This is a genomic window from Pseudalkalibacillus salsuginis, from assembly GCF_021646685.1.
GTDB classification, from domain to species: domain Bacteria; phylum Bacillota; class Bacilli; order Bacillales; family Fictibacillaceae; genus Pseudalkalibacillus; species Pseudalkalibacillus salsuginis.
In genome coordinates this window covers 57,672-173,014 of sequence record NZ_JAKJHW010000003.1, presented here as the reverse complement: position 1 = coordinate 173,014, position 115,343 = coordinate 57,672, and the positions used below count along the sequence as shown (strand labels likewise).

Here is a 115,343-nt window from a genome sequence, read left to right as displayed (position 1 = left end):
AATGTTGGGCAACGGGGAAGTTGTAAACATTACAGGACCCTTTGTATACGAAGAAGTTAAGAATAGAAAAAATCATTTTGTATGGTATCCTGTAAAAAGAAATGATGGAACCACAGGTTATGTTGCCTCAAGTTACTTAAAGTTCAATTTTAATGATGTTCCAGCTGGACATTATGCAGAAGAAGAAATCTACTATTTATACGATCGAAGTATCCTCTTAGGAGTTGGTAATGGAAAATTCGGTTTAGAACAGGAATTGACCCGTTGGCAAGCCGTCTTGCTGCTTAATCGGGCAAACCATGTCTCACTAGAAAACAGACCGGATCCCGGATTCACAGATGTACCTATGGATTATCAATATTATAAAGACATTGCTGCCGCAGTGGATGAAGGATTGTTCAACGGAGTCTCCGAAACAGAATTCAACCCAAATGCAACCCTGACACGACGAGAGATGGCTGTCGTCCTACAAAGGCTATATGAATTTCCAGATACATCGTCCAAACACCCATTTACCGATGTACCCTCCGAAAAATGGTACTCTGATGCAATAAACCGATTGTATCACGCAGGCGTAACAGATGGGGTTACAGCAACCACCTTTGCTCCCTTGCAAAATGTAACAAGAGAACAATTTGCAGTCTTCTTAGTTCGCTCGATGAATGAAGAGTATAGACTACGATAAAATTTCAACAAAAAAGAGTCCATTAAAGGGCTCTTTTTTGTGGATGTTTTATTAAAATGAGATGGAAACCCAGCATTCACCTTGGATACCCTTAATGTTAACTGACATAGTATTAAGATAGAAATTTGAGGGTAAATCATGAGGAAGCTCGGGACCCCTGCTTAATCTTCCCGTTTCTGTTATATCTCCGCATTATATAATTCTTAGTTCATAGATATAACATTACTCCATAACGACTCACCAGGTTAATTCTAAGTATTTTAGTTACCTCAAGGAATTTAATTCGTATTTCTGCTATGAACAGTATCCCGAATGAGGAACACGTGAAAAACTGAAGCGATGGTGGCGAACCTATAGAAAGTTTGGTGAATTTGAAGAACGTCGCGGTAAAGGAAGACTGGCCTCCATCTTGAAAGCACTGACAGCTAAACAAAATCTCTAGATCAACCAAGCCTAGGGCTGCCTCTTCTTTACCGATGCCAAAAATGGTGATTGCGGGTGCGGGTTATGGAAGTGAAGAGAACTATGTCTATTCAATTGGTGAAGAAAAAGAGCCGCGTTTCGAGTTCCTCATTCCGTATGGAAGTTACATAAAAGAACAGTCACGAAAATACAAGATGGATATCAAGAACGTAAAGAATTGGAAGTATGATGAACAAAACGATTGGTTCATCAGCCCAAACGGAAACCCTGTTTCAAAAATATCAAACACGCAAGAATGCCTCTGGCTACGAACAGAACTTTAAAATTTATGAATGCGAAGATTGTACGGGATGCCCATTGAAGTCGAAGTGTACGAAGGCGAAAGGTAACCGTCATTCATTGGAATCTGATCTTCGAGAAAATGAAAGCGAAAGCGAAGACAGCCCTTGAAAATGAAGAAAACGCGGTAAAGTACGCTCAACGTAAAGTTGAGGTCGAAAGCGTTTTTGGTCACATCAAGGGCAATCGGTCGTTCCGCAGATTTTCCTTGCGGGGCCTTGAAAAGGTTCATGTCGAGTTCGGGATCGTCGCATTAGCCCATAACCTACTGAAAGTAGCTGTACTACCACGATCTGCTTTCCAAGAAAAGACAAAAACAAGACCAAGTAGAACGAAAAACGCTACTTGGTCTTGTTTTATTATAGGGACTTATCAGACAGACCCTTGACAATACAGTTATTGAAAAATTACTAAGTGATTGTAATACCAGCAGTCGGTACTAATTATAATTTGTAGCACCATTTTCAATATCAACAGCAGCAGTTAAAAATGGTGGAGTTTTTAATTCCTATGAGAATTTAACCTCAAAGGTAGTAGCACCAGTTTGTTTGATTGAAGAAACCTGTTGGTGCAACTCCATCTGCTGTACCTTTATATAGAGATACTGTTGCTGGGTTTGGATTAATTAGGTTTCCACCCTGATCTTGAGGGCCAATAATTGTAGCAGTTACTGTGTCATTAGCTAGAACTTCAGAAAAAAACCTTTTCCCAAAGGATCTTTAAAACAAAAATGCTCCGTAGAAAATTCTCTACAGAGCATTTTATAATATCTTTATCTTGTAACAGTAACAGAGCCTGTTGTTTTAAGAGCGTTAGCAGGTGTACTAGCGTCAGTAATGTCATTTGTAGAAAGTACTTTGACAGTAACTGTATCTCCTAAGCTTTTTACTACTGTTGAAGAGTCTAATGTAATATCGTAGACATCATTTGTAGTATCAGGCAAAACAGAAGAGATTGTTGCTTTTTTACCGTTGATGTATACTTCAAAGTCAGGAGCATCAACTGTAGTTGAAGCCATAAGCTCTGAGAAGTTCAATTCGATTGTGTTAGCAGCTTCTAATGTAGCGGATGTAAGTGTAGGATTTACATTCTCATCAAAGTTTACTTGAGCAGTGTAAGAATCCATTGTTACACCATTTACTCCAGTAACATTGCTAACAGTGAAGTTACGAAGACCGTCTACATTGATAGCGCCATCTTTAAGAGTCAAAGTAACAGTACGTTGATCTCCATCAAAAATTGCACTTTCAAATACTCTTTGTCCTTCAACAAGGTAATTAGCTGGGTTCAATGCAGAAGCAGCAGTTACATCAACGTTGAAATTAACAGTAAACTTATCAGCATTAGTTTTTGTAGTTTGGGTAAGTACGCTTGAAACTACCGGTTTAGTCGTATCAGCAAATGTACCTAGGTTGAAGCTAAGAGACTTACTTGCAGAAGCATTACCAGAAAGATCAGTAGTTAGTCCTGCAGGAAGAGTAACATTGTAGTTACCAGCTGCTGCTGCAGAAAGGTCAACTTTGATTGATTCAGTTTTAGCATCCCCATCAGCATCATGTAGGCTTACTGCACTAAGAGACGCAGAATGAGTTACAGAATTACCATCTACATATGTTCCAGTAATTGTACCAGAAGCAGTAGTAAGTTCTTCGTCAAAAGTTACGACAAGGTATTGTACTCCTCCGATTGTCTTAACTTGGTGACTTTTGTATGCAGGATCCGTAGTATCAGCTGAGAATTCTACAAGCTTAGAGAATTTTACTCCTGCGTTACCACTTGGATCAGTATAACCAGCGTTCACAGTAACTGTTTCAACACCTGTAACTGCTGTAGCCAATGTTATATGGTACTTAGTAGGATCATTAGCATCTTGTGTAATAGTTGATACTGTCGTGTTTGTTACTGCCACTGTTGGTGCAGCAGCTAATGCTTCAGAGAATTGTACTGTAAGGTTTTGAGTACCGTTTGTTGTTACACCCGAAACTGCAGGTGCTACTGTATCCGTTTTCGCCTTTGTTACTGTTAATGTAACTGGGTTTGGAGAAATAAGGTTTCCACCTTTATCTGTAGCTCCAACAATCGTTACTGTGTAAGAACCTTCTGCAGCAGCACTCATGCTAACTTTAGCTGACATTCCATCAGTAGATAATGTTCCGACTGTAACATTTCCATTAGAAGTCGTAACAGATCCTAAATCAGCCATCGGCTCGCTGAAGTGAATTACAGCATTTTGGTAATCAGAATAAGTTACTTGAGAAACCATCGGGCGTACTAGGTCCTCATAAGAGTAAACTTGAGAGTACTTTTCAGTAGTAACTGTAGCATCAGCTGCCGTTTTGATAGGGTTTACTACTAAAACTTCATCACTAGCTTCAGCAGAAGATAGTGTTAATGTTACAGTCTTTTTATCAGTTGAAAGGGACGCATCAGTTACAACTGCACCACCGCTGAGGGAGTAGTTTGCAACAGTTTCAGCGTCTGTTTTATCTAATTCAGTGTTGAAATTAACTTCGATTTGTGTAGCGTTAATCGCACTTACACTTGTAACTGCTGGTGCAGCTGTCGCTTCAATCGCACGGTGAATCATTACTGCGAAATCAGCACGAGTTACGTTAGCTTTTGGATCGAAAGAAGTATTCGTTTTACCTTTGATGATACCGTTGTTGTAAGCTACTTCAATGTAAGATTTAGCCCATCCGCTCACATCTTTGAATGGAGTTGCTCCACCGCCAGTAAGACCGTAAGCTTCAGTGATGATCTTAGCAGCCGCTTCACGAGTAAGCTCTCCTTCAGGGTTGAACTTCCCTTCGTAACCCTCAAAAATTCCTGCACTTGAAGTTGCGCGTACTGCATCGTAGAACCAGTGTCCAGAATTTACATCTGAGTAGTTCTCAGTTCCGGAAGCCTTAAGACCTTTAGCAGACATAAGAACTTTTGCTGCTTCTGCACGAGAGATGTCATTCAATGGTTTGAATGTTCCATCTCCGTATCCATTAAGATGTCCTTCAGCAGCTAGATACATTACTGCATCTGCGTAATAAGAACCACTTGGTACATCAGAAAAACTTGTTGCTGCAGATCCAGCAACTGGTGCTGCTACTGAAGCTACTACAGCCGCTGACAATGAAGTGGCCATGAACTTGCGGTAAGACTTTGGTTGGTAAGCCATAACTTGTATTTCCTCCCTTTAATATGTAAATAATTTATTTATTAAACCGGTCTCTGAGATCATGGTTGCAGGTCTTGTAACCTACTATTCTGTCACTTTATGTAACATTCGCAACAATCCCCATCCCAGCAAACCAGTAAAATAACAATGTCAATGAGCCTAAAACTTTAGTTTCACATCATTCAGTATAATAACCAGCATATTCCATGTCAATATATATTTTCCTAAAATAGAAAGGTTGACTTATTATGGTTTTGTTTGGTTATTAAGCATAATTCTACATTAAAATCGATGAATTTCAAGTTAATTTTGGGAATTATTCCAATAATTCTACATTTATCAGAACCTATTAACCTAAATTTTTGAAATTTGTCGATTACATACTTTATTTCGACCGATTTTCAATAATCTTTAATAATAACTTGGACTTATCCCTATAAAGATTCTTTGTACCTATATTAATTCCATTTTTATCCGCGTCTGATGTTTGGATATTTTGTAACATTTTGTTATGTAAATGTAAAGTTATTAGATAATTTTGTATGATAGACTGAATTTTGTAAAAAGAAAACGAATAGTAGGTTAATAGCTTCAGGGGGAGGGGCTTAAGTGTTAAAAAAAGTGCTTGTAGCAATGTTTATAGTGGTGCTCACAGTATCATGGATGATCACACCGGATGCGTTTGCTAACTCTAAAGGGGATCAGGTTGCCAATATCGCAAAAAAGTACATAGGAGTTCCTTACAAATGGGGGGGAACCACGCCTAGTGGATTTGATTGTTCAGGGTTCATGACTTATGTATTCGATAAAGTCGGAGTCACCCTGCCAAGGACATCTGCAGACCAGGCTACAGTAGGTACTGCGGTTTCGAAATCGAATTTACAGCCTGGTGATATCGTTTATTTCTCAAATACATATAAAACTGGCATTTCACATTCAGGAATTTATGTAGGAAACGGGTATTTTGTCCATGCAGCTTCTAAAGGGGTTCAAAAGACTTCTATAAATGAACCATATTATTGGGGGCCAAAATATACCGGTGCAAGAAGAGTTTTGAAGGAAGAACAACCAAAAGCTGCTGAATTGCCCACTTTACCAAAAGGACAATACCATGATGTAAAGAGTTCTTACTGGGCATACGAGCAGATCACTTATCTTTCTAAAAAGGACATCATTACCGGTTATGATCAAAGCTTATTCAAACCGGAAAACTCGATAAAGCGTTCAGAAGCGGCAGCAATGCTGGCAAAGGCATTTAATCTGCCTCTCGAAAGCGGGTCACCAATTGCTCCAGATGTTCCAAATAATCACTGGGCAAAAGAAGAAATCAATGCAGTTATGAAAACTGGATATTTTGAAGGTTATCAAAACAAGGAATTCAGACCTGAAGATTCAATAAAACGAAGTGAAGTTGCAGCATTGTTCACTAGAGTTTTTGACCTTGAAAAGAATGGCTCGACAATCAATTTTAAAGATGTTGCCCCATCCTATTGGGCATTTGATGAAATTCAAAATGTAACAAGTAATAACATAGCTAATGGATATTCCGATCAAACGTTCAAAGCGGAAGAAAAAGCAAGCAGAGCAGAATTCTCTACATTCTTATATCGAGCATGGGTGAATTAAAACTAAAAGAAGGCTGATCTTTATTGTATGAGATCAGCCTTCTTTTTCTATTTATTCTTGATCGCTCTTTCTATTAAACTTGCCATCTCAGCTCTTGTAATCAAAGCCTTTGGTCGGATTGTTCCATCTGGATATCCATTTAGAATCCCCTCTGCACTCAACGTTTGGATCGCAGTAAAACCATAATATGAGTCCGATACGTCAGGAAATGATTGATAGGAGTCAGGCGGGGGAAGATCAAATGCTTTCGTTATCATGATTGCAGCGTCACCTCTGCTAATTGGCACTGCAGGCTGAAAAGTCCCATCAGGGAAGCCTGATATGATTTGTGCCTCATATAACGATTGGATTGCCCCTGAAGCATAATAACTAGCTTTGACATCCTCAAAAACCGTTTCTTGTGCGCTTGTATCCATTCCTAATACCCGCGCAATGACTGTAGCCATTTCACCTCTAGTGATATTATTCTTAGGCCTGAAAGTACCGTCAGTATAGCCGCTTACAAAATTTTGTCCTTTCAAATAAAAGACGGCATCGCCAAACCAGTCTCCAACTTTGACATCAAGGAAGCCTTTGAAATCCGATTTCAAATGGATTGATATACTCTTACTATCTGACGCCTGCCCGATCGGATCTGACACTTTCACTGAATACGTGTATTCGCCATAAGCTATCTCATCATTAAAGGAGGTTACATGGCCAGGGAGCGTCTTTATCAAGGTGCCATTTCGATACAATTTATATTTCATTAATTTCTGGGGATATGGTGATGCCTTCCAGTTCAATTCGACTTTCCCTTCCGAGAGATTGATGGACTCAGTTTTCCCGCTTAATTCCGATAAACTCTTAGGTTTATTCAAATAAGGTGCTTGCACTAGTCCATAACCGTATAAATCATCTTTACCTTTGTCACCTAAATCTTCCGCATAAAATTGGATGAGCTTTCGGATTTCTTTATTCGGCTTCAATGGATATTTTTCCATATATAGAGCCAGGGCACCTGCCACATGTGGGGCCGCCATTGATGTACCACTGTTGACTGTATATTTTCCTCCAATAAATGAACTTATGATTTCATGTCCGGGTGCAGATAATTCCAAAGTCGGTCCGTATCTAGTAAAAGATGATCGCTTTTTATCCTTATTAATCGATCCTACCGCAATAACAGAATCATACCTGGCTGGATAATGGACGTTATCGAGCCCCGATGTATGCTGTGTTCCATTGCCGGACGCAGCAACAATCAATATTCCTTTCTCGTATACATGATCCATCATCGTTTTCAGCGCATAGGACCCTTGTGGACTTGTAAGACTAAGATTGATAATATCGATGTCATTCTTGATAGCCCATTCAAGCCCGGAGATTACACTAGCTTGACTCCCGTTCCCGTCTTTATCAAGTACTTTTACTGCATAAACAGAAGCTTCCGGGGCAACACCGAGTGTCCCGATTGTATTTTGTTCAGCACTGATGATTCCAGCTACATGCGTGCCATGTCCATTCAAGTCATTGTAGTGCGACTCCTCATTGATGAAAGAGGTGCCGCCTGCCACCTTCAGATCCGGATGGGACTGATCAATACCCGTATCCATTACTGCGATTTTAATTCCTTTCCCAGTAAAGTTTGAAGATCTTGCAGGTTCAGGAATTATAAAATGGTACCCCCAATCAATAATCTGTCCGTCGGTTTTCACAGGACTGTTTTCCTCAATGAAAAGGATCTCAGTCTTTTTTCTAAGTTCAGATAATGCTTCATCCGAAAGATATACTGACGCTGCATCGATCGATTCGTACTTTTGATCAACAGTTCCACCTACTGAATGAATCATTTCAGTATCGATCTGATTTTTGAAGGTGACGATATAGCTTTGTCCATTATTTGAAGCTGAGATCTCCGAATCATCCATTACGAATAAAACTAGTAGACTTAGTAAAAGCTTTATGTACCATTTCAATCGATCCCCTCCATTCATATGAAGAAATTTCTTCTATTAATAGTATAAAACAAGCGAGTGCATCAAGCACCCGCTGTTGTACTTATTTTTTACTGTTATAGTAATCTACTATCCCTTGGTAGATTGCTTTGGCCATCAATTCGCGGTACGTATTTGAAGCAAGCTTTTTTGCATCTTCTGGATTTGTCATGAAACCAAGCTCGACCAATACACCAGGAATCGTATTTTCACGGATGACATGGAAGTTACCGTGTTTAACACCTCGATTGTAAGTATCAATTGCTTTATACAATCGGTTTTGAATGAAGGTCGCTAGTTTCTTACCCTCTTCGCCTTGCGGTGCAGTGTAATTATAATAAGTCTCAGTTCCATGAGCAGCTTTATCACTAAATTTGTTGGCATGGATACTTACGAATACAGTTGAATTACTATTTTCAGCAATTTTGACACGGTCACTCAAGGATGGATAAGTATCATTGTCTGTTCGAGTCATAACCACTTTAGCACCAGCAGCCTCAAGGTGTTTTTGAAGCTTTTTGCTGACTGCAAGGTTGATTTCTTTTTCGACAAGCCCGTTGGCGATTGCTCCTGGATCTTTACCACCATGACCTGGATCTATGGTAATGATACTCCCGCTGATAGCTGATACCGGTTTAGCTATGTAAGCCTGATGAACATAGCCTTGGGTACTGGATGTTTTAACATACGCCCAATCATTTGCTGTAAATTGTACATACGTCTGTGTCCCACGAGTCAAACTTCCAACTTTGCTATATGATGTACCTGGTCCCTTTCGGACATTTAAAACATCAGCAGTAACAACACGTTCTAACACTGTATTTTCCTTTTTTGTAACTCTGTAAGTAGGCTCTAAAGAACGTGCCACGAAAATCGCAAATTCTGTTCTATTCATATCTTTTGTTGGTTTGAAGGTATTATCAGGATATCCCTCAGAAATTCCATGTGCTGTTATTTTATTGATGGGATGGTATGACTTGGTAAAAGGATTAACATCAGAATAATAGTATTTATCATATGTATTGAATCCGAATACTTGCGACAATAAATATGCCATTTCGACTCGAGACATTGTTGCATCCGGTCTGTATGTACCATCACTATACCCATTGATATAACCAGCTTCAAAAGCAGATTGGATATAACCTGAAGCGTAATCTTTTGAAGAAACGTCACTGAAGGATGTTGAACGTTTCGTCCCACTCAAACCTTTTGCACGACTAACCATAACTGCCGCTTCTCTTCTCGTCACTTTTTCATCTGGACGGAAGGTATTGTCAGGATATCCATTGATGATTTCCTTGTTTACTAGATAATTGATTTGTTCTTTGTAGGGATAACTAGAGCTGATATCCTTAAAACTACTATTTGCGGATACCATTCCAGGCGAGCCACTCATAAGTGTTGCTACAAAGACGACAAACACCAACATAAAACCGACAAACTTCTTCATTTCCCCTTATTTCCCCCTATTAAACATGAATTTACGACAATTTTACCATATTTGACTGGAAAAATATTCGAATATTTGAAAGTTGGACCAATAGTAGGATAATTTTCTATCAAAATAACTATTTGTAAATGATTACTTGTAAGAAAAGAACATGAATGGGGATGTAAATAAAATATAAAGGTTGTGTAAATCATTCTTAAGAACCGTCATCAGTTAAACCGTAATGACGAATTGTCTATATACTCAGGTTAAGAAAGAAAAGAGGAATGAAATGGCACAGAAAAAACAAATACACGAAATCTATATAACGAGAGCGATTGCTATTATAGGCGTACTTATCGTCCATGCAACTGCCACACCAGTCACACAGATTATAGATCCAGATTTATCGAAAGGGTTCCATTTCATGAACGTTTTCTTCAAGTTTGGAACAACGACGTTTATTCTGTTAAGCAGCTTTGTTCTATTTTATACATACTATCATCGTCAATTGGATCGAAAGTTGATGATACGGTTTTATAAACGCAGGCTTCTATACATCCTTTTACCTTATACACTGTTTTCTATTGCTTACTTTTTTGGTCCATTTTCGAACTATCCCTTTTTCCAAGGAGTCGACAAGGAAGCTGTCAGATCATTTTTCATTAGCATGTTGACTGGAAAAGCTGAAGGCCACCTTTACTTCGTGTTCATCAGTGTACAGCTTTACCTGATGTTCCCGCTGTTCCTTTGGTTACTGAAGAAATATCCTTCTACTTGCAAATACTTGGTATTGATCGGGTTTGCTTCCCAATGGGCATTTGTCCTTTTGAACCATCATTATTTACACATTACATTAAAAGGTAGTATTGCATTTTCTTATTTCTCCTTTTACTTTACTGGGGCTTTCCTGGGAATCTATTACCATCAGATTATTGATTGGTTGAAACAAAACAGGGCTAAGTCCATCATGTATCAGGTTATGTTGATGAGTATGTGGATTTCGGTTGCGGGTATCCATATATGGATGTGGTATGTTACCCGTATAAAGGGGACACAGTTACCACTCTTTATGTTCGAAGGGGTTTGGAATGCACATACATTCCTATCTGCAATCGTGTTGATCGTGATGTCCCATTATATTTTCAAGCTTGCATCTTCAAGAATTGTCAATACTTTGATCCATCTAGGCGTATTATCGTTCGGAATCTATTTAGTTCATATATTCGCTTTACGGACATATACGTATCTTTTTCCATACCAGGGCGAGCCACTTCAGTATTCATTGACTGTCGGCGGGGCTTTCTTAGCAGAATTACTCCTATCAAGCTGGATCGTCAACTTATTTTTCAAGAGGATTAGCTGGTCATGGATTGTATTTGGTGCAATCCCGAAAGCAAATCCATATAAACCTGCTCCAGAACGAATTTAAGAAAGTATTAAGAAAAACCTGAGTGGAGGAAAATCATCCCTCCACTCAGGTTTTTCTCTTGGTTTGAATCCCATTGGACCGAAGTGATAAGACACTACCCCTAGTTGTTAGAAACAGGGCCGGTTTTTTAACCCGTTTCTTTTTAAAGCTCATTCTTTCGATATTCCCTGATCAAATCACTTCCTAATATCTGATCAGACATCTGTAGTTGATTAACAGCTTTCTCATAGGGTTCTTGACAATTGACTAAGTTGATCTTTTCTTTCAATTTCAAATCATAACAACTTCCACTCTCAAAATCACCATCGATTGAAGCTTTATAGAGTACTTCATCGGTTATGAATGAACCGGAACGAAAAACGACGTTGTTTTGGTGTTCGACAAAAGCTGGTGTCCCAATCATATATTCTTTACTCATATCAATTCCTAATAAATGCATCAATGTCGGTCCCAAATCAATATGTCCGATCGTTTTGTCATACGTTCCTGCCTTTTCTCCATCCGGGAGTCGGATCATCAAAGGTAACCGTTCTTTTTCTTTTAAATACTCAGTCTTATTCTTATCGACCTTCATGAATTTCGCCATTTCGCCATCTTCAGCCATTAATCCGGAGTCATGGTCTCCGAAAAGCATTACAACTGAGTCGTTCCAGGCGCCTTGGTCTTTCAGTTTTTGAACGAACTCCCCCATCGCTTCATCAACATAATGAGTAGATTGAAGATAATTTTTAAAGGTTTCATCATTAAGGCCTGATAAGTCCAATTTTTTGTATTTTTCAGGGAATTCATAGGGATAGTGGCTAGTCAATGTGATCAAGAAGGAATAGGATGGTTTCTTTTGCTTTTCCATCATTTCAGCTGACTGATTCAAGAATGCTTTATCTGAAATCGACCATCCGATCATCTCTGTTTCTTTAAAGTCCTCCAGGCTATTAAACTTATCAAAACCAAGCGTCTGATACATCATATACCGGTTCCAGAAACTTGGTTTGTATGCATGAAAAACCTCTGTAGAAAATCCTTCTTTCTTAAATAAGGCTGGCATCGACGAAAACTCGTTACCAGAGTGTTTGATATAAGCTGAACCGGAAGGCAATGGATAAAGGGAGGTATTCAACAGGAATTCTGCATCTGAGGTACGCCCGCTTGCTGTTTGATCATAAAAATTAGTGAAATTCATGCTTTCTTTTTTCAGCTTATTCAGGTTCGGTGTGATTTCTCGTCCATTCACTTTTTCATCGATCAACATCGACTGGAAAGCTTCCAGCTGAATGATGATGACATTTTTACCTTCTGATATACCATAGTAATCTGATTCCGTACTTAATACTTCTTGATGCTTAAGGAGCCAATCCTGGATTTCCTCTTTCCGTTCTGTAGATACAGTCTTGCTCTCTAATGATTCCGAAATGAAGCGATAGGTATCATAACCATGAAACCCTAATAGACCTGTCAAATCATAGACACGCATGTTCGACAACGTTTTTTCAAACAGCCAGCTTCCCCCGAATCCAAGGAACACTTTGATCGGATAGTATGTACAAAAAATCCCGATCATAAGGGCCATGATTGCGGTGGTCATTCGCATCCATATCGATGAACATAAATTTCCTTCAGACCATTTGATCCCTAAAATGACAACAGGTATCAAAATAATTAAATCAATAACGAACAAAAGGTCCGACCAACTGAAAAGATTTGAAATACTACTTCCAAGTGAACTGACCTGCCTGAATTGCATCAATACAGTTGATGAAATGATATCTTCAAAATATCGATAATAGACTGTATCAGCCAAAATGATGAATGTCAATAATCCATCTAAAGCAAGCAGACTGATCCAGCGTTTTTTACCTTTTAATAGTAACGTCCAAAAGGATATAATCAAAATCGATCCGAAGCTGACCATCACTAGTCCAGCACGTAAGTTACTTTCTGGCGTGTCACTTATGAGGAATGTGATGACATCTTTAATATAGCCGACAGCACCTTGAGGCACGAAAATGGTTTCTGTCATGATTGCAAAAATATATAACTTCACCATAATCAGCAACACAAAAAGGAAATAATCACTGAAACCAAGTAGTGTAAGACTTGATTTTTTTAACCATTTCAATAAAATATCCATACTACCATCCTTAATTTCTATTAAAATCCTAGAAAAACCTCTACTATTGCTCTATGTAATGTAAAATAATCTATCAGTTATGTCAATTTTATCCTGATAATTTTCTGTTGTTGACCAGACCTAAAGCAGAGGTTTTATACTTTACTACAAATATAAATGGGAATATAAGTAAGATAAATAGGTATATTGTTTTTTGTATATAGTAAAAAAAGCATACGACATAATTCACCTGACCCCTTAATATTGGTAATGTGACTAATTTTAGGGGGTTAAAAGAATGAAGAAAACATTATTATCTTTTGCAATAGCGCTATTGGTACTTGCTCCATTGTCAAATGTGCAAGCAGCAAATAAGATGAGTAACTATCTTCCAATTGATTTAGTGGAAAATCCAGATCATTGGGCTGCTGAAGTTATGATGCAACTTATTGACGCTGATATCATGAAAGGTTATATAGAGGTAAATGGAGACCTTTATGCAAAACCAGATAAAAAGATTTCACGTGCAGAAGTAGCAGCTCTACTAGTTAGGTCCTTGGATCTTGATTCGACAAAACCGGGTAAAGATTTTACAGATGTTCCTGAGGGTTTTTGGGGATATGATGAAATTCAAATTGCAAGCGCCCTGGGGATTGTCAATGGTATAACGGATACGGAGTTTGCTCCTAATAAATCCATCACTCGAGAACAATTGGCAGCTATGATCGTTCGCTCCTTCAAGGAAACTGTGGATTTTGCAGGTGATCATATGCATTTCAGTGATGTAAAAAACACGTGGGCAAAAGAATATATTGACCAGGCGAGCAGTGTCGGAATCATCAATGGTTATGGAGACGGGAAATTCCTTCCTAAAGGAACAGCTACCCGTGCAGAAACATCTAAAATGCTTATAGAGGCTTTACACCTGGAGTCAGTAGATTTACCTTCTGAATCTGAGTTGACTGAACTAGTCATCAATCATGAAAATGCGGTTTATGAAAAATTGCAAACCAACGACTACAGGGCCTTATATCCAATATTCGACCAGTATACAATCGGTTTTTTCCATGCAATGGTCACTGATTCGACCGATTTATACTTAGCATTGACTGAAAACGAGGGTTTTGAGTTTTCATTTGAACAAGTAGGTACTCCCCAGATGAAGGTTATTTCGAAGAATACAAGATTAGCTGTTGTAGACTTGTCTAATTTATCTTACAACGTAACAATCACTTATCCTGATTCAACTATAGAAACAGAAAACGATGATTCAACAAGCGGTATGTATTTTCTACGAATGGTGGATGGGGAATGGAAAATATATAGTCAAGCTCCACACTCTTTTGAACATACCAGCTTCGAAAAATCAAGTATCCCTGAAATGAAAAGAACAAGATAATAAGAATAAAGGACCTGGCCTGATATGAATTGTATCCCAAATAAAGGACACTTAAAAAAGTCCCTTATTTGGGATTTTCTTATGTTCTAGAAATCAAAATAAATGTTCAATACTGTTTATTTTCATAGGATTCAGTCAAAAAAAGATCCGCCAATGTTTATTATGCTGAATAAACATTGGCACTCGCAAGATCAGACTATTTCAATTCTTCGATTTTGGTTAATAAAGTTTCCCCATTATAACCATCAATTACATTCAAGCGTTTTAGTACAAATGGAGGTGTATGAATATTGTTAATACCTGTATGTAATGTGATTCCAATTTTATAACCTATCTCCTTTGCAGTACTGATCACTTCTTCGTTATAAGACCATATGGATAAGTTATCGTTATAACCTCTTTTTTGAGCTTTGATTCAATAATTTCTTTTGAGCGAGTTAAATCTATGCGAATCAAAAGTATGGCTTTGGATGTCCATCACACCAGATTTATACATTTCTTCAGTCTGTTCCCAAGTAAGATGTGGGATCGTACCTGGTGTTTTCTCTTGGTCACTGACCACTATATATATCGTAGCTTTCATCCCAAGTTCTTTCAATATCGGATAAGCATGTATGTAATTACTTTCATAACTATCATCCATTGTGATCATTATCAGCTTTTCTGGAAGGGGCTTCTTGTAATATAGGAACCGATATAACTGATCATCCGTTATCGTGTTATAACCAGCATTTTTTATAGCAAGCATTTGTTCCTTGAAACGTTCTACAGATACTGTCGTCGTCTCAGATTCTGTGAAATGATGGTACATTAAAATCGGAATTTCAGTTGGAGAAGTGAGCCGGGCATTAGCCGAAACTTCCAAACTATGATTCTCTCTGGACGAATTGAAAAAACTTACCATCATTAAAAGAACACAAAAAAAGAACCAGTCAAAATAGACCACTTAACAAAACGATTTACACTATAATCCCCCATAAATTACAATTTATACATTTTATATAAGAAAATTATATCATCTAACGTATGGTATACAACTAATTTATGGTAAACAATTAAATAAATTGTCTAAATATGTAAAATCTACCAAAACATGATTAGGTCCATGAATATCTTCTTCATTAGCTGTTTTCCATTTTTTGATAGTATTAACCAAACACATCATATATAATGAACAGGTATTCATTTTAAACAATTTTCGATAAAGCAGAGGGGGATGAAATGGAGTTTTCAAGAGAAGAAAGAAGAAGAATATTTATTAAAGAAATATCTCTTCTTAAGAAGGAAGAGTATATTACGGAGAAAGAATTTGAATGCCTATTAAATGCACATAATGACTATTACGCTGCTGTAATAGCAAGTGAGCAACAACATCATGAAACCATTGTCACAAAAGATGAGAAAACTCCCCCACCAGTTGAGCCTGCTAAGACGACGAAGGTAAAAAAGAAGTTGACACTCGAAGAGATCAGGGAGAGAAATATCACATGGTCCTTAAACCTAGGCGTTATTTTACTCCTTATCGGTGGATTATTTGTAGCGACAAGTAATTGGGAGACAATGTCAGATTGGATGAAAAGTGGTTCAATTATACTGGTCTCCGGTCTGTTCTATGGGTTAGCCTTCATTACGAAGCGTATATTGAAAATTGATAAAACTGCATTTGCATTCATTGTATTAGGAAGTTTATTTTTACCGATATTCATTCTTTCAATAGGGTGGTTCGGGTTATTTGGTCCCTACCTATCCGTTTATGGTCAAGGCAGATACATACTAGGGTTAATTGGAAGCCTCTTGCTTATACCGATTTACGGATTATTAGCCCGAGGTCTCTCATCTCGCCTGTTTGTTTGGTTTTCCTACATAACTTTATCGATCTGTATTGGATTTTTACTTGCATCCTTCAGCCTTCCAGTAGATGGGTTTTATATGGGGATCATGTTATATAATGGACTTTTGCTCGTAATCTATCATTGGCTAAAGAAACGGGAAGTGTTGAAGCTCTTTTTCAATGAACTCGTCTATTTCTCACAAATCAATCTTGTCTTCTCGACTCTTCTCATGCTCTTTTTTTATGAAAGCAATACGTTCTATAGCTTCAATCTATTGTTAACTGCAATATTATATTTATCTATGATCTATGTGAGCAGGCAAAAAGAGTATCATTTCATATTCAGCACAATGATTGTATATGGAGCTTATCAATTGATTGAAAATTCGTTTCTAGAAACATTCAGTGCCCTGTTTTATGCACTACTAGGGATTATATTTTTAGTGGTCCCTCGTTTCCTGGATGAGCAATTTCCATTGAAAAAGGCTTTTCACTTAACAAGTGCTGCCGTTTCTGGCTTTGCCTTCCTCTACATCAGCTATGAAGGCATTTTATTGAAAATGAATGAGCCATCGTATCTATTGATGCTTGCTTATCTCATTATTGCTGGAAATTTCATTTATCTATCAAATGTTACCAAGGTGCGTTTGTTTACATATCTAATCCCTGTATTTTTAGCGGCTTCTTTGTATGAAGTTGCATTGAAAATGGATCAATGGATACAATTCGACACATTCTTATTACCTGCATTTTTCATCGGATTTATTTTACTTATATGCTTTGGATATATAATTAACCTTCGTCTGCTTCAAGTAATTCGTAATAGTTCAAAAGATGTCGGAATCGGTATTATGCTGTTTGCAATTATTGCAAACAGTACTTTTGATCATTCCTGGGAGCTTGGTATCCAATTTCTCTTTCTGGCGATCTCATCGTTTATTGTTATGGTTTCAGATAATCATATCATATACAAAAAAACAGCTCCCTGGGTCCTTCCCTTCTCGCTTGGATTTGCATTTATAGCCTTTGGAGAAGAGTTACGAAGAGCATCAATTTTTTACTATACTGAATTCGGAATTTCAATGGACTTTGTGTTAGGGAGTTTAGTCCTGATTCTAAGTTACTTTACCTGGAAATCAATTGGACGAAACTCGCTTGCACTGAATTCCTTCTTTTTCGCACAAGGTTTTTACACGTTAGGCATTCTCACAGCTTTAACCTTACCAATTAATGAAACGTTGGTACGACCAATTGTCTTGTTAGCTGGTATTGGAGTTTATTTTGCATTATATAAAGTGACGACTTTCAAATGGGTGTCTTTTCTCATAGGGATGACAATCCTTGTATGGTATTTCACTTTAGTATGCGCCTCACACCTAACATTGGATTATACAAGTTTCATGGAATCAATACAGCTGACTCTAGGAGGAGTCTTCCTTCTGATGATCACCGTATTGATCCGAAAAAGTGACAATATCTTATCGAACGGATTAGTCTGGGTGGCTCACTGTTATTTTCCTTTTGCATTGTTGTCCACCTATATCTATTACAATGAAAGATCACTCTGGAGTTTTATAGTCGCTGTGGGAATATACGCGGTGAGTACCTATATGATACATACAGAGTGGAAGATCAAAACGTTGCTATATGGAACCTTCACGACATTGTTCATGACAGTGTTCGTATTTCTGGAAACATTCCAGTACGAAGACAAGGTTCCATATGCTTTTCTGTTTACAAGTCTATTGATTGTGTTTTTCTGGGGAAGCACCAACAAATTTTATAAAAAAAGAACATCTTATTATCTTGTTCCCTTTTCTATATTCGGAATCGGCTCTTTTCTAATGGTCAATCCATATGGATGGCTTACATTCATTTTGACTGTAACTTTTTCAGTTGGATTACTCATTTTCCTACATAAAGTAAAATGGGATCTGGTCGCTTCTCTTCCACTTTTATTAATTCTTATCGGGACTGCTCAGTTTTTAGAGATGTCAGATTTGGAATCATCTTTCAAAATTCTTCTAGCAGCCGGTATCGCCATTGGCTTATTATTAAGTGGACAATTTATATACAAATCCATTTATAAAATGGAGTACGGTCGGTTAAAGCAGTTTGATAGCTATACAATTGTTGCGTTCATTTTCTTTGGGTATTTATATACCTTGCAACATGATTTGATTGGGATGAAAGCTTTACCAGGTATCTTAATCTCGATTGGATTTTGGATTCAAAGGAACCGTGTTCCCTCAAGCTGGTTCAAGTTTGTTGTATTTCTTTCGGGAGCATACTTGCTGCAGCCCTATTATGCTTTAGTAAACGCAATTTCACTTCCACCTTTATGGAAGCAAGAAATTTATGATTTACCGTGGATTATACTTGTAGTTTTTCTTCGCCGTTGTATGGAAGGAAAATATAAAAGTATCACAAGTCAAATCCAATGGGCAGTTCTTTTGATTGTTTCAGTATTACTTATTAAAGATGGACTGGAAAGCTCGACAATTTACGATGCACTCATTCTCGGATCGCTTTCCTTATTATCAATGCTTACAGGAATGTTTAAACGGATAAAATCTTATTTCTTTATCGGGGCAGGTGTATTATTGCTTAACGTAATCTTGCAAACCAGACCATTTTGGGGAAATCTTCCGTGGTGGGGTTACCTCCTCATTACTGGTTCACTACTCATTTTTGTAGCAAGTTATAACGAGTGGCACAAGCAAAAAACGTCTAAAGGAAAATTAACAATTTTAACGTTATTCAAGGAGAAAGTCATCAAAAAGATCGCACGTTGGGATTAAATGCTTAAAAGAAGGGCTCACACATATAAATTGTGTCAGCCCTTTATTATAATTTTTATACTTGAAATTCTTTTGGACGTTCATTTCTTTTCTGGAAGTGGTAAAGGATTGCTTCTACAATCCTTCGGGAAGCTTCTCCATCTCCATAAGGATTCGAGGCTTTTGACATTTTTTCATAAGCTGCCGGATCAGTTAACAATTCATTAGCAAGCTTATAGATGTGATCTTCTTCAATACCTGCCAGCTTTAGTGTGCCTGCTTCAATCCCTTCAGGTCTTTCAGTCGTATCCCTGAGTACCAGGACCGGAACCCCTAAAGAAGGCGCTTCTTCTTGTATCCCACCAGAATCTGTTAGGATGATATGAGCTCTAGAGGCTAAATTGTGAAAATCGATTACACCTAACGGTTCAATCAAATGGATCCGATCATGTTCCCCCAATATATCTTGCGCGACCTCACGAACTGCCGGATTCAGATGGACAGGATAGACGACCTGGGTATTTTCATGTTCATCAACTAATCGACGTATAGCAGAGAACATCTGACGCATAGGTTCCCCGAGATTTTCTCTACGATGGGCAGTCATCAAGATAAGCCGATCATCATTCAGTTTTTCAACCACCTGATGTTGGTAATCTTCTTGTACAGTTGTTTTCAATGCATCTATAGCTGTATTACCCGTAATGTAGATGTCGTTGTGTTTTTTATTTTCATTTAAAAGATTCTGTGCTGAATTGTTTGTAGGTGCGAAGTGCATATCGGCAAGCACACCAGTCAACAATCGGTTCATTTCTTCTGGGTAGGGAGAATATTTGTTACCTGTTCGTAGCCCTGCCTCCACATGTCCTACAACGATTTGATTGTAAAAGGCAGCTAAACTGGCCACAAATGAGGTGGACGTGTCCCCATGTACCAAAACAATATCTGGTTCAGCTTCTTTAAGAACTCTATCAACACCTTCTAAAGCACGGTTTGTGATTTCCACCAAGCTTTGGCGCTGTTTCATAATGTTTAAATCATAATCTGGAGTGACTTCAAAAATTTCCAATACTTGATCAAGCATTTCGCGATGTTGGGCTGTCACGGTCACAATTGATTCGATATCATCAGGATGCTTTTCCAATTCAAGGACTAGCGGACACATCTTGATCGCTTCAGGTCTTGTACCAAAAATCGTCATAACTTTAATCTTTCTATCCATTTTGTTTCCCCCCATACTCCGTCTATCGTAAATGGTACTTTTTAGTAATACTTTGGTCAATTTCTTTCATTCCTTAATTGGCGTTTAGTTGGTAGTCCAGACTTTTTGTACAACATGTAGTGAGCCAAAAAGACACCTATAATCGCTCCTACACTATCTAAAGCGACATCCTCCATATGAGGCGATCTTTGAACTGTAAAGCCTTGATGGATTTCATCTGAAACCGCATAAAGGCACGTGGTTAGGAGTGACAGGCTGATGATTGATGCATGTTTTTCAAATAAATTTCTGAATGCTCTATACAGTAGAACGGCTAGAATCAAATACACTATAACGTGGGTCCCTTTTCTGATGAAAAACTCTATGTATCCTGCTTCACTTAGCTTATGGATACTAACTTCTTCACCTGCATAGTAAAAAGCGAGGTCAGAAAAGTAGGTCGAAACCCATTCTAGTGAGACAGCATCATGAAGCAATGGTCTGATATCTTGTTCACTATAGGGCTGGGCCGAAGAATAAAAAATCAACCCCATCCATATTAGAACAGGACCCCAATATAATAACAGTTTCTTCATTTCCATCCCTCTGGATTTATTATCAAAGCCTATTATAACTTTCTTCATCTTATCATAGCACCCGATTTTATAACATTTCATATTAAGAATTTTTAAAACCACACTTTTTTTGGTATTTTAAAGAAAAAGCAAAACCTTTTCGTGTATTAACCGTATATAGTGATATAAAGAAAAGTTTTTAAAAGGAGCGTTAAGCAAATGAAAACATATAAAATACTTCAATGGGTAACAGGCGGTTGTGAAGCTTTCCTTGCAATCCCGGTTATTGGAGGGACATTCGTCTTAGCCAACTGGTATATCCCTTTATTTGTCATGTTGGGACTTCATATTGTTACACTTGTATATGTGAACAAAGAAGCGAAAATTGGATTTCAACGTGTGGGAAGTATCTTCGGGATCATCACCTCGTGCATCGCTTGGATCCCTATTATCGGCTGGCTCATGCACAGTATCACAGCCATCATCCTGTTGATCAGCGCAGCAAGAAAAGACAAAGATGAAATAGAAGTCATCGGATAACGACTCCACCTGCCGTACCAGGCACCCAAAAAGAACATTATTATATCAAGGGTTCTAAAATGGTGCCTGGCACTAACTGACTATTATAAAGGAGTGGATTCTTTTGGACCATAATAATGAACTTTCGAAGGATGAAAGAAATTGGGGGATGTATGTTCACCTTGCAGGTTTTGCTGGGTATTTGACCGCAACCCTCGGATTCATAATAGCACCTCTTCTAATCTGGCTACTTAAAAAAGATGAGTACTCCAATGTTGACTATCATGGAAAAGAAGTATTGAACTTTCAAATTAGTTTCTACCTTTATGGACTAATTGCTGGGGCTTTAATGGTTATCCTTATTGGCTTTGCGTTACTTCCTATTATTGTGATTCTCCATCTAGTGTTCATGATCATTGGAACAATCCGGGCCAGTGAAGGAAAATACTACCGCTTTCCATTGACGATTCGTTTCATCAAATAAAATTGCACGTGAAAAAAGCATGCGGTCATTTTGAACGCATGCTTTTATACTGGCATCCTTATTTCTTCTTATATACTCTTTCCCCATCGATCCATGTTTGCAACACTTGGATTTCTTTTATATTTTGGGGATCCACTTCTGATGGATGGTCAGATAACAGGATAAGATCTGCTGCATAGCCTTCCTCCAGCTTTCCTTTCTTGTCTTCTTGGAAATCGAGATAAGCACCCGTTTCGGTGTAAGCTTTGAACATTTTATCTAGCGGAAGTTTTTCATCCGGAATCCAACCGCCTTCAGGATTTCCATCTTTGTCAGTCCGGTTTACCCCAGCAAAAATGTTCACTAGAGGAGAAAGGTCCCCAATCGGACTATCTGAACTGCCTGTATACGGTATCCGCATTTCATCGACCGTATTCCATGGGTTACAATACCTTTCCCGCACTCTTCCAACCCAATCTCCTGTTTGATCATATTCATCCATCATAAATCCAGGTTGAATCTCGAGGTAAGGTTTAATTTTCTTCAGCCTCTCCAATAGGTCGGGCGCTAACACCTGGGCATGGATGATTCGGTGGCGCATTTTCTCAGCGCCTACTTGCTCGATTGCATTAAGGGCTTGTTCAACGGCTCGGTCGCCAATTGCATGCATGGCGACCTGCATGTTGTTTTCATCCGCAGTCTTTACCATTTCATTCAATTCTTCTTGTGTGTAGATCAGCTCGCCGTCAGTTTCTGGTTGGTCATGATAGGGTTCTCTTAACGCTGCTGTATGAAGTCTTTGTGTCCCATCTAAAAAGATCTTGAAAGCCCCGACTGTCACCCGATCCGTCCCATCACCAGTACGTTTGTCATCGTTTCTAATAAAGCTTTTCAAATCTTCCACATGGTAAATGTAGTGATGAAGCTGAGCTTTGATCGGCAGCTCCCCATCTTTTTCAAGGTCAGTGTACGTCCGCCACACCTGATCAAAAGAACCTGCAAAATTGACATCATCTGTCTGGACCGACGTGATACCGTATTCAAGCAAATGCGGGATAGCGGCTTTTATGGCTTCGTATGTTTCCGCTTCTGTTTTATTCCTGAAATGGTACTTGATGAAATGAACGGCTGTATCCTTGAACCGACCATTCCAATTCCCGTCTTTATCTTTTTCAATGAACCGGTCATGATTTTTTTCAAGCTCAGGCTCTTTCCTTAAGATCTTCAAAGCCTCTTCATTTACGATACATTCGTGCCCATCATCGTGTAGAAAGAACATCGGTTTCTCGTATTCAAGCTCTTCTAATTCTTTCGCTGTCAGAGGATGGTCCAGGTCTTCAAATTGATCGTCAATGACTCCTCGTCCAATAACCCAATCGTGCTCTTCCATCAATTCTTCATTGTACTTATTGTGTACGATGTCTTTCATTTCACTCCACGATGTCACCTTGCGGAGATCAAGCTCTTTTTTCATCAATCCGTAGCGAAGCAGGTGCATATGGGTGTCATTGAAGGATGCTGTAACGGTTGCGCCATTGCCATTAATGATAGTCCCTGCACTTTGATCTGCTCTACCCTTGCTGATCGCTGAAATTTTCCCTTTGTCAATTTTAATATGATGAACCTGCTTGTCTTCTTTTACACCAGGTCGGTAAAGGTATACATTGTCTATGATAGTCATGAGCACGGCCTCCCTATAGAGAAAATTACGAGTAATCGTTGCACCCCTAGTAATCCGACTACCCGTAATTTCCTTTAGATAATCCTAAAGATGCCTATTTGGGAACCATTACCTGTTGTCCTGGATAAATCAGGGATGAACTCAACCCATTGGTTTTCATTAATTTTTCTACGGAAACGCTGTATTTTTGCCCAATGTCCCATAACGTATCACCTTTTTGGATGGTGTACATGCTGTAGGAATGGACTACAATATCCTTCGATTTTTCTTCACCAGGTAGAAGGATGGTTTGCCCGGGATAGATCCAATGCGACCTGATGTCATTCAACTTTTTCAAGGTCTGGACGTTCGTCCCGTAGCGTTGGCCGATGTCCCAGAGCGTATCGCCTTTAACAACTGTATGGAAACGGACCGATTTTACAGTCACTTTTACCTCAAACGCTTTCTCAGCCTCCCCTTTCCCCTTTACGACTGTTAACTTCGGTTCTTTTTCAACCTTTACTGTGTCTGATAAGACTCTTCTCGCTGTCACATATCGATCGCTCCAATAATGGGGTGAAAATGGGTTTGCATAGCCGACACCTTTACTTTGTGCGCCGATCATCTTCCCATTACCAGCATAAATGGCAACGTGGTTGATTTTTCCGTCAAAATTCGTATCGAAGAAAACAAGATCACCTGGCTGCAAGTCCCCGCTACGTACCGGCTTCCCAACTCTTGCTTGAGCTCGACTCGTTCTAGGCAGATTGATGCCGTGATAACTAAAAACCGTTGCCGTAAAAGAAGAACAATCAAAACTGGACGTGTCCCCTACTGGCGAGCCATATCTGTAAGGTGTTTCCAAGTGTTTTTTCGCGCTCTCGATCACCTCTTCCCCGGAATGTGCATATGCCTCTGTCCCGACTGTCATGACAAAGCCAGCCGCAAGTGCTCCAGGCAATACCTTTTTCATCCGAATCCCTCCTCTAGGTTTTTTCGACGATTGTTCGACTTGGACTCGGTTTCTTCATGCCTGTCTGTGTCGGAAAAGCCCTCTATTACTCGGTCTAACTCACCTTATGCGATGGACAAATCCGATATGCCCTAAACTCCCCGTTCCACCCTCTGTACCAGGCACCGTTTAAAAAGCCGGTGATACCAAGGGGTTTGAAACGGTGCCTGGTACCATCTGGAACCCCTTGTGGCCCAAGGGTTAAATTTTCGTGCCTGGTACACTGATCCAATTCTCCGACTTTTTATCTAGTATTCTACTTTTTAAAATTGGATAACATAATAATGTCCAATAGGGTTTAAATTAGAAAAAAATACCTTCCCCTATTATTACGAAAAATGGTTGATACAGGATTAGGGACGGTGTAGGATTAGAAAGGTACGTAAATGCTTCAAATAATTTCCTTGAATATGTCGGATGTTACAGAAACTATTTTGAAGCTTATCCGTATTTTATGAATAGGAGATTCATAGCCTTATAATACATACATAACAGGAGGACAAAGATGGAAAACAATCAAGGAAAAAATGAAACAGCTGCTTCGATCGAGCCTTCACAGCAGACAAGCAGGAGCAAGAAACCGATCCTGATTTCGCTGGCAGTCGTCGTTTTACTTGGGATCAGTGCAACGGTCTATGCAATGTTTTTTAACCTATCGCCGAAAGAGACGTACTTTTTGGCTGAGAAGAACTCAATGGAACAGACACAGGAATCATTTAATAAGACGTTTGCGGTCAATAAAGATGTCAATGAAAAGATGCTGAAAGACCCTTCAAAATCAACCTTGACACTAGGTCTTAAGAGTATTGAAGGACTTGGCGCGATCGACCCGAACATGGCGATGTTCGCCTCTATGCTAAACGACGTTAAACTGAGTATGGCAGCGCAGCTCAACCCTGAGAAAAACGAGGGGCTAGCTGAATTGAAAGCGGGCATGGGCGGTACTGAATTCATCAAAGCGGAAGCCTATCAATCTGAAGATCTGACAGGTTTGAATGTTCCCCTTCTCTATAACAATTACCTTTATTTGAACAATAATCAATTTGGAGAAGTAATGAAAAAGTTCGATCCGGCGTACCAGGGACCGAAGCAAATCGATAACGTTGTAGAAATGCAGTTAGAAGCAATGAAGAATCAAGGAAAATATGAGGAACATGCTAAAGAGTACGGTAAATTCCTTCTTGATAAAATCAAGGATGAGAACGTAACACAAAAAGACGGTGTAGAATTCAAAGGCAACAAATACAAGCAGCTGACACTCCAACTGTCTGAACAAGAAACGAAAGACATCCTGAAAGCTTTGATTGATAAACTTCAAAAAGATGATGAATTACTTGATCTCTTGATCGATACCAATTTAAATACTGGGTTCAATACTCCTGGAATGGAAACAGCTGATATCAAGGAAACGGTTAAGACTGAATTGAAAAATGCTTCTGAGGACATTGACCAGGTGAAAATTCCAGGCGGATTCAAGAGCGTCATCCTCGTTGATAACAATGAAATAATCTTAAAGCGTGATGTTGATTTTAAAATCGGTGATGAGTCAGAGCTTGTAGTCATGGATTATTCCAGCCACGCCTTACGTTCGGACGATATCATTACGGATGGTAAATGGGAAATCAATATCTTCCCAGAAAACGGTGAGAAGCAAGATTATTCGAAAGCACTTCTCGAAATCAAAGGTAAAAAAGGTGAAGGTGAAAACGCCACACGTGATATCATTGGAACATTCGCTTTTGCTGAAGCAGGTGAAGTTACAGGTGTAAACCTTAATGCTACAATTTCCGGAGCTCCTGAAGACATGAAAGCAGATTTCGAAGCATCTATCAAGGATCCGAACAACTCTGGCATTCCCCCATTAAAAGGGCATTTCACACATAAAGTGACAGACGATCTGGACAACGGAGCCTATGCATCAAATGGCGAGTTAGGGTTAGAAGTGGATGCTGGACTTGGCGCACCAATCAGTGTAACGTTTGATTATGAGAATAAAACTGAATTCACCAAAAATCTTAAATTCCCGAGTGTTGCTAATGACGGGGAAAATGTAGCCGAAATGAGTCCTGAAGAAATCCAACAAATCATGACAGACATACAAACACGCATTCAAGGAATGATGATGAACGGTCCACAAATGTTCAACTAGAAATAAAGAAAACTTGGCAAAGCCAAGCCTTTGGCGCAGGCTGAGTCATAGTTACACTTATATTGAAGAAAGTTATACTTTCTTTAAATGCGAAGCAAGGCAAGTGTCTGAGAAACCTCCACACTTGCCTTCTTTTTACACTGATAAATAGGAGATCAAGATGAGAGCATTCACACTTGCACAGACACAACTGAAAGAGATCTTCCGTCAGCCAATCACGTGGGTGGTCCTTTTTTTAATGCCCTTCGCTCTCATCGGCTTTTTACTTTATGGTCTTGAAAATGTAATCAAGTCGGAGTCCTTGCTTCCATCTTTTGAAGTAGCGGTTGTGGACAAAGATGACAGCCCTGAAACACGTTTGTTGATCCAGCAATTCCAGGATGATGATGAACTACAAGCATTGATTACCTTCCGGACAGTTAATGAAGAAAAAGCCCAAGGACTGTTAGAAGAAAATAAAATCGCTGCTATTCTGATCGTTCCTGAAGGTTTCGCCAATGGAATCCGCTATGGTGACAATAAACCTGTTACTGTTATTGGTAATGAACAAAGGCCCTTTCAATCTGCTCTCTTCCAAGAGATGATGAATAGTGCTGCGGACTTAGTGAGTGCGGCACAAAGTGGCGTTAATACGATTTATGATTATTTAAAAGAACAAAACCTTAGCCATTCCTATGTGACGGAAGTTTCAGATCAAATGATTTTAGAATTTACGACCTTCGCTTTTGGGCGAGATAACATGTTTGAGAAAGAAAAAATCAAGTCATTCCAAGGGGTTACACCCTTCAAATATTACAGTGTCTCTGGCTTTATTTTTCTTTTGTTGTTGACCGGACTGCTGACGATGAGTTTGACTTCATCTACAAATACCCGGATTGAGGAACGCTTACGAACTTTTGGTGTGTCTTCTGGAGCTCATGTTTTTAGTGGCTTCGCTACTCAATTCGTCATTTTATTGATGCATGCAATTCTGATCATAGCCGCTTTATGGATTTTGACAGATTTAAAGGTTACTGGCCACTGGGGCTGGAGTTTCGTAGTGTTTATCGTAACAATTGTAGTCATCAGTGCCTGGTACACTTTTTTATCCAATCTTCCTATAGCTGAGGGGATTCGTGTTTTCATCGGGTTCATCGGAATTGTTATTTTTGCCGCAGGCGGAAGCTTGATTTTCCCAGAATCCTACTACACTGGATTTTTGGAATGGCTCAATCTTTCCACTTTGACACACTGGATACATATTAGCCTAGTACATTCCATTTTTATTGAAAATGAAGATGTGCTGTTCTCAAGTCTTGTTGTGTTAGGTGGTATGACAGGACCCCTCCTCTTCTCTTCCTATGTGTTAAGGCAGGTGAAACAATCATGAAAATGTGGCATTTTATCCGGACAAGATGGAGAATCGCCATGAGTAATCGCTGGCAGTTCCTGTTGATGCTTCTCTTGCCCCTCTTCGTTTTTTGGGTTGCTGAGCAATTGTTATCTCAAGGATCTGAACAGTTAAAAATCCCTGTCATTGTCTTAAAAGAGGAAGAAAACGATACAGTTAATACGATTATAGAACGTGTAAAAGAAAATGAGACACTACAAATCTTCGAAAAATCCGAAACTGAAGCAAAACGACTTTTAGAGACAAACCAAGCGGAAGCAGCCGTTGTCTTTACTGAAGGTATGGAAGAAAAATTAAATCAGGGGAAAATCGAAGACGTTATCCAATTGTGGGAAGCACCCAATGCCATCTCTACAGGTTTGATTGAAGAATATATTGCAAGTGTGGTCATCAGGTTGGCGAGTAATGGTAAAGCCGCCACATATCTGTCAAACGAATTTGATGGCGCTGATGTATATGAATATGCCTGGCAATACAGCGATGATCAGTGGGTACCTGAACCTCTGATGACAGTCGAACATGAAAGTGCAAGTAAACCAGCTCATACTCAGAAGACTGAAAAAAACATTAAACCTTTGTTGTTCGGCATACTCAGTATCTACCTCATGTTGATCAGCTTTTATATGCAAACATGGGTGATGACAGAGCGAGCGAACGGTCTTGCTTCAAGGACGGGCATGTTCGGGGTCAATCAGCTTACCCGCTATCTCTCAAACCTGCTTGGTTCGATTACCGTTGTACTTGCAACACTGTTACCAGTCTCCATCTATCTCTTGATTGGAGAAGGAGATATGGTGCAAAACGGATTTCTGTTCATCGCCTATGCAGTCGCTTGTTCTGGAATCAGCTTCTTTCTAGCGAACTTGTTTAAAAGCACGCTGCTGTATCATTTAGTAGCCGTTGCGATAACGGTTGTAACTGGTGTATTAGGAGGAAGCTTCTTCAAATTGGAGGAGTTTTCTGACCGCCTTTCCAACGCATCACAATACACGCCGCAATACTGGTTTTTGAATGGATTATCACGTGCAAATACAACTACTGAACTAACTATCCTAGTTGGCCTTGGAGTTGGGTTAATCATATTAGGATTAGGGATAGGAGTCATGCGACATGATCGAACTTAGAAATGTATACAAACGATATAAAGGTACGGATGTCGTAAAAGGTGTGGAGCTCATGATTCCTCGAGGAGCTCGTGTCGGGCTTGTCGGACCAAACGGGGCTGGTAAATCGACCTTAATGAAGATGATTGCCACACTAGTCACGCCATCTAAAGGGGAAATCACCGTTAGCGGGCAGTCTGTGACCAGAAAGAAAAAGCAGCTCCGGCGCAGAATCGGCTACGTCCCGCAGGAAATCGCGCTCCATACAAGCATCTCTGTAAAAGAAAACTTGAAATTTTGGGCGGGGATGGCTCCGGGAAACGTATCAGAAGCCTGGATTTTACAGCTGGTGGATATGGTCGGGTTGAGGGATAAAGTCAATGAACGGGTCGATAAGTTATCCGGAGGGATGCAACGTAAACTCAACATCATTGTTGCTCTCCTCCATAATCCTGAATTACTGATTATGGATGAACCGACCGTCGGCATCGACATCCCTTCGAAAACCGAGATCGTTGCTTTTTTAAAAGCACTAGGACCGGACAGGACGATCCTGTTTTCATCCCATGATCTGCAGGAAATTGAGATGCTTTGTCACTATGTATTAGTGTTGGAGGACGGCGTATTACGACATTTCAGTTCAATCAACGACTTGCCACACAGCCAAAACCCGACACAGGAACTGCTTAAACAACTTCAGATCATCCAGACTTAGATCACCATAATTTCTTTATTGAGAGGAAATTGTCTTATATAAAAGAAAAAATTCCTTTTAAGTAGGGTTACTACCTAAAAGGAATTTTTTTATTTTTATTTTTATTTAGTTAGGAATCTTAAACGTTTGGCCTGGATAGATCATGCTGGATGATAGATTGTTTGCATCCATTAAAGCCTTGACAGTAGTACCCTGCTTAACGCTGATCCCCCATAGAGTATCTCCAGATTTAACTGTATAAGTTCCACTGGTAGAAGATGATGATTTTGGAGTAGTACTTGCAGCAGTAGTAGCAGCAGTACCTGAAACCTTCAATTTTTGCCCCACATAGATGATGTGTGAAGAAATGTTGTTCAACTCTTTTAACTTAGATACTGATGTATTATATTTCGAGCTTATTCCCCAAAGCGTATCTCCACTTTTTACCGTATATACCGAAGTGTCAGATGAGCTAGATGAAGTACTCTTTGTTGTTTCACTAGCAACCTTGGTATCAGGTTTAACAGAGTTCAATACCCTTTGCGCCTTAACGAAACGAGATCCCCAGTAGTAAGGTGAAAATGCATCTGCAAACGCTACGCCTGTTGAAGACTGTGCACCAAGCATTTTCCCATTACCAGCATAGATCGATACATGATTAATGACACCATCAAAATCAGTATCATAGAAAAGTAAATCTCCAACTTGAAGATTTGACTTTGAAACAGTTGTACCCACATTAGCTTGAGCACTGCTGGATCTTGGCAGTGTGATACCGTGCTTTTTGAATACCGTCACTGTAAAAGATGAACAATCAAATGAACTTGTCGTTCCTACTGGTGAGCCATAACGATAGTTTGCCCCTAGATAATTATCCCCCGTATCGATAATTTGATTTCCTGTTGCCCCGAATACTTGTCCAGCCCCAGAAAACATAATTCCTGTTGCAAGTGCGATAGGTAATAACTTTTTCTTCATTACTTCTCCTCCAATTGGATTTTAGTGGTACTGGTCATAAACCAATTGGGAGTAAGTTAAAAAGTAGAGTGATATGTATTTTAAATCGAAATATGTCTAATCTATGATGATAGTTATGTAATTTTCTATATCTGGTATTTTCTTTCTACTTTGCTACTTATCCCCTGTCCCCATAGTTATAATAGCACAATAATGATTACAGTGACTTTACAGGATTATTACAAATAAAGTAGAATTTACTAACTATTTGTATTATTTTGTAACTTAGTGTGTATTTCATATCTTTTTTAGCCTACCGTTTAAATAGGTCATTAGCTAAGTAGGGTACACCAAACTCATCATTTTCCTATGAAATAATCACTAATAAACTCTGCCCACACTTTATTCCCTTTATCATTAGGAGCACTGTCATCTGAAAGGACATATTCTTTGATTGTTACATCACTTGTTCCTGGCCAATTTTCCCAATGATTTAAAAATAGGATGTCATTTTCTTCAGCAAACTCTCGTATCTCAACCACTTGATTATCATAACTGTTCGATTGATAGATTGGGTGGGGTGGTTGGAGAATGAGAACAGCCTCTTCATTCCTTTCTAGTAATTTTGATTTCATTAAGAGGATTGCAGTCTTCGTATCCTTTACGGCAATCCGTCCCCGGTTATCATTTAAAATGAATGGCTCAAGCAACACAATATCAGGATGTTCCTCTATTATTTCAGCGTACCTATCACTTGAATGCACACGAATGGAAGTCTCCTCACCAAAACTATATGGAGTCAATTTGAAGACACCTTCCCCGTATTCTTCGTTCAGTTTTTCTTGAACAAGGATTGGCCAGGGATTTTCCCCTTTTGATTGTGCATCTGAACCGATGACTGCCATATGCACGGGGACTTCATTCTCTACTGCGTTGATAACTTTTTCGCGTATTTCGTCTGATAGATTGGATGTCAACTTATTGTGATCAATAAGTTCTTCTTTATGAATGGTTTCTTGTTCGCCCTCATAGATGCTTCCTGCCTGAACACTTTGCATCTCAGGTTTTGAGTTGATTTTTGTTTTCCAATGGAAATGACCAAAGACAATAATGCCAATACAAAAGCAAACAACAAATATGTATAGTAATTTATTCATATTTCCCCCTTATAAAACGACAAATAAACGAAAGCTATTCTTTTTATAATAGTGCGTTAAACGCAATATTTTGTCAAAAAAAGTTTATTTTCTGAGCAATGAATGGGTTTGATGGTAACATAGGTTCATAAACTTATTTAACTATGATCGATTATAGTATTTTTTTACCATATAAATCCGACAATATTTTCTTCAGATAGCAATTTACAGACGAAATTCTTTTCTATATAATCATTTTATAGGTTTCATTTACCAGAAAGGTGGGTCTAATGTTGGGTATAAGAGAGATATCTGTTGTACTTGTGAACCCTGGGCAACGTTCTCAATCAACCCAAATTCCAAACGATCTAGCATACTTCGAAGAGTTAATCGGGGCACCAGTCAGTGTTGAAAAATTCTTAATAAGTGGGTATCGATTAGTGTGCAGTGTTGATGAAGGGTATGGTTATGATAATTCCACATTACCTAAAGGAACTTACTTCATTGCAAAATATCAGGGATCATTTGAAGGTATGAGTATGGAAGAAACGGAACATATCAAAAGATTACTAAGAGGTCGCGCTAAAGGAAGAAAGAAAAAAGGAATCATGTCTTTATTCTCAAGATAAAATAAATCAGTTGTTTCTTATTTGGTCTTATGTACCTATCATTGTTTTTATAATATAATTTTTTGGAATCATACAGTGTTTTCATGAAAATAAAGCAGGCTGTAATAATGTGTCGGATACATTTGTACATACACCTTATTACAGCCTTTCCATTTTATTCAGATTTCGGATAGCTTAGCAAGTTTGTAAAAATTCGGTATCCTCCTGGGACTTGGTTCTGGATTTGGCGGTACCAGACTAAATTGGTATACACGTAGCTACCTTCACCATAATCCGTAAACAAGATTCCTCCATCAAAGGTATCCCCGTCCAGATCTGTCATATTAACGAGTGGTTCGTAGCGGTCATCCCACTCCATCGGATAATATAATCCTCTTTCTTGTACCCAGCCTTCCCAATCTTCATCAGTGATATTGTTCGGATAGTTCAATAATGTGTGGTTCGGTTGTAAGATTTGATACTCAGAATTTTCATCGGTTACACGCCATTCAATCGAAGGCTGTCCAATCGTCAAAGGATATGGAGCAGTAGACTCAGCATTCCAATTATCCCATGGTTTATTGTATTGGACGACCAGGTGCCCTCCACTCTCCACATAGTCCAATAACCGCTCATTATTATTCGACAGATCCTCACGTGATAGATAGGCCCTGATTCCCGTAACAATGGTATCATACTGGGATAAATCTTCGTTTGCCAGTTCGCCCTCAGAGATTTTCGTGACGTCCATACCGGCATTGATTAGATGATCGGCGACTACATCAAAGCCTGATTCGATATACCCGATCTTCAAATCCTCTGGATAGTTCAAATCAAAGGCAACGCCATCAACCGCTGCTTCCCTTAAGTAATAAAACGTGCCGATATGATCATAAGTGATTTCTTGTACTGTCGTGTTGATTTGCTTGCCTTCAACACTCGCCACTGGCTGAATTTCAAGTTTTCCTTTTTTAATTCCTTCAGGAGGGGTGACGGAGAAGGAAACTTTTTTCACTTTTTCATCTTCCCCGAATTCAACTGATTGACTGTCCAGTGGTTCCCAACCCTCTGGTAGTGCCAATGACACATCAGCCGTCACAGGTTCATTTGAATAATTCGTAACCGTCACTTCAATCGTTTCTTCCTTCATCTCTTTAGCAGTATTGACGATCAAGCTATCAGGTTCAGCTTTCAGTCCAACCTCTGGAAGAACGGCTATCGTTTCTTCAGGGTCATAGTGGAGTTGTACTGGCTCCTTTCCAACTTCATAGCTTACTTCAGTGGATAGGGCGCTATCTTCATAAGGTTGATAATACGCAGCATCTTCCGGGACTTCTACTGTAACTTCAAGGTCCTTTTCTTCCCCAGGAGCTAAATGTTTAACCTCCATGCTCCCCTTTACTTCCCACTCCTCAGGCACCTTTAATTGAGCCGTGACGTTCTTCAGGGATTCGTCCCCGTTATTCTTCAAAGTGATACTTACTGACGTGCTCGAGCCTTGTGTTAAATTTGGAGCGTCGAGTATTGTTGATACTTCTAGTTGTGACGCTACTTTACTGGCATTCGCCAGCTGTTCTTCTTTTACGTTCAATCTGTGCAATAGATCGTTTTTATCTACATCTTTAAAATTATAGTGTGTGACTGACCGTTTTGTTCTGTGTAATTGTTTTAAAGCATCGTGGGTTTCTTTCAAAACTGCACTATAGCTTGGATAAGCTTCTATTACTTCTTCAAGCTCTTCTTGAAGCGTTTCCAAATGATGTTTGATTTTCCGGTCACTTCTCTTTAATTCTGCAGCATATTCATTAAAATCATAGTACAATCCTTGGAATAGTGTCTCTTCATGAGCAGGAATGTCCCCAACGGAAGACTTGACCAAATCCAAATAGACCATTTCCGACCCAGGCTCAACCTCTCTACCCATCCCCTGGCTTTTATGAAGATAACGTGATTCTTCTCCAATTTGGGGATACGTTTGGTCGTACACAGGGTCATAGCCTCCGACTTCGATCCCAACCGTTGCTGTGTCCTCTGATTCGGCGGGCAAGTATAACTTTTTGATTTGCCATGTATCGAGCCCTTCTTTTTCAATCTGGTCAGGAAAAACGGTAGGGTCTGCTGCGTCTTCAAATGCTTTAAGCGACAAAATGGTGATTGCTCTGTGGTGGCCGTGCTGGGACTCGACATCGCGGAAGGATGGCATTACAATGTCTGGTTGGTAGGAACGGATCAATCGGATAAAACGTTCATAGGTTTCTTCTTCCCCCCATTTTTGCAGCGTTTCCTCAGCGGATTTGGAAAAACCGAAATCATAGATCTCATCATCAGTGGTCTCGCTTAGATGGAAGACTTCCACTCCAGTGACCTTCGAGGCTTCGATCATTTCCCGTGACCGGATGATGCCAAGGCCATTTCCTAATTCCTCTCCGATCTCATTTTGCCCCCCCTCACCCCGGTTGGCGATCATGCTAGCGGTATGTACCCCTAGCCCTCGGGACAAATATGCCAGGAGGTGGCTCGGTTCGTCATCTGGGTGTGCTCCTGTGTTCAAGAAGCTGGTTATCGTATCAAGAGGCTTTACAGCACTCCAAAGTTCTTTATCATGTTGTTCTTGAGGTGTCTGTCCATTTGAAACAGCAGGGATGATTAGGGTCAATACCATCAGCAAGCTTAAGGCAATCATCCATTTCCTTTGAAACATCCATATTTCTCCTTTCGAAAGTAGATTTCTAAAGAAAACTCGGGCTTTGCCAAGCCTTGGTAAAAGGCTGAGCCTTAGGTGGTTAACCACGAAGGTTACTGGAAGTCTGACGAGGAGGCTCGGACCAAACAAAGTTTGGCTCTGGGTGGGTAAACACTTCGACCTGAATCAATGTGTCGCCGCCGCAGGAGGTCTGAAGTGATCCGAGTGGTTGGGCGATGGAGCTAGACATCACTTCACCGCAACCAAAATTTTTATGCTGTCTTCCTTCAAAAAAGGCACAAACGTTTCCATTACTACTGTGCCCTATTACAAGCCTGTATGCTCACCTCCTTAAGGATTTTACCAGGCTAACAATTGGTTAGTTACCCTTCCTAATCAACGAAACGCTAAGGGATCCTTTATTTAGGGATTCCTCAATCCTTTTCAATGACCTTCATATGTTGACTAATCGCAACTATTGTCATCAAATGCTTGATAGATACAGGTAGAAAATAATAGTGAAAAAGAACGGGGCAGCATACGGGCACTCCGCCCCTATTTCGATCACCAGCGGGATTTTCTCCTTTCGATCATATCCTTAACGATCTTGGAATTCGTTCCACCTGCAACTTTTCGCCGGGCTACGAAATGTTTCGGACATACGATTTCCTCCCAGTCTTCCTGCGTGATTTTTATTCCGTCCATCCATTGGTTGACTTCTTCTCTCGTAATTTCATACAACTCTTTCTTTAAGCGATCTGCTTTCCTTGCAATTTGACTTGCTGTATGATGGGCTTCCCTGAATGGGATCTCATACTTCCTTGCCAGTACATCGGCTAGTTCCGTAATCGTAATCATGTTCTCTCTTGCTTGTTGATAGGCTCGGTCATGGTCAAAACTCATCGTTGAAACGACCGCTCTCATCAACCTCAGCACCCGTAAGCATTTTTGGAATCCATGATAGATATGTGGCTGTAGATCGTCCTCCGTGTCCACGATATCTCCATAAGGGGTGTTGTGGATCATTTGGATGGCTGTCATCCCTTCCCCTACAGCACTGCTGGCTAAAGCACGGCAATGTTCGATGGATACTGGATTCCTTTTTTGCGGCATGATACTGCTTATCTGAACATAAGCATCTGAAACCCTCAACAGGCCGACCTCTTTGGAAGCCAGTCGCAAGAATTCCTGGATCCAACGTCCCATATTCGTCATTAGACTGATGATCACCTGACTGGCTTCGATCAAATAATCCCCTGTAGCGATTGCATCGTAAGAGTTCTCCACTATTCCGTCAAAATGAAGGAGTTCAGCCATACGTTCACGATTGATATTGAAGCCGGTCGTGGTAATCGCACAAGCTCCCATCGGCGATTGATTCACCACCTCGAAGGCTCTTTTTAACCGGTCATAATCCCTCGATAAATTATCATAGATTCCCACCAGGTAATGCCCAAAAGTAGTCGGTTGGGCAGGTTGTGTATGGGTATGGGCAGGCATGATCGTGTCCATATGATCCTCCGCCTGAATCAGCAATGCTTGGCCAAGCTTCTTCACTTCATCCATGACCTCGCCCAAATAGTCGCGGATCACCATACGATACATCGTTTCGCCCATATCATTGCGGCTCTTTGCGATGTGCATCTTTCCAGCAAGATTCGCACCGATGATTTCGGCGATCTTTGATTCGATCAAAAAGAACAAATCCTCGTATTGCGCTGAATATTCGATGGTTTTCGAGTCTATGATCGAAATTTGATCAACCGCATATAAAATCTTTTCAGCCTCTTCTTTAGAGATGATTTGTTGCTCTTGAAGCATGATGGTATGGGCTCGATGGACCCGCATCATACTCTCAAATAAATGAGCGCGCTGATACTGGAAGATAGGCATCAACAGATCGTTCGCAAAAGTCTTTCCGGGAAAAGAACTGCCATCCAGCTCTTCAAACTTTTCCTTATGTGTCTTCACGCTGTTCCCACCTTTTTTTACATTGTTTTTTCAGATTTCACACCCAGGAACTTATAGGAGATGAACAATACGACCGCGATCAAGCCAACCTGGATCATACCGTAGGCTGCCGCCTGTCCAAGGTTGAACATCCGCAACTGGTTCATGATTTCAATCGAGATCGGGCGATTGCTTAGTGTGTACAGGAGCACAGAGGTCGGAAATTCCCCGACTGCCTGGACAAAGGCAAGCAATGTCCCGCTCAATACACCCGGCATGATGATCGGAAGGACGATCTTACGGAATGTATAAAACCATTTTGCGCCGAGATTTTGTGCGGCTTCTTCAATCGAATCATCCAATTGCTCCAATACAGCAGAAGTGGACCTTACCACTAAAGGGATGAACCGGACAAAGTACGCTAAAGGCAGTATCCAGAAGGTGCCTACCAATGTTTGTCCAAAAGAAAAAGGTGTCGGTTTGTTGAAGGCTAAAATCAGATTCATCCCAACAACCGTTGCAGGCAATGCCCAAGGGATCATGACAAGGATGTCCAATAGATTCTTTCCGATAAACTTCCTTTTAACGAGCGCATAAGAAGTGATGATTCCGAACGCAAAACACCCAAGGGACGCAACAAACGCCATGAATAGACTATTCCGGACAGGGTCCCATATCGACGTATCTTTGAACAAGAGAATGTAGTTTTCCAGATTAAATGTCGTCGGATAAATCTGCCATGTCCAGGTCCCTTCTGGTACGAGCGATAAAATCAATAGAGTGGCATGCGGCAAAAGCAAAATGATCATTGCCACGATTCCGAGACAAACCATGGTCCACTTTAAGAAAGGATTGCTTACCTCACTTCTGTGGGCACCGATGCCTTTACTGGCCATCCTGTAATCACGACGGTTCTGGAACCATCTCATAAATAATAGGAACGAGATGGAAACGACCGAAAGAATGACCGACTGGGTTGCCGCCATTTCCAAATTGCCATTTATCTTAGAAAAATAGATTTGCAAACTCAGCACCCGAAAGCCCCCTGCTAATAGGAACGGAGCACTGAAGGATGCCATCGACACCATGAATACCAATAACGAAGCAGCTACGAGAGCTGGTGTCAGCAAAGGAAAAGTAACTTTCCAGAAAACAGTCCAACGGTTGGAACCAAGATTATAGGCTGCATCTTCAAGGGAAGGGTCGATATTGTTGATTGCTGAGGAACAAGTCATATAAAAATAGGGATACATCGTATAGGCATGGACCAATAGAATCCCAGGGACGCCTCCGATACTGAATGGCACCTTCGAGAGATTGAACAAGTCTTTGAATGCGTTCGGCACAAGACCTGCTTCTCCATAAAGGAACATGAATGACATGACTCCGACTAAAGAAGGCAGGACAATCGGCATGATCGCCGCTCCGGAAAAGAACTTTCGTCCCGGAAAATCATAACGGTTGAATATGAAGGCCAGTGGGACACCAATCAGGGCACTGAACAGGACAGATAGAATGGAGATATAGACAGAATTCCAGAGTGCTTCAAGATTTGAAGACGCCTTGGAACCGAAAAAGTCTCCATAGTTTTTAAGTGTCGCTGTACCGTCCCTTTGAAAACTCTCAATAGTGGTTTCGATCGATGGATATAACACGTATCCAGCCAGAACCAATATGATCGGGATCAACAATAAGGCCGTCTTCCTGTTTTCCGCGTTTAACATCATGCTCTCTCCCTTATTGATGGGACTACTCTGATTTTTTCAGGCGGCAGCTGGAGAACAACCTCGACACCCTCCTGCAGATATGTAAATGGACCCTCATTTAACGTAGTGACTTTTAGTTGCACACCTTTTGACAATTCAATCAACGTATGGACTGCAGCACCCGTAAATTGAACGATTTTTACTTTCCCTCTCAACACATTCAGTCCAGTGATCTCTTCATCACTCACTTTTACCGCTTCTGGCCTGATTGAAATTTTCAGTTCCTGGTTCCTGAGTCGTTCGTCCAATGGCTCCTCGACTTGAATATCCATCCCAAGGTCAGCACAATGGAGTCTATTATTCTCATAAGCGACATTGTAAAGATTCGTTTCCCCAATGAATTCCGCTACAAAGTCATTGACAGGATCATTGTAAATCTCGGTCGGTGTACCGATTTGCTGACACCTTCCTTCATTAAAAACGGCAATTCGGTCGCTCATCGACAATGCTTCTACCTGATCATGAGTGACATAGATGGTAGTAATCCCATAATCCCTTTGCAACCGTAAAATTTCTGTCCGCATTTCATCTCTCAATCTAGCATCCAGATTACTCAAAGGCTCATCCAGCAATAGGATATCGGGCTCGATCGCTAAAGCCCTCGCCAAAGCCACCCGTTGTTGTTGACCGCCACTCAATTGACTGACTTGGCGATCGATAAATTTTTCCAAACGTACTTTTCCCAGAACTTCTTTTACTTTTTCTTTGACTTTCGAGCGCTCCAATTTCCGCACTTTTAAACCGAACGCAACATTTTCAGCAACGGTCATATGGGGGAAAAGGGCATAATTTTGAAAAACCATACCCGTATTCCGCTTCTCAGGTGGAACTGTCGTCATATCCCGATCATTGAACTTCACTTTTCCTGCAGTAGGATAATAGAAACCTGCAATCATCCTGAGAGTTGTTGTTTTACCGCAACCACTGGGACCGAGAAATGTAAAGAACTCCCCTTCTTCAATTTTCAAATCAAGTTCTTTAACGGCTGTGACATTTCCGAACTTTTTCGTGATGTTGGATAAATTTACTGCTGACATTGACAACAACTCTCCTTTTCACATCTTATAAAATGACAAAGAACGGGTTATTCGCTCTTGTCCTTATCTGTACTCTTGATATTTTCATCCCAATGTTCCATCCATTCTGCTTCCTTCTCCTGGAACACCTTCCAATCGATGTCCATCGGTTTGATTTCCGTGTTTTCTATCCATTCCGGAAGATCGCCGATATCATCACGTGTCGGAATCCGGTAGTATTTTTCAGCCAAAAGCTTAGCAGCCTCCTTCGTATTGACGAATTCATAAAAGGCTTTCGCTGCCTCTGGGTGAGGGGCATCCTTCACCATAGCTATCCCTTCTGTCAAGACCGGGGTGCCGCTTTCCGGAATCACATAACTGAATGGGTAGCCTTTTTCTTCAGCAAGCATGACTGTATCAGGCATGTTCCATACAGAAATCGTACCGACTCCCTTTGCCACCTGGTTATACATGACTTCAGGATTAGCGCTGTACTCTTTCGTGTTTTTGTCCAGTTTTTGAAGCCACTCATACCCTTCTTTAGGATCCTCGCTATCTTTATAGGAACGGTAGATCATAGCTGAATAGATCGTACGCATTGTCCCTGAAGCCAGTGGGTAGCGGATGATGATTTCATCCTTCCATTCAGGGTCGAGAAGGTCATCCCAATCTTTCGGTGCCTCTTCTTCAGAAAGCTCCTTATTGTTGTACAAAATCACTTCTGGAGTCTGTGAAGTACCTGTCCAAGCCCAATCTTCATCATGGTACATGTCATCTAATGAGTCAGCATATGTAGGTTTATATTCCATCAGAAGATCTTCAGCCTTTGCTTCATCAAACATGACTTGAGGGGCTCCCCACCATATATCAGCCTGCGGATTGTTCTTCTCAGAGCGGACACGATCGAGAACCTCTTGTGAACCCATATCAAGAAATTCCATATCTACGTCGTACTCTGCTTCGAATTGTTTTTCGAATTCGCTTAAAATATCTTTACCATGGGGAGAATACACAACAACTTTATCTTCTAGATCGCCGCTGTCATTATTTCCTGAAGACCCTTCGTCCGAGCCATCCTCACCTGCCATGCAGCCAGCCAGGATCATACTGGACACGAATAGAGAAAGAAATGACCGATACGTGTGTTTTTTAGTAATTTTCAATCTGAAAACCTCCCTCTCAAATTTTGAAAATTGAATCATATTCCTTCAGGAACAGTGCACTTGCTCCAATCACCCCAGCCTCTTTTCCTAAGCTGGTAGGAATCACCTTGCATTTTCCAGGGGTGAATTTTCCAATGATATCTTGAATCTTTCCTTTGAACCGTTCATACGATCCGCTGATACCACCTCCCAATATGATAATTTCAGGGTCTAACAAGGAGATATAGTTTGAGATCCCGATCCCGAGGTTTTCGATCGCAAAGTCAATGACTTCCCTTGCATCTTCATCTCCTTTATCTGACAATTCAAAAGCCTCTTTAGCTGTGACTTTTTTATTGATTCTTTCTGATAGTTGTTCTCCAATCGAAATCCCTCCTGCCATGCTTTCAAGGAAACCAAAACCTTTAACAACGGGGTTGAAATCTCGTGCCCTTATTCTGTCAGTTACTTGATAACCGATTTCACCGGCGCTATAGTTGCTGCCTCGGTACAGGCTTCCATTAAGGATGATCCCGCTTCCGATGCCAGTTCCGATGGATATATAGATGATGTTGGATTTATCCTCGCCCGCTCCAATCCAATGTTCGCCTAGTACCGTAATATTGACATCGTTGTCTACGAATATCGGTAAATCAAAATGCGCCTCCAGCTTCTCTTTGATCGGGAAGTTCTCCCATTCCAAAGCAGGTGCTTCAACGACAATCCCCTTTTCCACGTTTGTCACACCAGCTATGCCGACTCCGAGTCCCAGAAGGTCTCTGTTAGTCAATTCAAGTTCATCCAGCATGGATTGGACGTCCTTTTTCAGGCGTTTGAATAAGTCTTTATTTAAAAAATCCTGGGTAGGAAATTCCCGATAGGTATGTACGTTTCCCTTTAGGTCGGTTAATCCAGAAGCTACTTTCGACCCTCCGATATCGACCCCTATAATATAAGCATTGCGTGCGTTGAAACAGAGCTGAACGGGTTTCCTCCCTCCTGTAGTTGTAGAACTTCCCATTCCGACCTCGTATACATAGCCGTCTAGAAGCAATTGATTCACAAGCTGCGACACAGTCGGTTTGCTGATTTTAACTCTTTTCGAAATCTCGGCTCTTGAGATCGGCTCATGCTCGATGATGCAATCCAATACGATTTTTGTATTCATATTTTTGATGTAAGCCGCATTCCCCTTTTGCATTCCTTTAACTCCTTACTGTAACCGTTTAGTTTGTTAAGTTAACTTATTAACCTAGTGTAAAGAAATAAATGGTAGATTGTAAAACATTGTATTAGGGCTTCTTTAATAGTTAAGGAGGCATTTCCTCTTGTTTATTCTTCATAACTCACTATTTCTAATTTTTAAAATATTTTATCAATTCGGATGGTATCGGCTCATATATCCTCCAAATTGGCTCATATATTCCAGCTTTAGCTTATAAATTAGTGGATCCGCTATAAAATCAAAATTCGGCTTATAAATCGATATAAAAACACCTCGTATCAACGCAAAGGGTTCCGTTTAGAGGTGCAAAATCAAAAATAAGGGGTTTTTTCAACCAAATTTGTAATATATGGTGTGATGTAGCTACGATATTCTTCGGTTAAACCTTCTGGTAATCTATCCAAATTAGTATTTAACTTCGTAGGACTCAGATTTATCAACAGTTAATTGACCTTTAACATCATTTGTTACGTATACTACGGTTACAAAATATAATTCATCACCATTCATACTTTTCCTCCAACTTTCACTTTACGGTTGATGTTATCTCTTCATTTCTGACTTCTAGTATGTATTCTTTGAATACGTTCTCTTTCCCACCATGTTGTTGATACCAGTCTTGGACACGTTTAACATGAGCTTCATCGCTTCTGACATTTGATTCTATTTCTTTATAGTCCTCATAACTATCATACTCCCAAATAGCAAAAACTTCGGTAGTATAATCATCGTTCTCTTTCATCCAACGACCAATAAATCTCGCACCATGTTTTAGCTGATTAGGTAAGTTTGTATTATTAAAGTGTGCATTATACTTCTACAAATTCATTTTTTACAATATAAAATTTTCTTCGATAAAACAAAATGTCCCTCCTCATAAAAGTGGTATTATCTGATCTTACCTAGTGCCAATTATTTCAAATATTAAGTTCTAACTCAATTAATATTTCACAGAAAATGGACTTACCCTTATTGTGGATAAGCCCCCTTTTCTGGAATACGAACCAATTCTAATACTTCTCAATTGCGCCCTTTTCATGAAGACATAAAATCAAGATAATCTGAAAGACATTCTTAAAAATATTCAGTTTCTGTAACCTTTACTATTCTATATATTGACATCTATACTTTCCAAATTTAGAATTGTAGAAATATTACACGAAAAGGAAAGTGTAGTCTTGTAAAGGAATGAATAAATTGAGAAGAACTAAAACCTATGCAACATATGGAACAATATTTTTGATTGTCTCAGCATTATTGACTGCTGGAAGCAATGTCTATTATTCAAATAAAGTACAGGAAATAAGTCCGTTCACTTTTACCTTTATTAGTTTTTTTATAACTGGATTGTTTTTCCATGGTATTCAGCTCAGAAATTATCCAAAGAACATTAGGATCGGTAAAAAGAATTTCAAAGATATTATAGGTATTAACCTTAGCACTGCTGGTGTGTTTATGAGTTTTTATTTCGCTCTAAAGTATATTGAACCCGCCATTGTTGGTGCCATAGAAATTGGTGTTGGACCTATATCATTCTTAATCATCAATAAAGTGCTTTATCGTAAAGGAGTAAATAGAATAGATCTATTTACTGGAGTTGGAGCGTTAATTGGAAGTTTATTTTTAATTTTAGCTACGCTGCAAGGGAACTCAGGATTAGTTTTTGAATCTATACCACTCGCCGCAATAGGACTTGTCTCGGCTACGTTATGTGGTTTTTTTGCAGCTCTTGCAGCTATATATTCAAAAAAACTTAGTGTAGCGCAATGGAACTCTACCAAAATACTAGCTCATAGATTTTATGCCATTATTGTATTATCATTAATTTTTTCTCTTGTCCAAGGGAACCTGCCAGGACAATTAACATCAAATTGGATATGGATTTTGATAGTATCCATGATAGGCGTTGCTATACCTTTATATTTTCTGCAAATCGGTATACAACATTCTGAAACCTTCTTTGTTATGATGTCACTATCCTTTATTCCGATATTTACTTTTGCTTTTCAATTTTTTGATCCTCGAATAGCTACTTCCTATCATTCTCTATCAGGCATATCAATCATATTAGTTTTTGCATTATTTAGTGTATATGTAAATAACTCTCGAAATAAATCCATAGCAAAAAATAAAGAGATGGCAATATAAGATACATTATTGCCATCTCTTTATTTTATAGTTATTCCTGAAAAGCCTCCTTTTCTTGAATAGAAATACTCTGTAAACAATTTCACTCCGCCACTAATGATAAGGTTTTAAATGGTTTCAATTTATCAGACTCGATATTAATAGCAACCATCCCGGTTTCCGTGGACGTCTCATGCCATTCTCCTGGTTCCCATAAAGCAAGTTGTCCCTTTCTTATAGGTACAGCAACACGGTCTTTACCTTTAACCAATCCTTCTCCTTCTACAACTATTAACATCTATGAAACTGTTGCCTTATGTTTTATTGACTTTAGAAATATTAGGCATTTGCTCGGCGGATTTATCAATAGCATTCGGGAAGTATTCTTTGAGCCAATAATTGTTCATTTGTTTAGGGGAGGAAGTAAAAATGACAAATCTCCCTTTGTTTAGAACTCTATACGCTTCTTCAAAAGTTGCTTTAAGATCATTGAAATGGTGAATGGCTAAAGTACTGGTTATACCCTCAAAGCTATCATTATTAAAAGGAAGATGAATCGCATCCGTAATGGAGGAAAAAGCACACACAAAATAAATTTTAAAAATGAAAGTTTTTTCATGAAAAGGTTATTTTAATTTTAAATTCAATTCAGACTCACTTCATGGTAGAGGCTTAAGATAAGGATGTACCACAAAATAATATGAGGAGGAAAACAAATGAAGAAAAAGTTTATAGTACCCGCATTGGCAGCAGCAATTGTAGGAGGAGGTATGGCAGGCTCTCTTTTAAACACATCCGCATTTGCAGCAAATAATGATAGTAATAGTAATAAGGTAGAGGTAACAGATAAGCAGGAGCAGAAACAATTGGCAAAAGAAGCAACCATCACTAAGGAAGAGGCTGTTTCTGCCGCATTAAAAGAGGTTTCAGGAAAAGTAGTGGATACGGAACTCGAAGATGAAGATGGAACAGTTGTTTATGGTGTTGAAGTTACTGATGATCAAGGGAACAACCAAGATGTAAAAGTAGATGCCAAAACAGGTAAGGTCTTAAAAGTAGAGGCTGATGATGAAGAAGAAAATGAGAAGGGAGAAAAGGAAGAGAAAGAAGATAAAGATCGTGAAGTTTCTGATCAACAGGAGCAGCAACAATTAGAAAAAGAAGCAAAAATTTCGGCTAAAGAAGGTACAACTATTGCATTAAAAGAAGTAAAAGGCCAAGTAACGGATACTGAACTTGAAGATGAAGATGGAACCGTTGTTTATGGTGTTGAAATAACAGACGATCAAGGAAAAAAACATGATGTAAAAGTAGATGCCAAAACAGGTAAGGTCTTAAAAGTTGATGTGGATGATGAAAATGATTCCGAGAGTGATAGTGAATAAGAGTAATTAAGTAAATTCAAATAGGGTCCTACTTGCTTATGCAAGTAGGACTTATTCATTTCATGAGCTCACTAATTTCAATTAATTGTATTTTGTATCATAACTATTCTTTTTGGTTTAAGATAATAGTGTCATTTCAATCAAATCCTGAAAGTAATACAAAATAGAAAAGTAACATTTGGAGGTCATGAATTTGGATATTTTAGTGATTGAAGATGAAGAAGCATTATCGGAATTTATAGTACTTGAGTTAACGCATGAAGGATACAATGTAACGGCTGCTTATGATGGAAGAGAGGGGCTTGAACTTGCATTAGAAAGAAATTGGGATGTTGTCCTTTTAGATTTAATGCTGCCAAAGTTAAACGGGATCGAAGTTTGCCGAAGATTAAAAGCAGTAAAGGATATTCCGATTATTATGATAACAGCAAGGGACAGCGTAATGGACCGGGTATTAGGGCTTGATAGTGGCGCTGATGATTATATCCCAAAACCATTTGCGATTGAGGAATTACTGGCGAGAATTAGAGTCATTATGAGAAGAGAAGAAAAACGAAATGATTTGCCTACCCTGCTTTTTTCATTTAAAGATTTAGAATTAAATATTGAATCAAGATTATTAAAAAAAGGCGAACAATTGATAGAATTAACGAAAAAGGAATATGACTTATTGTTTATGTTTATGAAAAATATTAATCGTGTCTTAACAAGGGAGGTTCTTCTAGAAAATATTTGGGGTTATGATGCAGAAATTGAAACAAATGTCGTCGATGTTTATGTAAGACATCTTCGAAATAAACTAGATTCTGTAGATAAAGAAAGTTATATTCAAACGATGAGAGGGATGGGGTATGTGATGAGAGAATGAGAAACTTAAAAGATTTAATTCCAAGAAGCATCAACATTAGATGGAAATTAACTTTATGGGCTGCCCTTTTAATGCTATTTTTATTTTTTTCTTATAATATTTCACAGTATTTTGTCATTCAGAACTGGGTAGTTAATCAAGAGAAACAAACCATTCAAAAAAAGATGGAAGAAGTAACCGCATACATTCAAGATTCAAATTTTAAAGGGAATGTTTCGGAAAGTGAACACTATTTAGACGTCTTGAATGAAAAGTATCAACTGATAAGGATCGTGAAGGAAAACAATTCTCCGTTATTTACGATATCGGACGAGGTACCACAAGGTTGGGTATCCCCGAAAAATGTGACAAAAGAAGAACTAGTGGAATTTTCTCCAAAAGGTGATCGTTTGTTGATATTTAGGAGGCCAATTGAAGTAAATGGCTTTAAAGGAACAGTAGAAATAGTTCGCAATTTAGAGAACTTTGATAGTTTGATTAATCAAATATTTATGTTGGTTATCGTAACAGGACTGGGTGGAATTCTCCTTAGTTTATTTGGCGGCAGACTTATTTCATTTCAACTGTTAAAGCCAATTAATTCAATGATTAGAACAATGAAAAGAATAAAAGAAAATGGCCTGAAAGAAAGGGTTCAAATTAATAAGCAACGTGATGAAATGACAGAGTTAGGGATTATGTTTAATGAATTAATGGATAACTTAGAAAAGTCATTTCAACAGCAACAACAATTTGTAGAAGATGCGTCCCACGAATTAAAAACACCGTTGTCCATCATACTTGGGCATTTATCGCTTATCAATCGTTGGGGTAAAGACAATCCCAAAGTATTAGAACGCTCAATTCATTTAAGTTTAAATGAAACCAACAGACTTATTCATCTTGTTTCGGAATTATTGACTCTCTCAAGAGTAGAAGAATCCTCTACAAATATGAACTCATTGGAAGAAGTCAAAATAAAGGAGATTTTGGTGGATATTGTTGAAAACTTCCAAACAACAAATAATGATTTTGAAATATTCTCCACTATAGATATTGATATGGATTTTACTATAAAAATTCTTAAAAGTCACCTTGAACAAATAATGATCATTTTATTAGACAACGCCATTAAATATTCAACAAATGAGAAGGTCATACAGATTAATGTAAGACATACAGAAAAGCAATTGACGATTGAGGTAAAAGATTATGGAGTGGGTATCCCGAAAGAAGAATTACCTTTTGTACTCAATCGCTTTTATCGTGTGGATAAGGCAAGAAGTAGAAAATATGGTGGGAATGGGCTAGGACTATCGATTGCCAAAAGGTTATTAGATATTTATCAAGGTACAATAGAAATTGATAGTGTGTATGGGAAATGGACAAAGGTACTGGTTTCATTTCCTCTTGATTGATAAGAGTAGACTATCGAAAGTATTGTCAATCCTTACGGAAATTAAGGATCATGTAATTCGAAATGTATGAACTTTATATATAGGGAACGGAAAAATTAAAATCCTTCTGAGTAACTAAGATGAATATTATCTATTTCAAACCAAAATAAAGTTTGAAGAATGAGAAAAAAGTCTGCCTAAGAAGAAAAAAGTTTGCACAAAGTCTTGTGGATGGATCCAGAGTATTGGATTCCCAACCATATCCCTTAAGAATGTTATATAATCCATTAAACCTCTCCCCAAAAATAATTAAACTTGCGTTATTCCAGAATCCTGGCCCTTTTCATGAAGAAAGACGCTTTCCTTATTTCAGAAAAGCGACCGTTTGCTTAATAACAAAAATTTGAATTATATGAAAAAAATCGCTCTAAAAAAGCGCCACTTTAATACTGCCTGGGTACCTTCAATTTTATTAAATTGCACCTGCATCTCTTGCCGAATAGAACGACGGGAAAAGCGGTCGATAATGTAACTCGTCTCTTATACGCGTTGTATCGACGATCATGTCCCATGGATGAAACTCCTGCTGCAGCGCTTCTGACGAAACTTCGCTATTATGAAACTGTAACATTTCCGCAACGGCGATCGGCGCATCGTCGGCAACATTGTAGATTCGGCCATCAATACCTGGTGTGGAAGCTGCGAGCATCAGGGCTTGACTTACATCCGCATGGTGTGCCATAGAGAATCGTTTGGCTGGATTCCAATTACGCAATAACGGCAGAAATTCCGTGATATGGGGATCGTGCTCACCATAGACAAATGGAAGCCGTAATATGCGCAATCCTAATCCCTGTTCCCGATGAAGCCGTAGAAGCGCCACTTCGGCATCAGCTTTGGATTGAGGATAAGGATGATAGGCAGGCCTCAACTCGTCATCTTCTCGGTTTGGTCTCGAATGATCCCCCGCACCGTATACATTATTGGTGCTGGAAAAAACAAACCTTGGCACATCCGCCTTCAACGCTGCGCGAGCTAAAGCTATGCTGCCATCGAAGTTTGACATTCTGGTGGTGTTCTCGTCTACACCACGGAACTGTGCTGCCAAGTGAATCACAACATCAGTGCCCCGGAGAGCGTCAACATAATTATCCGGCTGCAAAAGATCGCCTTCTAAAACTTCAGCGCCTAGCTGGTGAAGCCAATCCGCCTTTGCAGCGTCTCTAACCAACAGTTTAACGTGATGACCGCGTTGTAACATACGCGGAACAAAACGGCTTCCTACTCTACCTGTAGCTCCTGTTACAAAAATGTTCATTCTGCAAATCCTCCTAAGTTTTTTATACGTCCTACATGCAGTATAATAGGATGTGTACGTAACTGCCTTCCTGCGTTTATCGTATGATTGGAAGTGTCAGGATAAGGGGGAGTTATAAATGGAAGAGGTTTCTTCCGGAATTTCGTTAGGTGAATTTTTGCGTTCGCGTCGAGAACGTCTTACTCTAGAAGATGCAGGGATAATATCCTATGGACGACGACGGACCCCGGGGCTTCGAAGGGAAGAAGTGGCCCAGCTTGCCCATATCGGAACATCATGGTATACCTCTTTGGAACAGGGCAGAAGTGTCAATCCATCAGAGGATGTACTAAATAACATAGCAAAAGCGCTGCGATTGACTGAGGATGAACGTCACCATCTCCATCTTCTTGCAAGACCGGTACAACAGGAAAAGGTAGAAGATCAGCAATTAAATGTAGGCTTGGAACGGACGATAAGGGCTCTTGAACCGAATCCGGCATTCGTGATTGGAAGATGTTGGGATTTGCTGCTATGGAACAAAGCAGCTGAGCTAGTTTTCAGATTACCCTCATTTTCAAATAATACGCAGCAGAGACTCAATTGGATGAGATATCTTTTGACAGATGCCAAGCTAGGATCAAACATAAAGGATTGGGAAGCCGGAGCACAAGTCTTGATTGCACAATTTCGTGCGGATTACGCTCACTTCCCTAATGATGAGAGGTTTAAGGAGCTTATTGAGGAATTTATGCAGATCAGCAAGCTGTTTCGCGAGATATGGCCGCTTTATGACGTTCAGACCATAACAGATCGGCACAAACAGAGCTACGATCCTCGTATCGGAGAAATGGAATTTGAACATGTGACCTTGCAACTGCCGACCAATCCGGATCTGAAGATCATGATTTATACAGCTTCAACGGATACGGCTGAGCGTTTGCTAAGTTTAATGAGCACTCGGTAGCATTGAGAAGAATTTCGTACGAATATCCCTTCTATTATTAAACAATCTGGACCTTTAATGGAATAGCAAAACTCGATTATATATCCTTATTTTACCACAAGAAAAGAACTGTCAAAGAAATAATGACATCAAAAACGTCATCAAAACCGGTACTCATTTTGACAAACTCTTTGGATTGTACAATAACGATTGTACGAATGAAACCGGCGTGTCAATTATTCTGTCATTTGCTTATTAAATGTTTCTTAACCCTTGACATTAGAAATGTCCCGTGCAATTCACGGGACATTTCTAATGTCATTTTTTAGTTATGAACCCCAAAACGGAGCTCTTTAATATCAACGAGAGTGCTTCTTAATCAATCAGACTCCTGAATATGCCATGAAACCGCCGTCTACCGGAACGGTGACACCTGTTACAAAGCTTGAATAGGATTCATCTGCAAGCCATAACATCGTCCCAAGCAGGTCTTCGGGTTTCCCAAACCGCTTCATCGGTGTACTAGTTATGATTTTCTCTGACCTTGCCGTATGACTGCCATCCTCTTTAAGTAGTAGATTTTTGTTTTGAGTTGTCAAGAAAAAGCCTGGTGCGATCGCATTCACTCTTAACCCTGCTTCAGCAAAATGTACGGCCATCCACATAGTGAAGTTGTTGATGGAAGCTTTTGCTGCGCTATAAGCAGGAACCTTCGTCATAGGTGAGTAGGCGCTCATCGAAGAGATATTCAGGATTGCAGGAGCTTCCGCCTTCAAAAGTGCCTTGCCGAATACCTGGCTAGCAAGGAATGATCCAACGAAATTACTGTCGAAGACGCTTTTGAATCCGTTCTCGTCCAGATCGAAAAACGATTTTTCCTCTTCGTCGTCCTCATATTTTTCTGAATCTGTGATGGCGTCAGGATGGTTTCCGCCTGCACCATTGATCAAAAGATCGATACGGCCGAATGTCTTTATGATTTCCTCTCTTGCACTCTCTAGAGACGACCGCTCTAATACATCAGTTGCGATTGAGATGGCAGTCCCCCCAGATTGGCGGATTTCATCGGCTACTTTTTGTCCTTTTTCAGCTGTTCGATTCAAGATTGCTACTTTTACACCGTGGCGTGATAGTTCTTTCGCCATCCTGGAACATAGCACTCCACTTCCACCAGTAATGACGGCTACCCTATCTTGTAAGTTTTCATGTTTGGGAATCAATTTCCTCATCCTTTCTCTCTGATCGGTAAGCATCCCATAGTCCGAGCAAATACATGATCCCTAAAGCGCGGTCATATAGCCCATAACCTGGCCTGCATTTCTCACCCCATATATGGCGGCCGTGATCCGGTCTCATATACCCATCATAATTTTGCCTGCTCAATTCTTCAACGACACCTTTAATGTCAATTGAACCATCCTGTGTGTAATGGGAGGTTTCTGTAAAATCCCCGTTCTCAAAGATTTTCACATTGCGAATATGTGAAAAAGGTGCACGCCCAGCATATTTCCTCGCCACTTGGACCATATCGTTTGCAGGGTTCGCACCCATTGAACCAGTACACATTGTAAAACCATTGGATGGTGAATCCGAAATCTTCAGCAGTCTTTCATAGCTTGCTTCACCTGTGATGATTCGAGGCAATCCGAAAATAGACCACGGTGGATCATCCGGATGGATCGCCATTTTTATTCCGTTTGCCTCTGCAACTGGCAAGATTTCCTTAAGAAAGTGCTCCAGGTTCCTCCATAGTTGTTCTTCATCCACATCCTTATAAGCATCGAACAAATCAGAAATGTGTTCCATTTTTTCAGGTTCCCAGCCAGGTAATGTCAGGTCAGATGCTTCAGAGACGGTTTGTAAAAGATCTTTCGGATCCAAATGTTCTACTTTTTCTTTTTCATAAAATAACGCTGTCGACCCATCTTCTAATGGGTGGAACATTTCAGTGCGCGTCCAATCAAAGATCGGCATGAAATTGTAGCAGATGACTTTCACCCCGGCTTCAGCAAGGTTTCGGATCGTTTCTTTGTAGTTTTCAATGTACCTGGAACAGTCCTTGTCACCTAACTTGATCGATTCATGGACGTTTACACTTTCTACGACATCCGTATGAAATCCGAATGACTGGATGTATTCTGTTTCAGCAAGGATATCTTCCTTCTTCCATACTTCTCCTACCGGAACTTTATGTAAAGCCCAAACGATCCCTTTCACTCCTGGAATCTGTTTCACCTGATCCAGGGTGACCGTATCATTGTCCCGGCCATACCAGCGAAATGTGATGTTCATGACTGGCCTCCTCTGTGTTCAGCATTTATTTGCATATTTTTCACTAAGCTTCACGACAGCATCAAAACCACCCTGTTGATACTCTTTATTCAAATCACTGCCGATCCCACATGCCACAGCTCCCGCTTCGAGCCAATCCTCTATATTATCCAGATTGATTCCTCCAGTAGGCATGAGACGGGCATGCGGCAACGGTCCGTTTACCGACCGGATGAATGATGGATCGAACTGGTTCGCCGGGAAAAGTTTAAGTACATCGCATCCCGCTTCCAATGCTTCAACCATTTCCCGGATCGTCATACATCCTGGCATGTACGGAATACCATGTCTGTTGCATAAAATGGCGATTCCTTTATTGAAATGTGGACTGACGATAAACTTGGCACCCAATAAAATAGCATGGAGTGCTGTTTCCGGATCCAGAACCGATCCAGCGCCCAATAGGACATCTTCATTTCGTAATTGCCGGAAAACATCGTCAACCTGAGGGGTGGTATACGTCAACTCGATCGCACGGATTCCGCCTTCTATCGCCCCTTTTGATAATTGAACCGCCTCCTCCGGATTTTGACCACGAATGACAGCCACAACTTTAGAATCCGAAATCTCCGCCAAAATAGAATGCTTCATAAGCAAAACCTCCTTAAATGATCAACTGTACCATCGCTGTACCAGGCACCGTTTGAGAACCGTTGCGGCTCTAGGGCTGGCATTCGGTGCCAGGCACCATTTTGGATCCCTTCTCCTGTAAGGCTTTCTGAATGGTGCCTGGCACCAACTGAAGGCACCGACTTACAGCTTGATGACGACTTTACGGACTGAGGATGGGGGGGATTCCATCAATTTGAATGCTTTTTCGGTTTCTTCGATAGGAAACTCATGACTGACAAGATCCTTCACATCGAACTTCATGGAATTGAAGAGATCGACGACGATAGGGAAGCGATCCGTTTGTAAGCGTGAACCGCAGATCGTCAGTTCTTTTTTTGTAATGTCCACCTGGGATATTTGTGATGGTGAACCATGAAAGCCTAGCAGTACAACCCGTGCCGCAACCGATGTCACTTCGATTGCCTGTTCAACTGTTTGCGGGAGCCCGACCGCATCGATGACAACATTGGCCCCCATGCCTTCTGTCCATTCCATGATCAGTTGTTTCACATTGCTGGCACCTGGATTGACGGTGAAATCCGCTCCCCACTTTTCAGCAAAGACCAATCGCTCTTCATTGAAATCAGAAATCGCTACCATCGCCCCGGCTTCCTTCGCTACTTTCAAACAGCATAAACCGATCGGCCCTGCACCTATGATAAAGACAACATCGCCTTCTTTCACATCACCGCGGTAAACGGACTGTGCCCCTATTGTAAATGGCTCGATCAATGCGATTTCGGACCAGTCCAGTCTGTCATCGACCTTATGGACAAGGTCTTCAGGAATGACTATGACTTCCCTTCCGCCGCCTTCCCGATGAACGCCATAAACTTCAACATTTTCACATACATTCGGTCTGCCTTGTCTGCAAGCATAACATTTTCCGCAAGATGTCATCGGTTCGACAACGACTTTATCGCCAACAGCGACTCTCGAAACAGAACTGCCAACCTCCATCACCTCACCGGCTACTTCATGACCGATGATCCGAGGATAAGATGCAAATGGATTTTCGCCATGGAGGATGTGCATATCCGATCCGCATATCCCCATCGCCCTCATCCGAATTTTTACTTGATTTGACCCTTCCAGTTTAGGTTCTTCAACTTCTACTACACTGATATTGCCTGGTTCTGAAACCTGGATGGCTTTCATGATCTCTCCCCCTATTTTTTCCTAATCAAATAGACTTGGCAGATACATTGTTAATTGAGGTACGAAACTGACGAGCAACAGGACGACGAGACTTACGCCTAAAAACGGCAGCAAGGCGACGGATGCTCTTCCGATCGATACTTTCCCGATGCTGGATGCGACAAACAAGCAGACCCCGACTGGCGGTGTTGAAAGGCCGATCATCAGATTCAATACCATCATGACACCGAAATGGACTGGATCCATGCCAACCTGGATCGCAACTGGCATCAATACAGGAAATAGGATGACGAGGGCTGCAATCGTCTCCATGAACGTCCCCACGAACAGAAGCAATAGATTCAACAGTAAAATGACCACGATCGGATTTTCAGAGATTGATAGAATCGTATCCGCAACCAATTGAGGGATTTGTTCACTGACAAGTACCCATCCGAAAAGATTGGCAAACCCGACAAGGACCATGATTCCAGCCGTACTAACCATGGAATCCAGCAGGATCTTAGGCAGCTGATGGACCTTCAAATCTCTGTAGATGAACATTCCGACTAACAACGCATATACGACAGCTACGATGGAAGCCTCAGTCGGTGTAAAATAACCACTCAGGATGCCGAATAGGATGACCAGCGTCATCATCAATGCCCAGAACGCACCCCAGAACGACTTTATAATCGTCGTCAGTTTTTGGCGCTCCCCTTTTGGATACTTACGTTTAACCGAAATGAAATACGTGACGATCATCAGTCCGATCCCTAATAAAATGCCGGGAATCGTCCCTGCTAAAAACAGATCACCGATTGAAACGGTTGCTAAAGTACCGACAATGATCATCGGCAATGACGGCGGGATAATCGGCCCGATTGTCGAAGAGGACGACGTCACTGCCACAGAAAACGGGGCGTCATATCCCTCTTTTTTCATAGCCGGAATCAATACCGACCCAATACTTGCCGTATCCGCGAGGGCTGTTCCGGATATGCCGGCAAATCCCATGGAAGACCCTACATTCGCAAGTCCAAGCCCGCCACGGATATGCCCGATAAGGTTATTGGTAAAGGCGATGATCCTTTCGGTGATTCCTCCAGCATTCATCAGGTTACCGGCTAAAATGAACCCAGGAATACATAGCAGGACGAATGAATTGATGCCCTCGAACATCTTTTGAGGAACGATGCTGAGCGGAATATCAACCATTAGAATATAGATCAGTGAGGATATCCCCAAACTGAAGGCGATCGGTATCCCAAGGAAAATAAGGACGATGAATGATATAAAAAGGATCAGTGCCATCATTGTTCTACACCCTTTTCGCTATTCTGCTTAATGACATGATAGATGTTCAGGAAACTGTATAATGCTAAAAAAATGAAGATAATCGTCATGCTTGAATAAATGTAAAACATCTTGACCGTCAAGGTTGCCGAAGATTGGTTCTGTCCGGCCAATGAAAATTGGTAGGCATAATTGATCATCGAAGCCGAAAAAATACCTAACACAAGATAAATCAAGGCATCATAATACCTTCTTATTTTTTCAGGTAAAATGCTTATCAGCAGGTCAACCCTCACGTATTCTCGTTTTTCCATCGCAACAGGTGCCGCAAAGGCAATTGAAAAGATAAATAGAAAACGAGAGAGCTCTTCTGTCCATACGAAGGTTACCGGGGTATACCTCCCGGTCACTTGCATCAGAACAACCACGATAAGGGCAGAAAATGAAAGGATAGTCAAAAGTTTCAGGATGCGACTCATAATCTTAACGGCTAGCATACAGCTCTCTCCTTTTCTAATTATTGAATGTGGCTGGCTCATTGCATCATATAAAACCCCTGCTTCTCCTATTGAAAAACAGGAAGGTGAGTCACAGATGAGCCAACCTTATGATGATCATTCAGCCGATTCTAAGATTTTTTCGTATAGTTTGAGCTGTTCTTCAGACAAACTCTTCTCGACAGCAGGTTTCATTGCCTCAGCAAACGCTTCCTTGTCTACTTCTACAAATTCCATGCCTTCATCTTTCAAAGCCTTCTCATATTTAGCATTTTCTTCTTCAAACAATTCCTGGCCGTAAGCTTGAGCTTCTTCAGCCGCTTCCTTCACTGCATTTTGTGTCTCTTCATCCAGTGCTTCAAACTGTTTGTTTCCTACTACGACATAGATCCAGGAATAAACGTGCTCCGTTTTGTTTACATATTTTTGAACTTCATTAAATCCTGCACTATGAATCAGATCAACCGGGTTTTCTTGTCCGTCGATCACATTTTGCTGTAGCGCTGTAAACACTTCACTGAAATCCATAACTTGCGGCCGGGCTCCGGCTTCTTTCCATGCATCCATGAACAATGGAACATTTGGCACACGCATTTTGAACCCCTTAAGATCCTCTGGTGTTTCAATCGGCTTATTCGACGTCAAGTTACGTGGCGCACGCATGTGATAATAAAGCGGTGTAACGCCTACTTTCTCTTTGATTGCGCTTTCAATATCGGCACCGACTTCCCCTTCAACCACTTTTTTCATATGATCTTGTCCTTTGAACGCGTAGGGAACAGCCATCAGAGCGGCTTCTGGAGCCCAGTTCTGCATCGTTTCGCCTGATATCGTCATGTCGACTGTCCCAGATTCGATACTGTTAAGAACTTCTGTTTCCCCGCCTAATTGTTCATTCGGGAAAATTTTGATTTCCAATTTGCCGTCTGTTTTTTCAGCAACCAGCTCTGCGAATTTTTCGGCCGTTTTATGCCAAACGTGATCTTCATTTCCGAGATGTCCTAATTTCCAAGTTGTCGTTTTTTCTGAACCATCTGTAGATTCATTCGCCCCACTGCAGGCAGCCAAAGCGAAAACCATTACTGAAGCCATCAATAAACTGAACCACTTTTTCATTGTGAATCCTCCTTATGCTTTTTAGGGTTTTAAGTAGTTAAAAATACGTTCTGATTATTGCCATTCCTCTTTAGAGGGCTTGATCTGTTCATCATCCAATCCCTCTGTAATCTGCCGAAATTCGTTAAATATTTGAAAATGTATTTGTTTCAATAGATTGGATCACCTCCTTCATTATCATGGCAGTACCTGATGTTTTTTCAGTGTCAATGATCTCCAGTTGCTCACCTTTCAATGGTTTTTTTTCCATCTAATTTCCTAAGGACATCTTCCAAATATGGCAGTCCTTCATTATCCCCTTTCACAGTAACGACCATCGAACCGATGATATTGGCAAACTTCAGTATTTTCGGCAGTTCCCAGTCATTCAGGAGACCAAAAAGCACACCTGCGTCAAATCCATCCCCAGCCCCTACCGTATCCACTACTTTCGGAACGATTTGAGCCGGTTCTTCCATAAAGTCTTCCTGTGTCCACACAGCCGATCCACTTTCACCAAGCTTCAGAAAAAGGTGTGAAATGGTGTAGTGTTTGGCATGTTTGATGATTTCCGGAATATGATCTGTTCCGAAAAGGATTTCCGCTTCGTCTACACCTGTCAGAAGATAATCGACATCCGGCAACCATCGAAGCAATGTCTTTCGAGCTTCTTCTCTGTTCCAAAGCTTTAACCTAATGTTCGGATCCATTGAAATTTTCAGGTCGTATTTTTTTGCCAGTCGAACGGCATGATCGATAATCGCTCTGTTCTGTTCATGGACAGCAGGGAAAACCCCAGTAATATGAAGCAGTTTCGCTTTCTTAAAATACAATTCATCCAATGACTCCGGTTTCAAGGTAAGTGTCGGCGATTGCTGACGATAATAGAAGGTTTTCCCTGATCCATCTTCGAGAATTTCTTTGAAGTTCAAGGATGTTGGATAGCCTTCCATCAAGTGGACTTCAGAAACATCAATCCCCTCACCTCTCGTAAAATTGTAAATGTAACGGCCGAATTCATCGTTCCCTAATCGGCTGATCCACCCTGTCTTCAAACCAAGTCTCGCACACCCGATTGCAACGTTAAGCTCTGCTCCTCCGACTTTGCGTTTATATGTATCTACAAATCGAAGTGGACCTGTTGTCGCTGGGTCCATCGTTATCATCGCATCCCCGATTGTAATCACATCATTCATTTAGTATCCCCTCCTTCTCAGCTGATTTTCTGGCGATTATTGACGGTGGGTATCGATAAATACCTGGTTCGGTTTCATCAGTTTGTTTAATTTTTTTGAGTAACAGGTTAACTGCCTTCGTACCCATTTCGAATGTCGGTTGGGCAATTGTTGTCAATGACGGAGAGTGGATCGTCGCGAATGATACTTCATCGATCGTCACTAAGCCGACATCCCTGCCGATTTTGATCTCATTTTCGGTGACATACATCAGGAACTCCATCAAGGTCAAATCGTTTCCGGTTATGATGGCTTGCGGCGGCTCCTCTAATGAAAACAGTTCCTTGATGCCCTTCTTCAGTTCTTGAATTTCCATTGCTTTGATATATTCTTTACGATCAGGTAATTTATGGGACTCGAGTGCTTTCCTGTAACCTTCAATCCGTTCGATACGGGGGGTCACATTCTCGATCAATGATGCTGTGATGATGGCGATCCGCTCGTATCCGTTTTGAACGAGATGATTTACGGCCATCCTGGAAGCCCTTTCATTATCGAGCATAACTGTATCCACCGTTATGCCTTCAACGAGACGGTCCATGAATACAATCGGAAATTTCGCGTCAATCAGGCGTTGGTAAATTTCCATATTCCCGCTCGTCGGAAATACAATCAAACCATCCACTTGCTTAGCAAGCAACGTCTCGATGTATTTCTTTTCTTTCTGCGGATCATCATCTGCATTGCACACAATCGTAGAAACATTCTCAACACTGCAGACATCTTCTATCGACCGGATCACTTGTGTCGAAAAAGTGTGAAGGATATTGGCCACAATGACTCCAATCGTCGATGTATTCTTCTTCTTCAGGCTCCTTGCAACTACATTCGGTTGGTAGTTCAGTTCCGAAATCGCTTCCTTTATTCTCGAGCGTGTTTCCTCCCCCATGTAATCAAACCGTTCATTAAGATATTGGGAGACTGTACTTTTAGAAACGCCCGCTCGTTTGGCGACATCGCCTATCGTAACCTTATTGATTGGCATAATCCTTCTCATTCCCTAATGATTTCATTTTTACTAAATCGGTTTAGTAAATCGGTTTAGTTGAAGTATAAAACAAATGTAAGCGATTTTCAATAGAAAATTCAGAATTTTTTACCGGAATATTTTAACTCAAACAAAAACACCCTCGAATCAACGAGCGTGTTTCTTCTAATTACTTTACCTCTGCTTTCCTTTTAAATTGGTAATCAAAACAGATTTGGTAGAGTTCCTCTAGCTCTTTTTGGCCCGGAACCCTGGGATTATTGGCCGGGCTGCCGCTGTCGATCGCATCGGCTGCCATTTTTCCGATTACTTGATCAAAGGCGCTTTTTTCAATTCCCCAATCCTTTAAATTCGGGATATTCAATTTCGAGCATAGTTCTTTAACCGATTCAACGGCAATATCAGCTGCTTCCTCATTCGGCAGCGATTGATCAGGCTTGAAAATCCGTCCCAAATCCGCCAATCGATCAATGCACGCTTCCTTGCTGAACTCAAGGACCGCAGGCAGGAGCATCGCATTCGAATAACCGTGCGGCACATGGAAGAGTGCCCCAATCGGCCTCGACATGCCATGGACGAGACAGACAGACGCATTGGTAAAGGCGATCCCTGCTTGCAGGGCACCTAACGACATCGCTTCACGTGCATCGATGTTTTCACCATTTTTATAAGCGGTCAAAAGATTCTTCACAATCAGTTTCATGGCAGATAAGGCGAACGTATCCGTCATCGGATGAGAACGCTTGGAGAGGTACGCCTCGATGGCATGGCTAAGTGCATCGACACCAGTAGCAGCTGTTATCGTTTGCGGTGAAGAAACGGTCAACATCGGGTCGACAATCGCCACCTCTGGCATGAACGGAGGTTGTTTGATCATCATTTTGATATCATCTGTCGTATTCGTAATCACCGTCACATCGGTTGCTTCCGAGCCTGTCCCGCCAGTCGTAGGGATCGCGATATGCGGCAGCGGTTTGTTTTTCACTTTTTTACGGCCGGGTCGATAATCGCCAATGTAACCTTCGTTGTTCGCCAGGACCGCAATCGCTTTCGCCGTGTCAATACAGCTTCCTCCACCGATTGAGACGACGAGATCGCATTGTTTACCTTTTAACAGTTGTAAGGCTTCACTTACATACCGGTCTGTCGGCTCAGATTCAATACCTGGATACACCTTGCTATCGATCCCCTCTTTTTTCAAATGATCCTGACATTGTGAGACATAGCCAAGTCCAGCCATCACCTTATCACTGACGATGAGTGCCTTATTCCCTCTTGTTACAGCTTCCATTCCAATATTATCAAGAGCACCGCGTCCATAATAAATTTCATGAGGGGTGCGAAGTATAGCAAACTTCTCCACTAGATCCTCTCCCTTTTACCATTTTATCAAAGTATCAAAAAAGCGATTGGAGTTACGATGACGAGTGTCAAAATTGTACGTTCAATCCAAACGAGGAGCATTTTCCATATGCTGATCGGGATTTCAGTCGACAGAATACAAGGAATCAGTGCTGAGAAAAACATGATGGCAGATACGGATAAAACCCCGATGACAAAGCGAGTGATCAATGGTGCATCAACGACCAACAATGCCGGCAAGAACATTTCAGCAATCTCGATGGCCGCTGCTTTTGCGGCAAGTAAAGGCTCAGGGACCTGCAATAGTGCTGTGAAAGGATAGAAAACGTAACCTAGAATATCGAAAAACGGGGTGAATTCAGCGAGCATAAGGCCGAGAAGCCCCACGGACATGATTGACGGCAGGATTGCCATCGTCATGATGAATCCATCCTTCAGGTTATCCCAGATATTTTTCCCGAAAGAAGGAGAACTGTTCGCTGCATCCATCGCCTGGTTCCACGCACCTTTTATCCTATTTCCGGTTGGTTTCGTTTCCGGCGTACCTTCCCTACCTTGATAATAGCCGTCACTCATGCTTTTTAGCGGATAGATACGGACGGTGATCGCCGTAACTAGAAACGTAACGAGTAAGGTCACCCAAAAGTAAGTGTTCCATATTTCCATCAGGTTAAGGGTATTGGCAACGACAATCATGAATGTAGCAGAAACAGTCGAAAATCCTGTGGCGATGATGGCCGCTTCTTTTACAGTATACTTCCCTTCCTTAAAAACACGGTTCGTGATAAGCAGACCGATCGAATAGCTTCCGACAAATGAAGCGACTGCATCAATCGCTGAACGACCTGGTGTCTTCCAGATTGGTCGCATGATCGGCTGTACGATCACGCCAATGAACTCAAGCAATCCATAACCGACAAGCAAGGCTAGGAATACCGCCCCAATCGGTACCAGCACCCCGACTGGAATGACAAGCTTTTCAAACAGGAACGGGCCCATGTTAGGAGCCATCATCCATGCTGGCCCGATTTTGAAGATAATCAGAAGCGAAGTGAATAAGCCAAGCACCTTCAACACGGAAAAGGCAAGCGTGACATTGTCCTTCCGCCATGTTCTTGAATAAAAAGGATATGCAGCGCCTAGTAGGATGACGAGCAAGGCGTAATAAGGTACAAGGACGGGAAAAGTTGTCAGAAACCAGGTGACGAGATGATCGAGCGGTATAGAAGATTTCTCATTGACGGTGATCGGGATGAAGAACATGAATATCCCGATTGCACTGAAAAAAACGAACTTCCCAACAGCCGAACCACGTGACTGGATCGGTACATTCGGATTCAATCCAGGATTCGATTGCGACATCTGAAAACCTCCTCGATAACACAATATTCTGTTAATTATATGTATTGATATCTTCCCTACCTGTTGCTGAATCTCCTTCCTGAATCACAAATAGGATAGGCGTATAAATGTGGTGGTTCGGTTTATCCGATACTCAGATTAATTCCTTAGCAGCTTTTACTAATTTCTTTTTGTGATTTTATGAAGCTTATTAATTGCAATTATTAAATAAGTTAGAAGCCATTACTCCCCCACCCACTTTGGTACTGATTTATCCCGACATTCGATTTACATCTATCATTAACCTTCTTGGAAATCTTTCCAAAACAGCGCACCATAGTAAAGTGGCGCGCTGCAATGGTTATAGAAGCTTTTATATATTCATATCTACCTTCTCTTCCGGCTGTACTTTTGTAATGTAGTTCCCTTTGTTCATTTGAGAGAAGTAGTAGGCACCGATCAAGAACCAGATGCCTACCATGATCCATTCGGCTGGCCATACGAGTGCTGCTGGCATTCCCGGCATGTAAAGGCTGATGAAACCGAGGCTCAACACGAGTGCAATCCAGCCAACAGCGGTCCCCTTCCCTGCTCTGAACGGTCTTTCCATTGCGGGTTCTTTTTTGCGCAAAACAAGGAATGAGAGCGCTACCATGAAGTAAGCGATCACGATGCCAAGACCGCCTGCATCAACGATCCATACAAGCGCTGGACGACCTAACAATGGAGCAAGAACTGCCAAACCGCCGATTGCAAGAATGGCATTGGATGGTGTCTTGTATTTTGGATGCAGGTAGCCGAACCATTGGGGCAGCATCCCAGACTTGGCCATCGCAAAAACCACACGGCTTCCACCGATGATGAAGGCATTCCAGCTCGTGATGATCCCCGCTACTCCTCCTAGTATCAGGACGTTTCCGAAGGTTTGTGACCCGAAAGCGGCAGCCATTGCATCTGCAGTTGCAAGCTCCGTGTTCGCCAGGGCTGCCTGATCAAGCACCAACCCGACACCTAAAGCAATCAGCATGTAAAATACCACGGCACATCCGACGGAAAAGATGAGGACCTTTCCGATCTGTTTGAAGGGAAGGTTCACTTCTTCAGCAACTTGAGGTATGACATCGAATCCGACAAATAAAAATGGGACCATGATAAGGACGGCCATGACGCCGCCTGCGCCCCCAAGAAAATAAGGGTCAAGGTTTGCGGCACTACCGTTGATTGCTGAACCGAAAATCAACATGATTCCGATCAAAACGATAAGGATTGTCAAGACCAATTGCACAAATACAGCTGGTTTAACACCGAAGTAATTGATGAGTGTAATGAAAATCGATCCTCCCATGCCGATCAAAACCCATGTCAGGTATACATCCCAGCCAGCAATCGTCCATAAATAGACCGCTTGATAATCTGGCAGAATGTAATCCACAACCGTAGGGAGAGCGACAGCTTCGAATGTGACGACAGAGACATACCCCAATGTGATTGCCCAGGAGGCTATAAACGATGCTTTTTTTCCAAGCGCCCTGTGTACATAGGCATGTTCCCCACCGACTTCCGGCATGGCAGACGCCAGTTCTGAATACGTCAATCCGACAAAAATGACCAACAGGCCGCCGATGGCGAAAGCAAGCACTGCACCCATTGATCCTGCTGAAGTGATCCATGTGCCTGATAGGACGACCCAGCCCCATCCAAGCATCGCACCAATTGCAAGTACAAGTACATCAACCTTGGAAAGCACCCTTTTCATACTGTTCTTTCCATCCATTCCAACCTCACTCCTTCGTATGTTTTTTGATCTTGTAGGATAACCTTGCTAAAATTATATTCTCGATTATATCAAAATTTTTAAAAAATTCGGAGTTTTTCAACCCGGAAAAGTGATAAAACCCTAATTTGTTTGTGAATGTGAGGAGATAAGGCAAAATCCTTCAACCATCAAAGGACAGACTTCGTGCGGAGAACGACTATAGTCCGTTTTCTTTTTTCGACAGTCTGCCCTCCGCTGATCAGCGCATAAATATGGAACGCTTTCCATAAATGCCTGGGAACGTTCCAGATAATTTCAAATTACAGTTCTACTCCATTTGTACTATTTTACCTACAAGTACGATCACATACGACATTTTTCAACCTTACTCCTTACTATAGGGATGGATTGTAAATTATGTAGATGAATCCATGACTAGGATTTTGTGTTCATATCCATGGGTGAAAATGCTTCAATACAGGAATTTATATCCATTTATCCTGTACTTCTACCTGACAATAGTTGACAGAATATTCTGTTGATTATCGGATTATTTTGGAATACACTGGAATTCAGTTGGAAATTTAAAACTTCGAGTGCCGACATTTTCAACCACCGAAATATGATAGAAGGAAGGGATCAAATGAAGAAATTTGCTTTGGTTTTACTTGCAGTATTGTTGATGGCGGGAAGCCTGTTCATTCCAGGGGGAGCATCTTTTGCTGAAGGCGACTCTTTACAAACGTTCAAACGGATGAACCACGGTCAGGTACATGTAGTGAAGGACAAAGACCAGAAAGGACAACCCTCCTTTGTTTCAGGCATCTTATCAGAGAAACTTACAAAAGCGGATGCACAGAATGCGAAGAAGTTTCTGAACAAGCATAAACAATTTTTCAAAATGAAAGATCCAATTAATAATCTTAGTGAAGTCAAAACGAAACAAGATCAATTGGGTATGACACATGTTCGGCTCCAACAAATGAAAAACGGGGTTCCGGTCGACCGTAATGAATTGAATATCCACTTTAATGAAAAGAATGAGATAACAGCTGTAAACGGGAATTTCAATCCTACAATTGAAGATATCGAGCTGGATACAACACCGGATGTACAAGAAAACACTGCCTTGACTACTGCTAAATCTGCGGTAGATGCCCCTGATTATGTTGATTTCGAAGAATCAGAGTTAATCATTTATCCTTACGGGGAGGATTACCACCTCGCTTATAGAATCAACCTTGAATTCATTGGTGATCGCCAAGGTAACTGGTATGTGTATGTAGATGCGAATACCGGTGAAGTGATTGAAAAGTATGATGCGATGACAGGTTTCGGGTTTTTCAGTGACGTATTGGATTTTACTGCCGAAGACACTGGTGAGAAATCCAATCATGGTCCTAATCCAAAAGCGATAGAACGAGCAAGCCGGTTTAAACCAGCAAATGGATCAGGGCTTGGTACAACAGGTGTCACAAAACAGATCGTCATTTCCCACGGGAACATTCCTGGAAGTGGTGAAGGGTCTACATTTTACTTAGCAGATGAAACAAACTCTGATATGGCAGGGATATATACTTATAACATGAAAAACACTCCGAATCAGACTTGGTTATATACGGACAATGATGCATCTTGGAAAGATGTTGAGTATACAGGTGACAGTAGTTCATGGGAAGTGGTAGGGCAAGGGCCAGCCGTCGATGCCCATTCCAATTCAAAAATCGTGTATGACTACTTCTTGAATAATCATGGCCGGAACTCATTAGATGGAAACGGGATGGCAATCCGTTCCCGTGTCCATTATGGAAAAGAATATAATAATGCATTTTGGAGCAACGGCATTGCGATGATGACGTATGGAGACGGTGACGGCAAACAGTTCATCCCTTTAGCGGCTTTGGATGTGACTGCCCACGAAATGACCCATGGGATTACCCATTATAACGGTGGATTAAGATATCGTTTTGAAACAGGAGCGATCAATGAAGCCTATTCAGATACGTTTGCGAGTATCGTTGATGGTCGAAGCTGGGATGTTGGGGAAGATATCATGGGTTCTGATTGGATCGCCAATGGAAGGACAGCCCTTCGTAGCAGTGAAGATCCTGGCAAGTTTCCTGTCGGTTCTCAATATTGGAGATATAGTATAGATGGCGAGGGCCGTTATCCAGCACATATGGATGAATACTATTATTTGCCTGCCAATATGGATAATGGCGGTGTTCATATCAACTGTACGATCCTTCAGCATTCCGCATATCTAGTAGCAGAAGAGTACGGAATGGGTAGAGAGGTTGTCGCAGATACATGGTATCGGGCATACGACTACCTGCATTATGATGCTTCATTTGCTGAGTTCCGCGAGGCGGTCCTCCAATCCGCCATCGACCTGTACGGAGATGGAAGTGAAGAACATGAAGCATTCCTTCAAGCATTTGATGATATCGGATTATATGAAGGATGGTCTGTGAAAGACAATCCTAGAGCGCCACTTTGGTAATACACATATAAAGAAAGTTGAAAGGATAGATGGATGAGCATCTATCCTTTCGTTTTAAGCAGATGGAAATAAACCCTTCTGCTTAACGTTTTTAAAATCGTTATCCACTCATAACCCCTTCATAAGTACCTCAAAATCAGTTTTCCACTTTTTCAGGGTCTCATAACACCTTCATGAGTACCTCAAAATTGGTTTTCCACTTTATCAAGGTCTCATAACCCCTTCATGAGTACCTCAAAATCGGTTTCCCACTTTTTCAGGGTCTCATAACCCCTTCATGAGTACCTCAAAATCGGTTTTCCGCTTTTTCAGGGTCTCATAACCTCTTCATGATTACCTCAAAATCGGTTTTCCACTTTTTCAGGGTCTCATAACCTCTTCATGAGTACCTCAAAATCGGTTTTCCACTTTTTCAGGGTCTCATAACACCTTCATGGAACCTTAGTTTTTGGTCAAAGCGCCTTGTAATGCCAAACCCCATTGTTCATTTCCTTTTCGACTTTCTTATGGATTTCTAAATAATCGAGATGACCAATTACTTCAGACATAACAAGTGAAAACTGACTTTCATATTTTCCCTTATACATGGTTTTTCCGAGTTTGCTCGCTGTATCGGTACCATTATTAACATAGTTCAGTACCTTCTCCGCTTTCTTTTTTATACCGCTAAGTCTCACCTCAATCAGATTTTGAGGGTTTTCGATCGTGACACCGTGTCCTGAAAAAGCAATCTGAATGTCAAAGGAGCTACATTTCTCCAAGGATTGTTCCTGTTGCAACAAAGTTGGGAGGCGATTCCCTTCATGATCAGGCTCTACAAGTGCATTGCTCGACATATGTCTGATGAGGAGATCCCCGCTAAACAGCCATCCCCTCTTCTCATCCAAGAAAACAAGATGGTCTGGCGAATGGCCCGGAGTCTGGATCGGTTTTAATCCGTTGATCGGATCACTCTCGATCTGCGTGAGATCAGCTTGAACTTTCTTTTTATCATGGTCTTCTAATGCTTCTTTTAGCTTTTCAACCTGTTTCTCCCCAGCTTCTCCGCATCCCATCTCCCGGTATAACTGAGAAAAGAACTCGGTCCTCATTCGGAAAAAGTCCTTGTCTCTTTTCAAGCGGTGGATTGAATTTTCCGGAACATACACTGGAATATCGTGCTTCGAAACAATGCGATCGACCAAACCGACATGATCCTCATGATTGTGGGTAATGATGATGCGATCCAAGTCCTTAAGTGACAACCCCTTACAGCCCAGTGATTCGGTGAAAAAGTCCCAGCATTTTGCTGAGTTTATACCCGCATCAATCAGCGACACACTCCCCTCTTCTTCCACCAGGTAAAAGTTGAAGGAGCCCAAATCTGAACGAGTCGGAACGATGATCGGGTGTATCTTTCGTCCATTATCGTGAATGACTTCTGACATTATGGTACACATCCTTAGACCTTACTCTACTCAACTGTATATCATTCATAGCTTAGTTTTCCACTTCTAGGATGTTTCTAGAAAAAAGAGAGGTTTTCTAGGATTATCTGCGAATTTTCTAGGATTATAGCCGATATTTCTAGGATTATGCTCAAAATTTCTAGGATTATGGCCGAAATTTCTAGGAAAAGCAGTCTGAGGGGGCTAAGCTGGATAAGTGGGCGCAGGGCATCTATTGTAGGGGTGGACATATGAAAACTCATCCCTTACAATCAAAAACAAGGACGCCAGTGGGGCTGGCATCCTTGTTCAATACGTTTTATTTTGACGAAGCGGTTCAGGAGGCTTGTCCATTAACGGTTATTGTTGCTGTTATTGCCTCTGCTGCTTCGTTTTCCACCTTTTTCACCGATCTCCTGATAGAACTCCTTATCCTTCTCCTGAGAAGTAGTTTCTCCACCTTTTTGTCCGATGTCTTGATAGAATTCTTTACCATGCTCTTGAGAAGTGGTTTCTCCGCCTTTTTGACCGATGTCCTGATAGAAATCCTTATCATGTTCTTGGGCTGTTTTTTCTCCGCCTTTTTGACCGATTTCTTGATAGAATTCCTTGTCATGTTCTTTGGCTGTTTTTTCTCCGCCCTTTTGTCCTGCTTCCTCATAACTCATTTTGTTTTTGTTTTTGTCTTGTGCCATTTTTAATTCCTCCTTTTGTTGAAGTTATAAGCACATTTCCACGTGTACAAAATTCTAAACGTTCTTTTATTATAATTTTCCCGTTTAACTTTTTGTTATATTTGCATCTTTCTTTTCCATGTCAACTTGCTTTTTTAAGCCAGTTCCATGCTTGATCCTGCTCGTTTTTCTTAAAGTGTTTTGCCGTGACACCTGGAAGATGATCTCCCATTTTCGTGAATGTTTCCATCGCCTTTTTGTCACTGAGAATCGCAAATTTATTAAATTGATTCCAGCGCTTTGTATCAAATTTCATCCCTTTGACGAGACCTTTGAAGGTGGCGCTGTCAAAATCATGAAAAATCACAAGCATATTGAACGATTCATTTTCCCTGAAATTCGCCTGTACATATTGATCAAGCTTACTAGCATCTTCTTCCTTCGCTTCACCTTCGATTTCCAACGCAACCGTAGATTCATCACGGCTAGGAATAATCTTGAACATCGGCAGCTTCCTCCTTTCCACCCGTCTTTAAAAACAGCATCATATCAAGGGTTTAGTGGGTGTGCGAAGCTTTCAAATGTTTCGTAAGACCAAGCTCTTTTCTTAAAATATAGAAATGGAAAAAATGTTCTCCTGTTGCGATGACAGCTGCTGTAATTGCCGCTGCGCCTGCCATCGTCCCTGTTTGCAAACCTGTAATCATGATCCCGACGACCCATACAACCACGAATGTGAGACCTAAATCGGCCATCGTTGCTTTCATGTTAGTCGTTTTTGGCAGGACATAGAGATCTCCAAGGATATAGGAAACTGCTCCCAGGATAACTGTTAAAATCACCACGTTGATGAAGGAAATCCCGTATCCTAAACCGAGGATCAGATACAAAATTGGAAGTGTCATCGCCCCTTTGATTGCCAGAGCTTTTACATGGACCATGATTTCATCCCTCCCTTGCAATTTATTTCCAACCCCTGAGAACAAGGACTTGTACTAAATATTCCCAGGTCAGAGCACCTTAAAACATTATATCAATATAACATTTTCAATGGTTTTGTTAGGTAAAGGTCGTATCGACGAGATCCCCGGTATGTCTCCAGATCTTCAGCAACCGGAGGAAAGGCATCTGGTTGAACATCCCTCCACAGGGATCGCGTTTTGTTCGGAATTTGCTTCAAACTGACCACTCCATATTCAGACTTTAGCTTCCCTTTTTAGAATCCCTTCTCTGCCTAGCACATTCTCAATCCCTGACCGCCCTTCTTTGATGACCGATTCTCGCCATTCCTGTTTAGGCGGGTAGAACATATTGTGGGTTTCCTCTAGGACCCATTCACGGTCTTCTTCTTTCTCTGCTCCTTCCCAATACAATTGGTTTTCTAAAACGATGGTTGTTAATTCGCGAAGCTCCGCTTTCTTGCTTGTGCCAAAGGTGCCGAATTCAAATAGGGCGGAAAAGAGATACCTGTCCGGAAATTCCTCCTCTTTCAACTGATTGAAATAGTTGGTCGCATCCCCTTTTACATCTTTCGGTGAGGATTTTTGGATGTTTTTCAGATTATAAAAAGACTTCAATTCTTCTTCACTGCGGGAGTCGAACGTGGAATTTACAATGGTTAGTTCATTCATCGGACCGAGTGCGGTATGCCAATCCATATGGATGATTTTCTTATAAGTGGATAATAAGTACTTCTGTACCTTTTTCAGGAAGGTCGTTGATGGCTCCTCAGCCTTTCCTCCATAATAGACACCCTTCTCAAACTCGAACTGCCCCATGCTTTTGGCACGTTTGACCCCGCTATAGCCTTCCTTTACCATTCCTTTCGTGAGTTGGGCATATAAGTCTTTCTTTTCCTTCTTTACATCCTTGATTTTTCCGTTCGGAAGAAAAAGATCGCTTTCTTTTGCAAACTTTTCATTCATATCTTCAGGAACCGTGTCATAAAAGAAATTCCGGTTCAAATCAATGTTATTTTCGGTTACCCGGCGAGCATTTCTCATGCCCCATGGGTTCAATACGTGGATGAGGCAGATGCCAGTCGTTTCAGGGTCTATCTGATCAAGGTACTCGTCGACAAATAAATGAAGCATCGCCGCTCCAGCATAGCCTTCAATTCCGTGCAAACCTGAAGAAAGAAAGACGACCTGATCATTGGACGCCCGTGCTTCAGAATAAATCATATCGATCGTATTGTCCTTTTCCTTGCCGATTGGTTCGTTTGATAACCCAGCTCTCGGCCATTTCTTTTTAATCTTATCCAGATGTTCCCTGAATACATTACGAGACTCTTCATATGTGCTTTTGAAATAATCATCTGTTTCTCTCATTTCCTCCACTCCTTCCTCGTAACCTACTTATTCAAAGTCATCCGGGTTCTTTTCGCTGTCTTTATTTTTCTTCTCATCTTCCACCTCTCTTTGAGGCTCGATATCACGGTCACTGTCCTTCTCCTTCTGTCTTTGCTCTTTCGAATCTTTATTCTTTTTATCGTTTACCATGTTCATCACCCCTCTATGCAATTTGGTTATACTAATTCCTAGGATTTAAATCCATTAAACTTGATTTTTAACCCTTTTATTTTTAATTGCTCCTATCTGGGAAACTCACTCCCTTTCCACGGGTTGAAGAAAAGAGGAAGCGACCCGTTTAGTCACGTAGGTCACTGGAAGACTGATGAGGAAAACTTCGCTGGAGTGTCGTGAATTTCGCTTAATTGAACAGCCTCATTTTATATTAATAGGGCAAGGTTTAGCATGATCGACTCATGGATAGACAAAACAATAGCGTGTAAAAAAATTGAAAGGGATGATAAACATGGTCGACTTTGCAGAAGGACTGCTTCAAAAAACGGATCATCGGACGGCGCCTCTCCCAAACCATGAATGGAGGCTTACGCAACGCTGGGACCATTTGTTGTTCATGCATTTTCCTGTTTCAAAGGAACTGTTGAATAAGCATTTCCCTGCTCCATTAGAGCTGGACACTTTTGAAGGAGAAGCGTGGATCGGTATCATACCATTCTCAGTAAACGATATGAGGGTACGAGGACTACCGAAAATCCCTTTTTTCCATTCTTATTTGGAGTTGAATGTAAGGACCTATGTAAAGCACAAAGGGGTTCCGGGGGTTTATTTTTTCAGCCTGGACGCGGACCATCTTCCTGTCGTTCTTGGTGCGAGAGCCGTATCTTTACCTTATTTTAAAGCGGAAATGTCCATGTCTATAGAGAACCGGCGCATCACCTACTTCAGTAAACGAAAAGGAAAAACACCGGGTATTTTCCGTGGGAGCTATCAGCCTATTTCCGAACCCTTTCTACCAGATAAAGGAAGCCTGACCCATTGGTTTCTTGAACGCTATGTTTTATGGACGGAAAAGGGAAAGGCATTACTAAGAGGGGACATTCATCATGAAAGGTGGGAAGTAAGTGAGGCGGAAGTCAACATTGAGGAAATGAAGCTCCCTCCAACAGATACCCCGCTATACGTGCACTATTGCCCATCACGACGTGTTCTCATGTGGCCTTTGAAGCCTGAAGACACCAACTAAAATTTCGCCATCTATCAAATCTCCCGTTTATCAAATCGGTATATGTGGAAGGAACCATATATGTTCCATGAATGGGAGGCCATGACAAGTGGAAAAAATGAACAAGTTCGGAGTCATCTTATTTCTTCTCTTATTGACAGGTTGTTCCCCAGCAAAGTGGGATGTTCTCAACCCTAAATCTTCCACAGCAGAAAGCCAACTTTCCTTGATCCAGCTCAGTATCGCATTAATGTCCATCGTATTGATCACTGTCACGGTACTGTTCACGGTTTTTGTTGTAAAATATCGCAAAAGACCGGGCTGGGAAACGGAAACCGAAAATCAGAAGCCAGGGGATAAGAGACTTGAAATCACCTGGACCCTCATACCGATATTGATTCTAACCATTTTAGCGGTTCCGACTGTACTGGATACATATAAACTTGACCGGGAAACGAAAGCCAGTGATGGGGCGCTGGTCGTCAAAGTGACCGCTCATCAATTCTGGTGGGAGTTTGATTATCCTGAAAAAGGGATTACGACTTCAGAAACGCTCCATGTCCCAGTCGATAAAAAAGTAATCATAGAGTTGACTTCAGAGGATACGATCCACTCTTTCTGGGTGCCGCAATTAGGTGGTAAACAGGACGCCACCCCTGGTAGAAAAGGTAAACTATCCTTCGTCCCAAATGAAACCGGTGTGTACAGAGGTTCGTGTGCCGAGCTCTGCGGACCCGGACATGCCTACATGCGGTTTCATGTAAAAGTGGAAACAGAATCCGAATTCAAAGCCTGGGTCGACGGTATGAAACAACCGAACAAGACTAGTTTGACAGATTCAGAGACAAAGGGGGAGGAGATTTTCAAGGGTCAATGCCTCAGCTGTCATGGCTCACAAGGATTAGAACCTAAAGTCAGTGGATCTCCAGCCCCTCATCTCGGTGATTTCGCTTCACAGAAACGGATTGCCAATGTGCTCCCGAACAATCGGGACAATCTGAAAAAATGGCTCGATGACCCGCGAAAGGTCAAACCGGGGGCCAAGATGCCTTCCTTCAAAACGGACTTTACTGAAGAGGAAAAAGAAGACTTGATCGATTACTTGATGTCCCTGAATGTAAAGGAAGGTGAAAAACGATGAGCTTCTATTTCTTCGGCGAGAAAATCAGACTTGTTTCCGATATCATTGCCGGGTATCTATCGATTTTCCTTATGGGAATCGCTGCAGTCGTTTTCCTGACTTATTATAAAAAATGGGGGGCTTTATGGCGTTATGTGAAAACGACCCATCATAGCAAGGTTGGAATCCTTTACCTTTCAGCGGGCTTCGCCTTTTTTCTCCGGGCCGGACTCGATGCGCTGATTATCAGAGCTCAATTGGCCCTGCCCCAAAATGAATTCTGGGTCTTTCAGGGTGATAAGTATAACCAGATGATGACGACACATGGGACGACGATGATCTTTTTCGTCGCGATGCCGTTGATCATCGGATTGATGAACGTTGCGGTCCCTCTCCAGATCGGGGCAAGGGATCTTGCATTTCCGTTCCTGAATGCATTAAGTTTCTGGCTGTTTTTGGCTGGCGGGGCATTGATCAATATCAGTTTCGTTCTCGGCGGATCACCGACTGCCGGATGGACGTCCTATGTCCCTCTTGCACTGGATGAATTCACACCAGCTACGGGCAATGATTACTACAGTCTTGGCCTTCAAGTCTCCGGAATCGGGACACTGCTGACGGCGATCAATTTTCTCGTCACGATCATCAATAAACGGACTCCCGGGATGAAATTGATGAGGATGCCGCTGTTCACATGGGCAACACTGGTGACCTCGATTCTCATCCTTTTCGCCTTTCCAGCGCTTACTGTCGCATTGCTTTTGTTGATGTTCGACCGGTTATATGGAACAGGCATGCTTGCAGCGGATGCAGGAAACTCCTTGATCTGGCAGCATCTATTTTGGATTTTCGGGCACCCGGAAGTCTATATTTTGATTCTTCCCGCATTTGGCATCTTTTCCGATGTGATCACGACATTCGCGAAAAAACGATTGTTCGGGTACAGCTCAATGGTCATCGCACTTGTGCTGATCGGTTTCCTCGGCTTCATGGTATGGATCCATCACATGTTTACAGTTGGCCTCGGTCCGACTTCCAATGCGATTTTTGCGATTTCAACCATGTCGATTGCGGTGCCGACCGGAATCAAGATCTTCAACTGGCTGTTCACCATCAGAGGAGGCGTCATCACGTTCAATACACCGATGCTGTTCTCGCTCGGATTCATCCCATCGTTCGTAATCGGCGGTGTCACCGGAGTCATGCTTGCGACTGTACCCGCAGATTATCAATATCATGACAGCTATTTCGTGGTCGGCCATTTCCATTATGTGATCGTAGGCGGGACAATCCTCGGCATTTTTGCAGGCGTGTATTACTGGTGGCCGAAATTGTTCGGCTTCATGCTCAATGATGTGCTTGGAAAGTGGCATTTCTGGACGTTCCTGATCGGATTCCATATTACGTTTTTCCCGATGCACATCATGGGACTGAAGGGTATGCCGAGAAGGGTTTTCACCTATCTTCCTGAGGATGGGCTTACAGGTTTGAACTTGGCCAGTACGGTCGGAGCTTTCATGATGGGTGGAAGTATGATGATCTTTTTATGGAACATCTATCAAAGCTATCGCCATAGTCCACGTGAAGTCGGAAATGACCCATGGGATGGGAGGACCATCGAATGGACGATCCCCTCCCCTCCGCCTGAATACAATTTCGCCCGGCTTCCAAAGGTGTATAGCAGCGATGCTTGGTGGCAGGCGAAGAAATACCAGAATGGCCGGTTGGAGGCAGCAGAAGAACTCTCCCCGATTCGAATGCCGCTCGACACCGCAAAACCGATGTTGATCGGCATGTTCATGCTGATCGGGTCATTCGGCATCATCGTTGAGGTTTGGTACTTCCAACTGGTCGGTCTGCTTGGTGTCATCGGGTTGATGGTTCTGCATTCTTTTCAGGATTCAGGCAGGAAAATGGTGACCCCGAAAACCCATCCTGATGAGAAGATAGGGGGAGAAGAATGATGGCAGAGGAAAAAATCGTCTTTTCAAAAGAATTCACGGAGGAAGAAACCGCGGATAGGGTCCTTGGACTCTGGTTTTTTATCGGCGCGGAAATCGTTCTCTTCGGCTGTTTGTTCGGCGTCTACCTTACACTGAACAACCATACGGTCCCAGGTGAATCCCCTGGGGAGCTATTCGAGCTGAAGCAAACGATTCTAGCGACGTTCCTTCTGCTGTCGAGCAGTTTTACCTGTGCGCAATCCTTTTTAGGAGCGAAAAAAAACCATTATAAAAAAAGCTTCTTCTTCCTGATCTCCACATTCGTTCTTGGCGCTGCCTTTTTAGGTCTAGAAGCACATGAATTTTTCAAATATGTGAGAGAAGGACACACCTTTACATCAAGTCCGTTCATGTCTTCCTTCTATATATTGGTCGGCACGCACGGTACTCACGTTTTAGCTGGATGCACCTGGATGGTCCTTCTCCTCATCCATCTTAAAAGAGAAAGGATCACCTCTTATACGAAAGCGAAACTGGAAGCATTCAGCCTATACTGGCATTTCGTTGATGTTGTCTGGATTTTCATCTTTACAGTCGTCTATCTGATCGGAAAGGCAGGGATCATCTATTGAAACTCTCTCTGAATGTACGCCAATGGATCGGTTTCTTCCTGATGTTGACGTTCAGCGGAATTGCGTTTTATCTCGTGATGTCGATCGGTACGATTCCTCTCTGGTTACTCATCATGTTGCTGATTTTAGCCGTTATACAAGCCACCATCCAACTTGTCTGGTTCATGGACATCCAACAGGGAAGGCGAGGCTACAAATGGGTGACCATCAGCAGCGGCCTGCTCATCGCCGGATTAGCGATCCTTTACTTAATGCTGCTGGAATAGAGTATGGAAAAAGGACTCATGAGTTTGCGCTCTGAGTCCTTTTGTTAGAATAATATGGAATTTCGTCAAAATAAACTCGCGTTTTGTCAGAATAACCTTCGGATTTGTTAAAATAAGCCGAGATTTTGCCAAAATAAAGGGTGGCTGCTCACAAAGCCCTTTTTGCCAACGCAATCCCACCGTATAATCCTGCATGATCGCCTAATCCTGGCGGCACGATGTACTCATCGATCTTTTCCAAAATGTTTTCATGCTGGATGTAGCCATTCAACAGCTTCACGACATTATCCCGTACGAGCGGGAACAAATGGGCTTGCTTCATTACACCACCGCCAAGCACCAGTCGTTTCGGCGACAACACGAGTATGTAATTCACAATGGCCTGTGCAATGTAAAACGCTTCAAGCTCCCAAACTTCCGCTCGTTCAGTCAATTCAATCCCTGCAAGCCCCCATCGCGCTTCAATTGCCGGGCCAGCAGCCAGCCCCTCCAAACAGTCTCCGTGGTAAGGGCACTTCCCTTCAAATGGATCCTCTTCATGGCGACGAACAAGAATATGCCCCATTTCGGGATGAAGCATGCCATGAATGATCCTGCCTTCCGAAATCGCACCGACTCCGATTCCGGTCCCAACCGTCATATAGAGACAGCTATCAAGTCCTTGTGCCGCCCCCCACTCCATTTCTCCGAGTGCAGCCGCATTCACATCGGTATCAAATCCAATCGGTACGTTAAAATGCTTCTTCATTTGGCCGACAATATCAGCGTTGTTCCAATATTTTTTTGGCGTAGATGTAATAAACCCATATGTAGGACTATCAGGATTCAGATCGACAGGGCCGAACGAACCGATCCCCAAAGCTTCAATCTTTTTCATTTTGAAAAATTCGACCACCTGGCTCAACGTTTCGTCAGGTGTGGTCGTCGGAATCGTGATCTTCTCAAGGATTTCTCCGTTTTCGGTACCGATCCCACACACAAACTTCGTCCCGCCAGCTTCAATTGAACCAAAAACCATCAAAACACACTCCTTTTCCTATGAAAGGTGCCAAAACTAAGATGGCAGCTTCGGCACTTTGATTCTTATACTGTTGGATGTGACACGATACATTCTACGTTACCGTCCAAAGAAAACTGTTTGACGGTTGACGGAATGATAAAATGGTCCCCTTTTTTGATTAGAGAGATACCACCATCTGTCGTAATTTCTCCTTCTCCTGATAAAACACTGACAAGCAAGTAGGCCCGATTTTCATATTGTTCACTGGGGCCGTCCAATTCCCAGCGATAGACAGTAAAATAATTCTCCTGAATCAGCTTCGTCTTCTTCAAGCCATCAATCGTGGACTCGACAGGCTCAAACTTCGCATCCTCATGGGGAATCATCGCTACTTCAATCGATTTCTCGATATGGAGTTCACGCGTGTTCCCTTCCGTATCGCGGCGATCGTAATCATATACACGGTACGTTACGTCTGAACTTTGCTGCGTTTCAAGGATCATCGTGCCTGTCCCAATCGCATGAATGGTTCCATTCGGCACATAGACGAAATCACCCGGTTGGATCGGAACTGTACGAAGCAAGTCATCCCAACGGTTTTCAGCAACCATCTGTTCAAACTCAGACTTCGACTTGGCGTGGTGGCCATACACAAGTTCAGCTCCAGGTTCACAATCGATGACGTACCAGCATTCTGTTTTTCCGTAAGGTTCGCCTTCGACTTTCTGCGCATACGAATCATCTGGATGCACCTGGACAGACAAATCCGTTTTCGCATCCAAAATTTTAACGAGCAATGGAAACTCCTCGCCCTCCTGGTTACCGAACAATTCAGCATGCTCGTCCCACACTTGATCGAGCGTTTTCCCTTCTAATGGGCCATTCAACACTTTACTCGGACCGTTCGGATGTGCCGAAATCCCCCAGCACTCCCCCGTAGTCTCGGACGGGATCTCATAACTGAAAGCTTCGCGCAGCTTCGTCCCACCCCAGATACGATCTTTAAAAACAGGCTTCAAAAAAATAGGTTCATTGTACAAACTCGACACCTCGATTAATCCCCTTTTACAACCTACTTTAACACTTAATCGGTGGGTTGGGGAGAAATCATAGCAAAGTTTATGATTAACGAATTGAATCTCTATAAAATCAGCCATGGAACTAACAGTAAACTTTCAGGTGAATCAGCTATAAATCCGCCTGCTCCATTAAGGGAATAAAGCATATTACTTAGTTTTCCGATCAGATATATAAGTTTAAATATTCTGATAAAATTTTAGAAAAATGCTTGAACTTCCCTCTGATTTGATGTATGTTTAGTTTCAAAATTAAATAATTGAATTTCTTATCCAGAGAGGTAGAGGGAATGGCCCGACGACACCTCAGCAACCATCAACGCGTTCAACGTTGAAAAGGTGCTAATTCCAGCAGGTTCCTTGAACTTGTGAAGATAAGAAGAATGACGGATACATACAAAAGTCTTCTTCTTAGGAAGGCTTTTTTCTTTTTTAAGGTGTTTTATCAACTAAGGAGGATTATTGATGTATAAATTTGAGACGAAACTAGCACAGATCGGAAACCGCAGTGAGAGCGTCACAGGAACGGTCAATCCACCAGTATACTTTTCAACTGCCTATCGACACGATGGAATCGGCCAACCGACCGATTATGATTATATCCGGACAGGAAATCCAACACGAAAGGTTCTTGAAAAGACCATCGCCGACCTTGAAGGCGGTGAACAAGGATTTGCCTGCAGTTCCGGGATGGCTGCCATCATGACCTTACTCTCATTATTCCAGTCAGGAGACGAATTTATCGTTTGTAAAGATTTATATGGCGGAACTTACCGGTTATTTGAAAAAGGTTTCCGCAAATGGGGGCTTAACTGCAGGTATGTTGATACGTTAGACACAACGTCAATTGAAAAAGCCGTCACAAACCAAACGAAAGCGATTTTCATCGAGACGCCGACCAATCCACTTATGGAAGAAACAGATATACCAACCGTTGCTGCGATCGCCAGGGAACATGGATTGTTACTCATTGTCGACAACACATTCTACACACCTCTATTGCAACGACCGATCGAGCTTGGGGCGGATATCGTCATCCATAGTGCCACCAAATATTTGGGAGGTCATAACGACGTGCTCGCAGGGCTGATCGTCGCGAAGGGAAAAGAACTGTGCGACTCATTGGCAGACCACCATAATGCCGTAGGTGCTGTCTTGAGCCCCTTCGATTCCTGGTTGTTGATGAGAGGTATGAAAACATTATCATTACGCATGGAAAAACATCAGGTGAACGCGCAGCGGATTGCTGACTACTTGTCAAAACACAAGGCTGTCACCGATGTGCTGTACCCCGGTCGAGGCGGAATGCTCTCTTTCCGGATCATCGACGAATCCTGTGTCAATCCGCTTTTACAAGCCCTATCGCTGATAACCTTTGCAGAAAGCTTAGGAGGGGTTGAAAGCTTCATCACCTATCCTGCCACCCAGACACATGCAGATATACCCGAAGAAATTCGAACAAAAAACGGTGTCTGTAACAGACTGCTCCGGTTTTCTGTTGGGATAGAAGATACAGAGGACCTGATCAACGATTTAGAGCAATCCTTAACAAAAGCATGTACGGAGGTATTAATATGAGCCACCAAAATCAACTTTCATTTGAAACGAAGCTGCTTCACAATGAGCATAAGATCGATCAGACGACAGGCTCTGTCAGTGTACCGATCCATCCTTCTTCTACCTATCACCAGTTTGATATCGACCAGTTCGGAAAATACGATTACAGCCGTTCATTAAATCCGACAAGGGAGGCATTGGAGGATACAATCGCCTCGCTGGAAGAAGGGACGAGAGGTTTCGCTTTTGCATCTGGTATGTCTGCGATCTCAACCGCTTTCCTCCTTTTGTCTCAGGGTGACCACGTTCTCATCTCTGAAGACGTGTACGGCGGTACCTATCGTATGGTAACAGAGGTACTATCAAGATACGGAATTGATCATACATTTGTGGATATGACCGAACTTTCAGAGGTTGAAAAGCAGATCCGTCCAAATACAAAAGTGGTTTATGTAGAGACACCTTCGAATCCATTGCTGAAGGTTTCAGATATCGAATCGATTGCAAAGCTGGCGAAACAAGCAGGCGCCCTTACCTTTGTCGATAATACGTTCTTGACCCCAGCTATTCAAAAGCCTTTGGCACTTGGAGCCGATATCGTATTGCACAGCGCGACTAAATTTTTGTCAGGCCATAGTGATGTCGTAGCCGGTCTTGCCGTCGTTAAAGATAAGGCGATCGGAGAAAGATTGGCATTTTTGCAAAACTCATTCGGCGCAGTCCTCGGAGCTCAAGACTCATGGCTGGTACTCCGCGGATTGAAAACACTTCATGTAAGACTTGAAAAATCGATGGAATCTGCCGGAAAAATCGCCCGCCATCTCCAGGGACATCCATTGGTAAAGCACGTCTATTATCCCGGACTCCCAGATCACAATGGGTATCAATTGCAAAAAAGCCAGGCAACTGGTCCAGGGGCAGTCCTTTCGTTTGAGCTTGAAAATGAAAGTGTATTACGATCACTCGTCGCAAAGGCGCAATTGCCTGTATTTGCAGTTAGTCTTGGGGCCGTCGAATCTATCCTTTCCTTTCCCGCGAAAATGTCACATGCTGCGATGCCAGAAGTGGAGCGGAGACGGAGGGGAATCACGAACTCGTTGTTGCGATTATCAGTCGGTCTGGAAAATCCAGATGACCTCATCCAGGATTTTGAAACAGCCCTGGAACAACAGGTCAATGTTGAACCTACAACAGCCTATTAAGAAAAGCGCAAGCGCCCTGATCAGCCACGAAGGTCACTGGAAGTCCGACGAGGAGGCAGTTGCCGCCACAGGAGGACTGAAGTGATCCAAGTGGTTGGGCGTTGGAGCTAGACATTACTTCACCGCGACCAAAATTTTCTTTTAAGAAAACTTGGTAAAGCCAAGCCTTTAGCGCAGGCTGAGCCTTAGTTACGCTTATATTGAAGAAAGTATTTTATACTTTCTTTAAATGTTAAAAACAAATGTTTTCCCTCCCTATCAATGAACCATTCTGGATCTTTATCTTCTAAACTGGAATGGTCGAGAAAAAGTTCACGCACAATGACTGATGACAGCGACCAGTCAGAACATGAAAAAGATCGCAAACCACCTAGAGAAGCTAACCGGGTAGGATGCGACCTTTTTTATGATTATTCCGTTTTCGAAAAAACTCATATTTATTTAATGAACACCCTTTTTTGATACTTGGTGGAATGACATATTTGATGGGCCTTAAGGGGACCACCTATTTAAAAACATAAGTTTAAAATTCAGGCGTATGTCAAATTTTAGAGCCCGTTTCTTGCAACGGAAAAGCGTATTGATAAAGAAAAAAATATCCTTATGAAAGATTAAACTGATTCAAAATGTTCTACTATTGGGAAGGGATCATAAAAATGATGAAGCTGTTCTTTCCACGCAAGGTATTCAATTGATTGTCTAAAGCCTACTGTATGATCTTCTAAACTCTCCCATTTAACTAAAAGTAAATACTTCCCTCTTACCTCTATACATCGTTGTAATTCGTGAGATATGTAACCTTTCATTGATGAAATAATTTTAGAAGCATTAAGAAAGGCTTCTTCGTATTCCTCTTCCATCCCTAGTTTAACTTGAAGCATAACAGCTTCCAATATCATGTAATCACTCCTCAATTGAAATATAACAACCATAAATTAAAAGGATCACATATTGCAAGTCTTATTCCACAATCTGGCCCTATACATGAAGAAAGAGCGCAATTCACTACTTCAGAATCTTGCCATTAATGGAATAACTTATACTATCATAGTACTTTATAAACTGAACTAAGTATTTCTTCCACCCATTCAGGTTCTTCATTTTTCTTTCAGGAAGGTCTCTAAGGATGTCGCTATAGAGAAAACCTTGAAAAGCATAAAAGCTAATCAAGGTTCTTGTATATTCAATCTTTCTTTAATCCTTTCTAATTGTTCTTCTACTTCTGTTTTGTCTTGTGGATAATCTTTAAGATAACGAGCACAATCTTCTCTTAAATATTTATAGAATGTTGGATAATCTAAAATAATTTCTTGGTCTTCTTCTACTGCAGGACGATCAATGTAATAGGCTATACCTTCTTTACCAAAATAATCTTCTTCCCACTCTTCATAATAGTCAGCAAACACAAACCTCGCATATTCGTTACCATATCCTTCACCATTCGCATAACTTCTTAAGATTCGTAAAAATTTACCGTCCCCCATATGTTCATAGAAATAACTTATCAATTTTCTCTTCATATCTTCCACGATGCTTCCAGCTCCTTCATTATTAATCCAGGGTAGGGAAGAAATTTGATATTTCTCCTGATTCATCAATAAAGCCTCTAAATTGGAGTCCGTTAGAGGCAACACCTGTTATCTCTCTCCCAGCGCCAACGACCTTACCATTTTTCATGGCTTCTTCTCCCCATTTTAGTATCTGTTCGTCTGATATGGTGTTTGGGTCGTAAACAGTTTTTGGATGAGAAACATTCTTAAGCTCTCCAGGTATTAGCTTTCCTTCCATATCTAGTTTAGGTAAGCCATATTCTATTTCATACACTCCCTCGATGGAAGGGTGCTTTCTTTTTGAAATAATACACTCCTCTAAATCCCAGCCTTTCTCTTTAAATGCCTTTTCGAAATGATTGAGATTATGTCCTCCAACTACGCCCTTGCCTTTTTTCCTAACAATATCTACTACTTCCACCAAATGTTTATCGTATCCTGGTTTAAAAGTAATATTTTTATTCGCTTCCTTAGTTTCTTTGGAATCATCTTCACTATTATCGTTCTTATTCGTTTCATTATTTTTTTCAGATTCATCTTTACTTCTATCGTTATTATTCTCTGGATCTTTTTTCCCAGAGGAATTCTGGTCATGGTCATGATTATTGTTACTTTTACCTGTGAACGATTCAAAGATCTTTTTCAAATAAGGTTTTAGTTTCGATGAAACCGAGTCACCTAGTTTTACAAGGGCTTTCCCAAAAGGAATTCGACTTAACAGTGCACCAATTCCCACTGCAAGAGCCGTTTCTGGCGTAAGGTATTTTTTAGGATTGCGGATGATGTCTGCAATCTGACCTCCGCCTGCTGCAATTCCGATTCCAGTCGACACGGCACCTATTGCCGACCAGAATCCTAATAACGGGAACGTTAAAGCAAATGCTCCAAGGACTATCAAACTTTTTTCCAATCCAGATAAACCATTCCACCAGTTTTGCAGACTATCAAATAAACAGGCAATACAAGCCTCGGGGCCATTGGTAGTAACGCCCCAATCAGTTAGAAACATAGCTGAGAATAATGCTACAAAGACAACGATTAATGCTTTGTAGTACTTCTGAATATTTGCTTCTATGCCTGATAAAAGTTCCCTTGCTTCTGTTTTACCGTGTAACAAGGTAAATCCTAGTTCTCTCCGTTCTCGATAAAAAAGTAGCAGGTATCCAAAACGCTGTCTTTCCTCAAAAATACATCTGAATAAATTCCACATTTCAGAAACAGGATTGATCAAGGTTTCCCCATCTAGCATTGGAATCTTCGCTCTTACTCGGTTCAATTCCCAATAATCGATGAGTAACGCAGCACCGAGCATCATTAAAAATACCGGTTTTGCCGCATATCCGCTTCCTAATAAATCATGGATTCCGGTTAACCAACCCGGAGCATTGTAACTGGCATTCCATATTGCGTGATCAAAAATGGCCCAAACCAAAAGGATAACAGGAAAAATAAATGTAGACCGTTTAAATTTATTCTTATACCGCACTGCTAAACCGATTCCTAACGTTACCATAGCGGTTAGCACCGAATGTCCTGCAGACATTTTATCAGGCAAAAAGCCCTCCTCAAAATATCCTGGAAATAGTGTAAACAAATCCCAATGAAGCACTTTCCCTCCAAATAGTGTCACACCATAATCGAAAATACCTCCAGAAATAAATCGACGAGAGGTTTCCTCAAAAAATTGAAAACCAGCCCCCGTTGCCGCTCCAATAAGCGCATAATCGCTTAAACTTAATGTGGAAGCACGTCGTGACAAAAACAGATAAACTCCAATGGGGATTAATTTTAACACTTCTTCAGCAATCGGGGTTAAAAATGCTTGACTCCATACATCTTGTTCCCTCCCGCCGAAAATAGCCGTAATGAAACGGACGATAAAAGAATTCAACGGTGCGATTAACCATGCCCCTGCCAAAAAGAAGTAGGTGTACTTCTTCCAAGTTAAAGTTTTACTTCGACATAACAACCAAAATTGCAAAATGACGTAAAATGACCACAAAAACTGGACGAACATTTTCCTGGAGTCTTCCATAAAAATTAAACTTAGTACGAAGGCACATAGCGATATCCAAGAAAAAATCGTAAAGACCCGTAAAATGAATGGATGGTTCTGAATAAATTCATTCCAAAAGTGAACGATAGACTCGAGCTTATTCCTTAAACTCACTTTAAATGTTTCAACCTGACTCGTCATATTGCTCAACTCCGATGCAGTATTTTTTCATTCCTGCATGATTTAAATAAAATAAATTTTTAATGATAACCGCTGCTTTCCGATTTCATACTATACCCCAATTCGCCAATGATTGGAATAGGTCGAATTTTACAAATATTTTTAACGATATTATCGTTATTCCTATATCAAGAAAAAGGGACATGGTGTGATTTGGGAATTAAATTGTAAATATAGGGAGGCAAAAAAAGATCATGTTTTGAAAAAAGTTTGATCAAAACACAACCTAAATAAAAAAGTTTGATCATTTTCTACGTATGTTGTGGCCCTTTACATATAAGGGCACTTTCCTTGTTTAGAGTAAAAGCGCGCCCTTAACGGGAAGATCGTTCTTAGACTGATTTTTAATCAGCCTTATTACAGAAAACCCTCTTTTATGATATAACTTCTTCAACTACACACTATGTTATCTTAATTAGTTTTTTTAAGTAGAGCCTCAGCTTCCTTTATACTATCAATTAGCCAAACTGGAGATTTTGGATGTTTAATTATTTCTTCTGTTGACATCCAAAATACTGCATTAACTTCATCTGGACTTTTTACAAAAGGTTCTCCCTCTTCAAACTCACAGAGGAAAACAATATCGATTACTTCACTACCATCATCTAATCTAAATGAAGTGTTCCTTACATAGTCCAGCTTTTCTTTCACCTTCGCTCCAACTTCTTCGAACAGTTCTCTCTTTAATGTTCTTTCTAATATATTTATAGAGTTACCTTCATTTTCAACTGTACCCCCTACAAGCGAAAGAAGACCTCCAGTGTGCCCTTCTTTCAAACTACGTCCAATAATTAACCATTTATCTTTCTTATATACGGCTCCTTCAACATTGATATTAAACATTTAGAACACTCCCTCAATAAAGTTGATTTTCCTTCCAAATACTCGCTTATTCTCAAAATTTCATAAACCCCAAATAGTTAACACACCAATTTCACTGTCCGAACAACCCTTTGTCTTCTTTCTCTTTTTCTTTTGGAGGGAATCCGGTTGTTTTTGTCGGCTGCAAGGAGTTGTCGTTGTACTCGAATTTCCCGATATTTGAATCTGCATCTGCATATGTAACCTGTTGGATCCCAAACCCAACAAACAATACCACTAAGGTAAGTAATATAGAAAGCCATTTCTTCCTATCCATCCGTTCAGCCACCTTCCCATTTCATCCTACCAATATCACATACATATCCGTTATTGGAAGTTCTATCATCCTATTGTAAAAAAATGAAAATAAGAGTTTCCTAACGTGAGGAAACTCCTATCTTCTACGCTCATTGTAGTAAGATGGAAATGACTATGTGTTATCGAGTATTTTTGTCATTCATAAAATAGGAAAATCATAAGACAATGTATATACTAAATATCATAAGGAGGCATTAAGATGTTAGCATCGTTATTCGGAAGCAAATGTTTTATTTGTAAAAAAAGAGTAAGAAAATCTGTGAAGTATTTTAATGATCAAATGAAGCTTGTTAAAGTATGTTACCAATGTGTGCCTTATGCTGAAAGAAGAGCTTTTATAAAAAGGTAGTCCACAAAAATCATCTACAGACTCTTACTTTTTGGAAAATCGAGTTCAACATTTTTATCAGGTCCATCTGTATACCATACAAACTTGCCACTAAACCCATAAATGACAGAAATGATAAGAACTAAGAAATGGTACCATAGGAACGGTAAGTAAGAAAGGGTTGTTACACCCAAAACTGTCGCCATATAAACCCCGCCATCAGACCAAGGAACCATCGGGGTTGTAATGGTACCTCCTGCTTCCGTGTTCCGCGAAAGAACCCGGCGATCGATACGTAAGCGATCATAGTTTTCCTCAGTAATTTTACTGGCGGTGATAAGAGAAACGTAAGCCGCACCACCGAAAAAGTTTCCGAAAAAACCTGCAATCAGCGTCGAAACAGTCGTTTTTCCCGCATTATCAGCCCATTGTAGCAATGTATTACAAATGACCTGTAAAATGCCTGTCACTTCCATCAACCCGCCCAACCCAAGTGCGAGGATGATTAAAAGTATAACTTCCAACATCGATACGATACCCCCTCGATTCAAAAGGTTATCCATAAAGTCCACACCAGACTCAATTTGGAATCCAGAGTACGATGTTTTGAGCCCCTCAAGGAAAGTCATATCTTGGAAAAGGGCCGCCCAAATCGCTCCTAGCAAAGCACCGAATGTGATTGTAGGTATAGAGGGCTTTTTAAAAGCAAGCAGTCCGATCACGATTCCTGCTGGAATCAACATGTACCATTCAATGTTGAAATACCCTTCAAGGGCATTCATCGCTTCTTCAGCCCTTGTCAAATCAACGTTCTGGCCCACATAAAAGAACCCGACCAGCAAAAACAAGATTGACGAAAGCGCCAAGGCTGGTACGCTGACATATAGCATCGACCGAATGTGGTCGAACAAATTCACTCTAGTCAAGGAAGCTGTCATGACCGTCGTATCTGATAAAGGAGACAGTTTGTCACCGACATATGCGCCACATATTACCGCTCCGGCAACCAGCGGTGCTGGAATTCCGAAACTATGTCCGATCCCCATCATCGCTATTCCTGCCGTACCAGCCGTACCAAAGGAAGTACCGGTTGCTAAAGATGTAACCGCACATATGAAAACCGTAGCAAACAAGAATATCGATGGATTGATAATGCTTAATCCATAATAAATGATACTTGGGACGATACCCCCAGCAATCCATGTACCGATTAAGGCTCCTACAGTAGTAAGGATGATTATTGCTTCTAAGCCATTACTGATCCCGGTCAGCATACCTTTCTGGATAGAAACATATTGATGTCCCAATCGTAAGCCCAATACCATAATCAAGAACCAAGATGTCAATAATGCGAGTTGAATCGGTAGTTCAAACACTGAAATGAACAGGTAGATAAGAATCACAAAACCTACTAATATAAACAATACCTCACCCATATTTGGCAATCTTGTCTTGTTATTTTCCATAATATCCCCTTTCAATGATTGATAGCGCTAACAAAAACTTTTAGCTTAGACACCATTTATCCGAAAATTCCCCTCCCCTCTCTGCATGTTGATTATTATTAATGACCTTCCATAGGAGGAATTAATAGAAAACCTTCATTCAGTTCATCTTCTACGTTCGAAAAAAAGGTGTGTTTCCCCATGATCCAAGCTCTTCCGGAAATTTCTGTCAACACAGCGGAAAAGCCTCCAACATTGGTTTTTTCGAGAATTTTTCCGCGAAAAAGGGTTCCGACTATACTTTCATGAATGAAGGGTTCCCCAATTTCGATTTTTTGGTGTGCATATAATGTCGCCAGCTTCGCAGATGTACCGGTTCCGCATGGGGAACGATCAATTCCACCAGGTGGTACGACCACTGTGTTCTTCACCGTTGCTGCAGGATTCGAAGGTTCGGAAAAAAACTCGATATGAGTCAGCCCTTTTATAAAGCTTGACTCAGGATGAACAACCTCAGTCGCATGATTGATCGCATCTCGCAGTTGAACAGCGGTATCAATGATATTACTGGCATTGGAAGGAACTAATGGTAATCCTATTTTCTGGGCATCTGTGATTGCATAGAAGTTTCCCCCATAAGCAATGTCACAATCCACTTCGCCTATCGTCGGAACGTATACAGTAATGCTCTTTAATAAAAAGGAAGGTACATTACAAAACGTCACTTGTTCCGCATGGCCATCGTTCACTTGAATGGTTACTTTAACCAGACCTGCAGGAGTGTCCAAAGTAAGTTCAGTTTTTGGTTCTTTCACTTTAATCATTCCCGTTTCAACTAGAGCAGTACAAAAGCCTATAGTGTCGTGGCCGCACATGGGCAAATATCCCCCGGTTTCAATAAAGATCACACCAATATCTGCATCAGGGTGGCATGGTTCAACCATCAATGCCCCAGACATCACCTCGTGGCCCCGAGGCTCGTACATCAAAAACTTCCGTATCCAATCGTATTCATGTTTCATATGAAGCATTTTATCAGCCATTGTCCGGCCGTCTAGCTTCGGTAATCCACTGATGACAGTTCGTGTAGGATTACCACCTGTATGGGTATCGATCGTTGTGAACAGTCTATCCGCCTTCATCTTTTTGCCACCTTCTCTCTAAATCGGTCATAGCTCAACGGTTCAATGGGGATGGCAGTCTTTTCTCCCATGACAAGTTGTGCCATGACTTTTCCGGTAATCGCAGCTAAACTGATCCCATCTCCTTCATGACCCGCAGCAATGTAAAAGCCTGGAACCTCTTCGACAGGAGAAACGATCGGTAAATGGTCCTCTGTCCAGGGACGGAGCCCAGCATAAGTTCGTATCACCATCATGTCAGCCATTTTCGGATAAAATCGGATCGCCCTTTTAGCAACACATCGTGTCACATCAAAATCGACTGACGTATCATACCCAACGAACTCGCGACTGCTTCCGATCAAAAAATTTTGACTTTCTGTCGGCTCAAAAACGAGTGCAGCTCCATATCTTTCGATGTCTTCTTCAACTCGGCGCTCTCCCCCGAATTTCGAGATCAGATAACCGAACTCCATCACTTTGCGCATCCCGACAGGAGAGCTGCGCGAAGCCACAATGATATGCCCTTTCCTTGGGACAATCGGAATAGGTACATCAAGCATTTGACCAATATGATTTGCCCAAACCCCTGCTGCATTGATTACTTTATTTGCTGTAACTGTCCCCATCGTTGTCCCAATTTGGAATGTCCCATCCGTCTGTCTTTTAATCGTGTTGACCTCGGTATTCGGAAAAAGCTTTGCCCCCTTTTTCTTGGCATCATGAAAGAGCGAAAAAGCAAGCATATAAGGATTGACTGTTGCGTCTGTCTCGCATTCAAGCCCACCTGGGAGATCATCAGCTAAATAGGGGGATTCCTGGCGAATATCTTGACGATCCAGCATTCGAAAAGACAAGCCTGCATCCCTTTGACGGCTGACCCACTTTCTTGCAGCTTCCATTTCCTCTTCCGTTTCACAAACTAAAATACTTCCTGGAGATCTGTACTCAAACGGCAGCTCAAGCTTTTTACTAAGCTCCTTAACTAACTTCTGGCTTTCTAAGGACATTTGACTGTCGAAGCCTGGATCTTTATCAATCGCTAAAATATTCCCATCGCATTTTGAAGAGGTTCCACTCACTAACCCGCCTTTTTCGAGAACCATCACTTCCGTTTCTGATTGAGTCAGGTAGTAGGAAATGGCTGCACCAATAATGCCGCCACCTATTACAGCTACTTCTGTTGTAATGTTTCGCATATCGTATCGGTCCTTTTTTTGGATAGTCAATTAAATAGAATGCAATTTTTGTGCCAAATCTAGAATAACGCCATTTCGGCTTACGATGGAAAAAACATGTAAAGAAAACTTGGCAAAGCCAAGCCTTTAGCGCGCCTTAGTTGCGCTTATATAAAAAAAGTATTTTATACTTTCTAAATGTAAACATTATTAGTCTCTGTCAAAATAATTTGACACAAATTTCGAGATCAAACTATGAAAATAACAATCAACCTTACATTGCGTTCTCGTATAAAGGAATCCACTTATTGGCTTAATTCTTGCATGAATTAATAGTGATAAGGAGGGGCTGACATGAGAGAAAATCAAACAGTAGTATGTCGCTGTGAAGAGGTGACTCTTGAAGAATTGCTTAAAACGATACAAACGTATAAGTGTTCTTCACGCGAATTGAAGCTACGGACACGTGCTGGGATGGGCGTTTGTGGAGGAAGGACTTGCAGAGCCAGTCTTGATCACCTGATAAGTCAAAAAGAAGGAATAAATCCTACAGATTCCATACCTTTAAAATATCAGCCACCCATTCGACCAATCACATTCAAGAATTTGGGTGATATATAAATGAATAAAAGAATTATCAATCATCCGATCCTTGACACTTTGGCTGATAATAAGGAGGTTTCATTTTCATTCAATGGCAAAAATCATAACGCTGTTGAGGGGGATACGATTGCCTCCGCCTTACTTGCTAATGGGATTTGTACACTTCGTTACCATGAGGAAAGTGGAAATCCGAGAGGTGTTTACTGCAATATCGGACATTGTTTCGAATGTCGTGTCAAAGTTGGAAATTCTGACATAGTCCGTGCATGCCTTACTCCGGTAGAAGAAGGAATGAAGATTGAAACCCTTACCCAATACCCAACCCCCTTAAAAGGAGGTTCATGACATGATTGATGTTATTGTCATCGGTGGAGGACCTGCTGGGTTATCAGCCGCAAATACGTGTGCTCGTAATGGGTTGCAAGTTTTGGTACTCGATGAATTTATGAAACCGGGTGGACGGCTGTTGGGGCAGCTCCATGAAGAACCAGATGGAGAATGGTGGAATGGTATAAAGGAAGCTTCGGTGTTGGCTTCCAATGCGGATAACCTGGGGGTAGATGTAAAACTTGGTGTATCAGTCCACAACTTACAATCCGATAAGGGGAATTGGATCGTATTCACAAACAAAGGCAAGTTCCGATCAACCAATTTACTCTTAGCTACAGGAGCTGCAGAAACACCTTTACCTCTCCCTGGCTGGACATTACCAGGTGTGATGTCAATCGGAGCAGCCCAGGTGATGACAAATGTCCATCGTGTAAAGGTTGGCGAAAAGGGGGTTATTGTGGGCATGAATATACTCTCTTTTGCCATCATGAGAGAACTGCGTTTGGCTGGTATTCAAGTTGATCAAGTTCTACTTCCGCCTCGTAATGAGTTATCAACAGAATCCTCCAACCCCCTCAAAATAATTGATGATTTGTCAGAAGCTGCCCACTTGGCCCCAGGTTTCATTATGAAGTGGGGAGCCAAGTTGATGCGTGTGAAAGCCTTAAGAAAAATCGGGCTTAGCTTTTATCCATCCAACGGCTTTAAAATATGGGATGTTCCGATCCAATTGAAACAAGCTGTCGTCGAAATTTTGGGTGACAAAAAGGTGGAAGGTGTAAAGGTAGTCAAATTGAACACCAAGGGAGACCCTATACCAGGTGCCGAAAAAATAGTAGAGGCAGACTTCGTGTGTATCGCAGGCGGACTCTATCCACTTGTGGAGTTAGCAGCAATTTCTGGATGTCCATTCCATTACATTCCAGAGTTGGGCGGTCATATACCTTTGCATAACGAAAGAATGGAGACGCCTGTTGATGGCCTTTATGTTTCAGGTAATATTACGGGTATTGAAAGTGCCAAGATTGCGATGGCACAGGGGGTTGTAGCAGGGTTATCAATCTCACAAAAAGTGACGAAGCGGATTAAACTCGAAGAAATGACAAAAGCAATTGAACATGTCCATGATGTAAGGGCGAAATCGATCATCCAATTCCATCCAGATATCCAAAAAGGGCGAAAAAAAATAGAAAAACTTTGGAATCATTACTACCAGGAAAAAAAGCAAACTAAGATTCCAAGTATTGAAAACTCAATATGAGGTTTATAGAAGGGGCAGCAATAGTGATGGGACAGCCCCTTCTATTTTATGAGGAAGTTAAAATGTATGTTTAATCGAACATGTTTTTATAGTGGTATAGAAATCAAGAGCGGCCTGTCCCTGTTCACGAGTATGGGAACTTGACATTTTCATCCCTCCGAACGGTGCCTGATATTCAACTCCTGCTGTTTCTTGGTTCACTCTTACCATTCCGGCATCAGCCTCATCGAGGAACCGATGAGCCTTGGACAAATCCTGAGTGAAAATCGATGCACTTAAACCAAATACAGTTTGATTAGCTAATGATATCGCATCCTCAAAATCATCAGCGGTAAGGATCACCGCAAGAGGGCCAAAGACCTCTTCCTGCACGAGTTTATGATCAGGGGTGACTCCTGTCACGATCATTGGATTAACAAAATAGCCATTGTCGTTCCCTTGCTCGATTTCTTTTTCAATAACCAATTCTGCTTCCTGTTTTGCAACTGAAAAATATTCAGATACACTGTCAAATTGACTTTTTGATGCCACAGGACCCATATAGGCGTTTTCATCCAAAGCATGATTTACTTTGATGGTCTCCATTTCCGCTTTTAATGCTTCGACAAATGGATCATAGGCTTCCTTTTCAACAATGATCCGGCTCGTCGCTGTGCACTTCTGCCCCGCGGATCGGAATGCTCCGCTCACCACCATAGATGCTGCTTTCTGAAAGTCTGCATCTTTTAACACGATCGCTGCATTTTTACCGCCCATCTCGGTTTGATATTTGATATTACGAGCTGCGCATATCGAAGCCACTCTTTGACCCGTGGAGGTGGACCCTGTGAAACTGACAGCATTTATTTCCGTTTTTTCTAACAGTGCATTTCCTACTTCCCTACCTTTACCGATTACGATATTCACGACACCTTCAGGTAGATCGGTTTCAGCAAAAAGCTCCCCTAAACGGACGGCAGTAAGAGAAGCAGGCTCAGCTGGCTTCCAGAGTATTGTATTTCCGGTTATCAATGCTGGAGCCATTTTCCAGATCGGAATAGCGACAGGAAAATTCCAGGGTGTAATGATTCCGACCACTCCTAATGGAACACGCTTGGTGTATTGCAAAACATTCACATCCGATGAGGGTACGAGATTCCCCTGCGATCGGACACCTTCACTTGCATAATAGCGCAGCAATTGGACGCCTCTGAGAACCTCCCCTTTCATTTCTGTAATGGGTTTTCCCATTTCTGAACTTGCTAACTTAGCAATCCCTGTCATGTTTTTTTCCAGTACCGCTGCCATTTCGTAAAGGACTTCACCCCTCTTCGCCCCGGGCATTTTGGACCATTTCTGATAAGCCCTTTTGGCAGCAGCCTCCGCCTCGAGCATATCCGTTTCATCAGAAAAGTGAATGGTACCGACTTTTTCAGAAAGATTTGAAGGATTCATGACATCACGTTGCTGACCTCCAGGCTTGACCCACTCTCCTCCGATCCAGTTTGTTGTTTCCATTTGATTTACATCCCCTCTCAAAAAAGATTCTAGTCCATTATTGATTTTGTAAGGTGCTTCGAGCTTTATCAAAGAAATGTTTGATATCCTTGTGCGTTTTATCATCCAGCTTCAATCGAGGCGGTCTCGTCGGACCTACTGGTTGACCATTAAGCTCCATCATGTATTTGATGGCTTGGACTAACTGAGGGATTGCATCGTAATGGAATAATGGCAAAAGGCTTCGGTACAATGGCAAAGCCTTTTCGAGGTTACCCTCCCTTGCTAGTCGGAACAACTCAAGGCACTCCTCAGGAAGTGCATTAGGAACACCGGCAATCCAACCTGTAGCTCCCATTAAAGGGCCTTCTAAGGAAAGATCGTCAACTCCGATAAGAACCTCCAAACTGGTCTTTTCCAAAATATCGTGTACTCTCCGAACATCCCCGGAAAATTCTTTAACGGCAACTATATTTTCGATTTTTTCTAATTCCGCTAAAAATTCTGGTGTTAGATCAGTCGGATAATCTCTAGGATTGTTATAAGCGATAACGGGTAAACCAACATTAGAAATCTGGCGATAGTGTTCCACGATTTCATGTTCCAGCGGCTTGTAATTAATCGGTGGAAGCGCCATAATCCCTGATGCTCCAAGGCCTTTCGCGTGTTCACACCATTTTACGACTTGACTGGTTGCCGGAGCTCCGGAACCAACTGAAACAGGTACACGACCTTTCGCCGCATCGATGACCGTTTCTACAACCTTTGCTCTTTCGTCATTGGAAAGTACGGCATATTCTCCAAGTGAACCACCAGGAATCAGACCGTGTATGCCCTTTTCGATCATCCACTCTGAAATTTCATAAAGTCTTTTGTAATCAACCTCATAGTCTTCCGTCATCGGTGTTACCAGTGCAACATGGATCCCTTCAAAATATTTCATAATAAATACTCCCTCCTGATGGTTATGCAAGTTCGAACAGAATCGATCTTGGTCACCCTAAAAGAATTGCAAGATTCATGCCATCTAAAGAAAAAGCCTATGATGAAACCTGAGCCTTCGTTGCACATACCAATTGCAAAAAGTGAAAATAAGCTTGAATGATCATAACCGTGATAATGTATAAAAATTTATACACCGTAAAAATATTTATACATTCCTGCAATGGCTAATGATTATTCATCATTTCTCCTTGTTTTTTGAGTTGTTAGGATAAATGTAAGGTTGTTGAGATAATTTCCGAGTTGTCGGGATAATTTCAAAGTTGTAAGGTTTTCCCTTTGGTTGTCGGGATAATGCTTTGCACCATAGCCCCTTATCCCGTTCAACATGTATTTTATACGCTTGGATTCTATTTTCTTGGTCTATCCAGTCATTTTTAACATTGTAAATCACAAGAAAAGCGCAAACGCCCTTCGACCTAAATCAATGTGTCGACCGCCGCATAGGGAAAGCTAAGCCTTAACTGCACCTATACTTAGTTCGTTAACTTTTCTGCTACGCCGTTTAGCTACATCGCTGAAAAGTTGTACTTTCTTAAGGTATAAAGTAAAACGAATCTTTTCAACCTTCCTAGTAGAGCCTAACTCATCCTAATAGGAAACCTTCCGAAAGGGGATCAGAAGGATCGATAAAAAATTGATGACTCCCGGTAATAAATGCTGTTCCACTGATTTTAGGAATAATGGCATGGAATGGTCCAATATTGGTAGATTCTATTATTTCACCTTTCAGTTGACTTGTAATGATGCTCTCGTGAATAAACGGTTGTTTCTCTGTTAATTCACCTTTTTGATATAGAGCGGCCATTCTAGCTGCTGTTCCTGTCCCACATGGCGATCGGTCGATTTGCTGATCGGCAAACACGGTAACATTTCTTAAATGTGATCCCTTTTTCTTAGGCTGATCTGAAAAGATGACCCCATAGATGCCTTGAAGCTTGTTTTCCAAAGGGTGCTTCACATCAACGTTCTTTTCAATTTCTTCTTTTATTAATTTTCCCCATTTCTGAATTTTGGAAAGCTGTTGGATTTCTACTTGCAAATCGAGATCTTTGGCCTGGACAATCGCATAAAATGCTCCACCAAAAGCGATATCTACCTTAATGTTTATATGATCCAGAGAAATTTCAAAATCTTCCTTATAGACAAAGGATGGAACATTAATGAAGGAAACTGATGAAACTTTATGATTGCCATATATAGCTTCTGCAGTAATTTTACCTGCGGGACTATCAATGGTATAAACAGAAGATCCTTCCCCCTTGGTTTCAAGGAACCCCATTTCAATTCCAGCGGTAACAACGCCAATGATTCCATGTCCACACATCGTGCTTAGTCCTTCATTATGCATGAATAAGACTCCAAAATCCGAGTCTTTATTTTCCGGTGGGGTCACGATACAGCCATACATCCCATGATGGCCCCTTGGCTCATGCATCAAGACCGTCCTAATCGTGTCCAAATTATCTGTAAAATAAGCTCTTTTTTCCAAAATCGAATCCCCTTTTATCATTGGCAATCCACCTGTAATGATCCTTAATGGTTCACCGGCTGTGTGTGTATCAACCGTAGTTAACATTCGTTTGAATTCCATTTTCAACACTCCTTATAGCAGCTTTTTTCTTTCTTTAAATAATCATGCAAGAATCGTTCCACTCTTTTAAAAGTGACTGATGTTTCACCATAATAAAGTCGTTTAAAAAATAATAAAGATGTTTAAAACACCAGTCACGTTATTCCGTTAAAGGGTCATATTCTTGAATAACACATTGTGCAAATGATGGGAATTTGACATAATTGTTATTGAGTTAAAAGGCAGGAGTGTAGAAGAAGAGTTGGGAAGATTTAGAATTTACGGGGGGGTATGGCATGAATCCTATTCTTCTTGATATACCGGAACAGTTTGAAACCGAACGACTTTTATTGCGAGCACCACAGAATGGCGATGGAGCAATGGTTAATGAGGCAATAAGAGAGTCTTATGAATTTCTGCATGAGTGGATGAAATGGGCTGACCATATTCCAGAAACCGAAGAGACTGAAGCAAATGCACGTAAACATCGAGCGAATTTTTTATTGCGTGACACATTCACTTTTTACATACTAGATAAACTTTCCGGAGCGTTCATAGGTACTTGCAGCCTGGTAAGGGTAGATTGGCAAGTGCGCCAATTTGAAATTGGTTACTGGATTAGGCAATCTGCTTCTAGACAGGGATTTATGAGTGAAGCCGTGGACGGAGTGACTCAATTTGCTTTTAAGAATCTTCAAGCTAATCGCATCGAAATACGTTGTGACACTAGAAATAGTGCCAGTTGTAGGGTTGCGGAGCGCTGTGGGTACCACTTGGAAGCAATCCTTATAAACAATTTCATCGATCCAGCTGGCGACCTCAGAGATGATTGCCTCTACGCAAAGGTACGCTTGAAGAATGGTTCATTCGGTTACCCAACGTTAATAAGCAAAATGAGTAAATAGGTCGTTTATAGAACTCTCGGGGCGATTTGCAATATCACCGTACAATAGACGATGGAAACTATCTTTAAACGAACGGGCGCAAAACCTGAAAATCTTTAAGGATTTTAAAGGTTTTTTTACTCAAGAACAGTTTCTTCATACTTCTTTTACTGTAGATTTAAATATCTATAGGGGGTCTCGCCAACATTTTGAAAAAATCCTACGTTAAGATCTTCAGCAATCGGGCGCAATTCCAGAATAAGAATCGCGCTCTTTCTTTTTGTAAAGGTCCAGATTGTAGAGTAACGAAACCAACTTGTAATTCAAAAATGATACGATAAACCTACGATGAAATATGAAGTTTGGAACTCCGAAAGTCTAAAGGAGGTGGGAAACAACTTGCAATTTTATGTTCCTTTGCAACCACCTAAATTACAAAAAGAATTGTTAGATTCCAATTATCAATATCGAGAATATTTGCCAAACAAGAGCCTGGAATCTTATGTTGCTTGCTATTGGACCGTTGATTTCCATCCATCGGAACAGAATAAATTGCACCGTATCATACCGGATGGTTGCGCGGATATTATATTTGATCTGAGATCATCCTCTTTTTCAAAAGGAGCCTTTGTTGTTGGACTGATGACTGAATTTGAAGCCATAAATCTTACTCAAAAATGCTCCTTGTTTGGAATTCGCTTTTATTCAGATACTGTATATCGTTTTTTAAGGCATCCCGTTTCTGAGTTTATTGGGAATCCTGTATTTCTTGAGGATATATGGGGGGATGAAGCTGCATTTATGACAGAAGAAATCATATCAGCCAATGGAATTTCAAGAATAATTGCAAAGGTTGAACTAAAGTTAAAGAGATTCCTATTTTTAAACGAATCAAAACCAAATTACTTGCTACAAACGGGTCTGCAATACATTTATGCTAATAAGGGAATGATTTCAATTCGCTCTTTGGCAGAAAAACTCAATTACAGTGAAAGGAATATAAGAAGGACATTTCATAAGGAGTTAGGGGTGAGTCCGAAAGAACTCTCAGGTATCATTAGATTTCAAAGCCTTCTTCAAGAGCTATATAATAGTAATCAATATAGATTTACTAATATTGCTGTAAAATACGGATATTCTGATCAACCACACTTTATCAATAATTTCAGACGTTATTATGGCATGTCCCCCAACCAAGTTTTTAAGATAAACAGTGCCACTAAGTAAATGTGTCCGTTTTTTACAATCTAAAATAGCTAAACTAAATGATACTATTTATTAACCCCAACTATGTCAAATTTATAAGGAGGTATGATATTTTATGAAGCCACGAATTACAGTAATTACATTAGGTGTAGATGATTTGGAAAGATCTTTGAAATTCTATCGAGACGGATTGGGGCTTCCAACAGAAGGTATAGTTGGCAAAGAATTTGAGCATGGTGCCGTTGCTTTTTTCGACTTACTATCAGGCATAAAACTTGCTATTTTTCAGCGCAAAGATATTGCGCATGACGCTCAGATTAATCAGACTGTTTCTAGTTCTACTGAATTTACTATTGGTCATAATGTAGAAAGCAAAGAAGAAGTTGACAAGGTAATGGAACAGGCAAAGAAGGCCGGTGCTATTATAACAGCCCCATCACATGACACTTTTTGGGGTGGTTACTCTGGTTACTTTCAAGACCCAGATGACCACTTGTGGGAAGTAGTGTGGAATCCACATTGGGAGATCAAGGAATAACTCAATCTTAAATGATCTTCCGCAATCGGGCGTGATTGTGGAATAACACAGGAAGAAAATGATCAAACATTTTTATGAAAAGCGTTTCATGAAATATATTAAGAGCCTTGTTTCGATAAAACTTTTTTCAAAAACAGGCTCTGGCCTTTTGGTTGTTTATCTATGTTATTAGTAATCAATTTAAACCAACTTTATTTTAAAGCAACATAAAGTAAACGTTGAATCGTAATTCTTAGGAAGATTTTTGAATCGGTAAACGTTCTTGCATGTTTAGCTTAAATGTTCCATATGGGTTTATATGAGCGTAGATTAACGGTGTTAAGGCTTTGAAATCTTCCGGAACTAACTTTTGCAAAAGGAGTTTGTTTTGTTCCAAAAGTACCTTCTGAATCATCAGTGTATTAATTAACACCAAACAGTTTTGAAGAAGATGGAGAGCAAATACAGCGACCTCTTGATCTTCCATCCGGTTTGTTTGAATTTACCTCTTCCTGTAGTGAACAATTGATTGTTTTGTTCACTACAGGAAGAGGGGTTTGTTTTTACTCTTGATACTGTTTTTCATAGGAATAGGGTGCAACTGGGAGAATTAGAAGCAGACAGAATTGTGAACATAAAAGTGGAATATTCTATATAAGACCTTATCGCCGTCCATAGACGAACTTTTTTCGTGAATGCATCCATCCTTTAATGAACACAGGTTTTTACCCCGTCATGCTATTTTCTCAATAATTTTGCATGTTCGGGACGACGAAGTTCCCCTCGCGAAAACCATATAGCTTCCGAATCTCATTGTTGAATCATTCGTTTGATAGATTTAATCGCTTGAATGTGTACGCCTTCATGGTAAAAACAAAAACTAAGAAATTCTTCCACTGTTGATAATGTCAGACTGCCTGTTGACGTTGTGAACAGGTTCCCCACCGTTTCATTCAAATGAGGTTCCAATAGTTGTTCGATCCTGTTGACTTGACTTTCGAGCATCCGGGCGAATTCATCAATCGGTGGAACCCCTTCCCCCCAATCTCCCGGCTTCGTACCTCGACTGAACCATTCGGTAAAATGATCCGGTATCATCATTTTTTCTTCATGTGATCGAAAAGCGAACATTTCATGGACGACATAAATATGCCCAAGATTCCATTTAATATTGTTGCTGAATCCTTCCGGTATGATATGCGACGTCTCATCATTCACTTCTGCTATTTGACTAATCGTGTTTTCCCGAGCAAATTGTAAATGTTTAAAAATATAATTTCCCATTTTCATCCCTCATGTAGGTTTTTTTAAACGGTTTAACTTTATTTTAATTTCGCGACAATTTCGATCTTCCTCATACACTAAACCTGGCGAGCTTGCTGCTTCAGAAACTCACGTATAGACGGATCCGTGCACAATCCGATTGCCCGGCTATAAGCAGAACGGGCTTGCTCATTTTGTTGCATTCGCTTGGATAAGTGTGCGGTAAGTGCCCAAAAGGGTTGATAGCTCTTGATCCTCTCGGCCGGAATCTCTTTTAGTAGTGCCAACCCTTTATCGGCGCCGCGCGCCTCGGCAACAGCGGCCGCTCGTCCGACCAACACGCCAGTAGTAGGTGCAAGACGTACAAGACCCTCATATAACAGGGCAATTTCTTCCCATTCTGTACGTCCGGTGCGTGCACGCTCAGCATGTACCGATTGAATCGCCGCATCGAGTTGGAAGCGGCCTATGCAGCCTGCTTGCGCGGCATGGCCCAGACAACGCTCTGCCTCCTCGATCATGGTTTCGGACCAAAGCGAAATATCCTGCTTCGTAAGCGGCACGTAACCTCCTTTCTCATTGCGACGAGCGTCACGACGCGCTTCGCAATGCAACATAAGCGCTATCAATCCATTGACTTCCGGCTCGTCAGGCATGAGCTTCAAGAGAAGCCTGCCCAAATAGATTGCTTCTTGGGCCAGGTCCCTGCGACGCGGGTCCAGTCCGGCTACATCGTCCCAACCGCTGCCATAGACGGCATAGATGGCTTCCAACACAGCGTCGAGACGAAGTGGCCATTCTTTAGCATCAGGAAGTTCGAATCTAATGTGTCCATCCCGTATTTTAGCTTTCGCGCGGGTGAGCCGCTGTCCCATCGTGGCAGGCTTTACGAGGAATGCCGACGCGATACGGGCAGCGTCTATTCCTAACACAGTCTGAAGCATAAGCGGCGTACGTACGTGGGGATTGATTGCAGGATGGGCGCAAATAAACAGCATCTTCAGTCGTTCATCAGGAAATGCAGTGTCAGAAAAAGCTAATTCTTGGGCTTCTTTCGCCATCTCGATTAGGGCTTGCATAGCATCGTCCTGTGCCTGATCATGGCGGGCTCTGTCGATAAGCCGTCGGCGTGCTACAGTAAGCAGCCACGCCTCGGGCTTATTCGGCACACCATTGTCATGCCATGTTTTCAATGCGGCGAGGAAGGCATCTGCTAGCGCATCTTCCACTGCGTGCAAGTCGCGCCAGCGTATGGTCAAGTATGCAACCAACCGGCCGTAGGAATCGCGAGCAGCTTGTTCAATTGCGTGGTGAGCGTCCATAGCATCTGTCACTCCATCGGAGGGATATTTTGTCGTACTTCAACCGTATTGACGGGACCACGGGCCGCCCACTTCAGTGCGATATCGAGATCCGGTACATCAATGACGAAGATTCCGCCAATTTGCTCCTTGGTCTCGGTCACCGGCCCATCTTGCACGAGCATCTTACCGTTATGCCGTTTTAGGGAGGTCGCGGTTTCAGGAGAATGAAGTCCGTTTCCGCTTACAACAACGCCTGACTCGCGTAAAGCTTTAACATAGTGGGACCAGCCAGCCAAATACTCTTTCTTCCGCAACGGATCAGTGCGATGCGAGAAGTCCTCCGCGCTTTCATAAAACAGAAGCGTGTAATGCATGTTTAGTTTCCACCTTTCAAAGTTTTTTGAGCACACTAATTTCTCACTCAATATAATGACGAACGTAATGTATGAATTTCGACATCGTCTACAAATATTTTTGGAAACATAAAATCGTAAAATGAATTTCATTAGTATGAGCCCTTGAAAATCCATGTGTTTCATGATGTAAAAAGGGAGCATCAATAGAAAAATTGTCAGAAGATATATTAAGAATGGCAAATGCATTTTTAATTTTCTTTTGTAATAACTGATAGAAGCGAAAGCCCAGAAGTTCATAATAGTGAGGTGAAAGGATAAGGCAAGTTTATTTGATTTTTTCCAAAAGTCATATAAGTATTCCAGTTAATATTGTCCAAAAGTAGAAAACCTTAATGAAATAAAAATAACTAAACGGCAAAAACCAATCAGTCTACAAATAATTATCTTATTCCACTAAAGCGCCCTATTGTATTAGAAGTTAATTAGTTATTCCATTATACCAGCTAATATAAGTCAATATTTTTAAATGACTGTATTGCTAAGGTATCCTTATTAAAAAATTTAATAAATTGATTTTACCCCCATCCAAAACAGGACGGGGGTGTGCGTGTTGGAAGTATTAAACTTAAACAACTTTAGGAGTAAAAAGCCCAGGTACTTATCATACCGATAACTCAACATGGTCATCCCCCTGTCAACTGTAAAAATATCAATTATTTTTTTAGATGCAGATTGTTTTGCCTTTTTAAAAGCCTCTTCACTTCCAATTAATCCGAGCATCGTTGACACTTCTTTCCCCTCACCACTTGTACACATTTGCAAGTAAATATCTCCACCTCTTAAAGAAGTGAACTTACATTTAAAGGTGCCTTTTGGTGCTCGCGGATATCCTCCATAGTTGTTCTCAAATTTCATAAATTCTCCATCAAAGAATAATGTATTCGTCGTCTTTTACCCATTTTGATTAAAAATAGAAATAGTAACTTCGGACGACTTTATTTTATTCTCAACATGTGAAATCAGCTCCAAAAGTTGATCAATATTAAACATTTCAACATTATCATCATTGAAAATTTCCTTAAATGTATTGGCTTTATACAAAACGACAACGTCACCATTTTTCTTTGCTTCCTCAATAGCATTTGATGAATCTGACTTATCCGCTTCATTGGAACACGCCGTAATTAACACTAAACTAAATAAGATTGACACACTTTTTTAACGTACGGAATTATCAAGGTATAAAGGTGTCATAACTTAGATCCCAAATAAAACTATAATAGAGACATGTTGAAAATATGGCTACTTTAGGGTAAGTACAAATTAGCAATAAAGGAAGTTTTATATTCTTCAATGAACGGGCCATTTTGTGGAATAAAAAGCTAAGTAAAAAATCCCTCGTATCCATTCTGAATACAAGGGGTTTTATGTTGCCAAAAATTATTTTTCTGTTACAGGCTTGTAGTGTCCGGGTATGCTTTTGGATGAAATGGCCAATCGGTTCCAGCCGTTGATCGTGATAATTATGGTAACGAGATCGATATATTGTTTTTCATCAAAATGAAGGCTGACCCGCTCATACAGATCATCTGGTACACCGTTTGCCGAAATGGTTGTGACTGCTTCTGTTAATTCTAGCGCAGCCCTTTCCGCCTCAAGATAGAATGGTGACTCACGCCAAGCATTCAAACAGTAAATTCTTTGTTCGGTTTCACCATTTGCCCGGGCATCCTTTGTGTGCATATCCAAGCAGTACGCACAGCCATTGATTTGAGACGCACGAATTTTAATTAATTCGATTAATTTGTTATCAATTTCCGTAGTTTTCTTGTACTCCTCCAATTGACTCATTAATTTAACAACTTCCCGATTTGTCTCCATGTAGTTAATACGTTGCTCCATGTGTCTATCTCCTCCATTTAACCGTTTTAGGATTTCACTTATAAGACAAAACAGAGGATTGATTTGTGACATAAATATAGAGAGCTCGCACTAAGCTCTCGGTCTATCCTTATTAAGGAACAGGAATGTGATTTAATTTATCCGGATTTGAAACAATAAAGATTCTCCGGATATTTTTTTGTTTTGAATCTAATTCAAAGCAGATGACTTTGATTGGATGCCCCTCTTTTACTTGTAAGATTCCTTTTTGACCATTGACCATCACCGGAAGAAGTCCTCCTATGAAACTTCCTTTACCGGAAATTCCTTTAAGAAAGGCAGATACCCGCTGTTTGTTTACAATTGGATTTAATGCAGAAATCACTTTTCCTCCGCCGTCAGTAACAAGTACAACATCTTCTGTAAGAATATCAATAAATTCCTCAAAATTTCCGGTCATCGATGCTTTTATGAATGTTCTTACTAGGAGATCAACACGTTCAGTATTCTCCGGATGGACAGGCAAATCATTCTTTAATTTCCGCTTAGCACGGCTGTAGATTTTTCTGCAATTCACTTCAGTCTTTTCCAGTATCCCGGCAATATCCCCATAGTCATAAGCAAATGCTTCTCTAAGAACGAATACTGCTCTTTCGACAGGTGACAGTTGATCCAGCAAAACGAGAAAGGCATAAGAAACTGTTTCGTCTGTTACAACCTTATCTAAAGGCTGCCCGGTTTGGTGTACCCGAGGTTCAGGCAACCATGGCCCTGTGTAAATTTCTCTTCTCTTACGGGCGGATTTTAAAAAGTTTAGACATCGATTCGTCGTCACTTTGGCAAGATATGCCTTCAAGTCCTTAATTTGATCAGTGTCAAGCTTAAGCTGCAGGAATAAATCATGAACGATATCTTCTGCGTCGGTAACTGATCCAAGCATCCGGTACGCAACGGAAAAAAGAAACGGTTGATATGTCTTATATAATCTATCCAACTCCATCACTTGCTTCACCTATTTTCTATTACATTTATCCTCTAGTTTATACGATTCGTAGATTGAGGACTATGTCTAAAGCATGGATAAGAATTCATTTACCCTGGGCAATTTTGTAATCTGGGCATATCCATAGAACGTATAAAAGATTTGGGGACTGTGAGTGATTGGAATTAGATTCTAAGCCGTTTTGTTGAGTTACAAGAAAAGTTCATTATTGAACAAAATACTCGTTAACAGAAGCTCTTTGATTATTCAAGAATAGGGCGCTATAGTTGAAGAGAATGAGGGCGCTTATATAAAACTGAACAGAATAAGGTTAGGGCTATTTTGTTGAAGAAGGATATCTCCTATTTTTAACGAATACAGGGCTATAAATAAACTTATCAAAGTGGTGAGATAAATAGGAAAAATCTTTTTGGACAATAAAACGGAAGAATTTATAATTAAAAAGCTTCGGAGTGCTGGTTGTGTTTTCGCAGAAGATGAGACCCGATTACTTATCTCAGAGGCACGAACTCCAGAGGACCTTAAGAAAATGGTGGAAATGCGAGCCAATGGGTTACCTCTTGAATATGTTGTTGGATTTGCAGAGTTCTGTGGTTTGCGGATAGAAGTGGATCGGGGCGTTTTCGTGCCTCGCCAACGTACCGAGTTTCTTGTTCAACAGGCAGAAGCTCTGTTATGTTATGGTGATACCGTCGTTGACCTATGTTGCGGGTCAGGTGCTGTAGGTGTAGCACTGGCGGCAGCTTTGGGACGAGTCGAATTGTATTCTGTTGACATTGACTCTGTCGCAGTACGGTGCGCTGGCCGCAACGTAACGGATTTCGGTGGCCATGTTTTTGAAGGTGACTTGTATAAAGCCCTACCCCACTCACTTAAAGGCCGTGTGAACATCCTAGTTGCGAACGTACCTTATGTTCCTACCGAGGCAATCAAGCATCTCCCCCAGGAGGCTCGCCTACATGAACCGAAGGTGGCACTTGACGGAGGAGAGGATGGACTTGACATCCAGCAAAGAGTAGCAGAAGAAGCATTTCTCTGGCTAGCACCAGGAGGAAATCTTTTGATAGAGACGAGCGAAATGCAGGCACCCCAGACCATTGAAATCTTTACTAGTGCTGGGCTTATCACGAAAGTGGCTAGAGACGAGGAACTGGACGCTACTGTCGTTATCGGATCGAATTCTGGCTTTTAGAGTAAATAAGCACTTAGTTGTAATCACAAATAAAATGATAATTTCTTGGCATTACATTCGGGGAGGTGGAAGGATGCCTTTTAAACTGCCACAGGTAAAAGGGCTGCTGAAGAAAGATTTTACGTTTCAAGACAAAACGACTAAACAAGCAAATGTGAATGAACCATTAACTTTTTTCTTTGATAATGAACAGCTCTTCTTCCAATACGATCAAAATAGTCCACAGAAAAGCATCTGGATAACGTCGGATTGCAGGACTGAGGAATTGGTTGAAATTTTGATCGACCATGCCTTTGTATTAGTAATGGATCAAAAGAAAAGCCCTATCGGTTATATTGATCGCGGGACATTTTTCAGAAACCTTCACCTGTCCTATCAATGCTTATTTGCCTATTACGATGCCATTATGGAAACGATGGAAGCCTCCGTTTCAGTTGTGGACAATAGTGGGATCGTCAGGGTGTGGACTGAAAAAGCGGAAGAAATCTTTTCAATAAGTAAAGAAAATATACTTGGAAAACCGATGACTGACTTTTTTGATAAGGACAAGCTTGAACTATTAGAGACTTTAAAAACGGGAAAAGCACTTCACCGTCACCAACACTTGGCTAGGCCCGATCGATTTGTATTGATAAATACCGCTCCTATTAAACTCGGTAATAAAACGATTGGTGCCGTAGCTTCTGAAATCGATATAACAAGTCAAGTTAAATTGAACCAGGAGTTGTCCCAAACAACCGCCAAACTCCACCATCTTGAGCGTCAAGTTGCTGAATTGAATCTATCCACCAATCCATTTGAAAAAATCAGAGGGAGCAGCAGATCTTTAAAGAAAACAATCAACAAAACAAAGCGTCTTGCTTCGACTAAGGCGACCGTTTTAATCCAGGGAGAAAGCGGTGTCGGTAAGGAACTATTTGCAAAGGCAATACATGATCTTAGAGAGAAAACATCCTCCCCTTTCATTCCAATCAATTGTGGTGCCATTCCGTCGTCTTTATTCGAAAGTGAGTTGTTCGGTTATGAAAGAGGAGCATTTTCAGGAGCAGATCAAAAAGGGAAAAAAGGCAAGATTGAACTGGCTAAAGGAGGAACCCTCTTTTTAGATGAAATCGGTGAATTACCGCTTGATATGCAGGTCAAACTTCTTAGGGTGATTCAAGAGAGATCTTATTTTGCAGTAGGTGGAACCAAAGAACTCCAAGCCGATATTTGCATCATTGCAGCGACAAATCAGGACTTGAAAAAACGGATCAAGGAAGGGAAATTCAGGGAAGATCTATACTATCGATTGAATGTCGTAAACCTTGTCATCCCTCCTCTAAAAGACCGGACCGAGGACATTATTGAATTAACGCACTACTTTTTATATGAATTCTCCACAAAGTATCACCGGCCAATCCATGGCATCTCTCAACAAATTATGAAGGATTTATTGAATCATACTTGGCCTGGAAACGTCCGTGAGCTTCGAAACGTGATCGAAAGATTGGTTGTATTTTCTGTTGATGGTGTCCTCCAGAGAGAAGACTTACCGTTCCTGGAAGAAGAACACCGGAACAAACGATTTGTGAATCCTCACAGTGATCAAGGTTTAAAAGAACAACTGGAGGATTGTGAAAGAGAAATTTTAATAAATACGCTTAGAAAAATGTCTGGTAACAAACAAGTTACGGCTGACGCACTAGGAATTACCAGGGCCACTCTCTATAACAGAATGAAACGGTTGAATATCCCAGTAAATTGAACCTCTATTGTGCCCCAATTTGAACATAGTCGACTAGAGGGAAAATTTTTTGCGACAATTACAACTTCATTGCCGTACCACTTAACTTTCAAAAACGACATTGGATATTATGATGACATTAGTGTTGAGTTAGGAGAAATGTAGTTAAACATCTAAACATTTAGGAGGTAAATATGAAGGTCAAACGAATTGTTGCCAATGTTGAGACGCCGAATATTACCAAAGCAAAGTACTTCTACGAGGAAGTACTCGGCCTTGATCAACTGATGAACCTGGGATGGATTGCAACTTATGGCTCGGATGAGGAAATGAATACTCAAATCAGCTTCCTCTCACAAGGAGGCTCCCAGGCGCCTGTGCCTGATCTGTCAATTGAAGTTGATGATCTCGATGATGCACTAACTCGCATAAAAGAAGCAGGGATTCCAATTGAGTATGGACCAGCTAAGGAGCCATGGGGGGTTCGGCGATTTTTTGTAAGGGATCCATTCGGGAAGCTTATCAATATTCTTAGCCATCTGTAAATGAATGAACAGGTACTTCTAAAAAGTGTAAAGATCTTCCGCTATTGGGCGCAATTCAAGAATAATGATTGCGCTCTTCTTTCATTTAAAGGCCTTATGGTTGAACGAAAAGAGAATAGAACCGGAGTGGAGTTCTGTTTACTATTGAAATATCGGGATGTTTCCTTTAATAAAAAAGATTAAATTTTTCATCCCCCCGTATCTTTTTACAAAGGGAAGCCGTTAGTAAAATAAAGGGATTTTTAATAGGTTACTAAAGTGAATGGAGGAACACTATGAAGGTTCTTATATTAGGAGGTACTCGTTTTTTAGGGAGAGCTTTGGTAGAGGAAGCATTGAAAAGAGGTCATGAAGTTACTTTATTTAACCGTGGCAACAATAAAGAAACGTTTCCTGAAGTGGAGCAGCTAATCGGTAATAGAGACAGTGATGTATCACTACTGAAAAACCGGAAATGGGATATTGTAATGGATACATGCGGATTTGCTCCTCATCAAATTAAAAAAACCGCCGCTGTACTCGGGGATAACATCGAACATTATACATTCATTTCAAGCATTTCAGTTTATAAAGATTGGATCCCCTTCAATATTACGGAAGGATATCATTTACAATCCATGCCATCGGATGAAATATTGAAAGACGTTGAGGAGGGGAAGATCTCCCCTTACGAGTATTATGGTCCACTGAAAGTACTATGTGAAGCAGAAGCTGAGAAGAATTGGCCAGGGCGTGTTTTGCATATAAGAGCTGGGCAACTTGTCGGACCGTTTGACTATACCGATCGGCTCCCGTACTGGTTGCACCGTGTAGCACAAGGCGGAAAAGTTTTGGTACCGGGACGTTCAGAGCGACCAGTACAATTAATTGACGTAAAAGATATAGCAAAATGGGCTTTCAATATGGCGGAAAAGAGAAAGGCAGGTACATTCAATGTAACAGGTCCGAAATACAAACTGACTATCGAAGAGCTATTGAATACCTGTAGGGCAGTTACGAAAAGCGATGCCGAATTTGTTTGGGTAGAAGAACAGTTTTTAATGGAGAACAAAGTACAGCCATGGACGGAAATGCCACTATGGGTTCCTGAAAACTTCCCGTTAGACGGAGAAACAGAACCATGGAAAGGATCCTTTTTCATCAGTATAGAAAAAGCCGTTAACGCTGGCCTTTCCTTAAGACCTTTTGAAGATACTGTGCATGATGTGTATCAATGGGAGAAATCAAGACAGGATACAGAACGAAAAGCAGGGATCTCACAAGAAAGAGAGCTGGAGCTGCTAGAAACCTGGTTTCAAAAAGAGAATACGGAGACATTGTGAAGGGTATATTATCCCATGCCCATCAACTAAGGAAAATATTGTCTTCTGGTCAGTGTGAACATCCCAAAAACTATTTCCTGAAACAGCCGCATTCCATCGGGATAATGCGGCTTTCCTTTTAGGATAAACTTTTTTATGATTAAATAATTTTCTGTTAATACGATCCATCTACTTTGCCCCGCTTCGCTACCCCTTATTCCCAGGCGGACTGAAAATGTTCCAAAACTCTCATTCAAATCGCATCTATTGAGTAAAACGACAATCGTTTTACAACAAAAAGCTGACATAAATCGGTGGGAGAACGACTATAGTCCTCTTTCCTTTTTCGACATCAAGAAAAGCGTAAATGCCCTAATCAGCCACGAAGACCACTGGAAATTATTCCTCATTTCTCCTTGTTTTTTGAGTTGTTAGGATAAATGTAAAGTTGTTGAGATAATTTCCGAGTTGTCAGGATAATTTCAAAGTTGTAAGATTTTTCCCTTCAGTTGTCGGGATAATGTTTTCCGCGATAGCCCCTTATCCCGTTCAACATATATTTTAGACGCTTGGATTCTATTTTCTTGGTCTATTCAGTCATTTTTAACATTGTAAATCACAAGAAAAGCGCAAATGCCCTGGTTAACCACGAAGGTCACTGGAAGTCCGACGAGGAGGCTTGAACCAAACAAAATTCGGTTCTACGTAGGTAAACGCTTCGATTTAAATCAATGTGTCGACAGCCGCAGGAGGATTAAGGTGATACAAGTGGTTGGGCGTTGGAGCTGGACTTCACTTCATCGCAACCAAAACTTTTATACTATCTTAACGTGTAAAAATAGGACCGATCATCAATGAAAGGTCCTTGTTTCATCACAAACCACCTATCTCCATCGTAAACGTCCACGTGTAGGATCCTTTGGCTGGAATCTTTGAGACTTTATCGATTTTATTGGCGACATAAACGTCATCATAAACCCCTGTGCATGGCTCAAGGGCGAAGTTATATTCTCCACGGTAGCCGCCTTCCGTTTTCCAGATGCCCAGGTATGGGACCTTTTCTGGAGGGTAGCGGTAGGTAAGCGTCCGGCTGATGTCCTCCTGGACGACCTTGCACCATCCTTCTTTCAAACGGTCGGTAAAATAGAATTTTTCCATGCTATCGGTTTCCAGAGGAACAAACCGGGACAAATCGATCGGTTGATTGGTGCTTTTGGAAGTCGTCAAGGGGTAAGGGTGGATCGTCCCCCACTCCCCAAGATGTTTAGATCCATGCTCTACCGTCATGACTTCACATAGGTCCATTGGAAGGGCAATGCTTGTCGCCTGATTCATATTCAATAGGGAATGAGCTGTCCAGATGAACGGAAAATCCTCATCAGATTCGTTCAAAGCTTCATAGTTCAGTTCGATCCCATCAGGTTTCAAATGGATTTGTTTCAATAGGCGATAGGGAAATACCGGGCTTTTTACTTCGAGATCCAAGCCATATGTGCGTTCTTTTATATCCCAGGGTAATGCCCATACTTCCCCATGATCCGGGATCATCTTTAACTCATTCGGATGTGGTCCCTGGTCGATCCCAGGAAAAATTTCATCGAAGCCGCTGGAATCAAAAGCGGCATAATCAGCTCCATAAGGGGGTATTTCCAATTGTACCCCCTTCGATTGATACAGCCACTCATAGCCTGTCTGTTTATCAAATAGGCTTGTCATTTTCCCGCCGTAAGCCGGAAGGATTGTACATCGGACCTGGTCATTTTCTAAAATGATCGAATCGATTCCCTTGAATGTCGAATGCTTGATCATCTAAGTTCCTCCTGCCTACCATGCTCAACTGTTTTCAAGAATCGCCTGAATCCTTCCTGACCCTCTGGCGTACGTTTGAAGACCCCGGCATGCTCCAACACTTTTGAAAAGGTCCGTCCGATTTCCTGTTTTAAAACTTCTTTGATGTTGTATTCGTCCAAGTGTTGATGAGCAGCGATGATCTGTTTTGCCCAATCGACGTGTTTGCTTGTTCGTTCATCATTAACCGCTTTCGTTTCCAGCTCATTTTCCAGCATGTAGCCGGCAAGGATCTCCATCTCTTCTACTAAACGACCAGGAAGCACGGCCAAGCCCATCACTTCAATGAGACCGATGTTTTCCTTTTTGATATGATGCACTTCCTCATGAGGATGGAAAATACCCATCGGATGGGCTGTACTCGTCTGATTATTCCGTAGAACCAGATCCAGTTCGAACAACCCTTCCCTTACACGGGCGATTGGTGTAATCGTATTATGTGGTGTGCCATCTGTTTCTGAGACAATATCTAAACGATCATCATCATAAGCCTTCCAGCTATGAAGAATTTTTTCAGCAAGATCTGCGATTTCCTCTTTGTCCTCACCCTGCAGACGTATGACGGACATCGGCCATTTCACCTTCCCGACCTTGATACCAGGATAATCCCCAAAATCCATGGACTCCTCAATCGGTGCTTTCTCCATCGGAAATGGATGCCGGCCTGCCTGAAAATGATCATGGCTTAAAATCGATCCCCCGACGATCGGTAAATCTGCATTGGAACCAACAAAGTAATGAGGAAATTGCTTAACGAAATGCAGCAACCGCTCAAACCCTTCTTTTGATATTTTCATAGGACTGTGGTCTTCCGAAAAGACGATCGCATGCTCATTATAATAGACATAGGGTGAATATTGTAAAAACCACCTTTGACCCGATAGCTCGATCGGGATGATCCGATGGTTCTGGCGGGCGGGGTGGTCGAGTCGCCCTGCATAGCCTACGTTCTCCTTACAGAGCAGACATTTCGGATAGGAAACCGAAGCATTCTCTTTTGCAGCCGCAATCGCTTTCGGGTCCTTCTCCGGTTTCGAAAGGTTGATGGTGATTTCCAAATCCCCATAAGAGGTCGCACTGGACCAACTGACATTTTTGGCGATTCTGTCCGTCCGTATATAATGGGAGGATTTTGAAAGCTCATAAAAATAATCAGTCGCCTCTTCCGGACCTGCTCTCTTGTAGAGGTCATAAAATTTACGGATGACTTCTCCAGGCCGCGGCACCAGCCTCCCCATGATCTTCGTATCGAACAAATCCCTTTGGGTCACTGTATCATCCGGGATCAATCGCTTTTCTACAGCATAATCAAGCATCTTTTTAAGAATATCGATCGGAGTTTCAAGGTTTTCTGCTTCTATGGTCACTGGCTCGGCTGCACCAAGATCAAAAACCTCCAACAGTGCATTTCGTATATAATCGACGTCCCATAAAGAGATCATGTTCTTTTGCAACCCATATTGGATTAACTGTTCGATTTCTTTGTAGATGTTCACGCCAATATCCCCCCATCATACGTAGGATTTTTTCTGGTTGCTATAACCGTCCGGATTCCTTTTGAACCAATTCCAGGCAGTCCCGAGCATTCCCTCAAGATCCGCATACTGCGGCTCCCAACCGAGGTCCCGATAGGCTTTTTCCGATGATGCAACCAATTTGGCAGGGTCTCCTGCCCTCCTTGCCACAACTTGTGCAGGAATTTCATGCCCCGTCACCTTCCTTGCAGCTTCAATTACTTCTTTGACCGAAAATCCTTTTCCATTTCCGAGATTGTAAATCGAACTGGCATGGCCGCCTTTTAATTTTTCAATGGCGAGCAAATGCGCTCCCACCAGATCTGTCACGTGGATATAATCCCTGACACATGTTCCGTCTTCCGTCTCGTAGTCATCTCCAAAAATAAGGATGTTCTCCCTTTTACCGAGGGCTACCTGAAGGATGATCGGGATGAGATGGGTTTCCGGGTCATGATCTTCCCCTAACCTTCCCTCGGAATCTGCACCAGCTACATTGAAGTAACGGAGGATGATGTACTGGATTCCATGTGCTCGCTCGGCCCATTTCAGCATTTTCTCGATGGCCAATTTCGTTTCGCCATAAGGGTTTGTAGGTACGGTAGCATCCGTCTCATAGATTGGAATCTGTTCAGGCTCCCCATAGACAGCTGCCGTTGAGGAAAACACAATGTTCTTCACTCCGTATTTCACCATCGTACGCAATAGGCAGGTGGTCCCGGATACATTGTTGTCATAATACTTCAGCGGATCATTCACACTTTCTCCCACTAATGAATCAGCAGCAAAGTGGATCACAGCATCAATCTCGTTTTCTTTGAACACACCATCTAAGAAAGACTGATCCCGCAGATCACCTCTATAAAAGGCGGCACCTTCCAATATGGCTGGCCGATGTCCTTTTTGCAGGTTATCGATCACAATCACCTCTTGATTCCGATCCAACAGTTGAGCGACTGCATGGCTTCCGATATATCCTGCACCACCACATACTAATACTGCCATTCTTATTCCCTCCTCTTATAATTTTTTCGCTTGATCCCCGATATCGGCTACATAAAATTCAGCTTCAAGACCTGTTTCAGCTTTGTACGTTTTTCCAACCGCTTCTATAAAAGAATCTACTCGATCATCCGGCACGATGCTTACGGTACAGCCTCCAAATCCTGCACCCGTCATTCTCGAACCAATCGCTCCTTCATTCCATGCAGCTTCCACTAATACATCCAATTCTTTTCCGGTAACTTCATAGTCATCACGCAGAGAGATGTGAGATTCATTCATCAGCTTTCCGAACCCTCTGACATCGCCTGCATTCAATTTTTCAACTGCCTCTATCGTTCTATTATTCTCGTAGACGGCATGTTTAGCTCTTTTTCGGATCAGTTCATCTTGTATCAGATGCTTGTGTGCTTCAAATTCTTCCCTTGTCAGGTCACCAAGCGTTTTGATATTGAGCTTCTCTTGTAGTGAGCTTAAAGCAGCTTCACATTGCTGCCTTCTTTCGTTGTATTTGGAATTTGCCAATCCTCTGCGTTTGTTCGTATTGGCCAGGATCAGCTTTTCATTTTTCAAATTGATCGGTGTATACTGGTAGTCTAACGTGTCACAATCAAGCAGGATGGCATGGTTTTTCTTCCCCATTCCGATCGAGAATTGATCCATGATGCCACAATTGACACCGATGAATTCATTTTCAGCTTTTTGGGCAAGTTTTACCATTTCGATCTGGCCGATTTCCAAGTGAAAAAGATCTTTAAGTATGACCGCTGTGAGCATTTCTATCGAAGCTGATGATGATAACCCTGATCCATTAGGGATATTTCCGTAAAACGCGACATCAAAGCCTGAATCGATCTCATAACCAGCCTGTTGGAAAATAGCAGCTACCCCTTTCGGATAGTTCGCCCAATCGTCGTTTTCGATAAAACGCAGATCATCGAGTTGAACTTCGATGATGCCTGATTCCTCAAAGTTCATCGAATACAATCGGATGGTCCTGTCCTCCCTTTTTCTTGCTGTGGCATATGTACCTAACGTAAGGGCGCACGGGAAGACATGGCCTCCATTATAGTCCGTGTGTTCCCCGATAAGGTTCACACGGGCTGGGGCGAAATATGACGTTAAACCGCCCTGATCACCGAATTGTTCTATGAAGGATCTTTTCAATTCATCCATTCTGACCACCTCTGCTTCTATCATCAATTAAACTGATCTGAAAAACTTTATTAATTAATTTAATTTACTTAATACTATCACAAATTTCTCTACATGTCTTTGTAAAAAATGCTCGGATTTTTACGTTAGATTTAGTGAAGAACCATATTGGGAAGGTTAACAGGTACGTTTTTTAATTAATTTACTTAAGTTATGCAAAATCAGTATGATATGATTATTTAAATTAGAATTCTTGGAGGAAAAACGATGTCGTTGAAATATACTAGAGGGACCTTCCAGCTGATGAAATCGATCAACCGTAGTTCGATATTGAAT

The 115,343-nt window shown here is 41.3% G+C and carries 98 protein-coding genes, 3 pseudogenes and 1 riboswitch (2 of these 102 cut by a window edge); of the genes and pseudogenes, 38 read left to right on the top strand and 63 right to left on the bottom strand.

The window, feature by feature from the left end:
- From L1611_RS10240 to L1611_RS20935, 3 genes and pseudogenes are all read left to right on the top strand, one after another.
- Window positions 1-685: the 3' portion of an S-layer homology domain-containing protein gene (locus tag L1611_RS10240; RefSeq protein WP_236312999.1), read on the top strand. Its footprint begins 782 nt before the window's first position; only the last 685 of its 1,467 coding nucleotides appear in the window; its start codon lies beyond the left edge, outside the window; it ends in the stop codon at window positions 683-685.
- A 476-nt stretch (window positions 686-1,161) separates the two neighbouring features.
- Complete coding sequence (locus L1611_RS10235) at window positions 1,162-1,431, top strand: hypothetical protein (RefSeq protein ID WP_236312998.1); 270 nt, start codon at window positions 1,162-1,164, stop codon at window positions 1,429-1,431.
- Window positions 1,334-1,835, top strand: a pseudogene (locus L1611_RS20935) (transposase). Before L1611_RS10235 ends, L1611_RS20935 begins: the two are co-directional and overlap by 98 nt.
- Before the next feature lie 384 nt (window positions 1,836-2,219).
- Here L1611_RS20935 and L1611_RS10225 read toward each other — a convergent pair.
- The gene (locus L1611_RS10225; RefSeq protein ID WP_236312997.1) at window positions 2,220-4,616 is read right to left on the bottom strand and encodes an S-layer homology domain-containing protein; all 2,397 of its coding nucleotides are present in this window, start codon (window positions 4,614-4,616) and stop codon (window positions 2,220-2,222) included.
- A 609-nt stretch (window positions 4,617-5,225) separates the two neighbouring features.
- Here L1611_RS10225 and L1611_RS10220 point away from each other — a divergent pair.
- On the top strand, window positions 5,226-6,242 hold the full coding sequence (locus L1611_RS10220) for a C40 family peptidase (protein ID WP_236312996.1): 1,017 nt from the start codon (window positions 5,226-5,228) through the stop codon (window positions 6,240-6,242).
- Between the two features lie 47 nt (window positions 6,243-6,289).
- Here the strand turns inward: L1611_RS10220 and L1611_RS10215 are convergent, their stop codons facing one another.
- Window positions 6,290-8,200 carry a S8 family peptidase gene (locus tag L1611_RS10215; protein WP_236312995.1) on the bottom strand — a complete coding sequence of 637 codons (1,911 nt, stop codon included), beginning with the start codon at window positions 8,198-8,200 and terminating at the stop codon, window positions 6,290-6,292.
- 82 nt (window positions 8,201-8,282) lie between these two features.
- Window positions 8,283-9,671: an N-acetylmuramoyl-L-alanine amidase gene (locus tag L1611_RS10210; protein ID WP_236312994.1), complete on the bottom strand. Its 1,389-nt coding sequence runs from the start codon at window positions 9,669-9,671 to the stop codon at window positions 8,283-8,285.
- Window positions 9,672-9,942: 271 nt separating this feature from the next.
- Here L1611_RS10210 and L1611_RS10205 point away from each other — a divergent pair, with 271 nt between their 5' ends.
- On the top strand, window positions 9,943-11,082 hold the full coding sequence (locus tag L1611_RS10205; protein ID WP_236312993.1) for an acyltransferase: 1,140 nt from the start codon (window positions 9,943-9,945) through the stop codon (window positions 11,080-11,082).
- A gap of 142 nt (window positions 11,083-11,224) precedes the next feature.
- On the opposite strand, the gene L1611_RS10200 is transcribed toward L1611_RS10205, so the two are convergent.
- A complete protein-coding gene (locus tag L1611_RS10200) occupies window positions 11,225-13,210 on the bottom strand; it encodes an LTA synthase family protein (protein WP_236312992.1) in 1,986 nt (661 codons plus the stop codon).
- A 277-nt stretch (window positions 13,211-13,487) separates the two neighbouring features.
- Here L1611_RS10200 and L1611_RS10195 point away from each other — a divergent pair, with 277 nt between their 5' ends.
- Window positions 13,488-14,588: an S-layer homology domain-containing protein gene (locus L1611_RS10195; RefSeq protein ID WP_236312991.1), complete on the top strand. Its 1,101-nt coding sequence runs from the start codon at window positions 13,488-13,490 to the stop codon at window positions 14,586-14,588.
- 415 nt (window positions 14,589-15,003) lie between these two features.
- Here L1611_RS10195 and L1611_RS10190 read toward each other — a convergent pair whose 3' ends face one another.
- A complete protein-coding gene (locus L1611_RS10190; protein ID WP_236312990.1) occupies window positions 15,004-15,453 on the bottom strand; it encodes a polysaccharide deacetylase family protein in 450 nt (149 codons plus the stop codon).
- Window positions 15,454-15,809: 356 nt separating this feature from the next.
- On the opposite strand from L1611_RS10190, the gene L1611_RS10185 reads away from it, so the two are divergent.
- Window positions 15,810-19,220 carry a DUF2157 domain-containing protein gene (locus tag L1611_RS10185; protein ID WP_236312989.1) on the top strand — a complete coding sequence of 1,137 codons (3,411 nt, stop codon included), beginning with the start codon at window positions 15,810-15,812 and terminating at the stop codon, window positions 19,218-19,220.
- Between the two features lie 55 nt (window positions 19,221-19,275).
- On the opposite strand, the gene wecB is transcribed toward L1611_RS10185, so the two are convergent.
- Both wecB and L1611_RS10175 read right to left on the bottom strand, forming a co-directional pair.
- A complete protein-coding gene (wecB, locus tag L1611_RS10180; RefSeq protein ID WP_236312988.1) occupies window positions 19,276-20,421 on the bottom strand; it encodes a non-hydrolyzing UDP-N-acetylglucosamine 2-epimerase in 1,146 nt (381 codons plus the stop codon).
- A gap of 56 nt (window positions 20,422-20,477) precedes the next feature.
- Window positions 20,478-21,044 (bottom strand): VanZ family protein, encoded by a 567-nt coding sequence (locus L1611_RS10175; RefSeq protein WP_236312987.1) that lies wholly within the window; start codon window positions 21,042-21,044, stop codon window positions 20,478-20,480.
- 150 nt (window positions 21,045-21,194) lie between these two features.
- Between L1611_RS10175 and L1611_RS10170 the strand changes: the two genes are divergently transcribed.
- Together L1611_RS10170 and L1611_RS10165 are read left to right on the top strand one after the other, a co-directional pair.
- Complete coding sequence (locus L1611_RS10170) at window positions 21,195-21,515, top strand: hypothetical protein (protein WP_236312986.1); 321 nt, start codon at window positions 21,195-21,197, stop codon at window positions 21,513-21,515.
- A 103-nt stretch (window positions 21,516-21,618) separates the two neighbouring features.
- Window positions 21,619-21,978, top strand: a complete 360-nt coding sequence (locus L1611_RS10165) for a DUF4870 domain-containing protein (RefSeq protein ID WP_236312985.1) — start codon at window positions 21,619-21,621, stop codon at window positions 21,976-21,978.
- Between the two features lie 58 nt (window positions 21,979-22,036).
- Here L1611_RS10165 and L1611_RS10160 read toward each other — a convergent pair whose 3' ends face one another.
- Together L1611_RS10160 and L1611_RS10155 are read right to left on the bottom strand one after the other, a co-directional pair.
- The gene (locus L1611_RS10160; RefSeq protein ID WP_236312984.1) at window positions 22,037-23,638 is read right to left on the bottom strand and encodes an amidohydrolase; all 1,602 of its coding nucleotides are present in this window, start codon (window positions 23,636-23,638) and stop codon (window positions 22,037-22,039) included.
- Window positions 23,639-23,732: 94 nt separating this feature from the next.
- Complete coding sequence (locus L1611_RS10155) at window positions 23,733-24,590, bottom strand: C40 family peptidase (RefSeq protein WP_236312983.1); 858 nt, start codon at window positions 24,588-24,590, stop codon at window positions 23,733-23,735.
- A gap of 544 nt (window positions 24,591-25,134) precedes the next feature.
- Between L1611_RS10155 and L1611_RS10150 the strand changes: the two genes are divergently transcribed.
- The 4 genes from L1611_RS10150 to L1611_RS10135 all read left to right on the top strand — a co-directional run bounded on the left by L1611_RS10150 (window position 25,135) and on the right by L1611_RS10135 (window position 29,986).
- Window positions 25,135-26,778 carry a DUF6583 family protein gene (locus tag L1611_RS10150; RefSeq protein WP_236312982.1) on the top strand — a complete coding sequence of 548 codons (1,644 nt, stop codon included), beginning with the start codon at window positions 25,135-25,137 and terminating at the stop codon, window positions 26,776-26,778.
- Between the two features lie 160 nt (window positions 26,779-26,938).
- The gene (locus tag L1611_RS10145; RefSeq protein ID WP_236312981.1) at window positions 26,939-28,147 is read left to right on the top strand and encodes an ABC transporter permease; all 1,209 of its coding nucleotides are present in this window, start codon (window positions 26,939-26,941) and stop codon (window positions 28,145-28,147) included.
- Window positions 28,144-29,292 (top strand): ABC transporter permease, encoded by a 1,149-nt coding sequence (locus tag L1611_RS10140; protein WP_236312980.1) that lies wholly within the window; start codon window positions 28,144-28,146, stop codon window positions 29,290-29,292. The genes L1611_RS10145 and L1611_RS10140 overlap by 4 nt, the downstream gene beginning before the upstream one ends.
- Window positions 29,279-29,986 carry an ABC transporter ATP-binding protein gene (locus L1611_RS10135; RefSeq protein ID WP_236312979.1) on the top strand — a complete coding sequence of 236 codons (708 nt, stop codon included), beginning with the start codon at window positions 29,279-29,281 and terminating at the stop codon, window positions 29,984-29,986. Before L1611_RS10140 ends, L1611_RS10135 begins: the two co-directional genes overlap by 14 nt.
- Before the next feature lie 105 nt (window positions 29,987-30,091).
- Here L1611_RS10135 and L1611_RS10130 read toward each other — a convergent pair whose 3' ends face one another.
- The gene (locus tag L1611_RS10130) at window positions 30,092-30,943 is read right to left on the bottom strand and encodes a C40 family peptidase (protein WP_236312978.1); all 852 of its coding nucleotides are present in this window, start codon (window positions 30,941-30,943) and stop codon (window positions 30,092-30,094) included.
- A 338-nt stretch (window positions 30,944-31,281) separates the two neighbouring features.
- A complete protein-coding gene (locus tag L1611_RS10125; RefSeq protein ID WP_236312977.1) occupies window positions 31,282-32,079 on the bottom strand; it encodes an SGNH/GDSL hydrolase family protein in 798 nt (265 codons plus the stop codon).
- Between the two features lie 269 nt (window positions 32,080-32,348).
- Here L1611_RS10125 and L1611_RS10120 point away from each other — a divergent pair, with 269 nt between their 5' ends.
- The gene (locus L1611_RS10120; RefSeq protein WP_236312976.1) at window positions 32,349-32,687 is read left to right on the top strand and encodes a polysaccharide deacetylase family protein; all 339 of its coding nucleotides are present in this window, start codon (window positions 32,349-32,351) and stop codon (window positions 32,685-32,687) included.
- 154 nt (window positions 32,688-32,841) lie between these two features.
- Here the strand turns inward: L1611_RS10120 and L1611_RS10115 are convergent, their stop codons facing one another.
- The 7 genes and pseudogenes from L1611_RS10115 to L1611_RS10085 form a co-directional block, all read right to left on the bottom strand.
- Window positions 32,842-35,367: an NEW3 domain-containing protein gene (locus L1611_RS10115; RefSeq protein WP_236312975.1), complete on the bottom strand. Its 2,526-nt coding sequence runs from the start codon at window positions 35,365-35,367 to the stop codon at window positions 32,842-32,844.
- A gap of 546 nt (window positions 35,368-35,913) precedes the next feature.
- Entirely contained in the window at window positions 35,914-37,320 is a 1,407-nt protein-coding gene (gene argH, locus L1611_RS10110; protein ID WP_236312974.1) for an argininosuccinate lyase, read from the bottom strand.
- Window positions 37,321-37,337: 17 nt separating this feature from the next.
- On the bottom strand, window positions 37,338-39,023 hold the full coding sequence (locus tag L1611_RS10105; RefSeq protein ID WP_236312973.1) for an ABC transporter permease: 1,686 nt from the start codon (window positions 39,021-39,023) through the stop codon (window positions 37,338-37,340).
- Entirely contained in the window at window positions 39,023-40,102 is a 1,080-nt protein-coding gene (locus L1611_RS10100) for an ABC transporter ATP-binding protein (protein ID WP_236312972.1), read from the bottom strand. Before L1611_RS10100 ends, L1611_RS10105 begins: the two co-directional genes overlap by 1 nt.
- A 47-nt stretch (window positions 40,103-40,149) precedes the next feature.
- Window positions 40,150-41,244 (bottom strand): extracellular solute-binding protein, encoded by a 1,095-nt coding sequence (locus L1611_RS10095; RefSeq protein WP_236312971.1) that lies wholly within the window; start codon window positions 41,242-41,244, stop codon window positions 40,150-40,152.
- A 16-nt stretch (window positions 41,245-41,260) separates the two neighbouring features.
- Window positions 41,261-42,424 (bottom strand): ROK family transcriptional regulator, encoded by a 1,164-nt coding sequence (locus L1611_RS10090; protein WP_236312970.1) that lies wholly within the window; start codon window positions 42,422-42,424, stop codon window positions 41,261-41,263.
- A 550-nt stretch (window positions 42,425-42,974) separates the two neighbouring features.
- Window positions 42,975-43,311: pseudogene (locus L1611_RS10085) on the bottom strand (NIPSNAP family protein).
- 334 nt (window positions 43,312-43,645) lie between these two features.
- On the opposite strand from L1611_RS10085, the gene L1611_RS10080 reads away from it, so the two are divergent.
- Window positions 43,646-44,596 carry a DMT family transporter gene (locus L1611_RS10080; RefSeq protein WP_236312969.1) on the top strand — a complete coding sequence of 317 codons (951 nt, stop codon included), beginning with the start codon at window positions 43,646-43,648 and terminating at the stop codon, window positions 44,594-44,596.
- Between the two features lie 82 nt (window positions 44,597-44,678).
- On the opposite strand, the gene L1611_RS10075 is transcribed toward L1611_RS10080, so the two are convergent.
- Together L1611_RS10075 and L1611_RS10070 are read right to left on the bottom strand one after the other, a co-directional pair.
- Window positions 44,679-44,846, bottom strand: coding sequence for a hypothetical protein (locus L1611_RS10075; RefSeq protein ID WP_236312968.1), 168 nt, complete (start codon window positions 44,844-44,846; stop codon window positions 44,679-44,681).
- 43 nt (window positions 44,847-44,889) lie between these two features.
- The gene (locus tag L1611_RS10070; protein WP_236312967.1) at window positions 44,890-45,162 is read right to left on the bottom strand and encodes a class I SAM-dependent methyltransferase; all 273 of its coding nucleotides are present in this window, start codon (window positions 45,160-45,162) and stop codon (window positions 44,890-44,892) included.
- A gap of 129 nt (window positions 45,163-45,291) precedes the next feature.
- On the opposite strand from L1611_RS10070, the gene L1611_RS10065 reads away from it, so the two are divergent.
- The 3 genes from L1611_RS10065 to L1611_RS10055 all read left to right on the top strand — a co-directional run bounded on the left by L1611_RS10065 (window position 45,292) and on the right by L1611_RS10055 (window position 48,225).
- Window positions 45,292-45,960 (top strand): PepSY domain-containing protein, encoded by a 669-nt coding sequence (locus L1611_RS10065; RefSeq protein WP_236312966.1) that lies wholly within the window; start codon window positions 45,292-45,294, stop codon window positions 45,958-45,960.
- 187 nt (window positions 45,961-46,147) lie between these two features.
- Window positions 46,148-46,828, top strand: a complete 681-nt coding sequence (locus L1611_RS10060; protein WP_236312965.1) for a response regulator transcription factor — start codon at window positions 46,148-46,150, stop codon at window positions 46,826-46,828.
- Window positions 46,825-48,225: a HAMP domain-containing sensor histidine kinase gene (locus L1611_RS10055; RefSeq protein ID WP_236312964.1), complete on the top strand. Its 1,401-nt coding sequence runs from the start codon at window positions 46,825-46,827 to the stop codon at window positions 48,223-48,225. The genes L1611_RS10060 and L1611_RS10055 overlap by 4 nt, the downstream gene beginning before the upstream one ends.
- A gap of 451 nt (window positions 48,226-48,676) precedes the next feature.
- Here L1611_RS10055 and L1611_RS10050 read toward each other — a convergent pair whose 3' ends face one another.
- A complete protein-coding gene (locus tag L1611_RS10050) occupies window positions 48,677-49,522 on the bottom strand; it encodes an NAD-dependent epimerase/dehydratase family protein (protein WP_236312963.1) in 846 nt (281 codons plus the stop codon).
- A 118-nt stretch (window positions 49,523-49,640) separates the two neighbouring features.
- Here L1611_RS10050 and L1611_RS10045 point away from each other — a divergent pair, with 118 nt between their 5' ends.
- Window positions 49,641-50,468: a helix-turn-helix transcriptional regulator gene (locus L1611_RS10045; protein WP_236312962.1), complete on the top strand. Its 828-nt coding sequence runs from the start codon at window positions 49,641-49,643 to the stop codon at window positions 50,466-50,468.
- A gap of 362 nt (window positions 50,469-50,830) precedes the next feature.
- Here the strand turns inward: L1611_RS10045 and L1611_RS10040 are convergent, their stop codons facing one another.
- The 12 genes from L1611_RS10040 to L1611_RS09985 form a co-directional block, all read right to left on the bottom strand.
- Entirely contained in the window at window positions 50,831-51,667 is an 837-nt protein-coding gene (locus L1611_RS10040; RefSeq protein ID WP_236312961.1) for an SDR family oxidoreductase, read from the bottom strand.
- Window positions 51,651-52,739 carry a mannonate dehydratase gene (gene uxuA / locus L1611_RS10035; protein ID WP_236312960.1) on the bottom strand — a complete coding sequence of 363 codons (1,089 nt, stop codon included), beginning with the start codon at window positions 52,737-52,739 and terminating at the stop codon, window positions 51,651-51,653. The genes L1611_RS10040 and uxuA overlap by 17 nt, the downstream gene beginning before the upstream one ends.
- Window positions 52,740-52,757: 18 nt before the next feature.
- Window positions 52,758-53,375 (bottom strand): bifunctional 2-keto-4-hydroxyglutarate aldolase/2-keto-3-deoxy-6-phosphogluconate aldolase, encoded by a 618-nt coding sequence (locus tag L1611_RS10030; protein ID WP_236312959.1) that lies wholly within the window; start codon window positions 53,373-53,375, stop codon window positions 52,758-52,760.
- A gap of 156 nt (window positions 53,376-53,531) precedes the next feature.
- The gene (locus L1611_RS10025) at window positions 53,532-54,548 is read right to left on the bottom strand and encodes a zinc-binding alcohol dehydrogenase family protein (protein WP_236312958.1); all 1,017 of its coding nucleotides are present in this window, start codon (window positions 54,546-54,548) and stop codon (window positions 53,532-53,534) included.
- Between the two features lie 21 nt (window positions 54,549-54,569).
- Window positions 54,570-55,844: a TRAP transporter large permease gene (locus L1611_RS10020; protein ID WP_236312957.1), complete on the bottom strand. Its 1,275-nt coding sequence runs from the start codon at window positions 55,842-55,844 to the stop codon at window positions 54,570-54,572.
- Window positions 55,841-56,320, bottom strand: coding sequence for a TRAP transporter small permease (locus L1611_RS10015; protein WP_236312956.1), 480 nt, complete (start codon window positions 56,318-56,320; stop codon window positions 55,841-55,843). Before L1611_RS10015 ends, L1611_RS10020 begins: the two co-directional genes overlap by 4 nt.
- A 117-nt stretch (window positions 56,321-56,437) precedes the next feature.
- Window positions 56,438-57,436 carry a TRAP transporter substrate-binding protein gene (locus tag L1611_RS10010; RefSeq protein WP_236312955.1) on the bottom strand — a complete coding sequence of 333 codons (999 nt, stop codon included), beginning with the start codon at window positions 57,434-57,436 and terminating at the stop codon, window positions 56,438-56,440.
- A 224-nt stretch (window positions 57,437-57,660) separates the two neighbouring features.
- Window positions 57,661-58,611, bottom strand: coding sequence for a sugar kinase (locus tag L1611_RS10005; RefSeq protein ID WP_236312954.1), 951 nt, complete (start codon window positions 58,609-58,611; stop codon window positions 57,661-57,663).
- Window positions 58,604-59,629: a LacI family DNA-binding transcriptional regulator gene (locus L1611_RS10000; RefSeq protein WP_236313281.1), complete on the bottom strand. Its 1,026-nt coding sequence runs from the start codon at window positions 59,627-59,629 to the stop codon at window positions 58,604-58,606. Before L1611_RS10000 ends, L1611_RS10005 begins: the two co-directional genes overlap by 8 nt.
- 178 nt (window positions 59,630-59,807) lie before the next feature.
- Entirely contained in the window at window positions 59,808-61,001 is a 1,194-nt protein-coding gene (locus tag L1611_RS09995; protein WP_236312953.1) for an iron-containing alcohol dehydrogenase, read from the bottom strand.
- Window positions 61,002-61,027: 26 nt separating this feature from the next.
- Complete coding sequence (locus tag L1611_RS09990; protein WP_236312952.1) at window positions 61,028-62,362, bottom strand: YjiH family protein; 1,335 nt, start codon at window positions 62,360-62,362, stop codon at window positions 61,028-61,030.
- Between the two features lie 352 nt (window positions 62,363-62,714).
- The gene (locus L1611_RS09985) at window positions 62,715-64,115 is read right to left on the bottom strand and encodes an APC family permease (protein ID WP_236312951.1); all 1,401 of its coding nucleotides are present in this window, start codon (window positions 64,113-64,115) and stop codon (window positions 62,715-62,717) included.
- 625 nt (window positions 64,116-64,740) lie between these two features.
- On the opposite strand from L1611_RS09985, the gene L1611_RS09980 reads away from it, so the two are divergent.
- Window positions 64,741-66,600, top strand: coding sequence for a M4 family metallopeptidase (locus L1611_RS09980; RefSeq protein WP_236312950.1), 1,860 nt, complete (start codon window positions 64,741-64,743; stop codon window positions 66,598-66,600).
- A gap of 452 nt (window positions 66,601-67,052) precedes the next feature.
- Here L1611_RS09980 and L1611_RS09975 read toward each other — a convergent pair whose 3' ends face one another.
- From L1611_RS09975 to L1611_RS09950, 6 genes are all read right to left on the bottom strand, one after another.
- Window positions 67,053-68,027 (bottom strand): MBL fold metallo-hydrolase, encoded by a 975-nt coding sequence (locus tag L1611_RS09975; RefSeq protein WP_236312949.1) that lies wholly within the window; start codon window positions 68,025-68,027, stop codon window positions 67,053-67,055.
- Between the two features lie 353 nt (window positions 68,028-68,380).
- Complete coding sequence (locus L1611_RS09970) at window positions 68,381-68,722, bottom strand: KGG domain-containing protein (protein WP_236312948.1); 342 nt, start codon at window positions 68,720-68,722, stop codon at window positions 68,381-68,383.
- Window positions 68,723-68,843: 121 nt separating this feature from the next.
- Window positions 68,844-69,206 carry a SpoIIAA family protein gene (locus L1611_RS09965; protein WP_236312947.1) on the bottom strand — a complete coding sequence of 121 codons (363 nt, stop codon included), beginning with the start codon at window positions 69,204-69,206 and terminating at the stop codon, window positions 68,844-68,846.
- A 52-nt stretch (window positions 69,207-69,258) separates the two neighbouring features.
- Window positions 69,259-69,642: a DUF2512 family protein gene (locus L1611_RS09960; RefSeq protein ID WP_236312946.1), complete on the bottom strand. Its 384-nt coding sequence runs from the start codon at window positions 69,640-69,642 to the stop codon at window positions 69,259-69,261.
- Window positions 69,643-69,897: 255 nt separating this feature from the next.
- On the bottom strand, window positions 69,898-71,031 hold the full coding sequence (locus L1611_RS09955) for a M14 family metallopeptidase (protein WP_236312945.1): 1,134 nt from the start codon (window positions 71,029-71,031) through the stop codon (window positions 69,898-69,900).
- A 27-nt stretch (window positions 71,032-71,058) separates the two neighbouring features.
- On the bottom strand, window positions 71,059-71,202 hold the full coding sequence (locus L1611_RS09950) for a hypothetical protein (protein ID WP_236312944.1): 144 nt from the start codon (window positions 71,200-71,202) through the stop codon (window positions 71,059-71,061).
- Window positions 71,203-71,518: 316 nt separating this feature from the next.
- Here L1611_RS09950 and L1611_RS09945 point away from each other — a divergent pair, with 316 nt between their 5' ends.
- The 5 genes from L1611_RS09945 (at window position 71,519) to L1611_RS09925 (ending at window position 76,193) form a co-directional block, all read left to right on the top strand.
- Window positions 71,519-72,253: a YqjF family protein gene (locus L1611_RS09945; RefSeq protein ID WP_236312943.1), complete on the top strand. Its 735-nt coding sequence runs from the start codon at window positions 71,519-71,521 to the stop codon at window positions 72,251-72,253.
- A 97-nt stretch (window positions 72,254-72,350) separates the two neighbouring features.
- The gene (gene coxB, locus L1611_RS09940; RefSeq protein WP_236313280.1) at window positions 72,351-73,373 is read left to right on the top strand and encodes a cytochrome c oxidase subunit II; all 1,023 of its coding nucleotides are present in this window, start codon (window positions 72,351-72,353) and stop codon (window positions 73,371-73,373) included.
- Complete coding sequence (locus L1611_RS09935; RefSeq protein WP_407681718.1) at window positions 73,370-75,316, top strand: cytochrome c oxidase subunit I; 1,947 nt, start codon at window positions 73,370-73,372, stop codon at window positions 75,314-75,316. The genes coxB and L1611_RS09935 overlap by 4 nt, the downstream gene beginning before the upstream one ends.
- On the top strand, window positions 75,316-75,927 hold the full coding sequence (locus L1611_RS09930; RefSeq protein WP_236312942.1) for a cytochrome c oxidase subunit 3: 612 nt from the start codon (window positions 75,316-75,318) through the stop codon (window positions 75,925-75,927). The genes L1611_RS09935 and L1611_RS09930 overlap by 1 nt, the downstream gene beginning before the upstream one ends.
- Complete coding sequence (locus L1611_RS09925) at window positions 75,924-76,193, top strand: cytochrome C oxidase subunit IV family protein (RefSeq protein ID WP_236312941.1); 270 nt, start codon at window positions 75,924-75,926, stop codon at window positions 76,191-76,193. Before L1611_RS09930 ends, L1611_RS09925 begins: the two co-directional genes overlap by 4 nt.
- Window positions 76,194-76,341: 148 nt before the next feature.
- Here L1611_RS09925 and L1611_RS09920 read toward each other — a convergent pair whose 3' ends face one another.
- Together L1611_RS09920 and manA are read right to left on the bottom strand one after the other, a co-directional pair.
- Window positions 76,342-77,211: an ROK family protein gene (locus tag L1611_RS09920; protein WP_236312940.1), complete on the bottom strand. Its 870-nt coding sequence runs from the start codon at window positions 77,209-77,211 to the stop codon at window positions 76,342-76,344.
- Between the two features lie 65 nt (window positions 77,212-77,276).
- A complete protein-coding gene (manA, locus tag L1611_RS09915; protein WP_236313278.1) occupies window positions 77,277-78,233 on the bottom strand; it encodes a mannose-6-phosphate isomerase, class I in 957 nt (318 codons plus the stop codon).
- 302 nt (window positions 78,234-78,535) lie between these two features.
- Window positions 78,536-78,650: riboswitch (SAM riboswitch) on the top strand.
- Window positions 78,651-78,734: 84 nt separating this feature from the next.
- On the opposite strand from manA, the gene L1611_RS09910 reads away from it, so the two are divergent.
- Both L1611_RS09910 and metC read left to right on the top strand, forming a co-directional pair.
- A complete protein-coding gene (locus L1611_RS09910; RefSeq protein WP_236312939.1) occupies window positions 78,735-79,847 on the top strand; it encodes a methionine biosynthesis PLP-dependent protein in 1,113 nt (370 codons plus the stop codon).
- The gene (gene metC, locus L1611_RS09905) at window positions 79,844-81,028 is read left to right on the top strand and encodes a cystathionine beta-lyase (RefSeq protein ID WP_236312938.1); all 1,185 of its coding nucleotides are present in this window, start codon (window positions 79,844-79,846) and stop codon (window positions 81,026-81,028) included. Before L1611_RS09910 ends, metC begins: the two co-directional genes overlap by 4 nt.
- A gap of 611 nt (window positions 81,029-81,639) precedes the next feature.
- On the opposite strand, the gene L1611_RS09900 is transcribed toward metC, so the two are convergent.
- The 8 genes from L1611_RS09900 to L1611_RS09865 form a co-directional block, all read right to left on the bottom strand.
- Window positions 81,640-81,927, bottom strand: a complete 288-nt coding sequence (locus L1611_RS09900; protein WP_236312937.1) for an antibiotic biosynthesis monooxygenase family protein — start codon at window positions 81,925-81,927, stop codon at window positions 81,640-81,642.
- 267 nt (window positions 81,928-82,194) lie between these two features.
- On the bottom strand, window positions 82,195-82,623 hold the full coding sequence (gene cdiI / locus L1611_RS09895) for a ribonuclease toxin immunity protein CdiI (RefSeq protein ID WP_236312936.1): 429 nt from the start codon (window positions 82,621-82,623) through the stop codon (window positions 82,195-82,197).
- Window positions 82,580-84,775 carry a PrsW family glutamic-type intramembrane protease gene (locus L1611_RS09890; protein WP_236312935.1) on the bottom strand — a complete coding sequence of 732 codons (2,196 nt, stop codon included), beginning with the start codon at window positions 84,773-84,775 and terminating at the stop codon, window positions 82,580-82,582. The genes cdiI and L1611_RS09890 overlap by 44 nt, the downstream gene beginning before the upstream one ends.
- Window positions 84,776-85,225: 450 nt before the next feature.
- The gene (locus tag L1611_RS09885) at window positions 85,226-85,657 is read right to left on the bottom strand and encodes an NUDIX hydrolase (protein ID WP_236312934.1); all 432 of its coding nucleotides are present in this window, start codon (window positions 85,655-85,657) and stop codon (window positions 85,226-85,228) included.
- A gap of 91 nt (window positions 85,658-85,748) precedes the next feature.
- A complete protein-coding gene (locus L1611_RS09880) occupies window positions 85,749-85,952 on the bottom strand; it encodes a hypothetical protein (protein ID WP_236312933.1) in 204 nt (67 codons plus the stop codon).
- A 404-nt stretch (window positions 85,953-86,356) separates the two neighbouring features.
- On the bottom strand, window positions 86,357-87,787 hold the full coding sequence (gene nhaC / locus L1611_RS09875) for a Na+/H+ antiporter NhaC (protein WP_236312932.1): 1,431 nt from the start codon (window positions 87,785-87,787) through the stop codon (window positions 86,357-86,359).
- Between the two features lie 98 nt (window positions 87,788-87,885).
- On the bottom strand, window positions 87,886-88,908 hold the full coding sequence (locus tag L1611_RS09870) for a proline racemase family protein (protein ID WP_236312931.1): 1,023 nt from the start codon (window positions 88,906-88,908) through the stop codon (window positions 87,886-87,888).
- Complete coding sequence (locus tag L1611_RS09865; RefSeq protein ID WP_236312930.1) at window positions 88,905-90,086, bottom strand: NAD(P)/FAD-dependent oxidoreductase; 1,182 nt, start codon at window positions 90,084-90,086, stop codon at window positions 88,905-88,907. Before L1611_RS09865 ends, L1611_RS09870 begins: the two co-directional genes overlap by 4 nt.
- Before the next feature lie 333 nt (window positions 90,087-90,419).
- On the opposite strand from L1611_RS09865, the gene L1611_RS09860 reads away from it, so the two are divergent.
- The 3 genes from L1611_RS09860 to L1611_RS09850 are packed head-to-tail and all read left to right on the top strand — an operon-like array spanning window position 90,420 to window position 92,259.
- Window positions 90,420-90,686: a (2Fe-2S)-binding protein gene (locus tag L1611_RS09860; RefSeq protein ID WP_236312929.1), complete on the top strand. Its 267-nt coding sequence runs from the start codon at window positions 90,420-90,422 to the stop codon at window positions 90,684-90,686.
- The gene (locus tag L1611_RS09855) at window positions 90,687-91,013 is read left to right on the top strand and encodes a (2Fe-2S)-binding protein (protein ID WP_236312928.1); all 327 of its coding nucleotides are present in this window, start codon (window positions 90,687-90,689) and stop codon (window positions 91,011-91,013) included. It abuts the gene before it with no gap.
- A 1-nt stretch (window position 91,014) separates the two neighbouring features.
- Window positions 91,015-92,259: an NAD(P)/FAD-dependent oxidoreductase gene (locus L1611_RS09850; RefSeq protein ID WP_236312927.1), complete on the top strand. Its 1,245-nt coding sequence runs from the start codon at window positions 91,015-91,017 to the stop codon at window positions 92,257-92,259.
- A gap of 57 nt (window positions 92,260-92,316) precedes the next feature.
- Here the strand turns inward: L1611_RS09850 and L1611_RS09845 are convergent, their stop codons facing one another.
- The 3 genes from L1611_RS09845 to L1611_RS09835 form a co-directional block, all read right to left on the bottom strand.
- A complete protein-coding gene (locus tag L1611_RS09845) occupies window positions 92,317-93,756 on the bottom strand; it encodes an aldehyde dehydrogenase family protein (protein ID WP_236312926.1) in 1,440 nt (479 codons plus the stop codon).
- A gap of 37 nt (window positions 93,757-93,793) precedes the next feature.
- Entirely contained in the window at window positions 93,794-94,678 is an 885-nt protein-coding gene (locus L1611_RS09840) for a dihydrodipicolinate synthase family protein (RefSeq protein ID WP_236312925.1), read from the bottom strand.
- Between the two features lie 645 nt (window positions 94,679-95,323).
- Window positions 95,324-96,331, bottom strand: coding sequence for a proline racemase family protein (locus L1611_RS09835; protein ID WP_236312924.1), 1,008 nt, complete (start codon window positions 96,329-96,331; stop codon window positions 95,324-95,326).
- Between the two features lie 275 nt (window positions 96,332-96,606).
- Between L1611_RS09835 and L1611_RS09830 the strand changes: the two genes are divergently transcribed.
- The 3 genes from L1611_RS09830 (at window position 96,607) to L1611_RS09820 (ending at window position 98,938) form a co-directional block, all read left to right on the top strand.
- On the top strand, window positions 96,607-97,215 hold the full coding sequence (locus L1611_RS09830) for a GNAT family N-acetyltransferase (protein WP_236312923.1): 609 nt from the start codon (window positions 96,607-96,609) through the stop codon (window positions 97,213-97,215).
- 378 nt (window positions 97,216-97,593) lie between these two features.
- Complete coding sequence (locus tag L1611_RS09825) at window positions 97,594-98,421, top strand: helix-turn-helix transcriptional regulator (RefSeq protein WP_236312922.1); 828 nt, start codon at window positions 97,594-97,596, stop codon at window positions 98,419-98,421.
- A gap of 94 nt (window positions 98,422-98,515) precedes the next feature.
- Entirely contained in the window at window positions 98,516-98,938 is a 423-nt protein-coding gene (locus L1611_RS09820; RefSeq protein WP_236312921.1) for a VOC family protein, read from the top strand.
- Window positions 98,939-99,170: 232 nt separating this feature from the next.
- On the opposite strand, the pseudogene L1611_RS09815 reads toward L1611_RS09820, so the two are convergent.
- From L1611_RS09815 to L1611_RS09785, 7 genes and pseudogenes are all read right to left on the bottom strand, one after another.
- Window positions 99,171-99,419: pseudogene (locus tag L1611_RS09815) on the bottom strand (Tn3 family transposase); the annotation flags it as partial.
- A gap of 308 nt (window positions 99,420-99,727) precedes the next feature.
- Window positions 99,728-100,201, bottom strand: coding sequence for a DinB family protein (locus L1611_RS09810; RefSeq protein WP_236312920.1), 474 nt, complete (start codon window positions 100,199-100,201; stop codon window positions 99,728-99,730).
- Between the two features lie 77 nt (window positions 100,202-100,278).
- On the bottom strand, window positions 100,279-101,502 hold the full coding sequence (locus tag L1611_RS09805) for an RNA polymerase sigma factor (protein ID WP_236312919.1): 1,224 nt from the start codon (window positions 101,500-101,502) through the stop codon (window positions 100,279-100,281).
- A gap of 8 nt (window positions 101,503-101,510) precedes the next feature.
- Window positions 101,511-101,858, bottom strand: coding sequence for a YciI family protein (locus L1611_RS09800; protein WP_236312918.1), 348 nt, complete (start codon window positions 101,856-101,858; stop codon window positions 101,511-101,513).
- Between the two features lie 543 nt (window positions 101,859-102,401).
- Window positions 102,402-102,755, bottom strand: coding sequence for a hypothetical protein (locus L1611_RS09795; protein WP_236312917.1), 354 nt, complete (start codon window positions 102,753-102,755; stop codon window positions 102,402-102,404).
- A gap of 525 nt (window positions 102,756-103,280) precedes the next feature.
- Window positions 103,281-103,742 (bottom strand): carboxymuconolactone decarboxylase family protein, encoded by a 462-nt coding sequence (locus L1611_RS09790; protein WP_236312916.1) that lies wholly within the window; start codon window positions 103,740-103,742, stop codon window positions 103,281-103,283.
- 112 nt (window positions 103,743-103,854) lie between these two features.
- A complete protein-coding gene (locus L1611_RS09785) occupies window positions 103,855-104,721 on the bottom strand; it encodes an RNA polymerase sigma-70 factor (protein ID WP_236312915.1) in 867 nt (288 codons plus the stop codon).
- A gap of 412 nt (window positions 104,722-105,133) precedes the next feature.
- Here L1611_RS09785 and L1611_RS09780 point away from each other — a divergent pair, with 412 nt between their 5' ends.
- From L1611_RS09780 to L1611_RS09765, 4 genes are all read left to right on the top strand, one after another.
- Window positions 105,134-105,916, top strand: coding sequence for a putative protein N(5)-glutamine methyltransferase (locus tag L1611_RS09780; protein WP_236312914.1), 783 nt, complete (start codon window positions 105,134-105,136; stop codon window positions 105,914-105,916).
- 73 nt (window positions 105,917-105,989) lie between these two features.
- Entirely contained in the window at window positions 105,990-107,663 is a 1,674-nt protein-coding gene (locus L1611_RS09775) for a sigma-54 interaction domain-containing protein (RefSeq protein WP_236312913.1), read from the top strand.
- Between the two features lie 173 nt (window positions 107,664-107,836).
- Window positions 107,837-108,187, top strand: a complete 351-nt coding sequence (locus tag L1611_RS09770) for a VOC family protein (protein WP_236312912.1) — start codon at window positions 107,837-107,839, stop codon at window positions 108,185-108,187.
- Between the two features lie 275 nt (window positions 108,188-108,462).
- Window positions 108,463-109,509, top strand: coding sequence for an SDR family oxidoreductase (locus tag L1611_RS09765; protein ID WP_236312911.1), 1,047 nt, complete (start codon window positions 108,463-108,465; stop codon window positions 109,507-109,509).
- Between the two features lie 852 nt (window positions 109,510-110,361).
- Here L1611_RS09765 and L1611_RS09760 read toward each other — a convergent pair.
- From L1611_RS09760 to L1611_RS09745, 4 genes are read right to left on the bottom strand one after another with little or no spacing between them, the layout of a single operon-like run.
- The gene (locus L1611_RS09760; RefSeq protein ID WP_236312910.1) at window positions 110,362-111,297 is read right to left on the bottom strand and encodes a DUF5107 domain-containing protein; all 936 of its coding nucleotides are present in this window, start codon (window positions 111,295-111,297) and stop codon (window positions 110,362-110,364) included.
- The gene (gene galT, locus L1611_RS09755) at window positions 111,294-112,832 is read right to left on the bottom strand and encodes a UDP-glucose--hexose-1-phosphate uridylyltransferase (protein ID WP_236312909.1); all 1,539 of its coding nucleotides are present in this window, start codon (window positions 112,830-112,832) and stop codon (window positions 111,294-111,296) included. The genes L1611_RS09760 and galT overlap by 4 nt, the downstream gene beginning before the upstream one ends.
- A 15-nt stretch (window positions 112,833-112,847) precedes the next feature.
- The gene (galE, locus tag L1611_RS09750; protein WP_236312908.1) at window positions 112,848-113,855 is read right to left on the bottom strand and encodes a UDP-glucose 4-epimerase GalE; all 1,008 of its coding nucleotides are present in this window, start codon (window positions 113,853-113,855) and stop codon (window positions 112,848-112,850) included.
- Between the two features lie 15 nt (window positions 113,856-113,870).
- Window positions 113,871-115,028: a galactokinase gene (locus L1611_RS09745; protein WP_236312907.1), complete on the bottom strand. Its 1,158-nt coding sequence runs from the start codon at window positions 115,026-115,028 to the stop codon at window positions 113,871-113,873.
- A 246-nt stretch (window positions 115,029-115,274) separates the two neighbouring features.
- Here L1611_RS09745 and L1611_RS09740 point away from each other — a divergent pair, with 246 nt between their 5' ends.
- A protein-coding gene (locus L1611_RS09740) for an ROK family transcriptional regulator (RefSeq protein WP_236312906.1) crosses the window boundary here: on the top strand, window positions 115,275-115,343 show its 5' end (the start). It continues 1,143 nt past the right edge of the window; 69 of the gene's 1,212 nt are visible here — the first part of the coding sequence; it begins with the start codon at window positions 115,275-115,277; its stop codon lies off the right edge, out of view.

Bases quoted from the DNA above. Each gene is read 5' to 3' on its own strand.
- L1611_RS10235 (WP_236312998.1), top strand. From the start codon at position 1,162: ATGCCAAAAATGGTGATTGCGGGTGCGGGTTATGGAAGTGAAGAGAAC.
- L1611_RS10225 (WP_236312997.1), bottom strand. From the start codon at position 4,616: ATGGCTTACCAACCAAAGTCTTACCGCAAGTTCATGGCCACTTCATTG.
- L1611_RS10210 (WP_236312994.1), bottom strand. From the start codon at position 9,671: ATGAAGAAGTTTGTCGGTTTTATGTTGGTGTTTGTCGTCTTTGTAGCA.
- L1611_RS10205 (WP_236312993.1), top strand. From the start codon at position 9,943: ATGGCACAGAAAAAACAAATACACGAAATCTATATAACGAGAGCGATT.
- L1611_RS10200 (WP_236312992.1), bottom strand. From the start codon at position 13,210: ATGGATATTTTATTGAAATGGTTAAAAAAATCAAGTCTTACACTACTT.
- L1611_RS10195 (WP_236312991.1), top strand. From the start codon at position 13,488: ATGAAGAAAACATTATTATCTTTTGCAATAGCGCTATTGGTACTTGCT.
- L1611_RS10185 (WP_236312989.1), top strand. From the start codon at position 15,810: ATGGAGTTTTCAAGAGAAGAAAGAAGAAGAATATTTATTAAAGAAATA.
- wecB (WP_236312988.1), bottom strand. From the start codon at position 20,421: ATGGATAGAAAGATTAAAGTTATGACGATTTTTGGTACAAGACCTGAA.
- L1611_RS10175 (WP_236312987.1), bottom strand. From the start codon at position 21,044: ATGAAGAAAGTTATAATAGGCTTTGATAATAAATCCAGAGGGATGGAA.
- L1611_RS10170 (WP_236312986.1), top strand. From the start codon at position 21,195: ATGAAAACATATAAAATACTTCAATGGGTAACAGGCGGTTGTGAAGCT.
- L1611_RS10160 (WP_236312984.1), bottom strand. From the start codon at position 23,638: ATGACTATCATAGACAATGTATACCTTTACCGACCTGGTGTAAAAGAA.
- L1611_RS10155 (WP_236312983.1), bottom strand. From the start codon at position 24,590: ATGAAAAAGGTATTGCCTGGAGCACTTGCGGCTGGCTTTGTCATGACA.
- L1611_RS10150 (WP_236312982.1), top strand. From the start codon at position 25,135: ATGGAAAACAATCAAGGAAAAAATGAAACAGCTGCTTCGATCGAGCCT.
- L1611_RS10145 (WP_236312981.1), top strand. From the start codon at position 26,939: ATGAGAGCATTCACACTTGCACAGACACAACTGAAAGAGATCTTCCGT.
- L1611_RS10140 (WP_236312980.1), top strand. From the start codon at position 28,144: ATGAAAATGTGGCATTTTATCCGGACAAGATGGAGAATCGCCATGAGT.
- L1611_RS10135 (WP_236312979.1), top strand. From the start codon at position 29,279: ATGATCGAACTTAGAAATGTATACAAACGATATAAAGGTACGGATGTC.
- L1611_RS10130 (WP_236312978.1), bottom strand. From the start codon at position 30,943: ATGAAGAAAAAGTTATTACCTATCGCACTTGCAACAGGAATTATGTTT.
- L1611_RS10125 (WP_236312977.1), bottom strand. From the start codon at position 32,079: ATGAATAAATTACTATACATATTTGTTGTTTGCTTTTGTATTGGCATT.
- L1611_RS10120 (WP_236312976.1), top strand. From the start codon at position 32,349: ATGTTGGGTATAAGAGAGATATCTGTTGTACTTGTGAACCCTGGGCAA.
- L1611_RS10115 (WP_236312975.1), bottom strand. From the start codon at position 35,367: ATGTTTCAAAGGAAATGGATGATTGCCTTAAGCTTGCTGATGGTATTG.
- L1611_RS10105 (WP_236312973.1), bottom strand. From the start codon at position 39,023: ATGTTAAACGCGGAAAACAGGAAGACGGCCTTATTGTTGATCCCGATC.
- L1611_RS10100 (WP_236312972.1), bottom strand. From the start codon at position 40,102: ATGTCAGCAGTAAATTTATCCAACATCACGAAAAAGTTCGGAAATGTC.
- L1611_RS10090 (WP_236312970.1), bottom strand. From the start codon at position 42,424: ATGCAAAAGGGGAATGCGGCTTACATCAAAAATATGAATACAAAAATC.
- L1611_RS10065 (WP_236312966.1), top strand. From the start codon at position 45,292: ATGAAGAAAAAGTTTATAGTACCCGCATTGGCAGCAGCAATTGTAGGA.
- L1611_RS10060 (WP_236312965.1), top strand. From the start codon at position 46,148: ATGAATTTGGATATTTTAGTGATTGAAGATGAAGAAGCATTATCGGAA.
- L1611_RS10055 (WP_236312964.1), top strand. From the start codon at position 46,825: ATGAGAAACTTAAAAGATTTAATTCCAAGAAGCATCAACATTAGATGG.
- L1611_RS10050 (WP_236312963.1), bottom strand. From the start codon at position 49,522: ATGAACATTTTTGTAACAGGAGCTACAGGTAGAGTAGGAAGCCGTTTT.
- L1611_RS10045 (WP_236312962.1), top strand. From the start codon at position 49,641: ATGGAAGAGGTTTCTTCCGGAATTTCGTTAGGTGAATTTTTGCGTTCG.
- uxuA (WP_236312960.1), bottom strand. From the start codon at position 52,739: ATGAACATCACATTTCGCTGGTATGGCCGGGACAATGATACGGTCACC.
- L1611_RS10025 (WP_236312958.1), bottom strand. From the start codon at position 54,548: ATGAAAGCCATCCAGGTTTCAGAACCAGGCAATATCAGTGTAGTAGAA.
- L1611_RS10020 (WP_236312957.1), bottom strand. From the start codon at position 55,844: ATGATGGCACTGATCCTTTTTATATCATTCATCGTCCTTATTTTCCTT.
- L1611_RS10015 (WP_236312956.1), bottom strand. From the start codon at position 56,320: ATGCTAGCCGTTAAGATTATGAGTCGCATCCTGAAACTTTTGACTATC.
- L1611_RS10010 (WP_236312955.1), bottom strand. From the start codon at position 57,436: ATGAAAAAGTGGTTCAGTTTATTGATGGCTTCAGTAATGGTTTTCGCT.
- L1611_RS10005 (WP_236312954.1), bottom strand. From the start codon at position 58,611: ATGAATGATGTGATTACAATCGGGGATGCGATGATAACGATGGACCCA.
- L1611_RS09990 (WP_236312952.1), bottom strand. From the start codon at position 62,362: ATGTCGCAATCGAATCCTGGATTGAATCCGAATGTACCGATCCAGTCA.
- L1611_RS09985 (WP_236312951.1), bottom strand. From the start codon at position 64,115: ATGGATGGAAAGAACAGTATGAAAAGGGTGCTTTCCAAGGTTGATGTA.
- L1611_RS09980 (WP_236312950.1), top strand. From the start codon at position 64,741: ATGAAGAAATTTGCTTTGGTTTTACTTGCAGTATTGTTGATGGCGGGA.
- L1611_RS09975 (WP_236312949.1), bottom strand. From the start codon at position 68,027: ATGTCAGAAGTCATTCACGATAATGGACGAAAGATACACCCGATCATC.
- L1611_RS09970 (WP_236312948.1), bottom strand. From the start codon at position 68,722: ATGGCACAAGACAAAAACAAAAACAAAATGAGTTATGAGGAAGCAGGA.
- L1611_RS09965 (WP_236312947.1), bottom strand. From the start codon at position 69,206: ATGTTCAAGATTATTCCTAGCCGTGATGAATCTACGGTTGCGTTGGAA.
- L1611_RS09960 (WP_236312946.1), bottom strand. From the start codon at position 69,642: ATGGTCCATGTAAAAGCTCTGGCAATCAAAGGGGCGATGACACTTCCA.
- L1611_RS09955 (WP_236312945.1), bottom strand. From the start codon at position 71,031: ATGAGAGAAACAGATGATTATTTCAAAAGCACATATGAAGAGTCTCGT.
- L1611_RS09950 (WP_236312944.1), bottom strand. From the start codon at position 71,202: ATGGTAAACGATAAAAAGAATAAAGATTCGAAAGAGCAAAGACAGAAG.
- L1611_RS09945 (WP_236312943.1), top strand. From the start codon at position 71,519: ATGGTCGACTTTGCAGAAGGACTGCTTCAAAAAACGGATCATCGGACG.
- coxB (WP_236313280.1), top strand. From the start codon at position 72,351: ATGAACAAGTTCGGAGTCATCTTATTTCTTCTCTTATTGACAGGTTGT.
- L1611_RS09935 (WP_407681718.1), top strand. From the start codon at position 73,370: ATGAGCTTCTATTTCTTCGGCGAGAAAATCAGACTTGTTTCCGATATC.
- L1611_RS09930 (WP_236312942.1), top strand. From the start codon at position 75,316: ATGGCAGAGGAAAAAATCGTCTTTTCAAAAGAATTCACGGAGGAAGAA.
- L1611_RS09920 (WP_236312940.1), bottom strand. From the start codon at position 77,211: ATGGTTTTTGGTTCAATTGAAGCTGGCGGGACGAAGTTTGTGTGTGGG.
- L1611_RS09910 (WP_236312939.1), top strand. From the start codon at position 78,735: ATGTATAAATTTGAGACGAAACTAGCACAGATCGGAAACCGCAGTGAG.
- metC (WP_236312938.1), top strand. From the start codon at position 79,844: ATGAGCCACCAAAATCAACTTTCATTTGAAACGAAGCTGCTTCACAAT.
- L1611_RS09900 (WP_236312937.1), bottom strand. From the start codon at position 81,927: ATGATATTGGAAGCTGTTATGCTTCAAGTTAAACTAGGGATGGAAGAG.
- cdiI (WP_236312936.1), bottom strand. From the start codon at position 82,623: ATGAATCAGGAGAAATATCAAATTTCTTCCCTACCCTGGATTAATAAT.
- L1611_RS09890 (WP_236312935.1), bottom strand. From the start codon at position 84,775: ATGACGAGTCAGGTTGAAACATTTAAAGTGAGTTTAAGGAATAAGCTC.
- L1611_RS09885 (WP_236312934.1), bottom strand. From the start codon at position 85,657: ATGTTTAATATCAATGTTGAAGGAGCCGTATATAAGAAAGATAAATGG.
- L1611_RS09880 (WP_236312933.1), bottom strand. From the start codon at position 85,952: ATGGATAGGAAGAAATGGCTTTCTATATTACTTACCTTAGTGGTATTG.
- nhaC (WP_236312932.1), bottom strand. From the start codon at position 87,787: ATGGAAAATAACAAGACAAGATTGCCAAATATGGGTGAGGTATTGTTT.
- L1611_RS09870 (WP_236312931.1), bottom strand. From the start codon at position 88,908: ATGAAGGCGGATAGACTGTTCACAACGATCGATACCCATACAGGTGGT.
- L1611_RS09865 (WP_236312930.1), bottom strand. From the start codon at position 90,086: ATGCGAAACATTACAACAGAAGTAGCTGTAATAGGTGGCGGCATTATT.
- L1611_RS09860 (WP_236312929.1), top strand. From the start codon at position 90,420: ATGAGAGAAAATCAAACAGTAGTATGTCGCTGTGAAGAGGTGACTCTT.
- L1611_RS09855 (WP_236312928.1), top strand. From the start codon at position 90,687: ATGAATAAAAGAATTATCAATCATCCGATCCTTGACACTTTGGCTGAT.
- L1611_RS09850 (WP_236312927.1), top strand. From the start codon at position 91,015: ATGATTGATGTTATTGTCATCGGTGGAGGACCTGCTGGGTTATCAGCC.
- L1611_RS09845 (WP_236312926.1), bottom strand. From the start codon at position 93,756: ATGGAAACAACAAACTGGATCGGAGGAGAGTGGGTCAAGCCTGGAGGT.
- L1611_RS09840 (WP_236312925.1), bottom strand. From the start codon at position 94,678: ATGAAATATTTTGAAGGGATCCATGTTGCACTGGTAACACCGATGACG.
- L1611_RS09835 (WP_236312924.1), bottom strand. From the start codon at position 96,331: ATGGAATTCAAACGAATGTTAACTACGGTTGATACACACACAGCCGGT.
- L1611_RS09830 (WP_236312923.1), top strand. From the start codon at position 96,607: ATGAATCCTATTCTTCTTGATATACCGGAACAGTTTGAAACCGAACGA.
- L1611_RS09820 (WP_236312921.1), top strand. From the start codon at position 98,516: ATGAAGCCACGAATTACAGTAATTACATTAGGTGTAGATGATTTGGAA.
- L1611_RS09810 (WP_236312920.1), bottom strand. From the start codon at position 100,201: ATGGGAAATTATATTTTTAAACATTTACAATTTGCTCGGGAAAACACG.
- L1611_RS09805 (WP_236312919.1), bottom strand. From the start codon at position 101,502: ATGGACGCTCACCACGCAATTGAACAAGCTGCTCGCGATTCCTACGGC.
- L1611_RS09800 (WP_236312918.1), bottom strand. From the start codon at position 101,858: ATGCATTACACGCTTCTGTTTTATGAAAGCGCGGAGGACTTCTCGCAT.
- L1611_RS09795 (WP_236312917.1), bottom strand. From the start codon at position 102,755: ATGAAATTTGAGAACAACTATGGAGGATATCCGCGAGCACCAAAAGGC.
- L1611_RS09790 (WP_236312916.1), bottom strand. From the start codon at position 103,742: ATGGAGCAACGTATTAACTACATGGAGACAAATCGGGAAGTTGTTAAA.
- L1611_RS09785 (WP_236312915.1), bottom strand. From the start codon at position 104,721: ATGGAGTTGGATAGATTATATAAGACATATCAACCGTTTCTTTTTTCC.
- L1611_RS09775 (WP_236312913.1), top strand. From the start codon at position 105,990: ATGCCTTTTAAACTGCCACAGGTAAAAGGGCTGCTGAAGAAAGATTTT.
- L1611_RS09770 (WP_236312912.1), top strand. From the start codon at position 107,837: ATGAAGGTCAAACGAATTGTTGCCAATGTTGAGACGCCGAATATTACC.
- L1611_RS09765 (WP_236312911.1), top strand. From the start codon at position 108,463: ATGAAGGTTCTTATATTAGGAGGTACTCGTTTTTTAGGGAGAGCTTTG.
- L1611_RS09760 (WP_236312910.1), bottom strand. From the start codon at position 111,297: ATGATCAAGCATTCGACATTCAAGGGAATCGATTCGATCATTTTAGAA.
- galE (WP_236312908.1), bottom strand. From the start codon at position 113,855: ATGGCAGTATTAGTATGTGGTGGTGCAGGATATATCGGAAGCCATGCA.
- L1611_RS09745 (WP_236312907.1), bottom strand. From the start codon at position 115,028: ATGGATGAATTGAAAAGATCCTTCATAGAACAATTCGGTGATCAGGGC.